Genomic DNA, 111,538 nt, shown 5'->3' with positions numbered 1-111,538 from the left:
AGATCGGCGCCAGTCGCTGCTCTCCGCTGACCAGGATGGCGCCGGTGCCGACGGCCGAACCCGAGTCGTCCGGGAAGGGCGGCACCCACATCTCGCGGATGGCCTTGTGCGCCCGCATGGCGCTGTTCCATTTGATGTTCAGGGCGCAGCCGCCGGCGAAGCAGAGGTTCCAGGGGCCGTTGCCCTTCCAGGACTCGGCCTTGGCCACGAGTCGCTCGACGAGCAGCTCCTCGATGAACTCGTGCACGCTGGCGAGCACGTCGTCGTCGGCGACGCCCAGTTGGTCGGTGCGCCGACGGACGTCCTCCAGATAGGCGTGGACGTAGGCATGCGAGGGCTCGCCGGTGCTGCCGCAACCGATGATCTCCTCCCGGTATTTGCGGACGGCCGGGCTGTTGGCCTCGAAGTGCTCGTGGAACAGCTCCCCGAGGACCTGCTTGATCGGCTCCCGGGCGGTGCCGAGGGCGATGTAGGCCATCAGCTTCCCGGCCACCGAGAGGTCGTCGACGTTGCGGGACAGCTTGTCGCGGCGGTACGGCCCGAAGTGCTGCGAGGCCATTGAGTAGAAGTGCCCGATCAGCGGGAAGACCTCGCCGCCGGGCTCGATGCGGCCGTCCTTGTCCACCGAGTAGAGCCGGGGGAAGCAACCGCCGTCCCAGACCAGGACGAGGCTCGGCTCGCCCCGTCGGGCGAAGGGGCTGGTGCTGTACGCGGCGGCGAGGTGGCTCGCCACGTGCACGTGGCTGACGTACGGCACTGTGGCGTCGCCGATGGGCAACTCGCCACGGTGGCCCGGCTGGGCTGGATTCGGCACCCGCTCGGTCTCCCGGTAGGGCGCCAGCCGGACGTCGACCGGGTTGCCGTTGTTGAGCCGGTGGGCCTGCCCGTGGACGGCGCCGTCCCAGCCGTCCAGCGCCCACTGGTCGACGTCGGAGATCTTGTACCCGTAGTCGCCCAGGATCCGGGCGATCAGCGTGAGATCGTCCACGTCGCTGTATCGGCGGTTGTTCTCCAGCTTTTGCGCCTCGACGTTGAACTCCAACACGTCGTCCTGGAAGAGGGCGACGCCCCCGCTCTGAGTGAGTTTTACTCCGCACGTAATACGCATAGATGCTTCCCCCCGTTTTCGGCGACTTAAAATTCCTATCGATGTTCCGTCGGCAAGTCAACCCCCCGATGGTTGCCGACACCGATCAGCATGCCTCCGAGCTGCGCAAAGGGAAGTGTCGTTCCTCGATGTAGTTCGTTGCCCGCGTCAGGCCCGGGACGGGGTTGTCGAGCGCCCTCTCGGAGATACCGCAATGCCTATCGGTCTAATGGGATATGGAATTTCCATCATCTGAAATTCGCGCGTCACGAGTTGGTAACTTACCGCTGTCGGCTGCCAGGGTTGGTGTCGAGCCCGATCGCCAAAGCCGCGACTCGGGCGGCATTTGAGCAGCTCAGCTCGGCTGTGACGGGCATGGGGGATTAATGAGTGGCGATGAGGCCAGCTGGCGTCTATCTTCGACCGGGGGTGCCGCGCGGTCTGGGAGTCCTCCGGTGGACGAAGCGGATCTTGAGCGATGGATACGCGACATCCTGCAATCGACGCATCCACTCCGAATCGGTTCGGAACTGCGTCGCGCGGAACGCATCGCGAGTGTCAGATTCTCCGACCCGACAATTGCCCAAGCGGTCCATCGGGCGGTCGCAGCGACAATGAACAGGCGTGATTGAGCGATCATCGCCAAGCACGCGCGACCTACGGCCCGGGACCGGAAAAGCACTCCCGGAAAAGGGCTGCTCTTCTTATCTTCCGGGTCGGTCGGTCATACCCGGACACGCAAAACGCCCCGACCGGATGACCCGGTCAGGGCGTTGGCGACTAGATGTCCGGTAAGGGCTGGGGGTCAGCCCTGCCGGCTCTTCCACTGCGGGTTGGCGCGGTTCACCACGACCACCCGGCCGCGACGGCGGACCACCACCGAACCCGGCTTCTGCTTCAGTGCACGCAACGAGCTACGTACCTTCATGTCTGCCTCCTCGGTGCAAGCGGTTCCGAGTATCGAAACGCCACGCCCACCCGCAGGATTCCCGGCCGGTCAGCGTCGAACCTTTGCCGTCCCTCGGCCGTACCAGTGGGCGGAGGTCATCCTCATGCCCGTACGCCGGCTCCTCGCCACGGTGCTGGTCGCTGCCGCGACAGTGCCCCTGGCCGCCACACCCGCAGCCGCCCACGGTGCCCCGACCGACCCGATCAGTCGCGCGGCGGCCTGCGGCCCCGAGGGGCGGTACGCGGCCACCAGCGCCTGCCGGGCGGCGATCCAGGCCGGCGCGGCGGTCCGCGAATGGGACAACGTGCGCGTTTCCACGATCAACGGGCGAGATCGGGAACGAATCCCGGACGGTGAGCTGTGCAGCGGCGGGCTGTCCGCCTACCGAGGGCTGGACCTGCCCCGCACCGACTGGCCCAGCACCACGCTGACCACCGGCGCGAAGTTCACCTTCCGGTACCGGACCACCATCGAGCACCGGGGCACCTTCCGGCTCTACGTCACCACGCCCGACTACGACCCCCGCAAGAAGCTGACCTGGGCGGATCTGGAGTCGCGCCCGTTTCTGACGCTGACCGACCCGCCGGTGCGGGCCGGGGCGTACCAGTTGGCGGGCCGGCTGCCGGCGGGCCGCAGCGGTCGACACCTGATCTACACGATCTGGCAGAACTCCAACACGCCGGACACCTACTACTCCTGCTCCGACGTGGTGTTCCGTGGCGCCAAGTCCACCGGTGCCGCGGCCACCCCCACCCCGGGGAAAGCCGGCGCGACGAAGAGCGCGGCGGCTGCTCCGCGTACCGCCGCGAGTGGACCGGCCGCCACCGAGCCGGCGGTGGCGGCGGCGGCCGACCCGGGCGTGCCGGTGGCGTCGGTGACCAACCTCGACGGCCGGTGGCCGGTGCTGGCCGGCGCTGCCGTCGTGCTGGTCCTGGCGCTGCTGCTGATCGGTGCCGGACGGCGACGTCGCGGCGCCGCCGCGCCGGTGGGCCGGCAGTGCGAGGTGCGCAACCACCGGGCCGGGCGGCGCCGGATCTGGTGATCCGCCCCGCCCGGGACCCGGCGGCGTTCAGCCCAGGTGGCGCTCGATCTCGGCCAACTCGTCGGCGGTGAAGTCGAGGTTGTCCAGCGCGGCGATGTTCGTCTCCAACTGCTCGACGCTGCTCGCCCCGATGATCAGGCTGGTCATCCGCGGGTCACGCAGCGCCCAGGCCAACGCGAGCTGAGCGAGGGACTGGCCGCGCCGCTCGGCGACCGCGCCGAGCCCACGGATGGTGGCCATCTTCTCCTCGCTGAGGTCGCTCTCGTTGAGGAAGACGCTGGTGCGAACCCGCGAGTCGGCCGGGATGCCGCCCAGGTAGCGGTCGGTCAGCAGGCCCTGGGCCAACGGGCTGTACGCGATGCAGCCCGCACCGACCTGCTCCAGCGTGTCGAGCAGGCCGTCGGACTCGGTCCAGCGGTTGAGCATCGAGTACGACGGCTGGTTGATCAGCAGCGGCGTACCCAGCTCGCGCAGGATCGCGGCGGCCCGCGTGGTCTGCTCCGAGTTGTAGTTCGAGATGCCGACGTAGAGCGCCTTGCCGGAGCGGACGATGGCGTCGAGCGCCCCCATCGTCTCCTCAAGTGGGGTGTCCGGGTCGAATCGGTGGGAGTAGAAGATGTCGACGTAGTCCAGCCCCATCCGGCCCAGCGACTGGTCCAGCGACGAGATCAGGTTCTTGCGCGAGCCCCACTCGCCGTACGGGCCGGGCCACATCAGGTACCCGGCCTTGCTGGAGATGACCAACTCGTCCCGGTACGGCTTCAGGTCGGTGGCGAGCATCCGGCCGAAGTTCTCCTCCGCCGAACCGGGCGGCGGGCCGTAGTTGTTGGCCAGGTCGAAGTGGGTGACACCCAGGTCGAAGGCGCGGCGCACGATGTCACGCTGCCGTTCGAACGGGCGGTCCGGGCCGAAGTTGTGCCACAGCCCGAGCGAGACGGCCGGTAGCCGCAGGCCACTGCGCCCGCTGCGCCGGTAGGTCATGGTGTCGTAGCGGTCATCCGCGGCGAGGTAGGTCACGATCATGAGCCTAGCTCCGGCTCAGCGTGATGCGGATCGGGCGTGGAAACCGGGACATCGGGGTAGTTTCGACGCCATGCGTTTCATTGCGCTCGACACCCCCAAACCGCTGTCCAAGATCGGCTTGGGCACCTGGCAGTTCGGCTCCCGGGAATGGGGGTACGGCCCGGACTTCGAACGGCGGGCGGCGCAGATCGTCCGGCGGGCCGTCGAGCTGGGCGTGACGGTCTTCGACAGCGCGGAGATCTACGGCTTCGGGCGCAGCGAACGCATCCTCGGCGCGGCCCTCGGCGACGACCGGCCGAAGGTGGTGATCGCCAGCAAGATCCTGCCAGTGCTGCCGGTGGCTGCTGTGGTGCAGCAGCGGGCGGTCGCCTCGGCGGCCCGGCTCGGCGTCACCAGCATCGACCTCTACCAGGTGCACCAGCCCAATCCGCTGGTCGCCGACCACACCACAATGCGCGGCATGCGGACCCTGCAGGACGTCGGGCTGGTCGGCGAGGTGGGCGTGAGCAACTACGGGCTGCGCCGCTGGCAGGTCGCCGAAGCCGCCCTCGGCCGGCGGGTGCTCAGCAACCAGGTCCGCTACAGCATGCTGGACCGCGCACCCGAGCAGGACCTGCTGCCGTACGCGCGGCAGGCCGGTCGGGTGGTCATCGCGTACAGCCCGCTGGCGCAGGGCTTTCTCTCCGGTCGCTACGACGCCAGGAACCCGCCGACCGGCGCGGTCCGGCGCGCCAACCCGTACTTCCTGCCGGAGAACCTGGAACGCGGCGCGGCCCTGATCGACACAGTGCGCCAGGTCGCCGACGCCCACGACGCCACTCCCAGCCAGATTGCACTGGCCTACCTGCTGCGCCACCCGAACGTGCTCGCCATCCCCGGGGCGTCCGGGGTCGAGCAGATGGAACGCAACGCCGCCGCCGCCGACATCGACCTCGCCGACGACGAGTACACGGCGCTGGCCGAGGCCGCGAAACGCTTCCGCCCGATCACCGGGCTCGCCGCGATGCCGGCGATGCTGCGTGCCCGGATCGGCAAACCAACCGGAAAGTGAGCACAGTGGACGACATCACCGCGCTGATCCTGGACGACCACGCCGCCTTCCGGCGTGGCTTCGCCCGCCTCGACGACGCCCGCGACGAGCAGGAGATGCTCGCCATCTGGGACGCCCTCGCCCTGCACCTGGACATCCACGCCGAGGCGGAAGAGGCGATCCTCTACCCGCACCTGGTCAAGCACGGCGACGACGGCGAGGACGAGACCGCCGACGCGATCGGCGACCACAACAAGATCCGCGACGCCGTCGCCGAGGCGAAACTGCACCCGGTCGGCTCGGACCAGTGGTGGGAGGCGGTCGGCACCGCCCGCCGGGAGAACAGCGAGCACCTCGCCGAAGAGGAGGACGAGGCGCTGCCCGACTTCCGCCGGCACGCCAGCACCGAACTCCGCGCCGAGTTGGGCCAACGCTGGCTGACCTTCTACGGCGAGCACAAGAACGGGCGCAACCTTCCGTTCCGCGACAAGGACCCGCAGCAGTACGTCGCCGACCACCGCTGAGATCTCCCCGGCACGGGGGAGTCGGCGGGACCCGTCCGGGCCGCAGAATGACGAGGTGACCCTCCGAGCGGTGCTGGCCCCGCTGGTCGCCGGCACCACCTGGCGACGCGGCGTGTTCCTGCTGCTCGGCGGCGTGCTGGCGCTGCCGTACGGGCTGCTCGCGGTGACCTTCGCCCAACTGCTCGCCGACTCGGCGATCCCGCGCCCACTGGTCTACGTCCTGCTGCTCATCGCGGTGCTGATCGCCGTGGTCCCGTTGCTGCTGGACGGCAGCCGGGCCCTGGAGATCGCCGCCGTCCGGGCCCTGCTCGGCGTCGACCTGCCCGAACCCGCGCCCGGGCACCACGGCGACCGGGAGACCCGGCTGCGCAGCGCCCTCTGGATCGCCACCCACCTCATCGTCGGCGCCTTGGTGATGATCGCGCTGTTCAGTGCCCTGCCGATGGCGCTGGCGTTCATCGCCCAACAGTTCGGTATCGGCACCGAGCTGACCAGCCGGGAACAGTTCGGGCCACTGGACGGGCAGGACAGCGGCTGGCTGACATTGGCCGGGGTGCTCCTGCTGGTGGTTCTCGGCTACGCCGTCGCCGGGCTCGGCGCGCTCGCCGGATCCATGGCACCGGTGCTGCTCGGCCCGGCTCAGGCGGAGCGGATCGCCGCCCTCGAAGCACGGGCCGCCCGGCTCGCCGAACGCAACCGGCTGGCCCGCGAGCTGCACGACTCGGTCGGGCACGCGCTGACCGTGGCCACCCTCCAGGCCGGGGCCGCCCGCGAGGTCCTCGACACCGACCCCGAGTTCGTCCGGCGGGCACTCACCGCCATCGAGGACGTCGGGCGGACCGCGATGGACGACCTCGACCACGTGCTCGGGCTGCTCCGGGAGAACGGACGCGACCGGCCCGTGGTGGCGCCGCAGCGTACCCTCGCCGACCTGGACCGATTGGTCACCGACGCCCGCGCGGCCGGCCTGACCGTGCACGCGCAACGCGCCGGCGACCCGGCCCGGGTGCCCGCGGTGGTCTCCCGGGAGGGCTACCGGATCGTCCAGGAAGGACTGACCAACGCCGCCCGGCACGGCCACGGGCCGGTGACGGTACGCCTGGACCTGCACAGCGACGCGCTGGAGCTGGAGCTGGTCAACGCGGTGCGCCACCCCGACCGAGGCCGGCGGGGGCGAGGCGGTCGAGGCCTGGACGGCATGCGGGAGCGGGTGCTGCTGCTTGGCGGCCGGCTCACAGTGGGCCCCGACGGCGACCGGTGGCTGATCCGGGCCCGCCTGCCGTACGAGGAGACGACATGACCACAGGGGTGCTGATCGTCGACGACGACGAGCTGATCCGGGTGGGACTGCGGGCCATCATCGACGCCCAACCCGACCTGCACGTGCTCGCCGAGGCCGCGGACGGCGCCGAGGTGCCACCGCTGGTCGCCCGGCACCGGCCCGACGTGGTGCTGATGGACGTGCGGATGCCCGGTATCGACGGCATCCAGGCCACCCGGCACCTGCTCGCGACCTCCGCCGACCCGCCCCGGGTGTTGGTGGTCACCACCTTCGCCAACGACGAGTACGTCTACGAGGCGCTGCGCGCCGGCGCCTCGGGGTTCCTCCTCAAACGGGCCCGGCCCGCCGAGGTGGTGGAGGCGGTCCGGGTGGTCGCGGCCGGCGAGTCACTGCTCTTCCCGACCGCGATCCGCCAACTGGTCGGGGCGTACGGGCCGACGGGCGGCGACCGGTTGAGCGCCGCCCGGCTCACCGAACGGGAGGCCGAGGTGCTGCGGTTGATGACCACCGGCCGGTCCAACCCGGAGATCGCCGCGCACCTGGTGGTCGGGGTGGAGACGGTCAAGACGCACGTCGGCAACGTGCTGGCCAAGCTGGGCGTCCGCGACCGTACGCAGGCGGTCATCGCCGCCTACGAGTCCGGCTTCGTCACCCCGTCCGGCTGATCGGTCCCTCCACCGGGGGAGCGGGTTCACCGCCGGCCGGGAGGGAATCCGGCGGCTGTCCGTCGAGGCTGAGAGCATGACAACGATCACTGCCTCCCCACCCCGTACCGACTCCCGCTGGCCGGACCGGCTCGCCCCGCTGGCCGCCGGTTGGCTCGGCCTGTGGGGCGTGCTCGCCCTGATCAGCACGCTCACCGGCGCCGGCTACCCGTTCGGCCCGAACGATCACCACGGCGGCGACGTCAGCCTGCTGCGCCTGGTGCCGGTGGAGGTGGCCACCCCGCTCTTCGCCGGCGTGCTGCTCACCGCCGCGGTGGCCGCCCTGGCCATGAGCCGCCCGGCGGCGCGTCCGCCCGGCCCGCTGCGGGCGCTGCTCGCCGGCTACGGCTGGGCGGTCGCGTTCGTGTTCGTCCTGGTCGTGCCGGATGTCCGCGTGCTGATCGTCCTCGGCTACCTGCCGATCCTGATCGTGGGGGCGCCGTTCGGCTGGCCGCCGATCGACTACTCCGACGTCTTCAACTGGGCGCTGTTCGCCCGGTTCGCGGCGCTGGCCGGCGGGCTGCTGCTCGCCGGGGCGGTGCTCGCCTGGCAGCGGCGTACCGCCGGGGCCTGCGTCGGCTGCGGCCGCGCCGACACCGCACAGGGGTGGACCACCCCGGCCGCCGCCACCCGCTGGGGCCGGTGGGCCGCCGGCATCGCCGCGGCCATCCCATTGACGTACGCGTTGACCCGGTTCGCCTGGGCGGCCGGCATCCCGTTCGGCATCTCCCGCGAGTTCCTGACCGAGATGCAGGACACCGGGCTGGTCTGGGCCGGGTTCGGGCTGGCCGCGTTCGCCACCGTCGGCGCGATCCTCACCCTCGGGCTGGTGCAACGCTGGGGCGAGCGCTTCCCGCGCTGGATGCTCGGGCTCGCCGGCCGTCGGGTGCCGGTGAAGCTGGCCGTGGTGCCGGCCACCCTGGTCGCCGTCTCCGTGACCGCGGCCTCGCTGGGGCTGCTCAGCAATCCCGAGTTCTGGCGGGTGACCGGCGGGTTCAGCATGACCGGGGCACCGATGCTGCTCTGGCCGCTGTGGGGCGTGGCGCTCGGCGCGGCCACCTACGCGTACCACCTGCGCCGCCGCGGCACCTGCCGGCGTTGCGACCGGGGCTGAGGGTGGGAGCGGGGGTGCTCCCTGATGCCCGGGGCACCCCTGCGAATGTGAGCTAGCGTGGGTCGAGTGACTGCGCCTACTCCGGTAATCCCGGTTCCACCGGCCGACCTGCCCGGCACGCTCGGCGCGCTTCGGGCGGCCGGTCACCAGTACCGCACCGTCAAGCAGGAACTCCGCGACAACCTCCTCGCCCGGATGCGTTCCGGCGAGACCCGATTCCCCGGCATCGTCGGCTACGACGACACCGTGCTGCCCGAGGTCGAGCGGGCCCTGCTCGCCGGGCACGACATGGTGCTGCTCGGCGAGCGCGGCCAGGGCAAGACCCGGCTGATCCGCTCACTGGGCGCGTTGCTCGACGAGTGGACCCCCGTTCTGCCCGGCTCGGTGCTCAACGAGCACCCGATGCACCCGCTCACCCCGGCGTCGGTCGCCCAGGTCGCCGAGGCCGGTGACGAGCTGCCGATCGGCTGGCTGCACCGCTCGATGCGGTACGGCGAGAAGTTGGCCACCCCGGACACCAGCGTCGGGGACCTGATCGGCGACGTCGACCCGATCCGCATCGCCCAGGGTCGTACCCTCGGCGACCCGGAGACCATCCACTTCGGGTTGGTGCCGCGCACCAACCGGGGCATCTTCGCCGTGAACGAGCTGCCCGACCTGGCCGAACGTATTCAGGTGGCGCTGCTCAACGTGCTGGAGGAGCGGGACATCCAGGTTCGCGGCTACCAGCTGCGCCTGCCACTGGACCTGCTCCTGGTGGCCAGCGCCAACCCGGAGGACTACACCAACCGGGGCCGGATCATCACCCCCCTCAAGGACCGGTTCGGCGCGGAGATCCGCACCCACTACCCGGTCGACCTGGAGTTGGAGCTGGCGCTGATCCGCCAGGAGGCCCACCTGGTCGCCGAGGTGCCCGAGCACGTGCTGGAGGTGCTGGCCCGCTTCGCTCGCGCCGTCCGGGAGTCGCCGTCGGTGGACCCGCGCTCCGGTGTCTCCGCCCGATTCGCCATCGCCGCCGCCGAGACGGTCGCCGGTGCCGCGCTGCGTCGCGCCGGTCTGCTCGCCGCCTCCGGCACCCCGGAGGGACGCCCCGAGGCCGCCGTCGCCCGCGTCGGTGACGCGGTGTCGGTGACCAGCACGCTGCGCGGCAAGGTCGAGTTCGAGAGCGGCGAGGAGGGTCGGGAGACCGAGATCCTCGCGCACCTGCTGCGTACCGCGACCGCCGAGACGTTCCGGGCCCACCTGGCCGGGCTGGACCTGTCCGGGTTCACCGCCCTGGTCGAGGACGGCGCCGCGATCGAGACCGGCGAGTTGGTCAGCGCCGCGGAGCTGCTGCGCCAGGTCGGCACCGTACCCGGGTTGGCGAAGGTCCTGGACCGACTCGACCTGGGCGACGCGCCCACCTCCGAGGAGGCTGCCGCCGTTGTCGAGTTCGTGCTGGAAGGGCTGCACCTGACCCGCCGGCTCGGCAAGGACGTCACCGACTCGGGGCGCACCGTCTACGGCGGCCGGGGCTGACCATGGCCGGCAACCGGTTCCGTTACGGGCAGTGGAACGGCGGGCCCGACCCGCTCGCACCCCCGTACGACGTGCGTGAGGCGGTGGACGCGGTCGGTGCCGAGGTGCTGGCCGGCGGCAGCCTGCGGGAGGCGCTGCGTGACCTGCTGCGCCGTGGGCCGCAGGGACGGGGTGGCCTGGACGACCTGGCCGCCCGGGCTCGGCGGTTGCGCCGGGAGGCGCTGCGCAGGGGCGACCTGGACGGGGCGGTGACCCGGGCCCAGGCCCTGCTCGACCAGGCCCTCGCCGCCGAGCGGGACGAGCTGCGGGGTCGCGACGACGACGCCGCGCGGTTCGCCGAGGCGGTGCTGGACAATTTGCCGCGCTCGACGGCGCGGGCGGTGGAGGAGCTGTCCGGCTACCAGTGGGCCAGCGACGACGCCCGCCGCTCGTACCAGCAGATCCTCGACCAACTCCGCGACGACGTGCTCGGTCAACGCTTCGCCGGGCTGCGCGACGCGGTGCGCGCCTCCGCCGACCCGGCCGCCCAGCAGCGGCTCGCGGAGATGATGGGCGACCTGAACGACCTGCTCGCCCGGCACGGTCGCGCGGAGGACACCACCGACGCGTTCGCCGAGTTCATGCGCCGACATGGCGACTTCTTCCCGGAGAAGCCGGAGAACGTCGACGAGTTGATCGACGTGCTGGCCCGCCGGGCGGCGGCCGGCGAGCGGCTGATGAACTCGCTCTCGGAGCGGCAGCGCTCCGAGCTGGCCGGCCTCATGCAGCAGTCGCTCGGCGACCGCCTCGCGGGGGAGTTGTCCGCGCTCGACGCGAACCTGCGGGCGCTGCGACCCGATCTGCGCTGGGGGCGGGGCGAGCGGGTCCGGGGCGACCAGCCGCTGGACTACGCCGACGCGGCCGGCGCGCTGGGTGAGATCGGCGACCTGGACGACCTGCTGGACCAGCTCGACCAGGAACACCCGGGGGCGACCCTCGACGACGTGGACGTCGATGCGGTGGCGCGCACGCTGGGCCGGGACGCGGCCGACGACGTTCGCCGGCTGCGCGATCTGGAGCGGGAGCTGCGCCGGCAGGGTTGGGTCAGCCGGGACGCGGAGGGGCTCACACTGAGCCCGAAGGCGCTGCGTCGGCTCGGCGGGACCGCGCTGCGGCAGGTCTTCGCGGAGCTGACCGCCGGGCCACGCGGCCAGCACGACCTGCGCTCGGCCGGTGCGGCGGGCGAGGTCAGCGGCGCGTCCAGGCCCTGGCAGTACGGCGATGAGCAACCGCTGGACGTGGTCCGGACGTTGACCCGGGCGGTCAGCCGGGCCGGACCGACGGTCCCGGTGCAGCTCGCGGTGGACGACTTCGAGGTGGTGGAGACCGAGAGGCGGGCCTCGGCCGCTGTGGTGCTCTGCGTCGACCTGTCGTACTCGATGATCTCTCAGGGTCGTTGGGGGCCGATGAAGCAGACGGCGCTGGCGCTGGCACACCTGATGGAGACGCGCTTCCCACAGGACGCCCTGCAGATCGTGGGCTTCGGCCGGGAGGCGATGGCGCTCACCCAGCAGGAGTTGGCGGCCGTGGAGCCGGACATGGAGCAGGGCACCAACCTCCAGCACGCGCTGCGGTTGGCGGGCCGGCACCTGCGGCGGCACCCGGACGCCGAGCCGATCGTCCTGGTGGTCACCGACGGAGAGCCGACCGCGCACCTGGACCCGGACGACGGGGAGGCGCTGTTCCACTGGCCGCCGCTGCCGGAGACGATCGAGGCGACGGTCCGCGAGGTGGACCGGCTGAGCCGTTACGGTGCCACGCTCAACCTGTTCATGCTCGGCGACGACCCGGGCCTGCGGCGCTTCGTCGACGCGGTGGCCCGCCGCAGCCGGGGCCGCATGTTCACCCCGGACACCGACGACCTGGGCGAGTACGTGGTGAGCGACTACCTCCGCTCCCGCCAATCCCGCCGCTAACTCCCGCCGCGGCGGGTTGACTGGGGGGATGGAGAGCGGGGGATTGCGGCGGGCCTACGGTGCCCTGTTCGCGGAGGTCGACGCTGGCGGATTCGGTCCGGCTCCGGAGGGTCAGCTCAGTGCCGAGCAGATCGTCGCGCATCTGGTTGCCAACGACGAGCTGATGATCCAGGCCACCGAGGCGTTGCTGGCCGGGTCGCCGTTCGCCTACTACGAGTTGGCGGAGGACATGCACCGCCCGCAGCTCGACGCGCTCGCCGCCGAGCAGGGTGGTCTGCGTGGCCTGACCGCGCTGCTGCACGGCACCAGTGACCGGCTGTGCGGGCTGGTCGACCAGCTCGGCCTGGCAGCGGAGACCCCGGTCGAGACGCACCTACGCGAGGGCTTCGACCTCATCGTCGACGAACCGCTGCCCTGGTCCCGGACCCTGGACCTGCACACCCGGGTGCACCTGCCGAAGCACCAGTCCCAGCTGCACCTGCTCCGGTCCTGAGCGGCGGCGATACGGGCGGCGGCGGCCGATCAGTGTGAACCCGGCATGGGGTGTCGTGGTCTGTTGAGCGTGATGTCTGTGGGTCATATTGATGACCCACAGACATCACGCCCCCAAAAAGTGCTCCCCGGGACCAGGGGCGAGATCGGGCCAGCAGAGGGCGGGGCGGCGGGTCAGGTTTTGACGAGGTCGGGGCGGGGGTGGAAGGTGCGGCGGTAGGTGGACGGGGCCACGCCGATGCGCTGGTGGAGTTGCTGGCGTAGGGCGGCGGTGGTGCCGAAACCGCAGCGGTGGGCGATCTGGTCGACGGTGAGGTCGGTCGTCTCCAGCAGCAGTCTCGCGTGGTCGGTGCGCTGTTGCAGCAGCCACTGGGCCGGGCTCAGTCCGGTCTCGGACCGGAAGCGCCGGGTGAAGGTGCGCACGCTCATCCGCGCCTGCTCGGCCAGGTCGCGCAGCGCGATCGGTTCGTGCAGTCGCTGCCGCGCCCACTCCCGGGCGCCCGCCGTGCTGGTGTCGGTCGCCTTCGGCACCGGCTGCTCGATGTACTGCGCCTGACCGCCGTCGCGCCACGGCGGCATCACGCAGCGGCGGGCCGCCCGGTTGGCCACCTCGCTGCCGTGGTCGGTGCGAATCACGTGCAGGCAGAGGTCGATGCCGGCGGCGACCCCGGCCGAGGTGAGCACCTGGTCGTCGGCGATGAAGAGCACGCCCGGGTCGAGGTCCACCCGGCCGTGCAGGCTGCGGAACCGCTCGGCGTACGCCCAGTGGGTCGTTGCCCGACGCCCGTCGAGGAGCCCGGCGGCGGCGAGCACGAACGCTCCGGTGCAGATCGACATGATCCGGGCGCCCCGCTCGTACGCCGCGCGCAGCGCCGCGGTGACCTCCGGCTCGACGGTGCCCGAGGTCAACGCGCTGCCGTCGTGGATGCCCGGGACGATCACCGTGTCGGCGGTGTCCAGCAACTCCAGGCCGTGGTCGGGGACCACCTGGAAGCCGGCGGTGCTGCGCACCGGCTGCCCGCCCGGGGTGCACACCCGGACGTCGTAGAAGGGTGTCCCGTCAGCGGCCCGGGCGGTGCTGAAGACCTGGGACGGGGTGCCGAGGTCCAGGCCGATCACCTGGTGCAGCGCGAGTACGGCGATCCGGTGCGGGCCAGCGCTCATGGCCCGATTATTGCGCATGATGGCGTTCCGGCCACTCGTCGAGCTGAGTGGGCCAGCTCAGACTGATGCCGTGACCAAGAATCGCCGTCTGCATCCCGCCTGGCTGGTCGCCGCCGTCGCCTTCGTGGCGCTGGTCGGCGCGGCCGGCTTCCGCGCCACCCCGTCGGTGCTGCTGCACCCGCTGCACGAGGAGTTCGGCTGGCCACTGGCCACGATCTCCGCGGCCGTCTCGGTCAACCTGCTGCTCTACGGGCTCACCGCACCGTTCGCCGCCGCGCTGATGGACCGGTTCGGCATCCGCCGGGTGGTCTCGGTGGCGCTGCTCACGGTCGCCGTCGGTAGCGGGCTGACGGTCTTCATGACCGCCAGCTGGCAGCTGCTGCTCTGCTGGGGTGTGCTGGTCGGGCTGGGCACCGGCTCGATGGCGCTGGCCTTCGTGGCAACCGTCACCGGCCGCTGGTTCGTGCGCCGACGAGGCCTGGTCACCGGAGTGCTGACCGCCGGTGGGGCAGCCGGGCAGCTGGTGTTCCTGCCGCTGATCGCGGTGCTGGTGCGCGACCACGGCTGGCGTACGGCGGCACTCGTCGTGGCCGGAGCGGCGCTGGCGGTCGTACCCCTGGTGGTGTGGCTGCTGCGCGAACACCCGGCGGATCTCGGCCTGCCCGCCTACGGCGCGACCGAGGTCGTCGCGGCGCCGCCGGTGACCGGCGGCGCGGCGAGCCGGGCGCTCGGCGCGCTGGGCACCGCGGCCCGCACCCGGCCGTTCTGGCTGCTGGCGGGAGGGTTCGCGATCTGCGGCGCGACCACCAACGGCCTGGTCGGTACGCACTTCGTGCCGGCCGCGCACGACCACGGCATGACCCAGACCACCGCTGCCGGGCTGCTCGCCCTGGTGGGGCTCTTCGACATCATCGGGACGATCGCCTCCGGCTGGCTCACCGACCGGGTGGACAGCCGATTGCTGCTCGGCATGTACTACGCGCTGCGCGGGTTGTCCCTGCTGGTGCTGCCGAGCCTGTTCTCCGGCACCGCCGAGCCGAGCATGCTTGTGTTCATCATCTTCTACGGCCTGGACTGGGTGGCCACCGTGCCGCCGACGGTGGCGCTGTGCCGGGAGTACTTCGGTAGCGCCGGAGCGGTGGTGTTCGGCTGGGTGTTCGCCGCGCACCAGCTCGGCGCGGCGGTCGCCGCGACCGGCGCGGGGCTGGTCCGGGATCGACTGGGCGACTACGCGATGGCCTGGTACGTGGCGGGCGCGCTGTCGATCGGCGCCGCCGGGCTGTCGTTGCTGCTGCGCCGCCGACCGGGCCGAGGTGTGCCGGAGGCCGTGCTGGTAGCCGCGACCGCGCCCAGGGCGTGGAGCTTCCGGGGCTGAACCGCGACGCGTCGGCCGGTCAGCTCACCGTCCACTGCTGGGCCGGCCGGCCGTCGCACTGTCGCTGCCGGATGTCATCGCCGGCCTCGACGGCGTCGTCGTCTGCCTGGGCGCACTTGTTGCTGTGCGCGGCGATGAGCAGCACCGCGCTGGTGCCGGTCCCGCCGAACCGCCACTGCTGGTTGGCCCCACCGTGGCAGGGGAACTGGAGCAACCGCGCGCCGTCGTCCCGACTGCCACCCTCGACGTCGAGGCACTGCCCGTGCGCGGCGTTGGTCAACGTCAGCACGCCCGTGCCGGCCGGGCTGACCACCCACTGCTGCTCCGGGGCGCCGGTGCACACGGCCAACTCGCCCTCGGCCTCCTTACCGTCACCGTCGAGCCCCAGGCAGAGGCCCGAGGCGGCGCGTAGCACCCGGGGCCCGGTGGGCGGGGCGGCCGGCGTGCTGGCCGACGGGGTCGGTGACGGCTGGGCCGGTGCGGCCGGGCTCGGCTCGCCGGCCAGCTCGCTGGGCTGCGCCGCGCCGGATGGCGTACCGACCGACGCCGGCACCGACGGCTCGTCGTGACCGTCGAGCAGCCCGGTCGCGAAGACCACCCCCAGGAGTACGCCGACGGCCCCGACCCCCACCGCGACCCGCAGCAACGGATCGGCCAGCGGCCCGGAGCGCGGTGCCCGGTGACCGCCGTAGACGGTGCCGGCGGGGTCGGGGCGTTCCTCGGGCGCGGACATACGCGCCATCCTCACCCACGACGTCGCGCCGGAGCCAGCCCAGCGGTCAGCCGACGACCCGGACGTCCTTCCAGAAGGCCACCCGGTCGCGCACCATCTCGGCGTCCGGCTTGGGCTCCGGGTAGTACCAGACAGCGTCCTCGCTGGTGCTGCCCTCGTGCGCAAGGGTGTAGTACGAGGCGGTGCCCTTCCACGGGCAGACGGTGTGCGTCGCGGACTCCCGGATCAGGTCGTCGCGCAGGGCGGAGCGGGGGAAGTAGTGGTTGCCCTCCACCAGCACGGTGTCGTCGCTCTCGGCGACGACCAGGTCGTTCCACACAGCTTTTGGCATGCCACCAACACTAGGCCGCGGCACCGACGACGACAGCGTTCAGCGGGCGGGCTGCGGGTCGGTGACGTCGGCCACGGTGGCGTCGAGGGCGGCGATCGCGGCGTCGGCGTCGATCGCGATGGCGAGACCGCGCTCGCCGGCGCCCAGGGTGATCTCCCGGCCGCGCAGTCGCTCGTCGGCGACCACCGGCCAGGCCGTGCTTGCGCCGAACGGGGTGATGGTGCCGCGTTCGTAACCGGTGGCGGCCAGGGCGCCCGCCGCGTCCGGCATGGAGAGCCGGTGCACCCCGAGCAGGGCGCGCAGCTTGGGCCAGGAGATCACCCGGTCGCCGGGGGTGAGCACGAACAGGTGGTCGTCTTCACCACGGCGAACCACGATCGTCTTGACCACGTCGGGCACGGCAACGCCCCGGGCGGCGGCGGCCTCCGCGAGACTGCCGACCGCACCGTGGCTGACCAGCCGATACGGCAGTTGGGCGGCGTCCAGGGCGGTGATCGCTGGCGATGGCATGCCCGCCACGGTAGCCGTCGGGCCTGCCACCGGACGGGAAACTGCCACCGCCGACATCCCACGGTTTCCAAACGGCGAGCGTAAGGTGATCACATGCGCGCTGAGCGTGTGGATCAACCGATTGACCATGATCAAGCGGTGGACACGCTGCGGCGGTCGTACGCCGCGGTGCCCACGGGCGAGCCTGTCCGGCTGGCCAAACGCACCTCCAACCTGTTCCGCCCCCGGTCCGCTCCCCGGACTCCGGGGCTCGACGTAAGTGGCCTGAACGGCGTGCTGTCGGTCGACCCGGCCGGCCGTACCGCCGACGTGCAGGGCATGTGCACCTACGAGGACCTGGTCGACGCGACGCTGCCGCACGGCCTGATGCCGCTGGTGGTGCCGCAGTTGCGCACCATCACGCTGGGCGGCGCGGTGACCGGCCTCGGGATCGAGTCGACCTCGTTCCGCAACGGCCTGCCGCACGAGTCCGTCCAGGAGTTGGACGTGCTCACCGGCTCCGGCGAGATCATCACCGCCCGACCCGACGGCGAGCACGCCGACCTGTTCACCGCGTTCCCCAACTCGCTGGGCAGCCTCGGGTACGCCACCCGGTTGCGCATCGAGCTGCAACCGGTCGGCCGGTACGTGTCGTTGCGCAACGTCCGGTTCACCCAACTGGAGGCGCTGACCGACGCGATCGCGGAGGTGACCGCCACCCGGTCCTGGGCGGGCGAACCGGTGGACGCGATGGACGGGGTGATGTTCAGCCCCGGCGAGGCGTACCTGGTCTTCGCCACGTTCACCGACGCGGCCGACCCGCCCAGCGACTACACCGGTCAGGCGATCTACTACCGGTCGCTGCGCCAGCGCACCCGCGACGTGCTCACCGCGTACGACTATCTGTGGCGCTGGGACACCGACTGGTTCTGGTGCTCGTCGGCGTTCGGCGCGCAGCACCCGGTCGTGCGCAGGCTCTGGCCGGCGCGTTACCGGCGCAGCGACTTCTACCACCGACTGGTCCGGCTGGAGCACCGCCACCAGGTGGCGGCCCGGATCGACCGGCTGCGCGGGCAACCGGCCCGGGAGCGGGTCGTGCAGGACGTGGAGATCCCGCTGGACCGTACGGCCGACTTCCTGCGCTGGTTCGCAGGCAGGGTGGGAATGAACCCGGTGTGGCTGTGTCCGTTGCGACTGCGTGAGCCGGCGGGGCCCGGTTCGGCGCGGTCCTGGCCGCTGTATCCACTCCGGCCGGGGCAGGACTACGTCAACATCGGGTTCTGGGGGAGCGTTCCGATCGCGCCGGGCGCCGCCGACGGCGACGTCAACCGCACGATCGAACGCAGGGTGTCGGAGTCGGGCGGGCACAAGTCGCTCTACTCCGACGCGTACTACGACCGGGACGCCTTCGATCGCCTCTACGGCGGCGACACGTGGCGCGCGGTGAAAGACCGCTACGACCCGGACCACCGGCTGACGGGACTGTACGAAAAGGCGGTAGCACGAGCATGAGCCTGACCGACAGAGATCAGGGGGCGGCGAGCGTCCCCGCCACCCCGCCGGCGGGGGGCCGGCACACGGGTCCGACCGTCGCGGATGTCATCCGCGCGGTCACCACGGGGCCGTTGCCGGTGCGGATCACCGGGTACGACGGCAGCGCCGTCGGCCCGTCCGACGCCGGCATCACCCTGGCGATCCATTCCGAGCGTGGGCTGTCGTACCTGCTCACCGCACCCGGCGACCTGGGCATGGCCCGGGCGTACGTCAGTGGTGACCTGGCGTTGCAGGGCGTGCACCCGGGTGACCCGTACGAGGCGTTGCGGGTGCTCAAGGACGAGTTGCGGTTACGCCCACCGTCGCTGGCCGAGGGGCTGGCGCTGGTCCGTGGGCTGGGCTGGGAGCGGCTGATGCCGCCGCCGGCACCGCCGCAGGAGGCGCAGCCCCGCTGGAAGCGGGTGATGAACGGGCTGCGGCACTCGCGGGTGCGCGACAGCACGGCCATCTCGCATCATTACGACGTCTCGAACGCCTTCTACGAGAAGGTGCTCGGCCCGTCGATGACGTACACCTGCGCGGTTTTCCGGTCTCCGGACGACACGCTGGAGCAGGCCCAGGCGGCGAAGTACGACCTGGTCGCCGGCAAGCTGGCGCTGAAGAAGGGGATGCGGCTGCTGGATGTCGGGTGCGGCTGGGGTGGGATGGTGCGCCACGCCGCCCGCGAGTACGGCGTCAAGGCGCTCGGGGTGACCCTGTCGAAGGCGCAGGCGCAGTGGGCGCAGGCCGCGATCGAGCGGGAGGGGTTGACCGAGCTGGCGGAGGTGCGATACCTGGACTACCGGGACGCGCCGGCCGAGCAGTTCGACGCCATCTCCTCCATCGGGTTGACCGAGCACATCGGGGTGCGCAACTACCCGGCCTACTTCGGGTCGCTGCGCAGTCGGCTGCGGCAGGGCGGGCGACTGCTCAACCACTGCATCACCCGCGCGGACAACCGCGCGCCGCACCGCTCGGGCGCGTTCATCGACCGGTACGTCTTCCCGGACGGTGAGCTGGCCGGTCCGGGCCGGTTGATCAGTGAGGTGCACGATGCCGGGTTCGAGGTGCACCACGAGGAGAACCTGCGCCAGCACTACGCGCTGACGCTGGCCGCCTGGTGTCGCAACCTGGTCGAGCACTGGGACTTCTGCGCCTCGGAGGTGGGTGCGGGCACCGCCCGGGTGTGGGGGCTCTACATGGCCGGGTCGCGGATGGCGTTCGAACGCAACGGCATCCAGCTGCACCAGGTGCTGGCCACCCACAACGGCCCGAACGGTGTGAGCGGCTACCCGCTGCGACCGGACTGGTTGCCCTGATCACCTGCTGACCGCCGCCTGAAGCCGCGTCGAAAAAGTCGGCGCGGCTTCTCGCGAAGCGATTGACAAAGAAGTTTTGTACGTACAAACTGATTTTGCCATGAGAGATGTCCTGTACCTGGAGCAGATCGAGCAGGCCGAAGTCCTGCTCAAGCCGCAGCGCGTCGAGGTGCTGCGGCAACTGGCCGAGCCGCGCACCTGCACCGAGGTCGCGGCCCGACTCGACCAGACGCCGCAGCGCGTCTACTACCACGTCAAGCAGCTCGTCGGGGCTGGCCTCGTCGAGCTGGTCAACGAACGCAAGGTCCGCGGCATCACCGAAGGCATCTACCAGGCCGCCGCCCGCTCCTACTGGCTCTCCCCGCGGCTCGTCGGCCGGATCGGCCTGCGCCGGGCGCGCGACGAGCTGAGCCTGGGCTACCTGCTCGACCTGATGGAGGAGGTCCAGGCGGACATCGCCGGCCTGGACCGGGCGGCACCCGAGCTGCCCTCGATCGGGGTCTCCGGCGAGATCCGGGTGCCGGCCGAGCAGCGCCCGCAGTTCCTGCACGACCTGCAAACCGCACTTCAGGACCTGTTCACCCGCTACGGCGGCAGCGAAGGAGATGCCTTCAAGCTGGCCGTCGCCTGCTATCCGAAAGGGAACGACAATGAGTGAGCCGATGAAGGTCCAGGCCCGTCTCTCCGCGCCCGTCGGGCGCGTCCGCCAGGCCCTGACCGACCCGGCCGAGCTGCGTCTCTGGCTGGCCGAGCACGCCGAGGTCGAGCTGCCCCAGCGGTACGAGTTCTGGGGTCGCTACACGCCCGAGGGCGACGCCCCGCACCAGCGGCTGCTGCACGCCGACGACGACACGCTGCGTTTCGGCTGGCTGCTCGACGGCGTGGAGACCACCACCGAGTTCCAGTTGACCGCCGAGGGCACCAACAGCACAGTGCTGACGCTGACCCAGAGCCACTTCGACTTCGCCGAGGCGATGAGCGGCTCCACCATCCGGGGCGTGCTCCAGACGTTCTGGGCGCTGTCCATCGCCAACCTGGCCGCCCACGTGGAAGGCAAGCCGCTGCTGCCGCGCACCGACTTCACCTCCGCCGACCTGCGCGGTGAGCTGGTCATCGCCGCCCCCGCCGACAAGGTGTGGGAGTCGCTGACCGACTCCGAGCAGGCCAGCGCCTGGTTCGGCTACCCGATCGGCATCGAGCCCTGGGTCGGCGGCCGGTACGCCATGGGCGGCTTCGAGACCGGCTACGCGGCCAAGGTCGTCGACCTGGAGCCCGGCCGACGGATGTCCGTCGACTGGGGGCCGACCGGCGTGACGAACTGGGAGTTGGCCGAGTCCGGTGGTCGGACCACGCTGACCTTCGTGCAGAGCGGCTTCGACAAGACCAACCCCCCGTACGGGGCGTGGAGCGGGTCGGTTGCCGGGCTGTTCGAGCTGCGCCGCTTCCACGAGGTGCCGAACTGGCAGCCGATCTGGATCTCCGAGGAGATCCCCGGCCTGGAGCCCGCCCCGGCCAGCTGACCGTCGCGCCGTGACCGTCTCGCCTTGACCGTCTTGGCCTTGATCGTGCTCGATCCAGGATGTAGTGGCCTAGTTCACCCCGGACGCCACTACATCCTGGATCGAGCACGATCTTGTGTCCGTGGCCCCGAATTTCCTCGATCCGCTGCTGGATCTGGTGACTTTTCGCGGTTGAATGGGTACTGGCGGACGATGTTCTTCATCTTTGGTCTGCGTACCAAGGTCGACCGGTCCGGTGTCGTGCAGCAGGTGTGCCGTCACTGTGGCAACCAGGCCGCGCAGGTGATCACCCGCCACTCGACGAAATTCACCCTGTTCTTCATACCGCTCATTCCGATCCGCACCCGGTACGCGCAGCAGTGCACGTTCTGCGGGGCGCAGTACGACATCTCCAGGTCCGATGCTGAGCGCCTCCCGGTCGGCTGATCTCCCGATGGAACGTTTCCTCTGCTGGCTGATCGGCCGACCGACGCCGCCGGTCGACGTGGCGGTGCACACCGTTGCCCGCCCGCCCTGCACCCCCGGCCGGCGCAGACGCCGCCGCGCACGCCGCCCAGTGGCCGGCACCGCCCTGCCCCGCTCTCCGTGGAACCGCTCCGCCGGCCGCTGACACACTCGTCGCACACTGACCCCACCGCCCGTACCTGGGACTGGCGGCCCACCGGTCAGATGCCCGCCATCGGTGCCGGGGCGGACAACGGCAGCACCGGATCGGCCGCCTGGATCGTGGCAACGACCTGTGTCAGTTGCGGGTAGCCGCCGCCGGCAGCCCTGATGTGGGTGTCCGCCTCGGCGTGGTTGCCGAGGTGGCACTCGGCGATGGCCCGCAGGAGAAACGCGACGCTGCACAGATCCGGCGGGTCGACACCGGCCCGAACGTCGAGAAGCAGCGCTCGCGCCTGCTCCGGCCGCTCGTTGAGCAGGTACGCCAGGCTCATCGCGACACGGGCGGCCAACCTGTGTGGTCGCACCTGAGAGCCGAGCTGTGCCAGTTCCCAGATCTCCACCACGTCTCGGTGTTGGACAGGCGATCTGGTCACCACCGCGGCGTACAGGTACCACAACCCGAACTGGACGCTGAGCGCTTGCCCGATCGCGGCGGCCGTCACGGGGTCGGTGCTGTCGGCGCGAGCCAGCGCCGCGAGTCGCTCGGCGTCGGCGACGAAGTCCGTCGCCGACCGCGCGTGTCCTGTGCTCCAGCGGCGTTGAAAGGCGGCGAGTGCGAGCCGCGTGCCGTTACCGTCGCGAACCGGATCTCCGAGGCGGCCGTCGTCCGCCTCCCCGTGGCTGATCGTCCGCAGCGTCCGGTCTATCTCCTCCTGGTAGTAGGCCGCCCGCAGCGCCGCGCTGGTGGCGGTCGGCGCCGAGAGCCAATTGAGCAGGTTGCGGCCGTCACTGTGGGGTGAGGGAACGAGGTTGACCAGCCCGAGAAGCGCCGCAAGGAGTGCTGCGCTGAGCAGCGCGAAGCGTGTAAACGGTGTGCTCGTCAACGCCGTCGCGGCAACCAGCACCGCCGCGGTGCACAGGTTGACCACTGGGCCACTGAGGTAGAACAGCACCATCCGCAGCGGCAACGCAGTCGACGACGGCGCAGGCCGGACCGACACGTGGTTGCGCCACCCGGTGAACGGCGCGATACGGACGGCGACCACCTCCAGGCGCAGCAGCTTCGCCGCGACGAGGTGCCCGCACTCGTGCAGGACGAGGTGCGCCCAGAACGACAGGCAGGTGATGCCAGCGGCGACGATGGCACCCGCCAGGGACTCGGTGACGAGGAGTGCGAACAGCGCCGCTTCCACCAACAGGAGGATGAACGCGGCCACCTGCCGCCGGCGGGTAGAGGTCACCGGGGGATGGTACGGCCGAACAGGTGACGGTGTGGGTACGTACGATCACCGAGCCCGTGCCCGGAGGTGGTCCGTCCCGGACCGGCCGTCCTACGTGGCCGAACCGGGTCGACCCGCGGCCGTCCGGACCTTGGCGGGCACCCGGGGCGCTGGCTAGGCTTTCGGGGTTTGCCGTGGACAGGTCCGCCGAGGGTGCACGTACGACGAAGAGCCGGAGCGGCCGTGTCGCGACAGGACGTGAAGCAGTCTGCGGCGGCGCCCACTGGCGTCGCGCCGGCCCGGCTGAGCCGCGCCGGGCTGGTCGCCGCGGGCTCGGTGGTTCTCCTGGAGGCGTGCTGGCTGGTCGCCGCGCTGCCTGGTGCCGCGCTGGTCAGTGACCTCGGTGGGATGCTGGTGGCCGGCTGGGCGACGTTCGCGTGCGTCGGGGTGGCCCGCCGGCAACCGGTGCCGCTGCGCCGGTTCTGGACGCTGCTCGCCCTCACCATGGGGCTCGCCGCCATCGGCCGGGCGATCTGGACGGTGCAGCGGCTCGTCGGCGGCGACCTGCCGCACACGCCGGTGGTCGGGGTGGTCTTCACCGCCGGCATCCTCACCGGCACTGCCGCGCTGCTCAGCTCGCCGTCCGCACCGAGGACCGCGGTCGGGCGGGCCCGTACGTTGCTGGACGGGGTGATCGTCGCCCTGGCCCTGGTGCCGATCGGTTGGGTGCTGGTCTTCCGTGGGATCGCCGCCGCCGAGCTGGCCGACCCGGCGCGCACGCTGGGGCTGCTCTTCCCGATGTTCGACCTGATGCAGCTCACCATCCTGGTCGCGGTCTCCGGGCCGGCCCGGCCGATGTGGCGGCCGATGACCGTCCTGGCGGCGAGCCTCACCCTGCGGGTCGTCGCCGACGTCGTCTACGTGTCGCTGGTCGTCCGCGCCGACTACACCGCCGGTCACCCGATCGACCTGTGCTGGCCGTTGAGCTACCTGCTGATCGGCCTGGCCACCCGGAACCCGCCGCCTCCGGACTGCGACGGCACCGACGACACGGCCGAGTCGCCCCTGCCGCCCTGGTGGCGGGTGGCGCTGCCGTACCTGCCGGTGGGTGGGGCGATCATCGCGGTGGTGCTGGCCCGTGGGCCCACCGGGCAGACCCCGCTGCTGGTGTTCGTGACCATGATGGTGCTGCTGGCCGCCCTCGCCGTTCGGCAGGGGCTGGCCGCCAACGAGAACCTTCGGCTGGTGGCCCGGCTGCGCCTGCTCGCGTACGGCGACCAGCTCACCGGGTTGCCCAACCGGCTGTTGTTCAACCGGCGGCTGCGCCTCGCCCTGCGCGACGGGCGGCCGGTGGCCGTGCTGCTGCTCGACCTGGACGGGTTCAAGCAGGTCAACGACCGGTTCGGGCACGCCACCGGTGACACCCTGCTGACCGGGCTCGCGGCCCGGATGCACACTGCCGTGAACGGCGACGGCACCATCGCCCGGCTCGGCGGTGACGAGTTCGCCGTGCTGGTCGGCGGCGACCGGCCGGTGTCACCCGAACGGCTCGCCGAGCGGTTGCTGGACGCGCTGCGGCCCTCCGACGACGAGGAGGACGTCGGGGTGCACCCCTCGGCGAGCATCGGTATCGCCGAGTACGGCCCGCAGCACGCCTCCCACACCGACCTGCTGCGCGACGCCGACATCGCCATGTACGCCGCCAAGGCGGCCGGGAAGTCCGCGTACCGCACGTGCACGGCGGCGTTGCGCGAGTCGGCCGTCTCCCGCGCCGAGTTGATCGCCGACCTGCGCCGGGCGGTCGACGAGGACCAGCTGCACCTGGAGTTCCAACCCATCGTCGACCTGACCACCGGCGCGGTGCGCAGCGCCGAGGCGTTGGTGCGCTGGCGGCACCCCCGGCTGGGGATGTTGCCACCGGCGAGGTTCCTGCCGCTGGCCGAGGAGACCGGGCTGATCCTGCCGATCGACCGCTGGGTGATCCACGAGGCGTGCCGGGCAGCCGCGACCTGGCGGGGTCGGGTACCGGAGGCGACCGTCGCGGTGAACATCGCCGCCGCGCACCTGCGTCGGCCGGACCTGATCGCCACGGTCACCGCGGCGACCAGCGCCGTCGGGCTGGCACCACGGGCGTTGACCCTGGAGTTGACCGAGTCGGCGCTGATCGAGGGCACCGAAGCGGTGTTGGAGCGGCTGCACCAACTCCGGGAGCTGGGTATCCGGATCGCCATCGACGACTTCGGCACCGGCTACTCGTCGCTGAGCTACCTGCACCGTATCCCGGCCACCGAGCTGAAGATCGACAGGTCGTTCGTGGCCCGGCTGGGCACCGACGACCGGGCGTACGCCACGGTGGAGATGGTCACCCGCCTGGCCGGCGCGTTCGACCTGGCGGTGGTCGCCGAGGGGGTGGAGACCGAGCGTCAGCACGAGGCGGTCACCGCGATCGGCTGCCCACGCGGCCAGGGCTATCTGTACGGGCGGCCGGACGCCCCCGCGATGGTGGGCCAGAATCGGAGTTGACTCTCACGTAACGGCAGGCAGGAGCCTGGTTCCCGGAAGGGAGGGGGACCATGGCGTACACGGTGGGTCAGGTGGCGAAGGTGGCCGGCGTGACGGTGCGGACGCTGCACCACTACGACGAGATCGGGTTGCTCTCGCCCAGCGGGCGCACCTCGGCCGGTTACCGCCGCTACGACGACGCGGACCTGCAACGGCTGCAGCTCGTCCTGTACTACCGGGAGCTTGGTTTCCCGCTTGAGGAGATCACCGCGATCATCGACGACCCGGCGGCCGATCCGGCCGCGCACCTGCGCCGGCAGCACGAACTGCTGACGGTACGGCTCAAGCGGTTGCAGGAGATGGTCACGGCGATCGAGTTCGCGATGGAGGCGAGCAAGATGAACATCCAACTCACGCCGGAGGAGCGGTTCGAGGTCTTCGGCGACGTCGACCCGGAGCAGCACGAGGCCGAGGCGGAGCGGCGCTGGGGTGACACCGACGCTTACCGGGAGTCGAACCGCCGTGCCTCCCGCTACGGCAAGGACGACTGGCTGCGGATCAAGGCGGAGAACGAGGACTGGGGTCGGCGGATCGTCGCGCTGATGGCCTCGGGCGCGCCGGCGGACAGTCCGGAGGTGATGGATCTGGCCGAGGAGCACCGGCAGCTCATCAGCCGCTGGTTCTACGAGTGCTCGTACGAGATGCAGACCGGGTTGGCCGACATGTACCTGGCCGACGAGCGGTTCACCGCGTACTACGAGAACATCGCCGCGGGGCTGGCCGCCTATCTGCACGAGGCGATCCACGCCAACGCGATCAGCCGGGCGTGACGAGGTGCGGTCCGGCTAGTCTGGCCGGACCGCACCGCCCCGGGGAGATGACAGTGCAGAAACCGAAGCTGATTGCCGCTGTCGCTGTGCTCGTGGTGGCGGTCGGTGCCGGGGCGTGGGCACTTGTGGCCACCGGGGACGAACCGGACGCGGGTCGCCCGGCGGCGTCGGCGGCCCCGACCGACGGGGTCGGTGTGCTCAAGGCCGCCGCCGGGAAGGTCGACCAGCAGACCTACAAACTGACGTTGAGCAGCGGCGGGACGACGGGCGGGGACGGCACGGTGGTGCTCTGGGACCCGAAGTCGAAGCGTGGTCTGGAAACCACCTCCCTGAAGGTGCCCACCGGCGAGGTGAAGATCGAACGGCTCACCACCGGGCCGGACGTCTACGTGCGGGTCAGCGCCCCGGATCGGCGCGTCCCGGTCTGGGACGGCAAGACCTGGTGGCATGTCGGCGCTCCGGGTTCACCCCCCGCCAAGCAGGGCCTGGACAACACCAAGCTGGCCGACACGCTCAGTACGGCGACCACCGTCCGGCAGACCGCCACCCGGGAGTACGCGGGCACGCTGGACCTGCGCCAGAGCAGCGCGGTGCTGGGCGAGGGAGTCGGCGGCGTGCTCGGCGACCGGGCCGGGGCGGTGCCGTTCACGGCGGCCGTGGACGAGCAGGGTCGGCTGGTCCGCTATCGCATCGAGTTGGCCAGCGAGCAGTCGGAGGTCGCCCAGCTCGACCTGACGTACTCGGATTTCGGGCTGTCGGTGTCGGCGGACCCGCCGGCGGCCGACCTGGTGGGCGAGGACCCGCCGGCGAACATCCCCGGCGCCTGACGTCGGCTCACTCCTCGACCGCTCCCTCGACCGGGGGGACCAGGAAGTCGTAGACGGTGCGGGCCATCCGCCGGACCGTCTCGTCGCCGGTGGCCATGGGTCCGGCGGTGAGGAACGCGACGGCGGTCTCGGTGCCGGGGATCAGGTAGTAGCCGACGTCGTGTGAGGCGTCCGGCAGATCCCCGGTCTTGTGGGCCACCGGCACGCCGGGTGGCAACGCCGCCGGGATCTTCGTGTTCAGGGTCTGCTCCCGCATGAACCCGATCATCAGGTCGCGGGAGGCGGGGGTGAGGATCTCGCCGTCCCAGACCGCGCCGAGCAGGGACACCACGTCGTCCGGGCTGGTGTAGTTCTCCTCGCCGCGTTGCGCCGCCGCGCTGTCGAGCATCCGGCGGGCCAGGATGGTGGACCGCTGGTTCATCGAGTCGATCAGCGCGTTGACCGGGGCGAACCCACCCAGGTAGGTGATCAGCACGTTCGCGGCCACGTTGTCGCTGTACTTGATCAGGTACTGGGCGAGCCGGTGCAGTGTGACCACCTGCGGGAACGTCTCGAACTGCAGTTGGCCGGTGCCGCCGACCACGTCCTCCGGGGTGACCAGCACCCCGTCGTCGAGGAAGACCTGTCCACAGTCGACCCGGCGCAGCAGCTCGACGAGGATCCACAGCTTGATGACGCTGGCCGCCTTGGGGCGCAGCGATCCGTTGACGGCGATCTGCTGGTCGCCGTAGCGGCCGGACAGGTCGCGGACGGTGACCCCGGCCGGGTTGAGGCTCGCGTCGGCGACCACCCGGGCGAGCTGCCCGCTGAGCGGGAACAGCCGGGCCCCGGCGACCGGGTCGGTGGGCGGCTGCGGGCTGGTGACCACCACGCCGGTCAGCGTCGTCGGCGGGCGGTGCCGTTGGATCACCTCCAGCGTGCCCTCGCTGCGCCCGACCAGCGGCACCCGGTAGCGGTAGGCGGTGCCTCCGACGACGACCGCGCCGCTGGCCACCCCGGCGGCGACCCGCATGGTCGGGTCGGCGACCCGACCGGTGTCGCCGTCGCAGGCGCGGTAGCGCACGGTGTGCCCGAGCGAGTCCACCGCGAACACCCCGCCGGGAAACGACAGCCAGGACACCTCGCTGGTCGGCGGGCGCTCCGGCGTCGGGTCCACCCCGGGCTCGTGGCTCTGACCGTCGCCGGGCTCAACCCCGTACCCCGGCTCGGTCGTCTGCGCCGGGTCCGCGACGGGCGCGCGGCCCGATCCGTCCGCGGTGGCCGGCCCGGTCGTCGCGAGCACCGCGAGCGCGACCGCCGTCGTCAGCACCTTCAGGGGTACGCGGGCAGAGTCCCCCAGCAGGGAAGATGAGCGCCTCTTGTCGCTTTTTCTCACGTTTGCACGATATGAAGCGCCGGGGGCTGGTGAGACCGACGGGACCGGCATCACCCGTCCGGGCGGCAATGTCCCCCTCCGCGGTGGCCCGCAGGTATAACTGTGACCCACAGGTAATCACCGCTTTGCTCTGCACCCGCCGATGCGCCGGTTACGGACCGTGCCTGGCGCACGGGCGGGTGCAGAGCAAAGGTCAGCCACTCAGCCACTCACCCCGGAGGACCCGTGCTGATCATCGCCGGCAGCCTGACTGTCGAACCGGCCACCCGCGAGGCCTACCTGTCCGACTGCGAACAGGTCATCGCGCGGGCGCGCGCCACCGCCGGCTGCCTCGACTTCCTGCTGGCGGCCGACCCGCTGGAGCCCGGCCGGATCCACGTCTACGAACGCTGGGAGTCGCCGGAGCAGTTGGCCGCGTTCCGTGGCTCCGGGCCGGACGACGCGCAGGAAGTGGCGATTCTCGACGCCGACGTGCGGCGCTACCTGATCGCCGGGGTCGAGGCGCCCTGACCCCGGTCACGCCGGCGGTTCGGGGCCGGTGGGCAGGCCGGGTGCCATCCGACGGATCGAGGCGAAGGTGGGCGTGAGGGCCTCGTACAGCTCGGCGAAGAGCGGCAGCAGCGCCGCGTAGGTGGCGGCGGCGGCCGGGTCCGGGCGGACCGTCTCCTCGATGCGCACCAGGTCGGCGGCGACGTCGATGCTGGGGATCAGCCCGAGCGCCTCCATGCCGAGCAACGCCGCACCGAAGCTCGACCCCTCGTGCGCGGCCGGGAAGCTCACCGGCAGACCGAGGGCATCGGCCAGCATCTGCCGCCACAGGCCGCTGCGGGCGAAGCCGCCACCGGCCCGGACCTCCCGCACCTCGTTGCCCGCCGCGCGCACCGAGCTGAGCACCAGCGCGAGCTGTTGGCAGACGCCCTCCAACGCGGCCCGCACCAGATGCTCGCGGCGGTGTGCGTGGGTCAACCCCACGTACGCGCCACGCGGCAGGGCGCTCCAGTGTGGTGCCCGTTCGCTGTGCAGGTACGGCAGCATGATGAGCCCGCCCGAACCGACCGGCGCGCGGGCCGCCAGGGCGACCAGGTCCTCCTCGGAGTGCTCGCCCAGGTCCGGGGCGAGCGCCGCGCCGGCCCACTTGAGCACGATGCCGCCGTTGTTGATCGCGCCACCGACCGCCCAGCGATGCTCGGTCAGCGCATAGCAGAACACCCCGCCGAGCGGGTCCACGCCGGGCCGCTCGACCATCACCCGCATCGCGCCGCTGGTGCCGATCGAGCAGGCCACCATGCCGGGGTGCACAGCGCCCAGGCCCAGGTTCGCCAGCGGTCCGTCGCCCGCGCCGACCACCACCGGGGTGCGCTCCGGCAGGCCGGTCTCGGCGGCGGCCTGCGGGGTGAGGTTGGGCAGCACGGCGGTGGTGGCGACGAGCTGCGGGAGCTGCTCCGGGGTGATGCCGGCGATGGTCAGCGCCTCGCGGTCCCACTCCAGCTCGTGGATGTCGAGCAGGCCGGTGGCCGAGGCGATCGAGTGGTCGGTGACCAGCGCGCCGCAGAGCCGCAGCAGCACCCAGTCCTTGACGCCCACCCAGTGCGCCACCCGCTCGAAGAGTTTCGGCTCCTGCTCGGCAAACCAGAGCAACTTGGGCAGCGGCGACATCGGATGCATCGGCGTGCCGGTGCGCCGGTGCAGGGCCAACCCCGACGGCACCGCCCGCAACCGCTCGGCCTGCCGGGTGGACCGCGAGTCGGCCCAGGTCACCGATGGGGTAAGCGGATTGCCGTCCCGGTCCAACCCGATCAGGCTGTGCATGGCGGAGCCGAACGACAGCCCGGCCACCGGCTGGACCAGCTCGGCCACGACGATGCTGATCGACTTGAGCACCGCTTCGAGAATTAGTTGCGGGTCCTGCTCGGCGTAGCCGGGTTGCGGGTTGTTCAGCGGGTAGCCGACCAGGTGACTGCCGAGCTGCCGCCCGTCGGTGTCGTACGCGACGGCCTTGGTGCTGGTGGTGCCGATGTCGACCCCGATCACGACCCCGGGCAGCGTGACTGCCGGCACGACCGCCACCCCCTCGGAGAACATGAACGTCGGCACCAGTATCCCCCTATCGTGCTGGTTGCTCCGCCGATCGGGTAGTTCGCCCGTTTCGGCGTGTCCGGGCGCCGCGCCGGACCTGTTAAACCCCGTGACACCCCCAGATTGGTGGCCAGCGCGGCGAAGGAGTCGGCGTGGCAAAGACTGATTCGACGGGTTCCACATGGCGGTACCGGTGGGCGCACCGGCAGAACGTGCGGCGGGTCAGCACGTACCGCGGCGCTGAGGCGGCGTGGCGGCGCCGCGACGACGAGTTACGGCGGCTGCGCGCCCTGGCCACCGACTTCCAGGGCTCGGCGGCCGCCGGCGCTGGACTGGCGTTGGAGCTGGCCGCCGACGAGGTGGTGCTCTGGGCACTACCCGCCGCGCAACTGGTCGAGGTGCGGCACACCACGGTGCTGCCCGCGCCGGACCTCACTGTCGCCCCGGGAACCGGGCCGCTGCGCCCGCGCCGCCCGGACGGCGTACGCGTCACCGACGCCGGCATGGCCGTGATCACCAGCCGTCGACTCGTGCTGCTCGGCGGTCGGGGCCGGCGCGACTGGGCGTACGGCCGGATAACCGGCCTGGCCCACGACCCGGCGGCGCCGGTCACCCTGATCCAGGTGCTGGACCGGCGGCGTACCTCCGGGTTGTTGCTGCCCAACGACGCCGCGCCGGACTTCCGGTTCAAGCTCACGCTGGCCTTCGCCGACGCGATCGAACAGCGCGCCGCGGTGATCGCCCAACTCGACGAGCTGATCGCCGAGCACGCCCAGCTCAAGCCGTTCCGGCCGGCCGCGGCCACCCCCGGGCAGGCCCGACTGTCGTCGTTCGTGCCCGGTGGCCGCAGGACCATCGCGGTGGCGGCGGCCATCGCGCTGCTGGTGCCGGCGGCGCTGATGGAGTCGGACCCGTCCGACCCGACCGGTGGCGCGGAGGTCGCCGCCGCAGCCACCCCGGCGCCCACCACCAGCGTGGCACCGGCGCTGGTCCGCCCGGCCGGCCCGGCGCTCGCGCTGAAGAACCCGCCGCCGAAGCCGACAAAGTCACCACGCCCCTCACCCAGCGCGACCCAGGGCCCGCACTGCGGGGCACCGGAGAACCCGCTGGGGTACGGCTTCTGTGGCGGCACGCGGATCCGTAAGCCGGCCGCCGAGGTGTGCGACTGGTTCGACTGCGTACCGCAGTTCTGGGCCGGACGCGGTTACCTCGTGCAGTGCCGCGACGGTTCGGTCAGCCTGGCCGGCGGCCGGTCCAAGGCCTGCGCGGAGCACCGCGGCGTGCGACGAACCATCACGAAGTGACCGATTCGGGGCCTTAAGTCCGCTTCGCTCGGCCAGAATGATCGAGTGGAGATCCGGTCTGACGATGGCGCTCGGGTGCGGGTCCGCCCCGTCGGCTACCAGCCCGGCATCGACCCGCCCGACGACCTCGACGGGGCCACGCCCGGCTGGCACGACTGGCTGCTCATCGAGGTGGACGCCCGCACCGCCGACGGTCAGACCTGGTCGCACCACTACCCGAGCCTCATGGTGGAGGAGGCCCGCGCGCTCGGCGGCTGGCTGCACGGGCAGGCCACCGCCGCCCTCGGGCTGAGCGCACCACCGGCGATGGTCCGCTTCACCGAACCCAACCTGGCCCTGCGCAGCCGGGTGCTGCGCCGCCGCCGGCTGGAGCTGATCGTGGAGTTCTCCGCGGAGTCACTGCCACCGTGGATGCGCCGCCCGTCCAGCGCGCTCTACCCGCTGATCCTCACCGTCTCCGCGGACGCCCTGGCCACCGCCGCCGAGCACTGGGCCGAGCACTGCGAGGCGTACCCGCCGCGTACCCAGTCGCGGTTCCCGACCCACGGCCCGCAGCCGTACCGGCGGCGAGCCGGCTGACCGCCATCCGGTACGGTGATCGTCGTCAGCCACGAGAGGAGGTGAGCCCGGTGACCATCCACCGTCATTCCTGGGCGCTCCTCTCCGCCGTCCCCCTCAGCTGACCTCTCGCGTCGGGGAGCGCCCTCCTTTTCCGGAGGACCAATGTCTGTCTCTTCGTTCCGCATCGACGTCTCCGATGCGGTTCTCGACGACCTGCGGGCTCGACTGGCCCGTACCCGCTTCACCGACCGCAGCGGCACCCAACCGTGGCAGGGCGGCGTCGATCCCGACTACCTGCGGGACCTGGTGTCCTACTGGCACGACGGCTTCGACTGGCGGGCTCGCGAAGCCGGGCTCAACGCGTACCCCCAGCACCTGGCCCTCGTCGGCGGCCGGAAGCTGCACTTCCTGCACGTCCGGGCCGCGCGCCCGGCCGGCGCGCCCGCGCCGTTGCCGTTGATCCTCAGCCACGGCTGGCCCAGCAGCTTCGTCGAGATGCTGCCGCTGGTCGACCGACTGACCGACCCCGACCGGCCCGGCGGCGCGTTCGACGTGGTGGTGCCCTCACTGCCCGGCTTCGGTTTCTCGGAGGCGCCGAACGAGCCGGTGACCCGGGCGCTGCTGGCTCGGACCCTGCACGAGCTGATGACCGACGTGCTCGGCTACCAGCGCTACGGTGCCTTCGGCGGCGACGTCGGTGGAGTGGTCACCAGCTGGCTCGGTGCCCTGTACCCGGAGCAGGTGGCCGGCATCCACATGATCCATCCACCGTTCCCGGCCAGCTTCGACGCCCGTCCGTTGTCGCCGGCCGAGCAGGCGTTCCTGGACGCCGACGCCGCGTACGACGAGACCGACGGCGGCTACAGCGCCATCATGGGCACCCGCCCGGACACCCTGGCGGCGGCGCTGGCCGACTCACCCGCCGGGCTGGCCGCGTGGATCGTCGACAAGTACCGGGACTGGAGCGACAACCACGGCGACCTGGCGAACAGCATCGACCGGGACACCCTGCTCACCGTCATCACGCTCTACTGGGTGACCGGCACGATCGGCTCGTCGTTCCGGCAGTACGCCGACTTCGACCACAACACCCCACGACCCGACATCACCGTGCCCGCCGCGTTCACGGTGAGCACCGAACCCTCGCAGGCAAACTTCCCTCGCTCGATCGCGGAGCGGGCCTGTACCGACATTCGGCACTGGAGCGAACCGGGCCGGGGCGGGCACTTCATGCCACTTGAGGAGCCGGACCTGCTCGCCGGTGAGCTGAGGGAGTTCTTCACCTCGCTGCGCCCGTAGTCATCGCCTCGGCCTCGTAGCGTCCGGCTTGGCCGGCGGCTGTTCGGGTTCCCACCCGGACAGCCGTCGGCACGGACTACGCGCCGATCGACGCCTTGGCGGCGTCGATGGCGTCGGACAACTCCTCGGTGTACGTGAAGCCGTCCTCGACGATGGCCATGTCGACCCCGCACTCGCGCTGCCGCGCTCGCAGCAGCGTCTCCTCCAGCGGGGCCACCGGGAAGGCCAGCGGGTCGAGGTCGGGAGCGGAGCCCAGGTCGCGGACCAGGAGCCACTTGCTCTGCTCGTCGTAGACGACCACCCCGGCGGCGATTCCCCTGGTCCACTGATCGAAGAGCGTGGCCAGGCTGGTGGCGGCACGAACCGAGTCCCAGGCGTCAGGTGAGATCTCGTAGCGCCAGATCTCACCCTCGTGGTCGCCGGCCAGCACGAACGTGTAGAGAACGACATCGAAGAAGAACAGGGGCAGTTGGTGCCGCCAGGGGAACGGCGTGCCGATCGACAACCCCAGATAGTGCAGCGCGTCACCGTCCTCCGGCCATGGCATCCGCCACCCCACGTCGGGCAGCACCTGCCGGTCGGGCCATGGCTGTGCCTGTAACCAGGTCAACTGCTCGGCGATGCGCTCCACGCCGAAGATCCGGTAGACCACCTCCGGTGGCTGCCCGGCCGGCGACTCGCCGTAGTCCGGCCAGTCGAGGCCGGCGGCCGTCGCCGCCAGGCGATAGTCGCGTACCGCCGCCCGCAGCACGCGCATGTCATCGAGCACCAGGAAACTCCTCCGCTGTGGGGATCACGCGCAGGCTAGCCCGGCAACGGGGGCTTCGGTGCCCGTCAATTTTCTCCTTTCGGGCGCAACGGGATGCATCGATCCAGCCCGCGTTGCCTGTCACGTACGTGAGCGGTTGTACCGCGTGTGACCGTGACTTCACTGGCATCTTCCCCTTGGCGGATCGCCTGGGCCGAGCGCGAGAACGAGCGGCGGCAGCGCGCGTACCGCGACGCCACCGACGCCTGGCGGCACCGCGACGACCACCTGGCCCGACTCCGCATCGAAGCCGCCAGCTTCCTCGGGTGTACGCAGCCCCGTACCGGCCTACCGGTGGAGCTCGACGACGACGAACTCGTCTTCCGTGTCCTCCCCGTCGCCCAGCTCGTCGAGGCCGAGGCCCGGCACATCCCCGGCCTGCCCAGGCCGGACGGCTTCTGCTCCTTCGCCGAGACTTCTTCCGAAGCCGTGCCGGCGGGCCTGCGTGTCGTCGACTCCGGCATGGCCGTGGTGACCAGCCGACGGGTTGTCTTCGGCGGCCGTGAGCACCGCCGCGAGTGGCGGTACACGGACCTGGTCGGCCCCGCCCACCACCCCGACGTACCGGTCACCCTGCTGCCCGACCGCGGTCGACTGCAAGGGCTGCTGGCCCCGGCCAACGCCGTGGTGAACTTCCGCTTCTATCTCACCCTCGCGGCTGCCGACGATCGCCGCGCCGTCATCGCGCAGGTCGACGCTCTGCTGGCCGCGCACCGGGCCGCCCCGCCTGCGCCCCTTTCGTTGGTGGACCCCGACGACGCACCGCTGACGGCGGTACGCCCCGACCGGCGGGCGCTCGGCGCTGCCGCCGTCGCGGCCGTGGTGTTCGTGACGCTCGGCCCGGGCGCTCTGGGTCCTGGCGCGTGGGGTCCTCGCGGGCCGGTGCCCTCGGCGGAGATCGTCGCCTTGGACGCCTCTCGGGCCGGGGTGCTCCTCGTTCCGATCGGTCCCGTCGGGCCAGCGGCACCCAGGTCACGGGTCGGTTCGGCCGACAGTGCCGTGTGGAGCCCGCCGAATGTCCCGACCGTCCGGCCGTCGGCTGTCTCTACAGTGGCGGAACCTGCTGTCGTGGTGGCCTTGCCGCCGACTGCTCCGCCGTCCGCCGCTCCCGCACCGTCCGCCAGTCCGGTGCCGACGCCTGGTCCGGTCCCCACTACGCACCCGACCGCGTCGGCCCTGCCGACTCCGCCCGTCGCGTCGGCCTCGCCGACGCCGATCCCGACTGTTACGGCGACGCCTTCGCCGGGTCCCGAGCTGCTGGCGGTCTGCCTGGACCCTCTTCAACTGCCGTTGCTGGACCCGCTGCTCTGCCCGTCTCCGGCACCCTGACCAGGGTCTTATTTCCTGCGGGGCTCAGTTCGTGGCGCCTCAGTTCATGGCGCTGAAGTCAGGGACGGTGAGGGTGCCGTCCTCCGCGAGGGTGAAGCCGGGGTTCCAGGCGATCTCCCAGAGGTGACCGTCCGGGTCGGCGAAGTAGCCGGCGTAGCCGCCGTAGAAGGTCTCCCGGGCCGGCTTGGTCACCGTCGCGCCAGCCTTGGTCGCCGTGGCAATCACCTCGTCGACCTCGGCCTGGGAGCGGACGTTCTGGGCGAGGGTCATTCCACCGAAGCCGGTGCTGCCGGGATCATTGATGCCGGCGTCGGCGGCCAGCTTGTCTCGGCCCCAGAGGACGAGGGCCAGGCCGCCGGCCTGGATGAAGACCGTCTCCTCGACCTCCTGGCCCTGCCAGCCGAGCTGCTCGTAGAACGCCTTCGCGCGGGCTACGTCGTTGACGCCGAGGGTGATCAGGCTGATCCGCTGCTCCATGGTCTTCAACCTAACGCGCGATCACTCGGGGACGTGACGGACGGCCTCGACGTTGTTGCCGTCCGGGTCGCGACGAACGCGCGAGGTACCTCGGGTGGTACTCACGCCAGACCGGGGCACGTGCAGCTCACCCAGGCGCAGGCCGTTAAGCCCGGAGCCTTACAACCCCCTCAAACAGGGCCGTTACTACCGAGCATGGCGTGGCTGCATTCAGACCGATGCGTCTCAGGTCGCTTGGCGAGTGTAGAGCTTTTCAGGTCGATGGTTGCCGAGGTGGGGGATCACAAATGTCTAGGGCCATGGTTAGCCAGACCGTGGAACTTAACCCTGGGCGAGACCGGCAAAGGCCCTTAGGTCCTCATGGCGTTGTTGCACCGTGAAGGTCTATCCGCCCCGCTCAAAGCGCACCGAGAGCGACAAAAAATAGCACACATGTGCGACCCAGAGCTTGTACGTCAACGACTGGGCTTCGACGTGCATATATCAACGTTTCGAGCGTGGGCGCCCGTTCGACAGACGCGCCAAACAGGACCCTCAACGTTGACTGGCGTGGAATCCAGTGTAAGAAAACGATGACAGATTGCGTTGACGTCGGTTCGATGATGGGTCTACAGTGGCCCGCAAGAGGGCGCCACACCCGCAATGCCAATGAGGAGAGACTGAATGATGTCGATCAACGTAGATCATGATCCCAATTTGGGGGCCGACGAGATGGCCGACTACTCCAGTGACGAGTTCCAACCCACCGAGCACGCTGACATTGTCGAGGCCTTCTCCAACGCGGTCCGAGAGGCCGGTGCTGTCGGTGGCCGGATCTTCCCGTGCGTCGTGTTCAAACAGGGCAGGAGGACGATGGTTTCGACTAGCTTCCCGCTGCTGTTCATACGCCGGCATGTTGTCAGTGACAGTGCGGAGAAGAGCGGCAGCCCGCGCGAGCGCACCAACCGGCCACTGATCCCGGAGCACGCGAGAAGCATCCATCAGTATCTGTTGGCAAACCCCGAGGACTACATCCTCCCACCGGTTACGCTCAATACGGATAGCATGCCCAGTCTCCACGTGCAAAAAGCTTCCGGTGCTCCAACTAGACTTGGTTACATCGTTGTCCACGACGGCACACGGTTCCACGTTACCGACGGCCAGCACAGACTTGCGGCGCTGGCGGGCTACCCGCAGGGCAGGTCTCACGTGCCTGGCGCGCTGTCCGACAATTCCAAGTTGGCCGAGGATGGATTGGCGGTCCTCATCGTCATCGAGAGCAACCGCACCCGTATTCAGCAGGATTTCGCCGACGCGGCGCAAACTAAGCAAATCCCCGCCAGCCTTCTCGCTGTATACAACACGCGCGAGCCGGTCAACCAAGTTCTCGCACGTATCACCGACGAGTCAAAGTTGCTACATGGGCGCATTGACGAGGTGGGCAAGACCTTGCCAAAGGCTAGCCAGAAGCTGTTCTTGCTCAACCAGATCCGTGGCATGGTCAAGGGTCTACTATTCGGCGACTACGCGCTTGCTGAGGACACGCTCAGCCGGATGGCCGCCACCCGATTGGCGACCCAGGAGCAGCGCGACGAGTTTGTCACCGAGACGCTGATCATGCTCAGTGCGCTGACCGAGTTGATGCAGCCGTGGTCCGAGATTGCACAGCTGCCGACCTCTGGCAGCGGCGCGGACAAGATTGTCGCCCTACGCGAGAAGTATGTGAACCTGACCGCGACCGGCATCAACGTCATCGGCACGGTAGTGTACGAGATTAACCGGCAGACCACCGACCCTGAGCAGCGTGCGGCCTACTACCGCAAGCTGGCGACGGAGATTGACTGGCAGCGCAGCGCGAAAATCTGGGCCAATAACATTGTCGTTCCAGACGGTAAGCACGGCAAGATTGCCACCAATCGCGGTCCAGTGTCGGCTGCTGTTCGGAACGTCAAGCGAGCTATCGGCTTGATTGTTGAGGCCGAGGCAGACTCAACCGCAGGCGCTCCGTCAGAGGTAATCGTCCCGGATCAGCACCGACCCAATGAAATCGCCGCACCGTTTGCCGGGCCTTCGCAGAACTGACCCCTGGTCGCCGTCCGCTTGAAAAGCGATCCAGGCGGACGGTGCGCTGCGTGGTGCCGGCCGCGGCAGAGACGTCAGATGGGGAGGTTGGCACACGGAGTAACCCGGGGGTCACACCCGTCAAGCGATGTCGCGACCCAGTGAAGTTGCGCATTTTGGGCCTGCCGACGGCAGCGAGCCCGGGCCATCGCTGGCCCGGGCTCGTGCCGGCGAAGGGCGCCACACCCAAACGCCGCACTCAGGATAGCGCTCATGTCCGATTGGCTGCCCTGACGGCGATCGCAGGTGTGGGCCGTGGAGGGTCGCCTACCGGCACTTCAGCCGTCCGGGCCTGCGCCTTGCGCCAGTGCCGGAAGCGACATGAGTCACATTCAGGTCAATGCCGGGCCGCACCTGGGCTTGACGGAAGCGCAAATGGCGCCGCGAGTGTTGCGAGTCATGGCGTAGCCGAGGCGAGCCTGTTGCGAAGCTCCTCAATGACGCCGAACGCCTCTTCCTCTTCGACGTCGTCGGCCCATCGTAGGCGCCACGCCGAGCCGTGCGCGAGTACTGCGTCCAGTGCTCGCGTTGCCAGGCTACGTAGCGGTGGTGTCACCTGAATGTCTTCGCGGCCGAGAAGAAAGCGCGGGGCGTATGCGGAGTCGGATGCTGAGGTGCCAGCGGTTGACTGGAGGACCGTTGCGGCTGCCGCGATGGCTTGAGCGGCGTCCTCGGGAGCTAGGGAAGGCCCCGCCACGACAGCTCGATCGAGAGTGCGACGGACAACGGCCTCCCGCTGCCCAGGCGCGGTGTTTTCTAGTCTGCCGCACCACTCGACCGCGTCGTCGTTGTCGAAAGGACCGAGCTGCCACGTTGCCATCGCTCCTCCTGAAGGATCGCGTAACGAAACCACACCGGCCCCGACCGGCCGACTCGAGGGCCAGTGATCGGCGTTGGTTCGTTTCGACTTGCGAACGCGACCGCTCGATACGATCCCCTACCCGGCCGCCTTGGCGTTGAGCGTGTCCATCTCGAAGATCCACAACTCCGCGGTATGCTTCTCCGATGCTTGAGCTGCCAGTGAAGCCAGTCAGTGACCGCACCTCGGTAGAGTTGTTCGCTGGTGGCGGTGGATTGGCCATGGCCGTGCATCGAGCAGGTTTCCGGCCCCTGCTGGTCAACGAGCTGATGAAGTACGCGTGCGACACGCTCAAGACAAACATGGCTGATCCGAGAGGTGAGGACGAGCGAATTCCCTCAGCCGGTGAACGGTGGCCCCTGGTCGAGGGTGATGTGTCCCGGGTCGAGTTTGGCTACCTGTGGGACCGCGTGGATCTACTTGCCGGGGGGCCGCCCTGCCAGCCGTTCAGCTTGGGCGGCGTCGCGCGGGGTGACGAGGACAAGCGAAACATGTTTCCCGAGATGTTCCGTGCGATCCGTCAGATCCAGCCCAAGGCAGTCATCTGTGAGAACGTCCGCGGATTGCTGCGTCCGTCGTTCAGACCGTACTTCGAGTACATCAAGCGTGAGTTGGAGCTCCCGTTCGAAGAGCGCGACGATGGCGCCACGTGGCGTGACCATGATGAGGTGTTGAGGGCACGCCTCCTTGAGGAGCCGTCAGACCCCAAGCGGCGGTATCAGGTCATCACCACCAAAGTCAATGCCGCTGACTACGGCGTTCCACAGATCCGCAACAGGATCATCATGGTGGCGTTCCGGTCGGATCTCGGAGTCGACATCGATCGCTTTGAGGACGCAGTGCGGCCACAACATTCGGAAGCGGCGTTGATCCGATCGATGCTGGACGGCACCTACTGGACGAGACATCCCGACGTACCTGATCACGTGCGTCGACGTGTCATGTCCCGCCTGCCGACCACCCCTCCCAGCGACGATGGCCTGCAGCCGTGGCGCACATTGCGGGATGCCCTCAAGGGACTCAACGGCCAGCCTTCCCTTCCCGCCGTCCCATGGGACCGGCTTGACCGGCGAGAGTACAACCTTGGGGGGGTTACTGACCACATCGGTTGGCCGGCTGCGCGCATCTACGCTGGCCATACACCCAATGAACTCGACCGGCCGGCCAAGACCGTCAAGGCCGGAGTACATGGAGTGCCGGGCGGCGAGTCCGTGCTGTTGACCGACGAGCTTCTGCCCGAGCCTCTCGAAGGCTCACCGTATCCCTACCGGCATCGGTATATGACGGTACGGGAGACGGCACGAGTCATGACGTTCCCCGATCACTGGAGGCTTGCTGGTCCCCGAGGGGAGCAGATGCGTCAGCTCGGCAACGCGGTGCCCGTCGCGCTTGGCGAGTTCTTCGCCCAAGCTATCGCTGCGGCACTCGAAGAGGCAGAGAGCCAGCGGTGACTTCGACTGCGGCGCGGTTCGACAGTCGCTGGGCGGACAAGCCCCCGGATCAGAGGGCATGGAAGGGGCGGCAAGGACGTACCAGGAGAGCAGCGTCGCTTGAGCAGGACCGCGCTGCCGGCGGGCCCGACCGGCGTTGGGTTCAGCTCGACGACGACAGGCGGGCTCGCGCCTCCGTCGAACTCAAACTGCTGCCCCGGACTCGCCGTATCCGGGCCTATCTACGCTGGTCCGACAAGGGGCGGTCGCCCACCCGCTACCTCGGCGAGGTCGAATACGCTAGTCGAGCCGAGAACCTGGCCGAGGGCTGGCGCCTGGCAAGGGCCAGAGACCTTCTCTCCGTCCCAGAAGCTGAAGAGACGTCGTGGGCGAAGAACCCGGGCGTGCGAGCCGCCATGCGGGCTAACAAGAGCCGTGATACCAATCCTGAACGAAGGTTACGCTCGCTTCTGCACAAGAGAGGTCTGCGCTACCGGGTGGGCGCTAGGCCGCTGCGTGATCTGCGTCGTACCGCTGACATTGTGTTCCCTGCTGCCCGTGTCGCCGTTTTCGTCGACGGTTGCTACTGGCACGGATGCCCCGATCACTACCGACCCGCCCGCATCAACGACCGGTTCTGGCGAGAGAAGATTGAGGGGAATCGTGCTCGGGACTGGGAGACAAATCGATTGCTTGCTGACGCTGGCTGGTCCGTAATCAGAGTTTGGGAGCACGAGGATCCCGAGGCGGCTGCGGAACAGGTTGAAGGTGCAGTTCGTGGGACGACCCCTGCTCGGCAACCCCACCCTGTCTGACCACTCTTAAGTGCCTCACAGTGAACGGCGTCCGCTCTAAGTAGACGACGGCTTCGCGCCTGCTGGTCGAGGGCGGAGACTGCGGAAGTCGCCGGATAGTGCTAGCGAGAGCGCGGTGCCGCCACGAAGCGGTGTTCAAGAGCGCGGCCACCTATTGATCGCGCGGTAGGCCAAGCTGAGCCGAAGGGCGTTCGCGGGCTGCCCCGATCGCCGTTACTGCCATGAGGTAGCGGCTGGCCATCAACGAGGATCTCGACAGCAGGCATTCTTGTCGTTGCAAGTGCGTCCATACCTCAATGGGGTGATATTGAAGTCGTTGATGTGGCATTTGGCCCGGCGCTCTCGTGGTGATGCCAAATGTCGAGTTCGAAAAGTGACGCACCCTCATTGGCGTCAGGGTCGGCGGCCTCCGTGTCCACTGCACCAGCTGCGAATTGACGAGGCCCCAGGGTGTAAAGGACGCGACCATCCGGCTCGCGTCTCCACCACCCAAGCGCACTCTCGTACCGTCGACCCTCTTGATACAGGATGAGGTAACCAGGCAACGCAGTCAGCTGCCATCCAAGGGGTAGAGCAGCGACGATCTGGTGCGCGAGATCCCTGGCGGCTATGGACCGGCCCGGGATCGTCAAGGAGGCATCGCGATAGATCGTCTTGGCAGCCCCGCTGTTGTCGAATCTTAGGAGGTATGGCAATTGCCCCTTGGCGGCTTCCAGGACCGCCGCAAGGGGTTTGTTTCCAGACTGCAATCGACATTCATAGTTAAGGTCGATGGGATAGGTGGCATCGAAGTGCATTGCCTTGACGATGCTCGTATCACGATTGCGCCCAGGGTCCTTGTTGCCGAACCCATTGGTATTCCAAGGAATGCTGTCGTGTTTCCGATACTTTTTGATGAGCAACTTTTCGGGCGCGGCGGCGTCGAGGTCCTCGTCGACGTAGACGCACACGAATCGAACCGTGTTGGAGCTAAGGCCGACCCGACCGGACAGCTTGCGGAGGTGCTGGGTTAACCGGTCCTGTAGTGATTTTGCGGCCTTGCCGACATAGACGCGTTGGTCTCTGAAGAACAACGTATAGACTCCAGGGCGCCCCAAAACTGCGGACAGGTGGTCTGCCGTCAGGGGAGCCGGCTTGAGCGGTTGCAGGGTGGTCTCTAACTGGTCGGCGAGTGCCTGGGTAATGCTGAGTCGAAACTCAGCCGCCCATCCGTCTGCCACCGCCACCTCCGGGGATCTAACACTCCGCGTATCGCATTGTGACACGTTGGTCTTTGCAAGCCTAACCGCTCACCCATAACATCACGTATCCCAACATCTCGAACCAGCTCTCGCTCCTTGTGGCGGGCGAATGCCGTCACGGTGCCGCAGGCTGTCCATGCCGCCGGTCAGAGGGTGCTTCGAGGCGGCGCCGGTGCTGTGCGACGCGTCGAAGGTGGATTAGGTTGGCTGCCGGCCCGAGGCAACTGAGACTTGGTAGCGTCGCTGAGGGAGCCTGCCTCGAGGTGCGCCGGGAACCACCGAGTCTGTGTGACCACGGGCGGCGGCCTCGGAGCAGCAATGCTGCCGCAGCAGATCAGTTTCAATCCGATGGGATGGCCAGTGGTCGATGATGAGAAGTTGGCGCTTTCTTGCAGTACTGACGCCGGCGCTTCGTGATGCCTCCGCTGCAACGTCCCCGCGGGGAGATCAAGCCGTATGCGAATGTATTCGCGATCGACCTGCACGCAGCATTGTTGGACCAACTCCCTCAAGCGTTGGACGCTCTAAAATCTGTGCCGCTGACGGAGGGTAATCTTTCCAGTCTGCGATCGGAACATGGAGTTTATCAGTTATTCCACGCTGGCAAGCCCGTATACATTGGTAAGTCGCAAGAAAGCCTACGAAGTAGGTTGAATCAGCACCGGCGTCGCTGCATGGGAAGGCTTGGCATCAGGATCGACGACATGGCTTTCAGGTGCCTCTATGTCGACAAGTTCGTCGACGCAGCCTCTCCAGAGTCCGTCTTGATTAAAAAGTATCGACGCGAGGGCCTGGCGCCTTGGAATATTGATCAAGGATTCGCGCCTAAGGATGTCGGGCACGGTCGTTCTTTAGGTAAGCCAGGAAAGTGGTTTCTTGATCGACCTGTCGACCATTCTATTAAAATTGAGGTCACCGGCGCGGGTCGACCGATGGCCGTAAGGAGCGCCCTCGACGCACTCAAGTCTGCTGTTCCCTTCGATCTATTTCGATTCGCAACGGAGGGTAGCGGCAGTGCGGAAAACAAGGCCAGTGTCGCCGACTACGTCGACCGAGAGGTGGTGCTTGAGGCTGGCGCTACTCCGCTGATGTCCCATCTTCGGCAGGTTGTCGCCGCCCTGCCGATTGGATGGCAAGCCACTGTGGGACCTCCAGGGGTCCAGATCTATCGCGAAGAGGTGAACTACGCTTACGCAATCGACGGATGGCGTCATGGATCACAAGGGGTGTTGCGCCTTGAGCGCGGTAAGGCGCTGCCTGCGAACGAAAAGTAAAGACTGGTGATCGGAGGCGTGGCCGACTTGGGCATGGATACCGCAATGTCGCGGCTTTCAGTTGGCCCCAATTGTCTAATTTGGCGTGGGGGCGCCTGAGGGTTGAGGGTGTCGATGTAGTCCAGCTGAGCGGTCAATGCTGTTGCCGCTGCATCGTCTGACTTGACTTAATCGATACCTTAACCGCGCCCCGTCGAAATGCTCGGCCGCAACAAGTCAATTGGATGACGGTGGGTTCCTGCGAGCACTAATCAAGATGTCGAAAACTGGCGAATGCTCCCAGTTTGGCTGCAGCTTGGTAATCTTTATCCAACCCCAGGACCGGTACGCCGTCTGAGCTTCGACATTGTCGGGACGGGCCAACAGCGTTGACCGCTGCTCAGTCCGGCTGGCGACTAGATCGTCATGCAATGCTCTAGCGACGCCCTGGCGTCGTCGGGCGGGGTGCACTAGCAGTTCGCTGAGCGCGAAGGTGCGCGTACCGTCCTCTTCGGTGAACCCGGGCGGCACAGGCTCGTGGATTCCATCCCACCACCGTGTCTGCGGGGGTAATGGAAACCCATAGATGTAGCCGATCAATTCCCCGCCAATTGAAGCGGTGACCAGTTCCCACCGAGCTCTCTGCATGTGGAGGTCGAGCTGACGCCGGTAGCGGTCCTCGCTGTAGAACTCGCCGCCACCCGCGTAGACCTCCAGGTAGAGGCCCACGAGCTGATCGAGGATTTCCTTAGCCTCGTCGGCGCTGTGATGACGAAGTTGCAGGCCCTCGATCACAGGCTCACCGCCTGGTCGTAGGCGTCGGCGAACTGGCGGGTCGTCGTGGTCGCCTGCCGTGGCGTCGCCAGACTTTCGCGCACCTGCGCGAGATGCTGGCTCACTCGCTTTGAGCTGATCTGGCCCACGGCAGGCAGGACATCCAGAGCGATACGTGCCGCCTCGTTGACGTCGCCCGATCGGTATGCCGCCTCTGAGAGCCGCACCGAGTAGTAGACCTGGTTCCGTCGATGGCCAGGTGACGGGTTGTCGGTGATCGAGCGTAACGACTGAACAGCGCGCTCGGGTCTGTCGAGGGCCAGATAGGAGAGCCCTTCGATCCCGATCAACTCTTGGTGGTTCACGAAGTGGACGAAACCCTGGTCATCCTCGTGAGTGCCCCGGTCCAACTCCCGGCGCGCCTTGGTCATCTCGCGACTGAATCCACTGGCATCCCTGAGCACGGCGTAAGCGTGCGCCCTGCGCAGGTGCAGCAACGTGGTGAGTCGAGGTGTAGCCCAACCGGCGGATACCCGTAAAGCGGCTTCGGCGCAGTGCAACGACTCGCCAGGTTGGCTCTCGCGGATGAGTAGGGACAGATGCGTGAGGGCGCGAACTTCCACTCGTGGGTCATCCGCGATTCGGGCACGGGCTATCGCCTCATTGAGGTACGGCCTCGCTTCAGACCGGCGTTCGGCGTCGATGGCCAGCCAGGCCGCCTCGATGGAAAGATCGGCCAGGGCGCTTTGGAGCGCGTCGCCGACCTCTCTGCTGTAGCTGGCCCGCGCCGCCCAAGCCGACAGCCTGGTGTGCACTTGGATGGCGACGTCGCAGAGGAGGTCGGCACCGGCTACGGCGTCTGCCCGCCGGAGGTCATCAACCAAGGAGCTCGCGAGCTGCACCTGCTCCATGCCGATTGTCCTGGGCACCTCGGCGGGCCCCGCGAGCAGGTACGTGTGACCGCTAGCAGCGAGTCCCGTGAGCGCGGCCAGTACGTTGAATCGTCGGCGGTCCGTAGCGCCACCCCCTTGGCTTGATGCCTCCTCCACGCTAACCGCCGCGGCGGCCCGCCCGCCCTGCTCGGCTGGCAGATCCTCACCATATGCGCGGTCGGTGCCGTCTGGGATGAGGCTCGTATCGGTCCAGCAAGACTGACCAGGAAGGCGGAACCAAAGGTGTTCTGTGGGTACCCGCAGCAGCTGTGCCCAATGCGCCAGCCGGTCCAGGTGCACCAGCGGCGGGCCGTTCTCCACCCGACTGAGTTGCGCCTGCGTGATCCCCAGCCACCCCGCCACCACGGACTGCGGCAAGGCGACCCGCCCGTGGTACGGATGGCACCGGTACGCCCGGATTACCCGCCCCAGATGCCGCTCGGCCAGCGCCAGTCGCACGGGCTCGTGCTCCCAGAAGCTCGCCGACACCTTCGGCGGCGCGCTCAACCGGTCTCGCTCGGCGGCCTGGCACGGCGTACACCGTCCGCTGTCGTTGTCCCGGGCCAGCCGTCCGCCGCACCGTGGGCAGTTCGCGCGTGTCACCGGCGGCTCCGTCCATCTCGCCTCATCGAGCGTATCCATTGAACACGCTGCGTGGAGCGCTGGTATACACGCGACGCATATCGTCAAAGGACCGCCGATAGGCGGCAACCGTTCAGGACGTGCGCGCCGCCCGCAGCGCCTCGATGACCACGCTCCAACGCCCTGGCCCGTTCACCGAATTCAGCGGTTTCCCATCCGCCACGACCACGCCGGCAGCACGCAGCACCTCCAGGTGACCGGCATAAGCCGGGTGCGCGCCCAGCTCCGCCTTGACGTACGGAAACGCGATGATCGGCAACCCCGCACCCAGTGACTCGTTGAGGACGCCCAGCGCCAGCGTGTCGTTGATCCCCAGCGCCCACTTCGTGACCGTGTTGAACGTGACCGGCGCGGCCACCACCACATCGGCCGGCGGGTGCGGCTCCGGGTCGCCGGGCATCCGCCACTCCACGCGTACGAGATAGCCGGTCTTGTCTTGTAACGCCGCCCGGTCGAGCCACGTCGCGGCGGTCGGGCTGACGATCATGCACACCCGCCACCCGTCGGTGATCAGGAGGTCGACCAGCTCGTCGATGTGCTCCGCCGGACCCGCGGCGCAGACGACCAGATACAGCACCGGGCGTTCCGTCATGCCCGCAGTCTGCCCGATTCGACCGTCACGACGTCGAGCGCATACCGATCACGTATGCCGCGAACGATCACCGTGACATGCCGCTCTGCCTGGTCAGCCGGGACAGTCGACGCATGGCCCGGGGCGGGTGCTCGGCCTCGGAGTTGCGCCGGCCCTCAACGGCGCAGCTCCTCCCGCCCCGGTGCCAGCCAACGAGTCGACTTGGAGCCGGCATGCCCACCGTGATCGACGACGACCACCCGGCCCGCGTGAGCCTGGCCGCTGCCTGGGAGTCGGTCGACGTACGGGCCGCCGCAGACTTCTGGTGCACAGTCGAAGACCGCCGAGCTGGGCTGCTCCCGCATCGCGACGCGCCGCTGTTCTTCACCGCGCTGGGCCGCCTCCTGGTCGGCGGCGACGACCCGGCGAGTCGGGCGGCGCTGCTCCGGGTGCTCGGCCACGCGTACCGTCATTTCGACCTGCTCCCGCACGCCACCACCATCGGCGACGCGCTGCTGGCCACCGTTGCCCGTCACGCGCGCCCGCTGTGGACGCCGCAGCTCACCATCGCCGCCGAGCGCGCCCTGTGCCGCGCCACGCACGCCATCCACCGCGCCGCCGCGCAGGCCGGCGACGGCCGGGCCTGGTGGCACGTCGAGGTGATCGGCCACGATCGGCCGTCGCCCGACATCGCCATCCTGACGGTACGTCCCTGGCGGCGACTGCCGTTCCAGCCAGGTCAGGCGGTCCCGGTCTGCACGCCGCGCCTACCCGGGCACTGGCGCTGGCTCTCACCGGCCAACGCGCCACGGGCGGACGGCACCGTCGAGCTGCACGTCCGCGCCGTACCCGCCGGCACCGTCTCCCACCGCCTGGTCCATGAGGTACGCCCCGGCGAGCTGCTCTGGCTCGGCCCACCCGGCGACACCGGGCTGAGCCTCGCCCCGGCGAGCACCAACGATCTGCTGCTCGTCGCCGGTGGCACCGGCCTGGCGCCGCTGCGCGCCCTGGTCGAGCAGGTCGCCGCCGCACCGGACGGCCGGCACGTGACGCTGATCGTCGGCGCGCGCACCTTCACCGACCTGTACGACTCGATCGCCCTCGACAAGCTGCAATGCGCGCACGACTGGCTGACCATCGTGCCGGCCCTCTCCGACGACCCCTGCGCGGAGCCGGCCGAGCAGGGCGATGCCCTGACCATCGCCCGCGGCCACCACCAGCCCGGCCAGGACATCTACCTCTGCGGCCCACCCGCGATGCTGACCGCCGCGCGGTCACGGCTGCCCGCTCTCGGCATCCCCGCCGCGCGCATCCACCTGCCCAGGGGCTTCACCTGCTGATGGTGTGCCTACCGGACGAACTCCGACCGGCCCGCGCCTGCACGCCGCTCATGATCCTCGACGTTCGGTTACCAGCTGGAACTGAGCTGCCTGACGGCCTGGCGAAAACGCCGCGGCGGCAGGACGGCCCGGAGCTTGTCGGCAGCGTCAGCGAAGTCCGAGATCGTGGTGACGCAGCCGTGGCCGAGGTGGGCGAGCCGGATGACGCCAAACCGCTCGACCACGAGTGCCTGGGACAGCGGGACGGTGTGCACGTTCCCGTCACCGTCCACCGTAGAGATCGCGTCGATGCCGATGACCAGCTTGGCCTTGTTGTGGAACCGCTTGGAGAACGGCGGCCTGACGACCTCACCTGCTGGCATGAAACGGGTGGTCCGGCAGGAATCCTCGGTGGCGCGAGGAAGGTTGGGTTTCGACCCGTACGGTACGACGATCATGGCGCTGGAGAGCCAGCCCGACACGATGTCCCGCGTCGCTTCCGGAGTAAGCCCAGTCAGCTCGCTGAGTGATTCCGAGCTGTAGATCTCAGCCGTGCCGAGCAGCTCCTGGTGGGTCAAGGATTGAAGGTTGCTGATCGACTGCATCCATTCGATGTCGCCCTCCATGGCCATGCGCTGCGTTGGCACCCGGTCAGCGATCTCCACTCGATCAATCCCATCGGCGACAAGCCGTTGCAGCTCGGCCCAGAGCAGCTCCGCCGCGACGGTGGCGTCGAAATTCTTGCCCTTCCTGCCGAAGTCTGGCGTGACCCTCAACCCGAGCTCGTGCCGCGTACTGTCGACGACCTCGCACATGAATTCCGCACCACTGGCCACCCCGGCATCGTCTACTGCCTCAGCGACTCGCGACCGCAGTGCCCACATCAGAAGGACCGCTTCCGCGCTGGGTTCGACACCGACCATCAGCGCGACACCACGGACCTCGTCGGCGTACCAGATCGGTCCCATTTGGTTGTTGACGAGTGGTGTGCTGCGGGTGACTCGCGGGCCGGCGGGCAATGGGAGTCGCATCGCCTGCGGCGGTTCGCCCGTCACTGTGAGGACCGCGTTGCCGCTGGTGAAGAACCTCTCGACGTACCGTCGGATCTCGTCCGCTGTGAAGAGCTTGTAGTCCACTGCGGGCCAGCGCGACAGGCCGTATCCGCTCGGCCCGAAACGCCGCGACAGCAGCGCTCCCCACGGGTCGCGCAGACCTTCGTCGATGTTCGAGACGTACCGGCTGTCCGCATCGAGGCCCTCGACGGCGTCGGACAGATCCTCGGGCGGGAGATTACTGATAGCCGAGCAGATCGTGGCGAAATGCCTCACGACCTGATCAGGTGGGCCACCTGCGAGGAATGAGGTGTCGTTCATCCAAATGTTGTCCTGGTGATTCTCCGCGACATGATCCTCGGTCCAGTCCACCAGGTGCTGGACGAGATGAGTCAGGCCGATGGAGTCGATCTCTTCGTCGCGGGCGCCGCACCCAAAGGTCAACGACGCGGCCAGGGGGCCAGGCACATTGCGTTGGATGACAGTAACTCCGTCTATCTCCTCACGCCGCATGAGCGGATCGTAAGGTGACCGGTCAAGCCAAGGGCTTGAGGCGTTCGACCGTCCGAGGAGGCGGTGCTGTTGGGTCAACTGATGGTGTCGCCGAACTCGCGTACCCCGTCGACGTCCAGCGTGATCCGGTCGTTCTCGGTCCACTGGCCGGTGGCGGCGAGCCAGCTCGGGTCGTCGCGTTCGTCGATGGTGCTCCAACTGTGCCGGTGGTGCCGTAGCTGGATCGGCCCGGTCGACTGGCCCGGCGCGAGTGTGCCGTCGGTGAAGGTCAGCTCCACCCAGCCGGGGACCGGCGTTCCCGGGGCCGGGTACGGCGGTGCTGGCGTCGTCATCCCGCTGGGCGGCCCGCCCGGGGGAACGAAGAACTGCACGGTCTGCCGGACCCGGTCACAACCCAGCGCGGCCCAGTCGCAGTTCGGCACCAGCGAGGTGTTGCCGCCCTCGAAGCGCAGGTGGTAGCGCACCTGCACAGTGCTCAGGTCGAGCGGCCCGGTGCCGGTGTTGGTGACCTTCAGGAGGTGCTGGATCTGGTTGTTCGTGGGGGACCAGTCGAGGTTGAGGTAGCTCACCGTGGCACGTCCGCTGGCGGTACGCACTGTGGTGGTGGGCGAGGTGTCGGAGTAGCCGCCGAGCGCGCGGGCGGCAATAGCGATCCGGTACGTCGTGCCGGGTGCGAGGTCGGTCAGCGTGATCGTGGTGTCGGTGATGGAGCCGAGGAAACGGTACGTGTTCGGGCCCAGCGGCACCTGCACCTCGTAGTTGATCGGCTGCTCCGCACCGGGCTCGACCCAGGCGGAGGGCGCCCAGCTGAGCGTGAGCTGATGTGGATCGTTGGCCACCACCGTGGGGGTGCCCGGGGTGCTGATCGCCGGCCCGTCGGCGCGGGCGGCGTTGACGGCGAGCAGGCTCGCCAGCGCGGCGAGGGCGATGGTGGCGGTGACGCGGCGAGCAGGCATGACCGAATCGTAACCGTCATGCATCGTGGTCAATGCAATGTCCCACTTGCTGGCCGGTGTGCGCCGGAATTGCGCATTGTCAAAATTCTGCACAGATTTCGCCTGGCGATCAATCAATCTGGCTCAATACGCTGACCAGGCGGCGTATCCATCGGTTCTCCGCGCACGCCGCCCAGCTGACCTGGCCGGTGCTGCCGCCCGTCCGTCCCTGCGCGCCCACATCGCGAGGTGTCGAATGGCCATTCCACGTCCGGTTCCTGCCGTGCTCGCGGCCGTACTCTGCTGGCTTTTGATCGTCTTTCCGGCACCCGGTCCGGCAGATGCTGGAGCCGCCGAAAGTCAGGAAATAGCGGATTATCTGTCAACCCACCCTGGTGGGAAGGCGCTCAACGACAACGAGATCAGCTACGACGGCGGGGCGCTCATCGTGACCCTGCGACGACCGATCGGGACGCTCGCCGCCGCCGACTGTCCCTCGGGCTGGTACTGCTTCTACGAGTGGCCCAACTACGGCTACCCCCGGGGCCGGCTCTCCGACTGCGGTCGGCAGAGCCTCGCCACCTGGCACTGGCAGTTCCGGGTCGAGTCGGCGCACTACAACCTCGGCAGTGGCACGGTGTCGTTCTACTACTACGACACCCGGCTCTTCGACATCGGGGCGGGCAACCGGGTCCGCAGCGACGCGTCCCCCTACCGGAACTGGCCGAACTACGTGGACCGTCGCTGCCGATGACCCGCGCGGCGTGATCGTCTCAGGCGCAGTCGGGCGCGATGGTCCGGTCGGTCCGCCGCTTCGGCAGGAACAGCACATAGTCGAGGATCTGCTCATCGGCCACCGTGGTCGTCTGGTGGCTGAGCAACTCGCCGGTGAGCGGGTTGAACTGCAACGTCTCCCGACGGCCCTGCGTGTCGTCGGCGCTGAAAGCCAGCCCGGAACGGCCGTCCCAATCCGGGTACGCGCCCCGGTCCTGCATGCCTGGCGTCGCCGCCAGCTCGAACAGCAGCGCCGAGACCTGACCCGGGCTCAACAGGTGGTAGCGGAAGATGCGGCTGACCACGGTCAGCATCCCGGCCGCCGTGCGCATTTCCGGCGGTAGCTCGCCCAGCTGCGCAGCCAGCTGTTGCCGCAGCTCCTGCGGGTCCACCGACGGCGCTGGCGGAATCTCGGACAGGTCACCCGGGAGATAGCGGAACGTCGCCGGCGCGCCCGACCGGCGTCCGCGGGTCACCGGGGTGACGACCCGGCGGCCGGACAGTTCCGCGGTCCACCACAGCGTCTCGTCCCGGTAGCTGTTCCGATCGATCCCGGGCGCGAGGTCCGCCGGTGCCCAGACCCGAAGACAGGAGACGGTGTACGTCCCGGCAGCGGCGGTCGGCGCGATGCCCGCGACGGCCAGCGCGAGATCGGTGAGGCGGCCCGATTTGCCGACGACCGTCGGGGTGCTGCCCGTCGACGGCTGGGTGCCAGGTGTCGCCTCGGTCGTCGGTACGACCCGGGCCTCGTCGCGCCCCCTGATCGTGGTGGCCCCGATCGCCACCAGCGGTGTCAGGGACACCCCACCGAGCAGGATCGCCAGGACCGCCCGCGCCCTCGGTGGCAGCCGGCTGAACCGGCTGGTGGCGGTCGGGACCCGGACCACTTCCTCGACCGCTGGGCGGCGAGGCCGTGGAACTCTGGTGGTCCGGGCAGAGCCGGTCTGTCGTGGGGCCGGCCGATTCACGTGTCGCCCTCCGTCCCGCGCCGAGGGCCACCCCGACGCACTGCTGCGGCCGATGGGCGAGGTCACCGATCGGTGGGGCAGCGCGTACCAGCCGGCCGAGGTCTGCCGCTGGGAGATCGGTACCGCGCCCCGATGCCGCGCCGCCGCCTCCGCGTCCAGCGCGCGAGGCGTCTGCTCGAAGGGCGGCCGGTCCAGCGGTGCACCCCGGTTCTGCTGGCTCGGTTGCGGTCCCACCGCGTTGAACCGGGCCGACTGGTCGTTGCCCGGAAACGCGAGCTGTGGAAGCGGGTCGGCCTGCGGCAGGGTCGGCAGGCCGGTCGCCGTCGGCGGGACGACATCGGGGCGGAACTCACGCTGATAGGCGTGTGCCGCGTAGGCGGCCAGTTGGAAGTACCAGGCCCGCCCAGCGCGACCGGCGTCCTCGTAGGTGCAGCTGATCAGCGCCTGACTCAGCAGGGAGAGCAGGTACTGCGCCCGCCAGCTCACCCCCCAGTTGCCCGTCCTGGCCACCACCAACCCGACCGAGTAGCTGGCTTTTATCGCCTTGACCTGCCGCGCGGACAGCCGGTCCGAAGGGCGTTCCTCCGGGTCGATCAGCAGGGTGCGAAGGGCGTCCGTGTCGACGCCGCGGGGGCTGTTCGCCACGTCCGGGCGGACGGCGTCCAGGAGCAGGGTGGCCTGGTCGCGGGTGAGTGGCGCGTCCACGGCGAACCGGTCCGTGTCCACCAGGCAGAACTTCTTGACGTGCACCTGGCCGGCCCGGGAGCAGGCATAGAGGACGTTGCGTTCGTGCAGGTCGCCGTGCGACGCCCCACAGAGCTGGTCGAGCTGGTCGTCGGCGAAGAGCGAACCGGTCTCGGCGAATCGCAGTGGGTGCGGCAGCACCGCCCCGGTCGCTGCGTCATGCAGCCAGTCGCCCTGGACGTCGCCGAGGCCGAGCGAATTCATGGCTTCGGACAGCTCGTCCCGGGCCCCGGCGTCGGTCAACTCCCGGCGCACGAATCGGCCGACGCTGGTGCGGCTGGTTCGCCGTCCCTGGCGGTACCAGTGGTTCCACACCTCGTCGAGCAGGGCCTTGTAGGCGTCCTTGCGCTGGTCGTCGCGGACCTCGGCCAGTGGAACGAGCTGCTCGGCGCCGTGCGCGATGTCCTGGAACATCAGGTACCGGCCGTCTCCGACCGGGTACGGCGGGTACGGCTGACCGACCAGGTGGCGCTCCGCGAAGCCGGGATCGAGAGTGACAGCCCTGGCGTGCCGGGCGGCCTCCTCGGCCGCCTGCGCGGTGGGCAGCACCTTGACGTACAGCTGCTCGGCGTTCCGGCCGTCACGCCGCTCGGCGATCACCGGGATCAGCTCGGCCTCGCTGTGCCCACGTCGTCGGCCGGGATGGCACGGGGGGCGAACGACGGCGTCGCGGCCAGCCGCCCACTGCCGCAGCGCGGCCGTGACTGTCACATCCGCTACGTACCGTTCGAACTCGTCAACGAGACCGTCGCCCATGTCCGCCGTTGGACCTTCCACGAGTGGTGAAAGTGGACGCGGACGGGCAGGGGTGGCACGTCCGAGTGAGGGGTGCGCGGGTAAACGCGAAGGTCAAGCTACCTCAATTTTCGGGCGAACGCGGCATTAATTCGCAGCGGATCCCGCACCCTACCTAAAGGTAATAAAGAGTCACTTAACGCTCCCGGAAAAATGCAATCCGTGACATGTCGATGAATGGATATACGATCGTCACGGAACGGGAGGTTGAGGTGACAGAGCGCACGGAGACCCTGCTCCAGCGGCAGCGCCGACCCGAAATGATGGCGTTGCTGCACGCGATGTCGGTCTGCCACCGCAGGGCCCAACGCCTCGACAACCTCCGAATGGCGCTCTCCGTCGCCATTGGCGTCGCCGGGGCGGTGGTCGCCTTCACCGGCGTGTCCGCCAACGCCGTCACCGCCGTGGGCGCCCTCTGGGCGGTGGTCAACGCGATCGGGCTCGGCTCCTGGTCGACCGGGCAGCTCCGCCGGGCCGCCGTGCTCCAGGAGATGTTCGACGTACGACTCTTCCGGCTGCCCTGGAACGCGGTCGCGGCCGGCGACCCGGTCGGCCCGCCAGAGGTCAGCCGCCTCGACCGCGCCTACCGGGGCGACGAGCAGTACCTCCGGGACTACTACGAGGTCCCCGACCTGCCCCGCCCGTACGACGTGCTCGCCTGCCAGCAGCAGAACCTCGGGTGGGGTGCCCGGGTGCGCCGACGGTACGCGTACACCGTGCTCGCCGGCGTGGCGCTCTGGGCGACGGTGGGGGTCGTCTTCGCGGTGACCGCCGACCTGACCGTCTCGGCACTGCTGACGCAGTGGTTCGTGCCGTCGCTCGGCGTGCTGCTGCTCGGTTTGGAGATCTACCGGGGTCAGCGCGGGGTGGCCGCCGAACGGGACCGGGCCCTCGCGCTCCTCCAGCAGCAGGTCGCCGCCGCCGCCCGGCACGACGCCGACCCGGCGACCGAGGCGGAGTTGCTGACCCTCGCCCGGCAGACCCAGGACCTGATCTTCCACAGTAGGCAGGGGCAGGCGCGCGTCCCGGACTGGTTCTTCCGGCGGTTCCACGCCGCCGACCGCACCGACTTCCAGGCGGCGATGGACGACCTCGCGAACCTGCTGCGGACCGGCACGCCCGCCGCCCATCCCGACTGACATCGGCCGCACAGCCTCTGGAGCCGCCTTTCGCCGGCAACTGGTCCGACATGGCGTACGCCATCTGCGCCACCGCGTAACCGGCAGGTCGTCCGGCGTGGCCACCCCGGCGTTCGGGGTGGCCACGCGGCGTCGCTACCCGCAGTCGGTCGGCCCCGACAGGCCGTGCCGTCCGTGCTCGTCCGGCCTCACGGGTTCCAGTAGACGAGGACGCGGGCCTGGTCGAAGCGTCGTTCCTTCAGGTCGGCACGCTGGATCACCCAGTGGATGCTCGCGCCGCCCTGTCTGCCGCCGTGGAACTCGGCCAGCAGAACCCAGTCACCATGGTCGGGTGGCCCGCCACGACCGCGCATCCCTCCGTCGTGGCCGGACCGGCCCGAGGGGTTGGCGCCCAACCACGCGGGGTTGAAACCGTTGCAGTCAGTGCCGTAGCCGCCCAACAGCAGCGGCGTCGGGCCCCCGGCGCAGAACATGCCGTCCGGCACTTTGCCCAGGACGTCCTGCCACACCTTGGTCATCTCTTCGAACGGGGGATCTCCCGGCAGCGGCGGAGACCACGGGGGCCCTGGGATCGTCTTGACGTAGGGCAGAGAGATGTCGACGGTGAGGTGCAGATCGCCCTGCGGGATCTCGTAATAGACCTCCGCGTACTCGTCGTCGTCCGGAGGGAAGTCGGGCGGATACTGCGCTCGCTCCTCGACCGCCACGTCTGCCGGCACATATCTGACCTCGCCCCAGCCGCTTTCCTCGGGCCAGCCGAACAGCAGCAGTTGGCCGTCGGACGGTAGTGGAAGGTCGGTCACGTCTGCCGGAAGAGCGGCGCAGTCGATGGTGGCGATCAGGGGGTAATCGGGGTCCTCGGCGTCGGCCGGAAGCATCACGGGTCCGCGGATCACGCCCACGACCGGTCCGTCACCCCCCTGTGTCAGGAGGGCGGAGGGGCGGGCGAGCCCCAGCCAGCGCTCCACGTCGGCGGCGGGTATGCCGCGGTGCAGCGCCTCGGCACGGACCTGATCGATGATTTTCGCGTTTCGGGGAAGCACGGGAGCACCGTAGGTCAACCGTGCGACGTTCTCGACCCCGCCGGATGCTGGCTGCCCGCAAGACCGGCGCACCTGCAATCGATACCGCGATTTGCCGTCGGCGGGCGGCAGGTGGAAGCGCCCGACCATAGCGTCCGAACCACGGAGTTCCGCGAGTGCGCGATCTGTGGGAGGCGACCATGCAGACGACCGAAGGTGTGGTGTTGCCGGGGGAGCGGGCCCCGGTCAGGTTCAACATGGACAGGTGGCGGGCTGGGCTACCACCGGATGCGTGGCCCGACACGCTGCCGACGACCGGCGAGCTCTGGCGGCGCGACGTCTTCGCGGTGGCCGACGCGTACCGGGCGGGGTCCGCGAGCCCACGGCAACTACTGACGGCCGTGCTGGTCTGGGCTTACGGACCCATCGGGTACGGCCCGTGGCGCGCCGCCAGGTCGCTTGAGGCCGATCCGCACGGCAAACGCCTGGCGTACGCGCTGGAAGAGGTGTCCACGCCAGCGCCCGAGGAGGACGCGCTGCGCACGGCGTACCGCCGCTTCCGCGACCCGGACCACGCTCGCCTGCCCTGGTTGGGGCCGGGCCTGTGCACGAAGGTCCTCTACTTCGTCGGCTACCGGCGCGGGGCGGGCGGCGTGCAGCCCCTGATCCTCGACCGGGTCGTGGCCGGGCAACTGCCCGCCGAGGCGGGTGTCGGCCGGCGCAACGGGTGGTCGTCCGAGGAGTGGCTGGCCTATCTGCGGTGGGCGGCCGAGCAGGCTCGGATCAGGGGAGTGGAGCCGGACGCGGTGGAGATGGCGGTCGTGCCCGACCGGTGAGGTGGCTATCGAGTGGCGCGGAGGCGGGTGTCGAGCGCGTCGAGGTCGGGGACGAACCAGATCTGCCCACCCTGGTTCGACTCGTGCACCAGCGCGCGCAGGGCGGAGCTCTCCGCGAGCTGCGCCGAGATGTCGCCGATGACTGCCAGCCGCACCCGGTAGTTGACGAACTTCTGCATCACGTCGCCGGCGAAGCGGGTGCCCAGCGAGAAGAAGCGTTCGTCGAGTCGGTTTGCCGGCACGGCGACCACCTGAGCGCCGAGGAACGCCGCCCCGATCAGGTCCAGCGCGTCCTGCTCGGTGGCCACCGGCGGCCCCGCCGGGTCGCAGACCAGCACCGGCACTCCGGCGCGTTCCTGGATCTCGTCAGGCATCGTGGACCTCCCGGTCGAGCAGGCCGTTGTCGGCGTTGAGCACGGCGTCGAGCAGGTGCAGCAACTCGGCGGTGGCGGCCGGGTCACCCAGGATGATGATCTTCAAGCGGCGGCGTTCCTCGTCGTGCACCGTCTGCACCCGCAGCGGGTTGGCCTGGTCGTGGCCGGTGTTGGCGCTGGTGAGCACGAGCGTGCCGAGCCGGTCGGCGGCGGCTCTGTCGACACCGTCGATCTGGACGATGCTCGACACCTCCGCCTGCCTGGCGACGCTGGGCGCGGTCGGGGCCTGTCCGGTGAGGGCGTCGAGATCGCTGGCGGCGATCCGGTACTGCTTGCCGATCCGCACCGCGCGCAGCCGGCCCGAGCGGATGTAGCCGCGCACGGTGCGCACATGCAGATTGAGCCGGTCGGCCACCTGCTCAACTGAGTACATTTCTTCCGTCATCGCTCCCTACGATACCCCGAATAGGGAAGCATGGGGTGTGATGGGGCTGACTCGTTGGCGGCATCAGCTCCAAAGGCTCCCAACCCACCTGGACCGGTGAGATCCCGCGAGGCGTTCGGGCCGGCTAACTCGCTCGCGCTGTCGGACGGTTCCAGTACCGTCTGGAAACCATGGACGCGCTCGGCGACGCCATCATCGGGCGGGATCACCCCGCGGGTCTGCTCCGCGCCGAGTTGGATCGCGCCACCACCAGCCACGGCGGTCTCGTCCTGGTCACCGGCGAGCCGGGCATCGGCAAGACGACCCTCGTCACGTCGGCAGCCCGGGAGGCTCGGCACCGTGGCGCACTGGTGCTCGGCGCCGCCTGCTGGGATTCCGACAGTGCCCCCGGCTACTGGCCGTGGGTGCAGGTGCTGCGCGGCCTGCGGCGCTCCGCCGACGACTGGGCGGTGGCACGGCCGGATGCCGAGCCGGCCCTCGCGGCCCTGCTCGGCGAGACCGACACCAGCAAGCAGCAGGCCGAACGGCTCAGCAGTTGGGCCGGCATCAACACCGACAGCGCCGACCAGGAGGCGTTCGCGCTGTACGACGCGGTGACCGCCGCGCTGGTCGCGGTCTCCCAGCAACGGCCGGTCGTGGTCGTCCTCGACGATCTGCACTGGGCCGACCCGGCCTCGCTGCGGCTGCTGAGCTTCGCCGCCCAGCACACCTGGTTCGAGCGGTTGCTGCTGGTCGGCACCTACCGTGACGCCGAAATCGAGTCGGGCGAGCACCCGCTGCGCCCGCTGCTGATGCCACTGCTCGCGAAGGCCACCTCGATCACTCTCACCGGCCTCTCCCGCGACGAGGTGGCCGCGCTGATGGCCCGCACCGCCGGGCGGGCACCCGACTCCGACCTCGTCGACGAGGTGCACCGGCGCACCGGCGGCAACCCGTTCTTCATCGAGCAGACGGCCCGGCTGTGGCATGCCGACGACGCGGCCGGCACGATCGCCCCCGGCGTACGGGAAGCGGTGCGCCGCCGCCTGGCCCAGTTGCCGCCGTCCGTGGTCGAGGCGCTCACCGTCGCGGCCGTGCTGGGCCGCGAGTTCCACCGTCAGGTCCTGGCGGCCTGCGGTGCTGCCCCGGTGGCGCAGGTCGACCGGCTGCTCGACCGTGCGGTGACCGCCCGACTGGTGGTGGCCCGGGGCGGCGGCCGGTTCGCCTTCGCCCACGACCTGGTCCGCGAGACCCTCTACGACGGGCTGTCCCACGACGAGCGGCAGGCGCGCCACGGCGCGATCGTCCGGGCGGTCGACGACCTGCGGGAGCTCACCGATCGGCTGGTCCCGGCCGACCTCGCCCGCCACGCCTACCTCGCGGGCCCCGCACTCGACCGCGCCCGGGTGGCCACGCTGCTGGTCGCGGCCGGGCGGGACGCGTTCGTCCGGCTCGCCGCCGACGAGGCGGCGGTGCACTTCCGTCGGGCGCTGGAGGTCGTCGAGGACCGGGAGCAACGCGTCCGGATCCTCGTCGAATTCGGCGAGGGGCAATATCACCACGCCGGCCGGGAGGAGTCCGCCGCACTGCTCGCCGAGGCCGGGGCGCTGGCTCGCACGCTCGATGACCCGGTGTTGCTGGCCCGCGTCGCCCTGATCGTGAACCGGGCCCGTCAGGTGGAGACCGTTCACTCGATCGACGCGGCGGAGTTGGTGCGCGACGCCTACCGAAAACTGATCGGCGAACCGGCCCCGGACGCGTCGGTCGGCGCGCTGGTCGCCGACCTGATCACCGCCACCGAGACGATCGCCCGTCGAGGGCAGGACGACGAGGCGCTGACGTTCAGCCTCTGGGCCCGCCACGACACCACCTGGGGGTTGGGCACCGCGGCGGCCCGCGCCGCGCTGACCGCCGAGATCCGGGATGTGGCCCGTCGTACGGGAGACCGGGAAACCGAGCTGTGGGCCACCTCGCTGCGCTGGGTGGCGCTACTTGAGTTGGGCGACCCGCACTTCAACGAGGAGTTGGCCACCTTCGTCAACGCGGACAGGGGCGGCGACGCCAGCCGGCACCGCATAGCGGCGACCATCGACAGCGGGATCATCGCGGCTTTCCGGGGTGACTTCACCGAGGCCGACGAGCGGTTCGCCATCCTCAGCGACTTCTCCGACCCGAGCCACGCCGAGTTCGGGTTCATGGGCCATCACCTGCGCTGGTCCCGGCTGCTGCTCCAAGGTCGGTTCACCGAGGCCGACGCCCTGCTGGACGCGCTGGCCCCGATCGACTACCCCTACCAGGAGTTGCTGCGGGCGATCACCGCCGCGGAGCGGGGCGACGGCGAGACGGCGGTTCGGCTGACCGCCGGCATCGAGGCCGCTGCCATTCGCTACCCGCGCCCGGTGTCGCCGATCTGGCTACGGTTACGCGCGCAGGCCGCCGCCGCGTCCGCCGACCCGCAGCGCTGCGACGCCGCACGGGCCGCACTCGCCCCGCACCGGGGAGAGTGGATGGTGGCGCTCTTCGGCTGCGACGTCAGCGGCCCGGTCGACCACTGGCTGGCACTCGTCGACGTCGCTCAGCAACGCTGGGACGACGCCATCGCCGGCTTCACGGCCGCCCGTGCGTCCGCCGACCGGCTGGGCTCCCGTACCTGGTCGCTCATCACCCGCGCCAGCCTCGTGAACGCCCTCGCCGGCCGGGGCCACCCGGGCGACGCCGCGACACTGGCCGCGCTGCGCGCCACCACCGCTCAGCAGGCAGCCGCTCTCGGTATGACGCAGGTGCTGCACCGGATCGCCGAACCGGCCCCCATCAACGCAGCCGAGCAGACCGCCACCGCACCCCAGGTCGTCGCGCCGGACCAGGCCGTCGCGCCGGACCAGGCCGTCGCGCCGGCCGCGGCAGCCGGGCCCGGCCAGGCCACGGCGGTCGCGCCAGCGATCGAGGGGTACGAGTTTCGGCGCGACGGGCCGGTCTGGCAGCTCGCGTACGACGGTGTCGTGGTGCACCTGCCCGACGCCAAGGGCCTGCATGACCTGCACCTGCTGCTCAGCCGTCCGGGCAGTGACGTACCGGCTGTCGAACTGCTCGACCCGGCGGCCGGGCCGGAGCTGGTCGCCGCCCGGCGGATGGGTGGTGATCCGGTCCTCGATGACGAGGCGAAGGCCCGCTACCGGCGGCACCTGGCACGCCTCGACGAGGAGATCGACCGGGCGGCCGCGCGCGATGACGCCCTCAAGGTGTCCAAGCTGGACGCCGAGCGGGGCGCCCTGCTCGACGAGTTACGTGCCGCAGCGGGGCTGGCGGGGCGGAGCCGCCGCCTGGGCGACGAGGCCGAGCGGGCCCGCAAGACGGTGACCGCGCGAATCCGGGACACCCTGCGCAAACTCGACGAGCGGCACCCAGCGCTCGCCGGCCACCTACGCGACTGCGTCTCGACCGGCAGCACGTGCCGTTACCTGCCACCCTCGCCGCTGCCCTGGCGGCTCTGAGCCCGTGGCCGGCGCGACGCGTGGTCGACACCGGCCGCGGGTCCGGGTCAGTCCTTGAGATCAGGGCTGGGGTCCAGGACTCGGGCGAGCCAGTCGGCCTGGGCGCGCCGGGCTGCGTCCGAGACGCGGACCTGCGGGAACAACGCCGAGAACCCGTGGAAGCCGCCGGCCCACACATGCAACTCGGCCTGGCCACCGGCGGCCCAGATCCGGGTGGCGTAGTTGACGTCCTCGTCGCGGAAGACCTCGGCTGTGCCGGCGTCGATGTAGGTGCTCGGCAGTCCGGAGAGGTCGTCCGCCAGCGCCGGTGAGACGTACGCCGAGGCGCTGTGCCCGCCGAGCACGCTGCGCCACCCGAACTCGTTCATCTCCCGGGTCCACACGCCGTCGGGGCCGGTGTACTGATGGCTGGAGGTGGTCTCGTTGCGGTGGTCGAGCATGGGGCACGACAGCAACTGGGCGGCGATGGCCGGGGTGCCGAGGTCACGAGCCATGAGTGTGACACCGGCGGCCAGGCCACCTCCGGCGCTGGCGCCGGCCACCACGATGCGGGCCGGGTCGATGCCGAGGTCAGCGGCGTTCTCGGCCACCCAGAGCAGGCCCTGGTAGCAGTCGTCGACGAGGGTCGTACCCGTTGCCTCCGGTGCCAGCCGGTAGTCAACGGTGACCACGACGGCGCCGAACCGGTCGAGCCATTCCAGTGGGACGTCGATGTTCGAGAAGCGGTCGCCCCACATCATCCCGCCGCCGTGGATCCAGTAGACGCAGGGCGCGTCGGCCCTAAGGCCGGTGGGGCTGAAGATCGACAGCGGGATCGGGGTGCCGTCACTCGCGGGAACGGTGACCTCGCGCCGCTCGACCGCGCGGCCGTCCAGGTGCGTCTCGATCGGCGGTTGGGGGAAGTGACGGAGCAGCTCGATCACCTCGGGGCCGAGGGGCGGCATGGGCGGCAGCTCGGCCAGGGGTGCGAGCAACTCGGGGTCGATGGCCGGTCGGGTGGGGTTCATGGGGAGTCCTTTCGGTTCTACGGGGGTCGGTGAGGGGTTGCCGGGTCAGAAGCTCGCCTTGCCGCCAACCGGCACCGCGTCGCTGTACGTCGAGTCGCCGGCCAGCAGCGGCTGAAGCTTCGCGACCAGGGCCTGCGCCTGCTCCCCGGCGAAGAACGCGCTGTGCGCCTCGGCGCTGGTCCAGCCTTCGATGACGTGGACGACGTCGGGGTTCGAGGCCGAGCGGGACACCATGAAGACGAGGCAGTCGTCGTGGGGCAGGGACGGCGCGTCGAGCAACAGGTGGATCAGCTCGTCCGCCTTTCCCGGCTGGGCGGTCATGGTGGCCTGGAATCCGTGGTGAACGGTCATCGAAGTGACTCCTAATCGGCGAACTATTGCTGCGATCTCGGAAAACTGACACTTCAATAAGAGCATCGCTACCAGCGGAAACGTTATAAGGATGCTCTCTGGTCCTTGCCCGATCCTCTCGTTTTGACGAGCATCGGTCATGTGCTTCAATCGAGCCGTGTATCTCGATGAGCTGCGGGCGTTGCTGGCCCGCCACGCCCGGCCGGACATGAGCACCGCCATCGACGGGGTGCTCGTCTCGAAGGTCGATGAGCAGACCGCCCCGACCACGTCGATGTCGGGCACGGTGCTGGCGCTCATCGCCCAGGGCGCGAAGCGGATGGCGCTGGGCGACCGCGTGTACGAGTACCGCGCGGGCCAGTACCTTGTGGCGTCGGTGGATCTGCCGGTCACCGGCCGCTTCACCCAGGCCAGTGCTGACACGCCCGCTCTGGGGTTCGGGCTGGTGCTGCACCCGGCCACGGTCGCGGAGTTGCTGTTGCAGGCGGCACCGGGCGACCTCCCGCCCCTGCCGGGCGGGGCACCGTCAGGCATGGTGGTCAGCGACGCTCCCGACGAGCTCGGCGACGCGGTGGTCCGACTGCTCCGGCTGCTGGACCGGCCCCGGGACGTCACGGTGCTCGCGCCCCTGATCAAAAGGGAGATTCTCTGGCTGTTGCTCAGCGGGGAGCAGGGTGCCGCGGTCCGGCAGCTCGGCCTGGCCGACAGCAGCCTCAGTCACATCGCCCGCGCGGTGCGGTGGATCCGCGACCACTACGCGGAGGCGTTCCGGGTGGAGGATCTGGCGCGGCTGTCCGGGATGAGCGTGTCGGCGTTCTACCGCAACTTCCAGGCGGTGACCGCGATGAGCCCGATCCAGTTCCAGAAGCAGATCCGATTGCAGGAGGCGCGGCTCCTGCTCGCCACGCACCCCAACGACGTCACCGGGGTGGGCAGCCGAGTCGGCTACGAGAGCCCGTCGCAGTTCAGCCGTGAATACCGCCGCCAGTTCGGCGCGCCACCCAGCCAGGACGCGAGCCGCCTGCGCGGCATCACCCGAGCCGAGGTGCCGGCGGTCGTCTGATCGACGACCAAACAGCCGACGGGCGCCGCCACAGCGGTGGCGGCACCCGTCGGTCGGGGTCGGGGCAGGTCAGCGGCGGTTGTACTTGTACATGGTCAGGGTGCCGAAGACCAGGACGAAGCCGGCGCTCCACAGCAGCAGCCACATCGTGGCCGACGGGTCCGACTCGCCGCTCATCGCTCCCCGGATCGCGGCCACCAGCTGCGTCACCGGGTTGACCTTCACGAACGCCTGAAGCCAGCCGGGCATGGTGCTCGGCTCGACGAAGACGTTGCTCAGGAACGTCAGCGGGAACAGCACCATCATGCTGACCCCCATCACCGACTTCTCGCTGCGCAGGATCAGCCCGAAGAACGTCCACACCCAGGAGAACGCGAACGAGAAGATGACCAGCAGGCCGATCCCGACGGCAGCCCCGACCACCCCGCCTTCGGGGCGGAACCCGAGCACCAGCCCGAGGCCCAGGATCACCAGAGCGGCGAGGATGTAGCGCAGCACGTCGCCGAAGATCATGCCGACCAGGGCGGCCGGGCGCCAGACCGGCAGCGTCCGGAACCGGTCGAAGATGCCCTTCTCGATGTCGGTGTTGAGGCCGACGCCGGTGTACATGGTGATCATGACGACGCTGGTCACCATGATGCCGGGCAGGAAGAACTGCAGGTATTCGCGCGGGCTGCCGGCGAGGGCGCCACCGAACAGGTACGTGAACATCAGCACCATGATGATCGGGAACGCGGTCACGTCGAAGAGCTGCTCCGGAACGTGCTTGATCTTCAGCATGGCCCGCCAGCCGAAGGTGAGCGACGCGCCCAGCGCGCTCGGCCGGGGCGGTCGGGCACCGGGCGCGAGCACGGTAGCCAGCGCCTCGGCGGACGGAACGTAGACGGACGGCGCCCGTTCGGCCGTGGTGGTCGTGGTGTCGCTCATCGGGCTGCCTCCAGCTCGTCGTCGCGCTCGTCGGTCGGCACGGCGGGGTGATCGGTCAGGGCCAGGAAGACCTCGTCCAGGCTCGGCTGGCCGAGAGAGAAGTTGTCGACCACGATGCCGGCGCGGGCCAGGTCACTGAGCACGCGAGCGGCCTGGGCGCTGGCGTCGAGGTCGGTGCCGGCCTCGCCGACGCGGGCGGTCAACGCCACCGGATCGGCAGCGAGCTGCACCGGCACGTCGAGCGCCTCCCGGAGCACCCGCTCCGCCTCGGGGCGCTGAGCGGGGTCGCGCAGTCGCAGGTGGACGGTGCCGGAGCCGATCGACGACTTCAACTCACCCGGGGTGCCCTCCGCGATCACCCGGCCGTGGTCGACGACCGCGATCCGCCCGGCCAGCTGGTCGGCCTCGTCGAGGTACTGGGTGGTCAGCAGCACCGTCGTGCCGTGCGACACCACCGCCCGGACGATCTCCCACACCTGGTTGCGGCTGCGCGGGTCGAGGCCGGTCGTCGGCTCGTCGAGGAAGAGCAGATCCGGGGTGTTCAGGATGCTGGCGGCGATGTCGATGCGTCGCCGCATCCCGCCCGAGTACTTCTTCACCTGGCGGTCACTCGCCTCGGTCAGACCGAACGCGGCCAGCAGGGCCGCGGCGCGCTCCCGAGCGGCCGGCTTGCGCAGGCCGAGCAGGCGGGCGAGGAGCACCAGGTTCTCCGTACCGGTCAGGTCCTCGTCGACGGAGGCGTACTGGCCGGTGAGGCTGACCCGGGAACGGACCTTGTCGGCCTCGGTGACCACGTCGTGCCCGAAGACCCGGGCCGAGCCGCCGTCGGGCCGCAGCAACGTGGCGAGCACCCGGACCGCTGTGGTCTTGCCCGCGCCGTTCGGGCCGAGCAGACCGTAGACGGTGCCGGCGGGCACCTGGAGGTCGATGCCGGCCAGCGCCCGGGTGTCCCCGAACGAGCGGGTGAGCCCCTGGGCCTCGATGGCCAGACCGGTGGTGCGTCTACTCATGATCCTTACCTTTCGTGTTGGGCGTGTTCAGGAGACGTAGGGTCGAGCCGCCCGGCCGTCGCGCAGCGCCAGACCCCACCAGCGCAGCTGGTCGAGCAGGACGCCGACGTCGCGTTGCAGCTCGTCGGTGCACTGGGCGGTCGGCTCGCCGGCGAGCAGGTCGATCCCGACGACGTCGCGCACCGTCGTCGCGTGCAGTGCGGTGAAGACGGTACGTAGTTGGTCGACCGCGTGCAGTCCGGTGGACCGGCAGCCGTACGACACGAAGCCGACCGCTTTGGCCTGCCACTCGTCGTACGCGTAGTCGATGGCTTGTTTCAAGGGTGCCGGGAAGCTGTGGTTGTACTCGGGGGTGACCACGACGAACGCGTCCGCCCGGCCCACCTCGCGGACGAACGCCCGGATGGACGCGGTCGGCTCGGCCGGGTAGGCGGCCGGGAAGTCGTACTCGGTCAGGTCAACGACCGTCACCGCCAGGTCGTCGTGCCGCGCGGCCTGCTCGACGAACCACTGCGCCAGCCGGTCGCCGACCCGTCCCTCCCGGGTGCTGCCGACGATCACGGCGATCCGCAACGGTGCCATGGCCCACCTCCCTTCCACACTGAAGGCGCGAGGTGACGACACGCGCCCGCTAGATCCGATCTAGCGGGCCGGGACTCCCTGTCGCCAATCGTGGACCGAAGCCGACCTATGCGGGCCGTCCGGCCGTATCAGCCCTCTGGTCAGCATCCAGTCGGTCGGATGGCAGTGCTGTTGCCATTCCATTGATTAAGCAGGGCCGATGTCTGTACGGTTCCTGACGGCACGGGCATGCAGGGTTGTCCGTTCCGGCGATGCTGCATCACGGTGTGGTAACAAGTATTAGCGGTGTAGATCTCTCGACGTCTGGCATCCGTAACCACAACGGCAGGTCACGGTGTTCTGCGTCACACGAATGCCTGCCCAAACATCACGAGCTGTCCTATTTGGTCGAGACTTCGACAGGGTTCGGGGTGCTGTAGCAGCGTGTACCCCCTCGGGTACTCATCGCTGTCGCAAAGCGGGGAGCGTGATGGTTATGCATGAGCCGCACTCCGTACGAAAGATGATGATGAACCTCGCCTTCGCCGGGGCGGCCGCCGTTCTCGTGACCGCTGCAGGCGCCACAGGTTGGCTTCGGCACCGCCTGGATGCGTACGGCGAATGGTTCGTCCGCAACGGCAATCTGCTGGAGGGCTTGGCGCGAACCCTCTGTCTGACGGCAGCCCTCATCCTCGGCGGGGTGATCTTCTCAAGGTTGCGGCAGCGTCTGGGCGAGGAGAAGACAGTGGCGCAGCGCCCGGGACAACCCGACGTCCCGTGGTTGCAGCGCCTACAAGCATCGGCGGCCGAGCGCCTCAGCGAGCAGGACCGCAAGGCGATCACGATGTTCGTGGAACTCATCGTCGACCCGGCCCGCTCCCGCTCTCGACTGGCGGAAACCGTCGACCTAGACGAGCGGGCGGTGCGGCAGCAGGTGTCGATTTCGTTCGCGCTGCCCGATGCCGAGGAGGGCGGAAGGGCTCTCTACATCCCGATCCTGCAACCGATCAAGGGCGAGCTGGTGGACAACTTCCAGCTCCAATCGGCCGGCGGCAGCTCGTTGCCAACGCTCTCCTACGAGGAGACCACCAAGCTGGCTGCGGCGGGGCTTCGGCTCATCCTGATGGAGATTTTCGCGGCGAAGGATGCGCCATCCCCGCCGAAGACCCTGGACGAGCCTGTGCGCGCGGCCGAGCTGGCCATGCTTCAGATCGTGGCGACCCGTGGGCCGCTGCACACCGGGCAGGTGCATGGACGGTTGGACGTCATTCTCGAGGAGATCAAATTTCCCGACGACGACAGCCGAGAACGCGTCCGCAAATACGTCGCGGCCCTCAGTTGGTCGTACCCGATCGTCGCGGTTGTCTCCGCGGTTGACGCATCCAGCGGGCGCTTCCTGGTCAAGTACGAGCGGACCTTCGTGCCGGCGTCCCTGACCACGAGCTGGCGGGGGCTGCTCCGGCTCGGGCTCGGCCTCAAACCTGACAAGGTGGCGATACCGGTGGAGCTGGCGCTCACTGCCGAGAGTTACCACTTGCGGGTCAACGCTCCGGCGAACAAGTACGTCATCAAGCAGTACCTGCAGTGCCGGCACTGTCGGGTGCTGCTGACTCGCCAGTGGCGCGGTAGGGCGCCGATCGGAATCCCCGCCGACGAGGACGCGTCCGGTAAAAAGCCGGACAATAAAAGGCACCTCTGCGCGCACGAGCTCGACCAGACGAGAAGTGCGACCGAAGACGACCGGGTCACTGACCATCATTTTCGAGTTCGTCGCAAGCGCGGGCAGAACTTTGTGCATGTCTATATGCGGGGATACTCCCGGGCGGCGCCGAAACTGCGAGACTTGCAACTCATCACCACCTTTAAGGAGACTCCGCCAGGTGCCCGCGGCCGCGCGGCGATCACCGCCCTGGCCACAACCCTCCTGCTCGCGGTTGCTGGCAACCTCTTGAACAGCCCACAGGGCACCCAGGTGGGAGGCCTGCCGGCCCTGATGCTCGCGTTGCCGGCGGTGGCAGCTTCGTGGTTCGGTCTCTCATCGGACAAGGACGCGCTGGTCGGTGGCTCACTGCTTGCGCGTCTGTCACTCGTCGTCAGCGGGGTGGTCTCGGTGATCGCGGTTGTGCTGTATCTCAGCTCCCCGCCACCGAGCGCACCAGCGCCGATCGTTGGGGGAAGCGTCGCCGACCCGCTGACCTTCGTTGGAATCACTGACTGGCGTTGGATCACTCTCTGTATCGTCTCGGCGTTGAACTTGACCTATATCAGCTACCGGTTCGCGCTCAAGCTCGTTCACTTCAATGACCTGATAAGGCGCGAAGACCTGGGTGCTGGCGACTTCGCATGGCGATGATGAGAAAGTCTGGAGGATCTGTGGCGACACCCGACACACCAAAATCCGAGGGCCAGCCCGAGGATCGGTATCTCGTCGACGACGCCGTCTGGGTGTTGCCGTCCAGCAGTTACGTGGACCCGGGTCCGCCCTTGGAGACGAGCCTCTTCGACGATCCTCAGCGCCTCAACCGGGCCTGGTCACTCACCATGTCGACGCTCCGGGCGGAGGCCCGGGAGTCGCCTCAGCAGCGTCAACAGGTCGGGGATCGCGCCCGGGCGTTGATCGACGAGGCGAACCTGTCGGTCACACCGTCAGGCGATCGCGATGCCGGGGCCTCCGTCGAAGCGCCGGTCCCCGTCGCTGAGCCCAAGGACGGGCCTCGCACGGGTTTTGCCGACCGGGTCGACCGTCTCGCTCAGGCGACACTGCGGCTCGCTCGGCCGCGACACAGTTGAAATTGGCACAGGTACGCATCGAGCCGTGGCACGAGGACGACCTCGACCTGCTGCGGCAGCTCAACTCACCGGACACCCGCAAGCACACCGGCGGCCCGGAGACCGACGAGCAGGTGCTCGCCCGGCACGACCGGTACGTGCACTTCTCCGGCACCGAGCAGGGGTGCATGTTCACGCTGGTGCTGCCGGACGGGGCACGGGCGGGCAGCGTCGGCTACTGGGCCCGCGAGTGGCGCGACCAGCCGGTGTACGAGCTGGGCTGGGCGGTGCTGCCGGCGTACCGGGGGCAGGGGCTTGCGACCGCGGCGGTGCGCGCGGTGGTGGACGTCGCTCGCGCCCGACGGGACCGGCACTACGCCCACGCCTACCCCTCGGTCGACAATCCCGCCTCGAACGCGGTGTGCCGCAAGGCCGGCTTCACGCTGCTCGGCGAGACCGGCTTCGAATACCCGCCGGGGCAGATGATGCGGGCCAACGACTGGCAGCTCGACCTGACCGCCCCACCGACCGTGAGCTGAGGTCGGCGGGGCGGTCGGTGTCAGGTCACCAGGTGGTGTCGAGGCGGTGCCGTTGCTCGGCGGTCAGCTCCAGGTCGACCGCTGCCAGGCTCTCCTCCAGTTGCGCCACCGACGAGGCGCCCACCAGCGGGATGGACGGCAGCTCACCGCCCAGCAACCAGGCGAGCACCACCTGGTTGACAGTCGCGTCGCTCTGCCCGGCGACCTCCCGCAGCGCGGCCAGTCGCCGGGGCGCGCTCGGCAGGTCGTACGCCGAGCTGAGCGGCTTGTCCGCCCGGGTGAACGCCCCCTTGAGCAGCGGCGAGTACGCCACCAGGGTCAGCTCGGGCTCGGCACGCAGGTAACTGAGCAGGTCACCGCTGACGCCGCCCGGCTCGCCGTCCGGGTCCAGTTCGCTGATCAGGTCGGTGCGGTTCGGCAGGTAACTGCGGTGGTACTGGAGCACCTCGTACCCCGGCAGGCCGGCGGCGGCGGCCAACGCGCGGGCCCGCTCCACCCGCCAGGCCCGGTGGTTGCTGGCGCCCAGCAGACCCACGGTGCCCTCGGCGACCAGCTCGGCGAAGCCCTCCACGGTCTCCTGGAGCGGCACGGCGCGGTCTTCGATGTGCGCGTAGAGCAGGTCCAACCGCTCCACCCCGAGCCGTTCCCGGCTGCGCTCCGCCGACTCGCGGATCACCTTGGCGGAGAGGCCCTCGGCGTTGTCCAGGTAGCTGGTGCCCGGGGCCAGCGGTCGGGCGCCCAGCTTGGTGGCGATGACGATCTCGGCGCCGACGCCCCGGCTGCGCCGCCACCGGCCGAGCAACTCCTCACTCTGCCCGCCCTGGCCGCCGTCCACCCAGAACGCGTAGTTGTCCGACGTGTCGATGAACGTGCCGCCGGCCTCGACGTACCGGTCCAGGATCGCGTACGAGGTGGCCTCGTCGGTGGCGCTGCCGAAGAGCATCGCGCCGAGGCTGAGCACGCTGACCTCGCGCCGGGTCGCCGGGTCGGCGCCGATCGTGCGGTACCGCATGGGAGTCTCCTCTCGTGCGCCCTACCGGCGGGCGCACAGGTAACCCTCCAACCTGGAGCGCACTCCAGGTCAAGCGCTCACCGTCACCAGGGCAGCACGCCGTATCCACCGCCGGCGTCCATCTGGAAGCCCCAGAGCAGCCCGCTCGGCCCGTCGGCCGGCAGGGTCGCCAGGTGCACGCTCACCTCGGCGCCCTGGTCGGCCGTGCGGAAACCGCTGTTGCCGTTGAGGTCGGTGGCGCAATAGCCCGGGTTCGCCGCGTTCACAGTGATCGGGGTGTCCCGCAGCTCCTTGGCGTACATCGCGGTGAGCATGTTCAGCGCCGCCTTCGACGACGGGTACGGCACGGAGGTCAGCTCGAACAGCGCGCCGTTCGGGTCGGTCATCACGGCGATCGAGCCGACCTCGCTCGACACGTTGACGATCCGGGCGGCCGGTGCCCGGCGCAGCAGCGGCAGCAGCGCGTTTGTCACCGCCACCACCCCGAAGACGTTCGTCTCGTACAGCCGGCGCAGCGTCGCCACCGTCGTCTCGCTGGGCAGCCCTCGTGCGCCGTCGGCGAGGACGATGCCAGCGTTGTTGACCAGAACGTCCAGCCGGCCGTACTCCGCCTCCACCCGCTTCGCGGCGGCCGTCACCGACTCGGCGTCGGTGATGTCGAGCGGCAGGAACACGGCGTCCGCGCCGCCGTCGCGCAGTTCCCGTTCGGCTGCCCGACCCCGCTCGGCGTCCCGGGCGCCCACCAGCACGGTCATCCCCCGGGCGCCGAGCTGCCGGGCGGTGGCGAAGCCGATTCCCTTGTTGGCCCCGGTGATCAGGGCGATCGTGTTCGTCATGACGAAGAGCGTGTCCGCGCCGACGGCGTCCGGGGAGAGACGGGCCGAGGCTGGGACCGGTGGTACCACCCTGGCCGGCCCTGGTCGCGGCATGCTGGGGGCATGACGAGCAGCGGCCTGCGGCGTGACGAACTGGCGGCGTTCCTGCGTACCCGCCGCGCCCGGCTGCGCCCCGCCGAGGTCGGGCTCCCCGAGGGCGAACGTCGACGCACCCCCGGGCTGCGCCGGCAGGAGGTCGCCCAACTCGCCGGCATGTCGATCGACTACTACATCCGGTTGGAGCAGGGCCGCGGGCCGCACCCGTCCCGGCAGGTGCTCGCGTCGATGGCTCGGGCGCTGATGTTGAGCCGGGACGAGCGCGAGTACCTGTTCCGGATCGCCGGGGAGAACCCGCCGCCTACCGTCGGCCCGAGCCGGGAGGTGACTCCCGGGCTGCGGCACCTGCTCGACGCCATGACCGAGACCCCGGCGTACCTCGTCGACGCCGCGTACCACGTGCTGGCCTGGAACCGCATGGCCGCGTACTTCCTGGGGGACCTCGCGGGAGTGCCGGACGCCGAGCGCAACATGATCCGCTGGACGTTCCGGCGGCCGGTCACCGAGGCCCACTGGACCGACGCCGACGCCCGCCGCTTCGTGCACAGCACGGTGGCGGACCTGCGGGCTGCCTATGGCCGTTACCCGGCCGACCCGGCGATCCGTGATCTGGTAACCGAGCTGCTCGGCACCTCGCCACGGTTCGCCCAGCTCTGGGCCGAGCACGAGGTGGAGGAGCGCCGTCCCGTGATCAAGCGGGTGCCACATCCCCGCCTGGGGTCGTTGGAGTTCGAGTGCCGCGTGTTGCTGGTGCCGGAGACCGAGCAGCGGCTGATCGTCTACGTCCCCGAGCCCGACTCGCCGACCCAGGCGGTGTTCCGTCGGATCGCCGAGCGCGTCGGCTCCTGAGCGCCGGGCACAGCGTGATTGACCCGCCGGGAACAGCGTGATGCCTCAGGGTCATCAAGATGACTCTGAGGCATCACTCATTCAGGAGACCTGGCCGCCGAGTGGCGGCTCAGGTCAGCGGGGGACGTAGGCGAAGGTGTCCGGGTTCGGGCCCTGCCGGCCGGCCTCGCCCTTGTCCAGCGCGGTGATCCGCTCCATCGCCGCGTCGTCCAACTCGAAGTCGAAGATCCGGGTGTTCTCCTCGATCCGCTTCGGGGTGGTCGACTTCGGGAAGATGATGTCGCCGCGCTGCACGTGCCAGCGGAGCACCACCTGCGCCGGGGTCCGGTCGAGCTGCCCGGCGATGTCGACGACCGTCGGGTCGTCGAGCACCTTGCCCTGGGCGATCGGCGACCACGCCTCGGTGAGGATGTTGTGCTCACGGCCGTAGGCGCGGACCTCGTCGTTGCCGAAGTACGGGTGCGCCTCGATCTGGTTGACCGCCGGCACGACGCTCGCCTCGTCGGCCAGCCGCTGCAGGTGCGACACCTGGAAGTTCGACACGCCGATCGAGCGGGCCCGGCCGTCGCGCTGGAACTCCTCCAGCACCTTCCAGGTCGAGACGTAGTCGCCGTCGTACAGCGTCGGCAGCGGCCAGTGGATCAGGAACAGGTCGATGTAGTCCATCTTCAGCGCCGCGAGGGTCGAGTCGAACGCCCTGCGGGCGTCGTCGGGGCGGTGGAAGCCGTTGTTCAGCTTGCTGGTCACGTAGACCGAACCCCGGTCGAGACCGGACACGCGTACCGCCTCGCCGACCTCGGCCTCGTTGCCGTACATCTCGGCGGTGTCGATGTGCCGGTAGCCCACCTCCAGGGCGGTGGTCACCGCCGCGACGGTGTCCTTCGGCTCGATCTGGAACACCCCGAAGCCGAGCTGCGGAATGGTGGTGCCGTCGTTCAGGCTGATGTCGGGAATCGTGATTGCCACTGCGGCTCCTTCGCGTCTTCGTTTCCTGTCATCCATACCCGGGTGGGTGGACGATCCACCGCCCAACCGGGGGTGACGAACACAACGGCCGGTCAGTTCACCCGGTCGTGTCGAACAGCACCGGCCACGGCCGTGCCGCCGGCACCGACGTCGCGGGCGTCGCGGGCGCGGTGGGCTCGGCGTCGGCCAGCACCTCCGCGGCGAGTTGGCCGAACATCGCCGCCGCCGGATGTGCCGACCGGTCCGGCCAGGCCGCCGAGGTGCGCTTGGCCAGGGGTGCGTCAATGATCGGCCGCCAGGCCATCCGGGGTTCCCGGCGGGCCACCGTCGCCGGTTCCACGGCCACCCCGCCGCCGGCCAGCACCAGCCCGAAGAGGAACTCCGGGTTGCGGGCGGGGCGCACCCGGGCCGGGCGCCAACCGTGCTGCCGGCACACCGCCAGCAGGTGGTCGTGCCAGCCGGGGGCGGTGGCGCGGGGAGCGGCCACCAGATCCAGGCCGGCCAGCGACGCGAGCGTCACCTCGCGGCCGCGGGCCAGCGGCGAGGTGCGCGGCAGCAGCACCCCCAGGGGTACGTCGACCGGGGCCCCGAAGCGCAGCCCGTCCGCCGCCACCGGGTGATGCACGAGCCCCACGTCCAGGGTCCGCTCGGTGAGCATCCGCACCTGCTCGGCCGTGGTCAGCTCGTGCAGCTCCACGTCCAGGCCGGGCGCCCGGGTGGTGAGCCCGTCCAGCAGCGAACGCAGCGTCACGGCCGGCGTCTCCGGTGGCACCCCGGCCCGGAGTACGCCCAGCTCACCGGCGCGGATCTGCCCCATCAGGCTGCGGAGTCGGCCCTCGCCGGCGAGCAGTTCCTCCGCCTCGCCGAGCAGCAGCTCACCGGCGGTGGTGAGGCGTACCTGGCGGCGGGACCTGTCGAACAGCTCGACCGTCAGCTCCCGCTCCAGCCGCTGGATCGACTGGCTCAGCGGCGGCTGGGCCATCCCGAGCAGCTCCGCGGCCCGCCCGAAGTGCAGTTCGTGTGCGACCACCACGAAGTGCCGCAGGTGCCGGAGCAGATCCACGGCCGGGACCCTACGCCAACGCGGCCACGGCGGCGCTGGATACGGTGCTGGCGTGGACGTGGAGGAACGTATCGGGGCCATCTTCGCCGCCGTCGGGGTGACGGCCAGCCTGCACGTCGTGGACCTGGACGCCGTCGACCTGGGCGCCGTCGAGGGTGGCGGCCCGGACGCCGGCGGTCGCGAGGTCGGGGTGCGGGCCGACGAGCAGGTGGTGATCGCCTCGATCTTCAAGATCCTTCTGGTGCTGGAGTTCGCCCGGCAGGTCGAGGCCGGTCAACTGGACCCGACCGAGCGGGTCGTGGTCACCGCCGCCGACCGGCTCGGTGGGTGGGGTCTGGCGGGCTGCGCCGACGACGCCGAGGTGTCGCTGCGCGACCTCGCGTACTTCGCCATGTCGGTCACCGACAACACGGCCGCCGACCTGCTGCTGCGCCGGGTCGGCCCGGACCTGCTGCCGATGCTCGCCGTCGAGCTGGGGCTGACCCGTACCCGCGTCCTCGGTGGCCCACGGGAACTGGTCGAGATGATGCTCGCCGACGTGGGCGCCCGGACCGAGGCGGAGTTCGCCCGGATCTTCCCCACGCTGCCGGCGGACCGGGTACGGGCGATGCGGGTCTTCGACCCCGCGCACACCACGTCCAGCACCGCCCGGGAGATCACCCGGCTGCTCACGCTGATCTGGCGGGACGAGGCCGGGCCGGCGGCGGCCTGCGCCATGGTCCGCACCTGGATGGCCCGGCAGATCTTCTGGACCCGGTTGGCCGCCGGTTTCCCGCCCGGCGTCCGGGTCTCCGGAAAGACCGGCACCCTGCCCGGGTTCCACCTGGAGGCCGGGGTCGCCGAATACCCCGACGGCGGCCGGTACGCGATCGCCGTCTTCGCCCGCGCCGAACAGTTGACCCCGCGTCGCATCGACGTGGACCTGGCCATGGGGGAGGCCGCCCGGACGGCCGTCGAGGCGCTGCGCGGCGAGTGATTTCGCGCCCCTCCGAGCGCCACCGCACCCCCGCCGAGCAGGACCGATATCCGCTGGCGTATCGAAGCAGACGGCCCTTGATCTTGGACCGCGGCCCGGTGCCGCTGGTTGGCTCGTGGGCGACACATCACCCGACCACGGGGAGTAGATCCGCATGCCCAGTCTCGACCGCCGACGCTTCCTGCGCGACGCCGCCGCCACCACGGCCCTGGTCTCCGCCGGTGGCCTCGCCGCCGGCGTCGCCACCCCGGCCCAGGCCGCGGCCTCGACCGTCGCGTCCACGCCCACCGCTCGCCGCAAGGGCGCGGTCAGCTTCCGCTGGTGGGGTACGGCCGGCTGGCGCGTCGACATCGGCGACCGCACCGTTCTCGTCGACCCGTTCCTCAGCCGGATCGACACCGGGCTGTTCACCGGCCCGTTCCGGGCGGACACCCCGTTGGCAGTGCGCACCGACGTCATCGACCCGCGCGTCGACCGGGCCACGACGGTGCTGGTCACGCACACCCACTGGGACCACTTCATGGACGTGCCGTACATCGCCAAGCGCACCGGCGCACGGGTGTTCGGCACGCTGACCGCGTACCACCTGGGGTTGGCCTACGGGCTGCCGTCGACGCAGCTCAGCGCCGTGAAGGGTGGTGAGGTGCTGGACTTCGGCGACCACAGCGTCGAGGTGGTCGGCTCGCTGCACAGCCGCAACCCGTCGTACTCGGTGGCCTTTCCCGGGGTGCGGGTGAGCCCGCCGCCGCAGCCGGCCACCATCGCCGACCTGCCGGAGGGCGACACGCTGGGCTACCTGCTGCGGGTCGACGGCGGAACGTCGGTCTACTTCACCGGGGCCAGCGACGTCGCCGAACGGAACCTCACCGGCCTTGCGCCCGACGTGGCGATGGTGGCCATGCAGAACGCCACCACCACCGGCGACTACCTGCCCCGGCTGCTGGCCGGCCTCGACTACCCGAAGGTCGTGGTGCCGGTGCACTACGACAACTTCGAGACGGCGTTGCAGAACCCGCCGCCGGTCGCCCCGACCGACCGCACCCGGCTGAACGAGATGATCGCGGCGGTGCGCCGGATCTCGCCGCGCAGCCGGGTGCTGGTGCCCGAGTACGAGACCGCGTACCACTTCTGAGCAGCGTCGGTGGGGGTCGCCGAGCCGCGGCCCCCACCTGAGGTCAGGAGGCGGCCATCTCCGCCAGGGCCCGCACCGACTTCCAGTTGCGGGTGGTCGCCGCCACGCCGAGCTTCTTCTCCAGGTACGCGTTCGTGAACTTCGACCGCCCGGCACCGCCGTCGACGTAGTGCAGGAACACCTCCCGGCCGGTCACCGTGAACGACACGTTCTCGGCACCGGGCACGGCCAGCGCATCCACAAGGGACTTCTTCGGTGCTTTGGCGAGGAAGGCCACCAGCAGTCGCGTCGGGTCGTCATCCCGGTCGGCGTACGGGTTGCCGCCCGCGATCGCCGCCAACTCCCGGCCGCTGCGCACCAGCACCGGCACGGTCAACGCCAGCTCGTCGGTGAGCGCCCGCGCGATGCCGGCGGCCAGCTTCTCCGCGTCGCGCACCGTGCTGTCGAAGGCCACGTTGCCGCTCTGCAGGTACGTCTTGACGTCCTCGTGCCCGAGGTCGGTGACGATCCGCCGCAGGTCGGCCATCGCCAGCCGGGTGGTGCCGACGTTGACCCCGCGCAGCAGGGCGACGTACCGGGTCATGGCTCCTCCTCGGGTGCGGACAACCCGCTCAGCGTAGGCCGCCCGGTCCCACCAGGCCGGTCTCGTACGCGACGATGACCAGTTGCGCCCGGTCGCGTACCGCCAGCTTGGTCAGCAGCCGCCCGACGTGCGTCTTGACGGTGGCCTGGCTGAGGTTGAGGTGCGCGGCCAACTCCGCGTTGGACAGGCCCCGGGCGATCAGCCCGAGGACCTCCCGTTCCCGATCGGTCACCCCGTCGAGCTGCCGGGGCAGCGGCCGGGTCGGCTCCGGCTGCCGGGCGAACTCGTCGATCAGCCGGCGGGTCACCGTCGGCGCGAGCAGCCCCTCCCCGGCCGCGACCACCCGGATCCCGGTCAGCAGGTCCGCCGGTGGGGTGTCCTTGAGCAGGAACCCGCTGGCACCGGCGCGTAGCGCCCCGTAGACGTACTCGTCGAGGTCGAACGTGGTCAGGATGATGACCCGGGTGCCGGCCGTCGCCGGGTCGGCGCAGATCCGCCGGGTCGCCTCGATGCCGTCCATCTCCGGCATCCGCACGTCCATCAGCACCACATCCGGCCGGTGCTGCTCGGTCAACGCGACAGCCTCCACCCCCGTGCCCGCCTCACCGACAGTGGTGCAGTCCGGGCTGAGATCGACCAGCAGCCGGAAACTGCCGCGCAACAACGCCTGGTCGTCGGCGATCAGCACGCGGATCACGCGGCCACCCGGTAGGGGAGGCTGGCCGTCACCGCAAAGCCACCGTCGGAGCGGGGGCCGGCACGGAACTCCCCGCCGTGCAACGCCACCCGTTCCCGCATGCCGATCAACCCGTGCCCCTCCCCGCCGAGCAGGACCGGCCGCCGGCCGTCGTCGGTCACCTCCACCCGCACCTCGTCGGGCAGGACGGTCACCGTGGCCCGGCAGGCGGCCGGCGCGGCGTGCTTCACCACGTTCGTCACCGCCTCCTGCACGATCCGGTACACCGCGAGGCCCACCGACTGCGGCACCGCGCCGGTTGGCTCGTCCCGCCGCACGTCGAGCTGCACGTCGACGCCGCCGATCGCCGCCTGCCGGGCGAGGAGGGGCAACTCGTCCAGCCCGGGCGTCGGCGCGTACGGGCTGTCCTCGCGTAACACGCCGAGCACCCGACGTACGTCGGTCAGCGCGGTGCGGCCGGTCTCCTCGATGACCCGGAGCGCGGCGCCCGCCTCGCGCGGGTCGGCCTCGGCGACGTGGTTGGCGACGGCCGCCTTCACCACGATGAGACTGAGCGTGTGCGCGACCACGTCGTGCAGCTCGCGCGCCACCCGCAACCGCTCCTCGGTGGCAGCCTGACGAACCAGCTGATCACTCTGCCGGGTGGCGAGGGCGCGTCGCTCCCGAATCTGCCAACCGATCATCCAGGCCGGCGCGACCATCACCCCGGCGTAGACGACCGCGCCGGTCCGCGACCAGAGGTCGCCCGCGGTCAGCACCAGGCCGACGCTCACCAGCGCCAGACAACCGGCCGCGCAGAGCATCGACCGGCGGGTGGGCGTCGCCACGGCCACCGTGTAGAAGGACAGGCCGATGGCGAACGCCGGAGCAGCGGCCGCGAAGTTGGGTATCACCCCGGTGATCAGAGCGACGGTGGCGATCGAGCTGATCACGACCGCCACCGTCATCGGCCACCGTCGCCGGACCGCCAACGGCAGCCCCAGGGCCATCCCGACCAGCACCGACACCCAGAGCGGCTCGCGTACGCCGCCGTGCAGCGGCGACTCCAGCGCCGCGTACGGGCAGAGCAGCCCACCGACGGCCACCGCCAGCAGGGCGTCCACGGTGTACAGGTCCACCGGCCGCATTCGTCGGGTCAGCAGGAGAGCGGTCACCCGTCGAACGGTAACGGCCGGCTGGGTCGGCCGCGTCCGCCTGCGGGTGGTCATCCCGCAGGACGACGCGCGGCCGGTTGTGGGCCCCGGACTCCACCCGGGGGAGGGCCGGAAAGTGCCTGCCCCGGCACGACGCGCCGCACCCCCGGCATTCGGCACGGTAACGGCCATGACCACAGACACGGTGACCCTGACGGGGCTGCGCGCGGTGTACGGCACCGGAACCCGGCGGGTGACGGCGCTCGACGGCGTGACCACCAGCTTCGCGAGCGGCACGTTCACGGCGGTGATGGGCCCCTCCGGCTCGGGGAAGTCCACCCTGCTGCACTGCGCGGCGGGCCTGGACCGCCCGACCGAGGGGATCGTCACGATCGACGGCACCAACCTCAACGACCTCGGTGAGGACGAGCTGACCCGGCTGCGGCGGGACCGGATCGGCTTCGTCTTCCAGGCGTTCAACCTCGTGTCCACACTGACCGCCGCGCAGAACGTCGAGTTGCCGTCGCGCCTGGCCCGCCGCCGCCCGCCGGCCGGGGACGTCGCCGCCGCCCTCGACGCCGTCGGCCTCGCCGACCGGGCCGGGCACCGGCCGAGTGAGCTGTCCGGCGGGGAGCAGCAGCGCGTCGCCGTGGCCCGCGCGTTGATCACCCGTCCGGCGGTGGTCTTCGCCGACGAGCCGACCGGGGCGTTGGACAGCGCCTCCTCCCGGCAGGTGCTCCGGCTGCTGCGGGCGCTCGTCGACGACCACGGGCAGACCGTCGTGATGGTGACCCACGATCCCGCCGCCGCCGCGTACGCCGATCGGGTCCTTTTGCTGGCCGACGGCCGCGTCGTCGACGAGCTGACCGGCGGGATCACCGCCGCCGCCGTCGCCGCCCGGATCGCCGAGCGGGAAACCGTCGCGGAGTCGTCGTGCTGAGCGTCCGGCGGTCGGCCAGCGCGTTCGTGGCCGTCGCCATCGGGGTCACGCTGGTCGCGGCGGCCACCCTGCTGCTCGCATCCGGGCGCCCGCAGGTGCCGGACCGGCTGGCGCGGGCGGCGGTCGTGGTGCAGAGCCCCGAGGCGGGTGCGTCCGCTGACGAGTTCGTGCCGACCCGGCCCTGGTCCGCCACCACGGCGGCGGAATTGGCCGGCAGGCTGGCCGGTCTGCCGGACGTGGTGGCGGCGGTACCGGACCGCACCTTCTACGCGCAGCCGCTCGTCGACGGCCGACCCTCGGCCGCCGATACCCGGCGCGAGGACGCCTACCAGGGGCACGGCTGGTCCAGCGCCCAGCTGGGTGGGCTGCGCCTCACGGCTGGCGAGCCACCTCGCCGGCCCGGCGAGGTGGTCGTCGACCGCGCGCTCGGACTGGGCGTCGGCGCACCGGTCACCCTGCTGACCGCTGTGGGTGCGGAGTCGTACACCGTCAGCGGTCTGGTCGACGGGCCGGGCGTCCACGTCGCGGACGAGGTCGCCGCTCCGCTCGCGCCCGGCGTGCGGGCCATCGGGCTGGTGCTCGCGCCGGACGCCGACCCCGAGCGGGTCGCCACGGCGGCTCGCGGAGTCGTCGGCGTCGACGGACGCGTGCTCACCGGTGACGCCCGTGGTGCGCTGGAGCCGCGCGGCGACGCCCGTACCCGGTGGATCGGCATGCAGGTGCTCACCGCCACGGCGGCCCTCGCCGGCTTCGTCACGGTGTTCGTGGTCGCCTCCACCTTCGCGTTCACCATCGCGCAGCGCCGCCGTGAGCTGGGCCTGCTGCGCGCCGTCGGCGCCACCGGACGCCAGGTCCGCCGCATGGTCCACGCCGAGGCGCTCGCCGTCGGCGTCTCGGCGGGAATCGTCGGCCTGCTGGTGGGCGCGGCGCTCGCCCCGTCGCTGGGTCGGCTGCTGGTCGACGTCGGCTACGAACCGTCGACCTTCCAGGTCCGCTACGAACTCTGGCCGGTCGCGGTCTCGCTCGCCGCCGGGCCGGTGATCGCGTTGCTGGCCGTCTGGTCGGCGTCCCGCCGAGCGGCGCGGGTCCGCCCGCTGGAGGCGTTACGCGATGCCGCTGTGGAACAGCGACCGATCGGCCGGCTGCGTGCCGTCACCGGGGCGCTGCTCCTCGCGGCGGGGGGTGCTCTCAGTCTGGGCACGGCGACCGCCGACGAGGCGCGGGTGGGGGCGCAGTACGCGCTCTACGCGGTGATGGCGCTGGTGGCCGGCACCACAGTGCTCGCCCCGGTGGTGGTCGGACCGCTGGTGTGGCTGCTGCGTTCTCCGGTGCGTCGGCCCGGTGGCGCGATCGGGATGCTGGTCCGGGGCGGGGCGTTGACCGCGACCCGGCGGACCGCCGCCATCGCCGCGCCGGTGCTGCTCACTGTCGCGTTCGCGGTGCTGGTGTCCGGGATGGTGCGCACCACCACCGCCGCGTACGCGGCGGGTCGGGCGGACAACGTGAACGCCGGCTGGATCGTCGTGCCGGACCGCGCGCCCGGCCTGTCCGACCGGGCCGTCGCCGCGACCGGCGGCACCGCGCTCCTGCCGACCACCGTCTACCGCACCGACCCCGGAACGTCGCCACCGTACCGGCCGATGACCGCGCTCGGAGTGGATCCGGAGGGCTTCGCCGCCGCGAACCGGGTGCTCACCGTCGTCGCCGGTTCGCTGAACGACCTGAGGGGTGACGACACCGTGGTGGTCACCGCCTCGGCGAACCGGCTGCCGTCCGAGTCGTACCCGGTGGTCTTCGCCGACGGGACGACGGTGTCGTTGCGCGTCGTCGCCGTGGTCGACGACGCCTCGATCCCCGGCGACCTGCTCGTGCCCCGGGCCGTGGTGCGGGCGCACGACCCGTCGGCGCTGACGTCCACCGTGTACGTCACCGACCGCATCGATCCACCGGTCGGCGCGCGGATCCTCGACGTTGCGGGCTGGGCGGCCGAGGCGGACGCCGCCGAGGACCGCCTCGTCTGGCTCTTCACAGTGCTGCTGATCGGGGTGTCCGCCGGCTACGGGGCCATCGCGGTGGCCAACACGCTGCTGCTGGCCGCCGCCGGCCGCGCCGCGGACCTGCGGCTGATCCGGATGGCCGGGGCGACCCGACGGCAGGTCATCTGGCTGGTCACGGCGGAGTCCGCCCTGGTGGTCCTGATCGGCGCGTTGCTGGGTGGGGCTGTCGCGTTCGTCGGTCTGCTCAGCATCAGCGCCGGCCTCGCCGAGCAGGTCGGAGCCCCCGTCGACCTGGTGGTGCCGTGGTCGGTGGTCGCCAGCGTGGTGGGGTTGTGCCTGCTGCTCGCGGTGCTGTCCAGTGTGTTGCCGACGTGGCGGCTGCTGCGCCACCGTCCCGCCCGGTCGCCGGTCGGCGGATGACCGCGCCCCCCGCGCGGGCGGTTGGGCCGTTACCGTCCACGGATGCGATCCGCGCGCCCGGTCGGGCTGCTCCTCTCCGCCGCCGCCGTCGCGCTCTGGGCGTACGGCATGACCACGTGGCAACCGCTGACCGAGCCGCTCGGCCCGTGGTCGGAGAACCTGCCGGGCAACAACGCCTACTGGGCGCGCGACCTGCGGTTCATGGCGATCATGGCGGTGCCGCTCGGGCTGGTGCTGGCCGGGCGCGGGCAGGTGCGCTGGAGTGGCCCGGCGGTGGTGCTGGGCGGCTGCTGGATCGCCGCCGACGTGGCTGTCGACCGGGCCGACCCGATCGGCCTCGACGCGACGGTGCTGCTCGCCGTCGCCGGTTACGCCGTGCTCGGCGTGGTCGCGGCGCTTCTGCTCTGGTGGGAGCGCGCCGCGCCGCAGACGCGGGAGCCTGGCACGACTCCGGCCGCCGACCGGCGGGTGCTGACCGGGGCGGCCTGCGTGGCCGGGGTGCTGACGCTGGTGGCGGCCGGAATCGAGTCACCGACCGACCGGGAGCCGGAGTTGAACCAGGGCGCCCTGGCCACGGCGGCGCTGCTGGTGGCCCTGGCCGTCGGCGCCGCGCTGGCGGCGGCTCCGGCGCGGACCCGGGCTCGGGTCGGGCTGGCCGTCGGCCTCACCGTGGCGGCCCTGCTCGGCGTCTGGCTGGTCCGTGCCGCCGCGCCCGGTGAACGACTCCTGCCGGAGGCCGCTCTCGGGGCGGTGCTGCTCACCGGGGTCACCCTGCTGGCCTGGGACTGGCCGGGTGGTCGGCCGATCTGGTGGCACCACGCCCTGGCCGCTCTCATCGCGTTTGTGGGCCCGGTGGTGTTCCTGGTGGCCACGGCCATCCCCATGATGATCATGATGCCGATCGGCGCGGCGTTCACCGCGCTGGCCGGCAACAGCCCGATCAACGCGGCCGACTCCGATCTGCTGGTCTCCCTGGTCGGGCTGCTCGCCGGGCTGGGTATGGCAGCGCTGCTGGCGCGGCCGAGCGTCGAGGACCGTCGGCAGCTCCGCTAGCTCACTCGACGACCGGCAGCACTACCTCGTTGCGGCGCAGGAACCACGGCTTCCACGGCGGGTCGAAGCGCGCGTACCGGATGGCCCCGGTCGGTTGCAGCCCGGCCGCGGTCACCGACCGGCCGAGCATCGTGGCCCGCTGGCTGAACGCCTGCTCCGTCCACCGCCCGGAGAACCGCATCGCCGCCGCCAGCCGCGCCGGAACCGCGTGGATTCGCACCCGGGCGTCCACCGGCTCGGGCAGGGTGGCGGTGGTGAAGCTGGCCGGCATGACGAACTGGATCAGGTATGCGCCCGGCCGCTCACCCTCGATCTGCACCACCGGCACGGTCATGGCGATCTTCTCCGAGCCGCTGGCCGCCGCCATCGCCGGCGCGGCGGAGCCGATCGGGTGCCGGGCCCGATTGGCGCCACCGATGTACGCGGTCAGTGGCCGGAACGCCTCGATCGGCGCCCGGGTGAACGACGCCTGGATCTGCATCTCGGCCACCAGGTGGGCGGGGTACCGACGCAGCTCGAAGCCGGGGTGTCGGGATACCACCCGGTACGGCTGCTGTTCGGTCATCGTGCGGCTCCCAGGGTCTGCTGGGACAGACGCTACCGCCCGTCCGCCTCCCGCTCGGCCGAAGTCGGCTGCTCCGGCCCGGGGGCGAGGGCCCGGGTGGTCAACCGCCAGTACTGCCGCTTGCCCTCGTCGCGCAGCACCACCCCGATCTGGCCCAGCTCGCGGCGCAACTCCCGGGCGTCGTCGCGGCGATCCCGCTCGATCGCCCGACCCCGGGCGCGCAGCAGCGCGTCCGCGCCGGCCGGCAACCCGGGCAGGTCCGGAACCCACAGCCGGTACGCCGACCGGTGCGGGTCGTCGTCCGCCCAGCCCCAGCCGTGCTCCCGGAACGCCGCCGCCAGTTGGGCGGCCGGCAGGTCCGTCGACTCCCGGACCAGTTCCGCGCCGTCGGCGTCCAGCAGCACCAGGTGCTTGTCGGCGAGGAAGACCACCCGGGTGTCGACCCGGGCGATGGTCCGGTTCTCATCGGAGCGGCGCAGCTGGACCTGCGCCCCGTCGACGGTGACGATCAACCGTTCGGCGGTGCCGATCCCGGCGATGACCAGGCCGGCCAGGACGCCCACCCCGATGGTGCCGGCGGTGGCCTGCGGCTCGGGCAGCCGGTCCAACCACTCGATCAGGTCGCTGAACGGCACCCAGGGCAGCCGGGCGAGCCAGCCCGTCGCCGCCGCGAGGAGCCATCCGGCGCCCGCGCCGAGCAGCGGAAAGCCACCCCACAGGACCGCCAGCTCCAGCGGGCCGCCGCTGACCACGGTGCGCGGACGGTAGCTGGCCATCTCCATGGTCAGGACACCTCGCGGCGCAGGGTCCGGAACAGCCCGGCGGCCAGCGGGAGGACCATCCAGACCAGCAGGGAGACCGCTATCCGCCCCCACTGCCCGCCGGTGACGGCGTCGCTGCTGAACAACGGTTCCATGGTCTTGCTGGTGTCCAGCCATTCGGAGGGGCCGCGCAGGGGCCGGACCATCTCGCCCAGCACCCCCCAGACGGTGGGCAGCAGGAAGTAGCCGACGATGGCCACCGGCGGGTTGAGCAGCAGCAGACCGAAGGCGGCGCCCATCAGCACGCTGGTGATCTGGAGGATCACCGCGTTCACGATCAGCGACCCGTCGAGCTGCCAGGTGCCGGCGCCTCCGATGGCGGAGGCCACCAGCGTCCCGACGGCGGCGAGGGCGAGGCTGGCCAGCACCGAAGCGAGCGCCGCCACCATGACCGCGACCAGCTTGGCGGCCACCACCCGCTCCCGACGGGGCACCAGCGCGTACGTGGTGAGGGCGGTACGTTGCGACCACTCGCTGGTGATCGACAGGATGCCCAGCACGGGCAACAGCACCCCCACCGGCAGCAGCGAGGGGACGAAGAAGTTGGAGAACGTCTGGTCGGCGTCGTCCGCATAGATCAACTGGAGGGTCACGACCACGGCGGCGATCAGGCCGATGGTGATCAGCAGCCAGCGGCCGGCCCGGGTGTCGACGAGCTTGCGCACCTCCACGCCGGTGAGCCGGAGCAGCGACGGTCGGCGTACCGGAGTGTGGTGCCGGGGCGCGACGGCGCCGGCGGCGGGCGCGGTGGTGGTGGTCATCGGGCGGCCTCCTTGGTCGATTCGCCGGCGGTCAGGGTGAGGAAGAGTTGTTCCAGGCCACCGCCGCTGGCGGGGCGCAGCTCGGCCAACGCGACGCCGGCATCGGCGGCGGCCTGGCCGACCGCCTCGGCGTCGGCCTGCACGAGCAGCCCCTCCGAGCTGTCGGCGGCGCTCAGGTTGGCCACCTCCAGCGCCCGGCGTAGCGCGGCACTGTCGCGGGCCCGGACCACAGTGCCGCCGCCGGCCAGCAGCTCGTTCTTGTCGCCCTGGGCCACGATCCGGCCGCCCCCGATAACCACCAGCCGGTCCGCGACCGCCTCCACCTCGCGCAGCAGGTGGGAGGAGAGAAGGACGGTGCCGCCCCGGTCGGCGAAGTCGCGCAGCAGGCCACGCATCCAGAAGATCCCCTCCGGGTCCAGGCCGTTGGCCGGCTCGTCGAGGATCAACACCCGGGGGTCGCCGAGCAGCGCGTGCGCCAGCCCGAGCCGTTGGCGCATGCCCAACGAGTACGCCCGTACCCGACGCTTCGCGGCCACCGCGTTCAACCCGACCAGGTCGAGCTTCGCGGCGACCTCGCGCCGGTCCAGACCCATGGTGTACGCGGACAGTGTCAACGCCTCGCGGCCGGTGCGCCCGGCGTGCTGGGCGGAGGCGTCCAGCAGCACCCCGACCTCCCGCCCAGGGTTGGGCAGCTCCTGGTACGGGTGCCCGGAGACGGTGGCGCGGCCGGCGGTCGGCGTGGTCAGCCCGCAGATCATGCGCATGGTCGTCGACTTGCCGGCGCCGTTGGGGCCGAGGAAGCCGGTGACGGTGCCCGGCTCGCACTGGAACGACACGTCGTCCACGGCCGGGTGTGGCCCGTACCGCTTGGTGAGGTTCTCTACGGTGATCATGCGGTTGAGCCTGCCCGCGCCGCCCGGCCATCCGCTGCGGCCACGGGTCGGTGCCGCGTCGACCTTGGTCGACCGGCGGGTCTCGACTTTGGTAGCTGGTCGTGTCGCCCGTCGGCTGCCTAGCATTGGTGTCGTGACCAGCCTCGCCGTTCCGGAGCACCCCTGGCTGCTGCCCGGGGCGCTGGCCGGCGCGGTCAGCCCGGACGCGGCGACGCGGCGGCCGCGCCGCACCACCCGGGACTGGGCGGTCGACACCCTGGCCTTCCTGCTCTCCCTGCTCTGGGTGCTGTTCGTCACCGCGGATGCCCTGTCGCCGGATCCGTCGTTGGCGGTCCCGCTGCCGCATGACTGGATGACCGGCGTGGACGCGCTGCTCGGTCTGGTCTGCTGCGGGCTGCTCTGGCTGCGTCGACGGTGGCCGCTCGGGGTGTTGGTGGCCACGACACCACTGTCGCTGTTCTCGATGGCCTCGGCCATCCCACTGTTGATCTTCTACTTCACCGTGGTGGTGCACCGACGGACGGCCATCGCGATTGCGGTCACTGGTGCCGGTCTTCTCACCAACCTCGTCTTCAGTTGGGTGCGTCCGGATCGGCACATGTCGTACTGGGAGACCGCGTCCTGGGGTGTGGTGCTCAGCTTCGCCGTGCTGGCTTGGGGGATGTTCGTCCGGGCTCGGCGGCAGTTGATCGTGTCGTTGCGGGAACGGGCCGAGCGGGCCGAGGCGGAGCAACAACTGCGCGTCTCCCAGGCCCGCCACCTGGAGCGCACCCGGATCGCCCGGGAGATGCACGACGTGTTGGCCCACCGGATCTCGCTGCTCAGCCTGCACGCGGGTGCGCTGGAATTCCGCCCGGACGCGCCGGCCGACGAGGTGGCCCGGGCCGCCGGGGTGATCCGGGGCAGCGCGCACGCCGCCCTCCAGGACCTGCGGGAGGTGATCGGGGTGCTCCGCGCCGAGGGCGACGGAACAGGCGACGCCCCCGAGCCGCCGCAGCCCACCCTCGCCGACCTGCCGGCCCTGATTGCCGAGTCGCGCTCGGCCGGGGTGCGGGTGAATGTCAGCGACAGCGTCGCCAGCCCGGGGGAGGTGCCGGCGGCGCTGGGCCGGGCCGCGTACCGGATCGTGCAGGAAGGGCTGACCAACGCCCGCAAGCACGCTGCCGGCGCGGCCGTCACCGTGGACGTGGCCGGGGGGCCGGGCGCCGGGCTGACCGTGGCGATCGGCAACCGGTGGCCGGTGGGGGCGCCGGCCGGCGACACACTGCCGGGGGCCGGCACCGGCCTGGTCGGCATCAGTGAACGGGTGACCCTGGCCGGCGGGCGACTCGCCTACGGTCGGGACGACAGCGGTGACTTCCGGCTGGCGGCCTGGCTGCCGTGGCCGGCGTGACCAGCCCTGCCGGCGCAGCCGGACCGCCGGACGCGAGCGGGCCGGCCGACGCGGCCGCGCCGCCGGTACGCGTGCTGATCGTGGACGACGACGCGTTGGTCCGGGCCGGGCTCTCGATGATCCTCGGCGGTCTGCCGGACCTGGCCGTGGTCGGCGAGGCGGCCGACGGTGGCGAGGTGCCGGCGGCCGTCGCCGCGTACGCCCCGGACGTGGTGCTGATGGACATCCGGATGCCCCGGGTCGACGGGCTGACCGCCACCGAGGCGCTGCGTGCCCAACCGCACCCGCCGGAGGTGCTGGTGCTGACCACCTTCGACGCCGACGAACAGGTGCTGCGGGCGCTCCGCGCCGGGGCTGCCGGTTTCCTGCTCAAGGACACCCCACCGGCGGAGATCGTGCGCGCCGTACGCCGGGTCGCGGCGGGCGAGGCGACGCTCTCGCCGACGGTGACCCGGACGTTGATCGCCCATGTGACCGCCGCCGCCCCCGGCCCGGTCGGCCCGGACCCGCGCCGCGAACGGGCGCTGCGGCTGCTCACCGGGCTCAGCGAGCGGGAGCGGCAGGTGGCGGTCGCGCTGGGGCGGGGCCACACCAACGCGGAGATCGCGGGGGAGCTGTTCATGAGCGTGGCGACGGTGAAGGCGTACGTCTCCCGGCTGCTGACCCGACTGGAGCTGAACAACCGGGTCCAGGTGGCGCTGCTCGTGCACGACGCCGGCCTCGTCTGACCAGCAACTTCGGGCACACCAATCCGGATGAGGTTACACTCATCTTTGGTTGTTCCATAATTGGTAGTGTCAGGAGTGATCGTGGACGGCTTTGTCGGACGGGACCGTGAACTCCACCTCCTGGGCGGCATGCTCGCTCGGGTGCAACGGAGTGGTCGCGCTGGTCGACCAGGGCGGGCCCTCCTCATGCGCGGTCGTCGACGGGTAGGCAAGTCCCGGCTGGTCGAGGAATTCGTCGATCGGGCCGAGGTGCCGTACCTCTTCTTCACCGCCTCCGCGCAGCCGACCGTCGCAGCCGATCTCGCCCTCTTCGTGGAGGAGGCGGCCGCCTCGACGCTGCCGGGTGCGCACATCCTTCGGGAGCAGCAACCACAGACGTGGGATGCCGCGTTGACCCTGCTCGCCGCCGCGCTGCCCTCCGACCGGCCGAGCGTCGTCGTCCTGGACGAGATGCCGTACCTCATCGCGAGCGACCCGGGCTTCGAGGGAACGCTGCAGAAGATCTTCGATCGCGAGTTGTCCCGGCGACCGGTCCTGCTGATCTGTGTCGGATCGGACCTGGCCATGATGGAAGCCCTCGACGATTACGGCCGGCCGTTCCATCAGCGAGCCACGGAGATGGTCATTCCGCCGCTGAGCCCGGCCGACGTCAGCGACATGCTCGGCCTGTCCGCCGCAGACGCGTTCGACGCCTACCTGGTGTCCGGTGGTTTGCCGCTGATCCTCGACGAGTGGCCGACCGGCGCATCCGTCCACGAGTATCTGACCGACGCGGTACGGGATCCGACCTCTGCCCTGCTGGTCAGCGGTGAGCGGGCACTGGCGGCGGAGTTTCCGCCCCAGTCCCAGGCGGGTCTGGTGCTGCGGGCCATCGGCTCCGGTGAGCGGACGTTCTCGCTGATCTCCCGCGCGGCAGGGGATCTGCCGCAGGCGTCCCTGAACCGCGCCCTGCGCCTGCTGACTCAGAAGCGGGCCGTGGAGGTCACCGTTCCGCTGTCGACCAAGCCCTCGCGGGAAACCCGATACGCGGTGGCTGATCCGTACCTGCGCTTCTGGCTGTCGTTCCTGGGGCCGCACCTCTCCGAGATCGAACGAGGGCGGGGCGACCTGACTCTGGACCGGATCGACCGGTCGTGGACGTCCTGGCGGGGGCGGGCCATCGAACCTGTCGTCCGGGAGGCGCTGCGCCGGCTGCCCAGTGACCATCTGCCGGCGGAGGCTGCGACAATCGGCGGCTACTGGACCCGGACCAACGACCCGGAGATCGACATCGTCGGCGCCGACCGTGGGCCCGTCGCTCAGAGCATCAGCTTCGTCGGATCGGTCAAGTGGCAGGAGAACCGACCCTTTGACGCGCATGACCTGGGCCGGCTGCTCCTGCACCGGTCTCGGCTCCCCGGCGCCGACGAATCGGTGCCGGTCGTTGCCGTCTCGCGCAGCGGCGGCACTGCCGTCGACGGCATCCGCGTCTTGTCGGCGGAGGATCTGCTTACCGCGTACCGGAATTGAACTTTCGTCCGGTGTCCGCCGTACCCATGGCCGAGGATGTCGGTGCGGTAGGTCCGCCGCACCGCTGCCGAACTGCGGGAGGCCTGCCGTGCGAGTTGGTGAGCAGTCGACGGATCCCATCGATCAGGTACTGGGTGAGGTGCCAATGCCGGCACCACTGACCCCGGAGGATGTCCGGCTCGCGGTCCGGGCGGTGGTCGTGCACACCGCCGAGGAGTGGCCCACCGGGCCGCTGTGCCGCAACGACGGCGCCTCCTACCCGTGCCGGCTGCACCGCTGGGGGCGTCGGGTGTTGGAGACACACGGGCTCAACGAGCGCCAGATCGAGGCATTGATCCGGCATGGCAATCCGTTCGTGCACGTGCCGTTCCCGTTCACGGCGACCGGGCCGTCGCGGCAACAGGCCGCGCGGGTCGTCCCCCAGGGGGTACGACCCACCGCTGCTGGCCGGCCGGTGACTCCCCCCGTCACCGCGCCGCGCTGGCCCCGGGCGAGCTGAGCGCGCTACCCCTCCGCCCATCCGACCCGGGGCGACACGACGTCGGCCCGGCGCGAAGATTCCCCCTCCGCGTCGGGCCGACGTCGCTCTGAGCGGGTGGGCTCAGTTGCCGACCCCGCAGTCCGGGGCGGACCAGCTCGTCGTGTTCGAGCTGTCGTCCCTGTTGTTCTCCCGACGCGAGTCGACGTGCACATGGTCGTCGTGGTCGGGGTAGCCCGGCCCGTAGATCCCACTGAAGCCGTTGTTACGGGCGCCGCGGGCGACCTGGCACAGCGAGGACGTCCGTGAGGTCACGTCGGCCGCGTTGCCGTACAGGTGTTGGCTGTCGGACGCGCCGCCGACCTGGTTGTTGCAGGCGCGACTGCGGTACCCACTCGACACGTAGAGCGGCTTGTCACCGAGGCCCTTGCGCAGCGCCTCCAGCTTCCACATGGTGCGCAACGCGTTCTGCTTGGTCTGGTTCGCCGACAACGGGCCGCCGCTCCACCCGCTCCCGCCGCAACCGTTGTCGAGTTCGCCGTAGCTGAAGTGTGCGGGCGTGCAGTCGTTGTCCTGGAGTTGGTACAGCTTGGCGAAGGTCTGTGGGCCGGCGATGCCGTCGGCGCGCAGCCCGTACGCCTGCTGGAACCGCTTGACCGCGGCTGCGGTCTTCGGCCCGTAGCGGCCGTCGTTCTCCACGATGTCCCGGTAGCCGGCCCACCCGGCGACCCGGATCTGCAACTGGCGGACGTCGTCGCCGGAGCGCCCCTGGGTCAGGGTGCGGTTCCAGGTGTAACAGCCGTCCGCGTACGCCGCCGGTGCGGCGATCACCGTGGCGATTGCGGCCCCGGGCAGTGCCAGGGCGAATGCGACGGCGACCCGCTTCAAGGTGTTTACGCGCACAGAAGTCCTCCCGATAGGAGAGCGAATGGGGTGGCTCCAGGACATCGACCGAGAAGTCCCGTGATTTCCACCCTCGCACTGATCAGTGCCGTTGGAGGTGGTTAACGAGAATCGTGCTCACAATCCGCTGTGCCTGGGTATTGGCTGGGAATTCGGCTGATTTGCGAAACAGCCATTCCCGACCGATCACCCCTCCTGCGGCCAAGGGCACCGAACGTCGCAATCTGCCACACGGAGGGTGATGTTCCCGGGGTGGTGGCGGCCGGTAACGTCAGCTCCGGGGCGGCGGACTGGCGGAGGTGCGCGTGGCACGCGGTGGCGTCTTCTGTGTCGAGGGTCAGTGGCACCGTGACCTCAACGAGCGGGGCTCGGTGCTGCCCACGCTGGAGCTGCTGGAGCGGCTGGGCAAGATCCGCTTCATCCACAAGGACGCGGCCACCCGCGACGAGTTGTTCTACTTCCTGGACCGTTGGCTGCTCAAGCAGTACGCCGACCACCGGGTCGGCTTCTTCGCCATGCACGGTGAGCCGAGCCGGCTCTGCCTCACCGACTGGCAGTCGGTGGAGTTGAACGAGGTGGCCGAGTTGATGGCCGGCCGCGCGGAGGGGCGGCGACTCTACTTCGGCAGCTGCTCGGTGCTGCGCGCCTCGGACGCGGTGCTCCGCGAGTTCCTGGAGGTCACCGGAGCCGCCCTGATCTGCGGTTTCACCCGGGAAGTCGACTGGGTCGAATCGGCGGCCTTCGAAACCGTGCTTCTCGACGTGCTCGCCAACGGCCAGCGACACAATGCGGCCGAGCTGCGGATGGGCTCCGCCCACTGGGCGCCGCTCGCGTCGTACCTCGGTTTTCGGGTGATCTACGCCAACGGTCGGGCCTGGCGTCCGTCCGGCCGTCCCCGGGTGCCCACCCAGGCGGTGCACCGCGCCGCAGCCCCACCCCGCTGACCCGCCGCCGCCGCTGGGCCCGCACCCTGGTAGGAACGGGGAATGGCACCCAGCATCGCAAGGAACACCCGGGTCGACCGGGACGGCCTGCTCGACTTCCTCCGGCCGCGACACCGCGTCGTGCTGATGACCACCCGGGCTGACGGGCGACCGCAGTCCTCCCCGGTCTCCGCCGGGGTCGACGGGCAGGGGCGGCTGGTCGTCTCCACCTACCCCGAGCGGGCCAAGGTGAGCAACCTCCGCCGCGACCCCCGGGTCTCGGCCTGCGTGCTCAGCGACGACTGGAACGGCCCCTGGGTGCAGATCGACGGCATCGCCGAGGTGCTCGACCTGCCCGAGGCGCTGGAGCCGCTGGTCGAATACTTCCGCAGCATCTCCGGTGAGCACCCGGACTGGGACGACTACCGGGCGGCGATGGTGCGTCAGGGTAAGTCGCTGATCCGGGTCACCATCGACGCCTGGGGTCCGATCGCCACCGGTGGCTTCCCGGCCCGCCTCGCCGACTGACCGCGGCTGGCCCAGCACCCGGGTCAGTACGCGGCGGTGAAGCGGGTGTTCGGGTGTCGCGGCTGCTCGATCTCGTCGACGATCGCCCCCGGTCGACCGCCTCGGCAACGACCCGCGAACCGGCGGTGCCGCCCGCGCCAAACACGACGATGGTGCTCACCAGCTCAGGCTAAGGACTGGGCCAGCTCCCGGTTGGTGGAACGACGATCCCGTCAGTCGATCAAGGCGGCGTAGACGAGCTGGCGCAGCTGGGAGCGGAGCGGGTAGGTGCTCGACGGCATGAGCTGCGTGAACAGCAGCGCGGTGATCTCCTCGGCCGGGTCGACCCAGAACGCGGTGCTGGCCACCCCGCCCCAGTAGTACTCGCCGACGCTGCTGGGCACCCGGCTGGGGATCGGGTCGTCGACCACCGCGAAGCCGAGGCCGAAGCCGATCCCGTCCAGGGTGGTCTCGGCGAAGCCGCCGGTGGACAGGGTGCCCAGGTCCTGCCCGCCGGGCAGGTGGTTGCGGGTCATGAACCGCACCGTGCGCGGCCCGAGTAGCCGGACGCCGTCCAGCTCGCCGCCACGCAGCAGCAACTGCGTGAATCGGTGGTAGTCGGCGGCGCTGGAGATCAGGCCGCCACCGCCGGAGAGCAGCGCCGGCTTGCTGAACGCGAGCGACCCCAGGCTGTCGTAGCGGACGGCCCGGCCGCTGCGCGGTTCCGGCACGTAGAGCGCGGCCAGCCGGTCGGCCTCGTCGCCCTCGGCCCACCAGCGGGTGTCGGTCATGCCCAGTGGGCCGAAGATCCGGTCGGCGAAGAACGCGTCGAGGCTCTGCCCGGAGATCACCTCGACGAGTCGGCCGAGCACGTCGGTGGCGACGGAGTAGCCCCACGCCGAGCCGGGCTGAAACAGCAGCGGCAGCTCGCCGAAGGCCGCGCAGGCGCCGGCCAGGTCGACGTCCGCCGGCGGGTACAGGTCGTAGCCGGCGGCCCGGTAGAGCCCGTCGACCACCGAGGTCTGCATGAAGCCGTACGTCAGGCCGGCCGTGTGGGTGAGCAGGTGCCAGACCCGGATCGGCTCGACCGCCGGCACGGTGTACGGCTTGAGCGCCGACCCCTTGGAGTAGACCCGCAGGTCGGCGAACTCGGGCAGCCATCGGCCGATCTCGTCGGTCAGCTCGAACCGCCCCTCCTCCCACAGCATCATCGCCGCGACCGAGGTGACCGGCTTTGTCATCGAGTAGATCCGCCACAGGGTGTCGGCCTCGACCGGTGCGCCCGACTCCCGGTCGCGCAGCCCGTACGTCGAGGAGTGCGCCACCTCGCCGCGACGGGTGACCACCACCTGCCAGCCGGCCAGCCGGCCGTCGTCGACGTACCGGCCGAAGTGCTCGTCGATCCGCGCCAGCCGCGCCCTGTCGAAACCGATCTGATCCGGGTCCTTGCTCCGAGCCACACTCACGCCGCCGAACGTACTCGCCGGTACACCGACACCGGAAGGGGGCCGGCACCGGCCCGCCGGCCGTCGGCTGTCGGCGGCGCCCACTAACCTGGCCGGATGCCGGAGTTGACCGAGGACGTGACCTTCCGCAACGAGGACTGGTACGGCGAGGAGCTGACCGACCGGCACTTCGTGGGTTGCGAGTTCTTCGGGGTGGACCTGACCGAGGCGGTGAGCAGGGGTGCGGTCTTCACCGGCTGCACGTTCGGCAACGTGGCGTTCAACGCCTCCCGACATGTCGACTCCGCCTTCACCCGTTGCGTGTTTCGGCGGTGCAACTTCTTCGAGGCCGAGTTCACCGGCTGCAAGCTGGTCGGCAGCACCTTCAGCGAGTGCGATCTGCGCCCGTTGACGGTGGACGGCGGTGACTGGTCCTTCGTCGCGTTGCCCGGTGCCGACCTGCGTGGTGTCCGGCTGACCGGGGTGCGCATGCGCGAGGTGGACCTCACCAGAGCCAATCTGACCGGTGCTACGGTCACCGGTGTCGATCTTTCCGGGGCGCAGCTGACCAACGTCCGGCTCGGCGGCGCCGACCTGCGGGGCAGCGATCTCACCGCGCTGGACCCGACGGTCGTCGAGCGGGCCGGTGCCGTGATCGACGTCGAGCAGGCCGTGGTCGTCGCGCAACTGCTCGGCTTCCGGATCGGCTGACCCGAGAAGGCGCTGCTGGTCTGCCGAAGTGCCCGTTCGGAGCGGCCGGGTTGTCCGACAGCGTCCCATTGTGGGCTGGACACGTCCGGCAGTCCGGATCTAGCGTGTCGTCCACGCCCGGGTAAACGTGAAACTGCCCACAGTGGATGGTGTGGTCCTCGGCGGTCCAAAACGGCCGGGCGGCGGAGTTGGAGGGGTCGGTGGCGGACGAAGACCGCACGCGGGCTGGTTCGAGGGCAGGCGACGCGCCGCCGAAGCACCGTCCGCGTGCCATTACCGCCGGGGTGACCCGCAGGGTGTTGCGCCGCGCCCGACGGCGGCGGCGCTGGGCGGTGGAGGGAGCCGCCGTACTCGTCTGCCTGGTGATGTTGGTCTCGTACCTCGCCACCCGGTCCGCTCCGGCGCCGGACGACGACCAGGCGGGTCCGGGGGGCGTGTCCGCTCGTCCCCCCGGTCTCCCGGCCGCCGACGGGCGCACCGGCGAAGCGGGGCCGGCGACGCCCGGTCTGCGTCCGCGCCAGCGCCCGCCCTCGCCGGACCCGACGCCGTCAACCAGCGAGCCCGCCCCGCCACCGGCGAAGCCCGGTGCGCCCGCGCTGACGGTGAGCCGGGGCGAGATGCCCGCCATCGTCGACCTCACCGCCGTGGGCGCCCGGGACTGGGTGCACTGGGGGGAGCGCGGCGGCAGGTCGACGAACCGCAAGCGCTCCGGCTCCGGCGAGATCATCGACGGGGGTGGCCCAGGCCGGCGGGTCGGCTGGGACGGCAACCAGGAGTACGTGCGCTGGGCCGACGGCACGCCGGAGCGGTCGACGAACGGCAGCTCCAACGGCGTCTACGCCTGCGGCGCAGGGAACGGGTTCAGCCTCGCCGTCGCCGGCAGTGGTGAGCCGCGCACGGTCCAGCTCTACGGTGGCATCTGGATGGCCCGGGGGCGACTGGAAGCGCGGCTGTCCACCGGCGGGCCCGCCAGCACCGCCCACCTGGAAGACCCGTACACCAGTCAGAGCGCCCAGTTCACCATCCGCTTCACAGTGCCGAGGGGCGCCCGGCTGCTGCTGAACTGGACCGTCGAGAAGGTCTTCACGCCGCACTGCGGCAACGTCGGCCTCCAGGCCGTGACGGTGCGTTGACTGACTGATCGCTGCGCTTTCGGACAGCGGGACAGTTTGTCCGTCGCGGACTGTCGAATGCGTCGTAACTTTCTGCTGTCCCCATCCGACCATCCAGTGTGGAGGCAGCGGAGATGAGCAGCAGCACCGCCCACCGCGTCCGTCGTGCCGCTTCGTCCGGCACCGGTGAAGCGTCCGGTGAGGTTCTTCGCGACATCCCCCTGCCGCCGTACGTGACGGGCGAGGACACCCAGTTCGCCGTACGGGCGGTGGTGGTGCACGCCCCCCGACGGTGGTCCGGGGGTGTGGTCTGCCGTAACGATGCCAGCCCGCACCCGTGCCGCCTGCACCGCTGGGGCACCCGGGTGCTGGCGCTGCGCGGGCTGCGGGCCGCTGAGATCGCCGCGCTCATCGAACGTGGTGACCCGACGGCGGTGGTCCCCCCACCGGACCGTCCGGCCTGAGCGCTCGCTGGGCCGGGAGGCGCGTTCGCGCCTCCCGGCCGTCGCTCAGCAGGTGATCGGTTTGACCCAGGAGCACTCGACGCCCTCCGGGGTGCGCGGCGTCTCCGGCACCGCCGGCCGGGCCACCCGTGCCGACGACGCACCACCCTCGCGGAAGCCGGCCAACGCCACGGCGATCTGGTCCTCGAGCGACTTCACCGACGCCGTGAGGTAGTTGTTCAGCAGGATGGAGAACGCCAACAGTCGACCATCGGCGCTGGTGACGTAGCCGGAGAGCCCGGAGACACCGGTCAGGCTGCCGGTCTTGGCGTGCACGTTGCCGGCGGCCGGCGTGCCGGCCATCCGGCTGCGCAGGGTGCCGCCGACGAACCGCTCGGGCTGACCGGCGATCGGCAGCGCCGCGTACCAGGTCGCGAACCACGGCTCGGCGCGGACGGCGCTCAGCAGGTCAACGAACTCCGTCGCCGGGATCAGGTTGCGCCGGGACAACCCTGAGCCGTCACGCTGGCGCAGTTTCCCGGTGTCCATTCCGGTGTCGGCGACATACTCGCTGATTGCGGTGAGACCGGCCGTCCAGGTGCCCGAGCCGGAGAGCACCCGGCCGATCTCCTTGGTCAACACCTCGGCGTGCCCGTTGTTGGACAGCTTCAAGAACGGCGTCATCAACTCGCCCAGGCTCATCGAGTCGTGGCGTGCCACCGGGTGGGCCCTCTCCGGGGTGGGCTGGCCGAGCACGGTCCGGCCGAGCACCCGGATGCCGTGTCGGTGCAGCGCTGCCCGGAACACGTCGGCCGCGTAGCCGGTGGGTTCCCAGACGGTGACCCAGTCGCTGGCGGGCTCGTCGCCGACGGCGATCTGACCGGTCACCACGACGGTGTTGCCGCCGTGCTCACGCTCGATCGAGATCGAGGTCTCGCCGTCGCTGACCGTCTGGGCGCGGTTGTCGACGCGGACGTACCCGGTGGCGGGGGTGGTGGTGACCACCGGTGGGGCGCCGGCCCTGTCGGCCGGTGCGGCGTGCACGATCACGGTGCCCGCGTCGTAGTCGGTGTCCGGGGCCACGGTCAGCGCGGAGACCTGGGCGGCGTAGTAGTAGGGCTCGTCGTCCCAGGTCCAGTCGGGGCCGAGTCGGGTGCGGTCGTAGCGGGTGTCGTCGGCGACCAGGTTTCCGGTGACCACCCGTACGCCGTCGGCGGCGACCTGCGCGGCGAGCGCGTCGTAGTCGGCGGCGAGCATTGTCGGGTCGCCTCCGCCGCGCAGGTAGAGGTTGCCGGAGAGCAGGCCCGCACGGCGCTTGCCGCTGGCCCGTACGTCGGTGCTGAAGCGGTGGCCCGGGCCGAGCAGCTCAAGGGCGGCCGTCGAGGTCAGCAGCTTGGTGTTGGACGCCGGAACCAGCCGGCGGTCACCGTTGCGGTCGTAGAGCGTCTGTCCCGTGCTGGTGTCGACCACGACCACCGACGCCTGCGCGCCGGCCAACCGGGTGTCGGCGAGGATCGTGTCGATGGTGGCACGCAGGTTGGTCGTCGCGGGGGTGGGCGACTCGGCCGTGGCACCGGGCGCGGCGGCGGTGGCCCCGGTGGCGACCAGCGCGACCAGCGCGACCAGTGCGAGGGCCCGGGGAAAGTGGCGGCGATGCATCTGCTGATGCTGTCACGGAGATATTCGCCAGAGAAGGCCCTCAGGCGAAAGTTATTGCCGTCTGGGCTACTTCGGCCCACCGACCGTCTTCTCGTGGCCACCCCAGTAGTGCCGCTGCGCCCCCATCACCAGTGGTGCGACCAGCGCGGCGAGCGCCCCGCCGAGCAGCGGGAAGACGATGAACACCCAGAGTTGCCGTAGCGCCACGCCGCCCTCGAAGACCGCCGGACCGAACGCGCGGGCCGGATTGACCGCCGCGCCGGTCAGCGTCACACCCACCAGTTGGGTCACGGCCAGGGCCAACCCGATGGCCAGCCCGGCGGTGCCCGGATTTTCGCTCCGACTCGTCACCACCAGCACGACCAGCACGAAGAGGAAGGTCAGCACGACTTCCAGCACGGCCGCCCCGCCCCGGTTGATGTGCGCGCCGTAACCGTTCGTGCCCAGGGCCCCGGTCTGGTCCGCTACGTCACCCCATCGGGTGAGCGCCCAGAGCACGAAGCCCGCGACGGTCGCGCCGACGAACTGCGCGATCCAGTACGCCACCGCCCCGAGCACCGAGATCTTGCCGGAGAGCAGCACACCGAGCGTCACCGCCGGGTTGACGTGGCTGCCGGAGAGCGGGCCGATCGTGTAGACGAGGGCCACCATCACGAACCCGAAGGCCAGCGCCACCACCACCACGCCTCCCTGGACCCGTGCGGCGACCGCGCTGCCCACCCCGAAGAACACCAGCAGCAGGGTGCCGAGGAACTCACCCGCGTACCGACGGAAGTCGCTCATTCACTCAGCGTAGGCGCAGGTCAGGTGATCGAGGCCGGAATGGCCGGCTGTGACCGGGGCGACGGTCGAGGGCGGGCACAGCGGTGACATCCGGGGCGTTGTAGCCCACGTGGACACCCACTCCGCGGACGTCGTGGTGATCGGCGCCGGTCAGGCCGGCCTGAGCGCCGGCTATCACCTGCACCGCACCGGCTTCGCGCCCGGCAGCGGCTTCGTCATCCTCGACGCCGACGACGGGCCCGGCGGCGCCTGGCAGCACCGCTGGCCGACGCTGGTCTTCGACCGGGTGCACGGCTTCCACGACCTGCCCGGGCTGCCGCTCCCGCCCACCGACCCGCAGCGCCCGGCTTCCGAGCAGGTCCGCGCCTACTTCGCCGCGTACGAGAGGGCCTTCGACCTGCCGGTACGGCGGCCGGTGCGGGTCCGGGCGGTGCGCTCCCGCCCCGACGGCCGGCTGGATGTGCACACCGACCGGGGCACGTGGACCGCCCGCGCCTTGATCAACGCCACCGGCACCTGGACCCGACCGTTCTGGCCGCACTACCCGGGCCGGTCGACGTTCCGGGGACGCCAGTTGCACACCGCCGACTACCGAGGGCCGGCCGAGTTCAACGGCCTTCGCGTGGTGGTGGTCGGCGGCGGCACCTCGGCCGTGCAACTGCTCGGCGAGGTCTCCACCGTCGCGGCGAGCACCACCTGGGTGACCCGCCGGCCGCCGACGTTCAACGACGAGGAGTTCGGCCCGGAACTGGGTCGCGCCGCGGTGGCCCGGGTGGACCAGGCGGTGCGGGCCGGCCGACCGCCGGGCAGTGTGGTGGGCGTGACCGGGCTTCCGGTCACCCCGGAGGTACGCCGACTGCGCGAGCGCGGCGTCCTCGACCGGCTACCCATGTTCGACCGGATCACGCCCGACGGGGTGGCCTGGACGGACGGGAGGTTCGTGCCGGCGGACGTGATCCTGTGGTGCACCGGCTTCCGGGCGGCCATCGACCACCTCGCCCCGCTGGGGCTGCGCGCGCCCGGCGGCGGTATCACGATGGACGGCACCCGGGTGGTCGCCGACGCGCGGGTTCACCTGGTCGGATACGGCCCCTCGGCCAGCACGATCGGTGCCAACCGGGCCGGTCGCGCGGCGGTCAACGAGATTCGCGCCTGGCTGGCGCCGGCCGCCGCTCTCCACTGACCTGGCTCTATTTGACGGATGGTCGGCCAGCGGGCACGGTGGGGGTGACGGGGCCGTCAGATGCCCCGATTCGATGCGACGGCGATGACCGCTCGCCCTCTGTCGCCTCCCACGTGTGCTCGTACGCGGGCCGACTGTCGGTCCGCGCGGTATGCGACCGCGAGCCGAGAATCCACGAGGAGTTCCATCAATGCTCACCATGACCGATAACGCCGTGCTCGTCATCCGTGACCTCGCCAACCAACAGGACGTCGCCCAGGACGGCGGTGTGCGTATCGCCGCCGACGCCGAGGCGGGTTCGCTCACCGTCGAGCTGGTGCCCGAACCGGTACAGGGCGATCGGGTGGTCGACAACCAGGGCGCCCGGATCTTCCTGGACGAGGACGCCGCCGAACTGCTCGGCGACGCGTCGGTGGACGCCACCGTCGACGACGAGGGCGTCATCCAGTTCGGCTTCACCGAGAAGCAGTAGAACCGGCTTCACCGCAGCGATCGTCCCCGCTGTGGTGGTGGCCCCTGCCCGGGGTGCCACCGCGGCGCGCCGTCGCCGGCTGGATGCAACAGCGTGGCGAGCACGTGGGCCAGGTGGTGCGAGGTGCTCCACGCCGCCCAGTTGGCGGTCGAGCCGGCCCCGGCCCCCCGGCGCGCCCGGCGCAGCAGCTCGTGGTCACCCCAGGAGAAGGCCGCCCCGGTGGTCGGCCAGTGCGGTGCCGACACCAACGTGCGACACAGGTCGGCGAACCGGTCGTCGCCTCGGCCGCCGCGTCGCGCCCAGCGGTAGACCCACCAGCTGCCGTCGTCGGTGTAGCGCACGGTCGGCAACCGGTCGCCAGGGTCACCGGTCCCCGACCCGGCCGGGTGGACGCCGTAGTCGCCGTAGTCGACCCCGGCGTCGGCCAGTCGTCGCCACAGTTGCCAGTCCCAACGGTCCAGCTGGACCGGCTCGTCGGTGGGCAACCGGGACAGCGTCGGCGGCATGCCGCCCGCCGCCACCGTCACCGACCGCCAGGCGTGTCGGCGCGCCCAGTCCAGCAGGTGGCGGACCCGGGGCTCGGCGGTCCGCACGTCCGCCGGGCAGCAGACGTCCCCCGCGTCCACCAGCAGGTCGCACTCCTCCGGGGCGAGGCTGGTGAACCGCCAGATCCGTTCCACCGCTGTGGTGCTCGCATCCGGCCCGGCCCGGTCCTGGCCGGCCCGCAGCCGGATGAGCGCACGTCGGCCGTACGCCCGCGCCGCCGCGCCGTGCGCGACCAGCCGGTGGTCGCTCTCGGAGAGACCGATCACCGGCACCACCGGTACGCCCCAACGGGTCAGCTCCGCCTCGGGGAGGTCGGGCAGTGCGCTGACGTCGACGGCGGGCAGCAGCCCGGCCGGCAACCGGCGGATGGCGTCAATCGTGGACCGACCGATCGCGTCGATCTCCAGGATCGGGGCGACCAGTGCGGCGTACGCGGGATCGAGGTGGCTCAGGGCCTCAAGCTCGCCTCGTCGGCTGGCAAGGATGGGGCGGTAGACCGGTGCCGCCGCCCGGCCCCCGTGGGCGGGCACCATAGTTCAATCTAGCCAGGCGTACGCACATCCCCCAGGAATGTAAGCCGGAATTCGGCTGCTCGACTGTCGGTTCGGCGACTACCATCCACCGATGCCCATGCCAATTCACCGTTACCGATCCGACGAAGAGGACAGCGCGCGGTGGACCGGTTTTCCGTTCCATGACGGCGACATAGTGATCAGCACCCGGTCGAAGAGCGGCACCACCTGGATGCAGATGATCTGTGCGCTCCTGGTGCTGGGCACCCCGGAGTTGCCGGCGCCGCTGACCGTGCTGTCGCCGTGGCTGGACTGGTTGGGCGAGCCCCAGGCCACGGTGTACGACCGGCTGGCCGCCCAGCCACACCGGCGGTTCATCAAGACGCACACCCCGCTGGACGGGGTGCCGCTCGACCCTCGGGCGCACTACGTGGTGGTGGCCCGGCACCCGCTGGACATGGCGGTCTCCCTCTACCACCAGAGCGCCAACCTGGACCGGGTGCGCATCGCCGAGTTGACCGGCCGCCCCGCCCCGGCCGGGCCACCCCGAGAGCGGCCTCCGGTGCGGGAGTGGTTGCTGAGCTGGGTCGACCGGGAGGTGGACCCCCGCGCCGAGCTGGATTCGCTGCCCGGGGTGCTGATGCACCTGAGTGACGCGTGGGCCCGCCGGCACGAGCCGAACGTCGAGCTGGTGCACTACGACGACCTGCTGGCCGATCTGGGTGGTGAGATGCGTCGGTTGGCCGACCGGTGGAAACTACCGAGCCCGGGGCCGGAGTTGGTTGAGGCCGCCACCTTCGGTCGGATGCGGGAGCACGCCGACCGGCTCGCGCCGGACACGCTCGGCGTGCTGCGTGACCGGCAGGCGTTCTTTCGCCGGGGAGGCTCGGGTCAGGGACGTGACCTGCTCGACGAGGCCGGGTTCGCCCGCTACCAGCAACGGGTCGCGGCGCTCGCTCCGCCCGACCTGCTCGGCTGGCTGCACCGCTGAGGCCAGTTCTTGTGAAACAGGCCTGGGCCCCCGGGCGCACAAGAGCGCACGGCGCCGTTTCGACAGTGGTCGGAACGTCGCCGTGCTCTGGCCGTCTCCCACCACCGCAGCCGTTCGGCGGTACGTCGGCGGGGACCTGGCTCGACCGGCCGTTCGCGCCGGTCAGCGTTGTCGATCCCCCGTCCGCACGGATCCAAACCCACCGGCGGTGGGGAATTCCACCATTTGCCAGTCCCGGCGTGACGCGCCGCCGGACGGGGTAAGAGCGTGGACATGGAGCATTTCACTATCGCGACTGTCGCCGAGAAGAGCCCGGACTTCCGGCGCGTGCTGTGGACCGGTGAGCACACCCAGCTGGTCATCATGACCATCCCCGCCGATGGGGAGATCGGCGAGGAGGTGCACGAGGACATCGACCAGATCCTCACCTTCGTGAGCGGCGTCGGCGAGGCGCGGGTCGCTGGCGCGAAGCGGAAGGTCGTCGCGGGCGACCTGGTCGTGGTGCCGGCGGGCACCAAGCACAACTTCGTCAACACCGGTCCCAACCCGCTGGTGCTGTACACGGTGTACGGGCCGCCGGAGCACGCCGACAAGGCCGTGCACAAGACCAAGGAAGAGGCCGACGCGGCCGAGGCGGCGGGCGAGGACGAGCCACCGACCGAGTGATCCGTACGGCCTGATCCGGGCCGATGCGGGTACCCCCGGCGGGTGGAGCAGCAGCCGCAGATTTCCGACTACGGGTTTCTCTCGGACTCTCGTTCGGGTGCCCTGGTCGGCAAGGACGGCTCGATCGACTGGTGGTGCCCGCATCGGTTCGACGGGTCGTCCGTGTTCGCGCGGTTGCTCGACCCGGGAGCCGGTCACTTCCGGCTGGCGCCGGTCGGGGTCGGTGGCCCGGGTCACCGGGTGGAGCGCGCGTACCTGCCGGACACGTTGGTGCTGCGGACGGTGCACCACACCCCGCACGGCAGCGTGGCGGTCACCGACGCGCTGGCCGCCGAGGTCGGTGCCCGCGCCCACGAACTGGGCAAGAACTCACCCGCCGTACTGATCCGGGTGGTCAAGGGGCTCTCCGGGCGGGTGCGGATGGCGTTGGACTTCGCGCCCCGCCCGGAGTACGGCCTGCTCACGCCGTACCTGCACGAGCAGCCGGACGGCGGGGTGCTGGCCGGCGCGGGCCCCATGGTGCTGGTGTTGCGCGCCGGGGGTCTGCACCTGCGGGCGGGCACCGACCGGGTGACCCACGAGTTCGAGGTCTCCGCCGGCCAGGTGATCGGGATGGACGTCGCCTTCGGCGCGGCGTACGGCGACCCGCCGGCCCGGATGGACCCGCTGACCACCCTCGCCGAGACGACGCAGGCGTGGCGGGCGTTCCGGGAGACGCACGGGTACTCCGGCCGCTACCCCGAACTCGTCAAACACAGCTCGACGGTCCTGACCGGCCTCACGTACGCCCGCAGTGGCGCGGTCGCCGCCGCGTTGACCTCGTCGTTGCCGGAACAGATCGGCGGCGACCGGAACTACGACTACCGCTACTCCTGGTTGCGGGACTTCTCGTTGACGATGCGGGCGCTCTGGGTGGCGGCCTGCCCCGACGAGACGTCCCGGCTGTTCGCCTGGGCGACCCGCTCGATCGGCCGGTTCGGCGATGAGCCCGTGCCGGTGCTCTTCGGGCTGGAGGGGGAGCGTGACCTCTCCGAGCACCACTGCGACCACCTGCGCGGCTACCGCGACAGTCGACCCGTGCGGGTCGGCAACGACGCCTGGCGGCAGCGGCAGCTCGACGTGCCGGGTGAGGTGATGTCGGCGGTGTGGCGGCTGCGCGACTACCTGGGCGCGCGATTCGAGGACGAACTGCAGGAGATGGTGCTCGGGCTGACCGAGCAGGTGGCCGCGACGTGGCGCCTGCCGGACCGGGGCATCTGGGAGACCCGCGACGAGGAGCGCCACTACGTCTCGTCCAAGGTGTCCTGCTGGCTGACCATGGACCGGGCGGTGGGGCTCGCCGACCGGCTCGGTGATCGGGCCGACCCCCGTCGCTGGGCGCGGGTACGCGACGAGATCCGCGACACCGTGTTGCGCGAGGGGTGGAACGAACGGATCGGGGCGTTCACCGGCGCTTTCGGATCGGCGGAGCTGGACGCCTCGGTGCTCGCCCTGCCGGTCACGCACTTCCTGCCGGCCACCGACCCGCGGATGCGCTCGACGATCAGGATGGTCGAGCGCGAGCTGGGCACCGAGGGCGGCCTGCTGCGGCGTTGGACGACCGACCCGGCCGGATTCCTGCTGTGCTCGTTCTGGCTCGTGGAGTGTCTGGTGATGACGGGTGAGCCGCGGCGCGCCGAGGCGCTCTTCGAGCGGGTCGTCGGGTACGCCAACGACGTGGGGTTGTTCAGCGAGCAGATCGACCTGTCCACCGGGATGCAGCTGGGCAACATGCCGCAGGCGCTCTCGCACATCGGGCTGATCAACGCGGCCTGGCGGATCACCGAGCCGGAGAGCTACTGATCGGTCGGCGTTGTCTCCCGGCCGGAATCCTGCAACAGACCTGCAAGCGCCAGGCATTGACGCTGATGCTTGGACGGTCCTAGCCTCGGAGGCGTGGGAAAGGCCTTTCCCAGGGCTTTGATCCCGCTTCACCCCGCCTCGGATCCGGGCACCCGACGGGGGCGCACACCGATCCCGTTCAGCGCAGCACACCGTGCGAACACGTCTCGGTACGGCGGCCGAGGGATCACCACCACATGCGTCAAGGAGGACACCTGTGCAGAAAAGACGACTCTCCGGCCGCCGACCACTCCTGCTGGCGGTGGGCGCCGGGGTGACCGCGGCGGCCCTCGCCGCCGGCATGACCTCGGCCTTCGCGGCCACCGTCTTCAGCGACGACTTCAACGACGGCAACACCTCCGGCTGGTCCAAGTCCGGCGGCACCTGGACGGTCGACGGCTCCGGCGTGCTCAACCAGTCCAACGCCGGCAGTGAGCTGGCCCGCCAGTTCGCCGGCCAGACCAGCTGGACCGACTACTCCGTGCAGGCCCGGGTCAGGCCGACGAGCTTCGGCTCGTCCAGCGCACTGGTCGGGCTCGCCGCCCGCTCCACCAGCAGCACCAAGATGTACCGGCTGGCCCTGCTCGGCTCCGGTCGGGCCGAGCTCCAGGCGGTCAACGGAAGCTCCGTCACGGCGATCGGTTCCGCCGCGCTGGGCATCGGCACCGGCACCTGGTACACAGTGCGCATCGAGACCAGCGGCAGCACCGTCCGCGGCTTCGTCAACGGCACCCAGATTGCCTCCGGCAGCAACAGCCTGGCCGGTGCGGGCCGGATCGGTCTGGTCACCGCGTACGCCAGTGGCGGCTTCGACGACGTCCTGGTCGACTCGTCCGGCGGCGGCACCCCCACCACACCGCCACCGACGACCACTCCGCCACCCACCACGCCGCCGCCGACCACCACACCCCCGCCGGCTGGCTGGCCGACACCCACCGGCAGCCAGAAGGTGGACGCCACGATCCCGGTCTCCGGCTCCTTCGACGGCGGGCTCAAGCGCTACTACGGCATCGGTGACGGCGGGCAGAGCGAGAGCCAGGACCCGATGTTCGAGCTGGCCGCCGGCGCCACCCTGCGCAACGTGATCATCGGCGCCCCGGCCGGCGACGGCGTGCACTGCGAGGGCAACTGCACCCTGATCAACGTCTGGTGGGAGGACGTCGGCGAGGACGCGGCGACCTTCCGCGGCGGCACCACGTACACAGTCGACGGCGGCGGGGCCCGCTCCGCCAGCGACAAGGTCTTCCAGCACAACGGCTCGGGCACCGTCTACATCAAGAACTTCCGGGTGGAGAACGCCGGCAAGCTCTACCGCGCCTGCGGCAACTGCTCCACGTCGTACCAGCGGCACGTGGTGATCGACAACGTGATCGTCCGGAACACCGACGCGATCGCCGGCATCAACACCAACTGGGGCGACACCGCCCGGTTCAGCCGGATCACCATCGTCGGCGACCCGGACCGGGAGACCTCGATCTGCGTGAAGTACAAGGGCGTGCCGAAGGGCAGCGAGCCCACCGAGATCGGCGAGGGCGCCGACGGCGTCAACTGCCTCTACTCGCCCTCGGACATCACCTACCAGTAGACCGGCACGGCGGCACTCCGCGGACCGCCCGGTCCGCGGAGTGCCGTCACCTCAACCCATCAGGGGTACGCCGGAGACGTCGACAGTGTCCGGATACTTCAGCCCGGCACCGGTGTTGAGCACCACCACCCGTTCGCCGGCCCGGATCCACCCGCCCGCACGCAGTTGCCGGGCCGCCGTCAGGCAGGCCGCCCCCTCCGGGCAGAGCAGCAGCCCCTCCCGGGCGGCGAAGTCCCGCAGATCGGCCAGGATGTCCGCGTCGTCGACGGCGACTGCCGTGCCGGAGGACTCCCGCAGCGCCGCCAGGATCAGCTCGTCGCCCAGCGGGGCCGGCACGGTGATGCCGAACGCCACAGTGTGCGCGTCCGCCCACGGCTGCGCCCGATCCTCGCCGGCGGCGAAGGCCCGCACGATCGGCGCGCAGCCGGTGGACTGCACCGCCACCAGCCGGGGCAGCTTGTCGCCGACCCAGCCCAGCTCGCGCAGCTCGTGCAGCGCCTTGTGGATGCCGATCAGGCCGACCCCGCCGCCGGTCGGATAGATGATCACGTCCGGCGTCTGCCAGCCGAGCTGCTCGACGATCTCGTACCCCATCGTCTTCTTGCCCTCCAGCCGGTAGGGCTCGCGCAGCGTGCCGGCGTCGAAGATCGCCCCGTTCGACGCCGCGATCAGCTCGGCCACCCGTCGACCGGCGTCGCCGATCAGCCCGTCGATCAGGCGCAGGTCGGCACCGGCGGCGACGCACTCGCGCCGGCAGATGCTCGGCGCCTCCAGCGGCATGACGATGGTCGCGCCCATTCCGGCCCGCGCGGCGTACGTGGCCCAGGCCGACCCGGCGTTGCCGTTGGTGGGCATCGCGATCCGCTCGACGCCCAGCTCGCGGGCCCGACTCACCCCGACCGCCGCGCCCCGGGCCTTGAACGAGCCGGTCGGGATCAGCCCCTCGTCCTTGACCATCAGGTCCGTGATGCCGATCTCGGTGCCGTACGCCGGAGCCCGCAACAGCGGCGTCCAGCCCTCACCCAGCGTGGTGACGTGCCGAGGATCGGCGACCGGCAGCACCTCCCGGTAGCGCCACAGGTCGGCCGGGCGCAGCGGAAAGCGTTCCGGGGTGACCGCCTTCGCCACCGCCGGCAGGTCGTAGCGGGCCAGCAGCGGCGACCCACACTCGCAGAGATTCTGTAACCGGTCGGCGGCGTGCTCCTTGCCGCAGCGCGGGCAGTCCAGGTGAGTCAGGTACACGTCGCTCCTCGCCGTCACACCGCGTCGATGCTCAGCCAGTGCCGGCTGCGCCGCCCCGGCTGGTAGACCGAGTCCAGTCGCTTGGCGACCACGCCCGGCAGGCCCTGTTCCCGCCCGGCACGCAGGGCCTCGTCGCCCGCCCCCGGGAACCACGGCGGAGTCTGCCAGTGCGTACCGGACAAGACCAGCCCATCGAGCAGCTCCCGGCGTTGCGCGTACGGCACGTCGACGCTGCTCACGCCCTCCAACCAGAGCAGGTCGACGATCAGGTACTGGGCGCCGGCGGGGACCCGGCTGCCGGTGGCCGGCCGGACCGGGCGGACCCGCCCGGCACCGTCGATGCGGACCAGCACACCGTCGAGCACCGCCTCGGTGGGCGCGAGCGCCTCGGCCATCGCGCGTAGCCACGGATACCCGCCGGTGATCTCCTCGTCGGTCTCGGAGAGCAGCCGCAGCCGCCCGCCGGAGACGTACGCCATCGCCCGGACGCCGTCCCAGCGCAGCTCGTACCCCCAGGCGGCGCGGTCGCGGGGGAGCCCGGCGGCGGGCGTGCTGTGCATCGGTCGGACCAGATCCGGCATCGGCGTCCAGCCCGGCGGCGCGGGGTCGGTGCGGCGGACCATCCAGTCCCGTCCTCCGGTGGCGAAGAGGACGTAGCGGCCGGCGGTCCGCTCACCGGAGAGCGTCACGATCACCTCGTCGTCGCGCCACTTCTCGCAGCGGTAGATGCCCCGGTCGTGGATCAGCATCCGGCCGCCGCCGTACTCACCGGCGGGGATCTCACCGGCGAAGTCGAGGTACTCCATCGGGTGGTCCTCGGTGTGCACGGCAAGGTGGTTGCGACCCGGATCGCGGGGCAGACCGCGCGGCACCGCCCAGGACGCGAGCACCCCCTCGTGCTCCAGGCGCAGGTCCCAGTGCAGGCTGCGGGCGTGGTGCTGCTGGATGACGAAGCGGGCGGCGTCCGCGTCGGGGCCGGCCGGCGACGGGCTCTCCGACGGCACCGGTTCGGGTGTGCGGGCCACGTCCCGCCGTCGCCGGTACTCGTCCAGCCGGTCGGTCACACCCGTATTCTCCGGCAAACCGGAGCGGTGCGTCTGGATGCCGGAGTGTCCGGTTCGCTCGGCAGCCGAGGGCGCGGAGGGGTAGAACGGACCTCATGGACCTCACCGACCAGCCCGCCGCCCTGCTCCCCGGTGACGTGCGGATGCCCCTGCTCGGCTTCGGCACCTGGCAGGCCACCGGCCAGGCCGGCTACGACGCCGTGCTGGCCGCGCTCGACACCGGCTACCGGCACCTCGACACCGCCACGGTGTACGGCAACGAGCGGGAGGTCGGCCGGGCGGTGCGGGAGAGCGGGCTGCGCCGGGAGGACCTCTTCATCACCACCAAGCTCCCGCCGGACCGGGTGGGCCGGGAGCGCGCGACGCTGGAAGCCAGCCTGGAGGCGCTCGGCGTCGAACACGTGGACCTCTGGCTGATCCACTGGCCGCCGTCGTCGCCGGGGGACAGCATCCCGCTCTGGCGCGAGCTGCTCGCCGCCCGGGACGAGAACCTCGCCCGGGCGGTCGGGGTGAGCAACTACAGCACTGCGGAGATCGACGAGCTGATCCAGTCCACCGAGGAGAACCCGGCGGTCAACCAGATCCGGTGGAGCCCGTCGCTGTACGACCGGCAGCGGCACGCCGAGCACCGGGACCGGGGAGTGGTGCTGGAGGGGTACAGCCCGTTCAAGACCAGCGACCTCAGTGACCCGGTGCTGACCAGGATCGCCGCCGCGCACGGCGTCTCCCCGGCGCAGGTGGTGCTGCGTTGGCACATCGACCACGAGATCGTGGTGATTCCGAAGTCGGTGACCCCGGAGCGGATCACCGCGAACTTCGACGTCTTCCACTTCGCGCTCACGGCTGAGGAGATGCGCGACATCGACGCGCTCGGCGAGGTCTGATTCGGCGGTTTCCTTCAGCCGGCGACGCAGCAATGAAGGGTATCGACATTGACGTACGTGACGGTATAGCGTGCCCGTCATCACGATCGTCGATCCGTTCGTGTCCCCTGTCGCTGGAGGATCGCCATGGCCCGAACCCCGTCCATCCGTCTGCGCCGCCGAGGGGTGCTCGGCATCCCCGCCCTGGTCGTCGCCGCAGTCGTCGCCCGACCCGCCTCGGCCAGCGCCGCGCCGAAGGCCGAGTGCCTCGCCGACCTGCTCCAGGACGCCTGATGGCGACCATTCCCTGGCTGGTGGACGTGCTGCGCGCCGCCGGAGTCCAGGTCGTCGTCGAGGGTGACTGGCTCAACCGGATGCGGCCCGGGTCCTTCGACCCGATCGGGGTGCTCTGGCACCACACCGCCGCGACCTCCAGCGCCAGCAACCCGCACCCGGCGCTCAACATCTGCATCAACGGCCGGTCGGATCTGGCCGGCCCGCTCTGCCAGGCGCTCGTCGACTACAACGGCGTCTTCCACGTCATCTCGGCCGGCCGGTGCAACCACGCCGGGGCCAGCGGCGGCAGTGGGCCGATCCCGGCCGGAGACGGCAACACCCTGATGATCGGGTGGGAGATCGACTACAACGGCGTCAACCAGGAGATGACCGCCGCGCAGTACAACGCGTCGATCGCCGCCACCGCGGCCGTGCTCACCCGGCTGGGCCGCAACAGCAGCTACGCCCGGGGGCACCGGGAGACCAGCACCTCCGGCAAGATCGACCCGTCGTTCATCGACCTGAACGTCATGCGCGCCGACGTGGCCGCGAAGATGTCCGGCGGGAACCCACCGGCGTGGTCCTCCATCGTGGACAACACCACCGCCGGCCGGTTCACCGCCAGCGCCAACTGGGGAGTGTCGACGTACTCGGCGCAGCGGTACGGCGCCGACTACCGGTACGCGGAGCCGGTCGCGGCCAGTGACGCCGCCTGGTACAAGTTCAACGTCCCGGCCACCGCCAACTACCGGGTCGACGCCTGGTGGCCGGCGACCTCCGGATACAACGGTGCCGCCCCGTACATCGTCGCCACGACCACCGGCAACCGGACGGTCGTCGTCGACCAGCGGGCCACCGGCGGGCAGTGGCGGTCCCTCGGCACGTTCACACTGCCGGCCGGGGACGCCAACCGGGTGGCGGTGAGCCGGTGGAGCAACGCCACCGGTCTGATCGTCGCCGACGCCGTCCGCCTCACCCGCGTCTGACCTCGCCGCCCGCTGCGGCTTGACCCGCCCGGTCCTGGCCGGGCTTGATCGACTCGGCTTTCCGGAAGTCGGGGTGTCCCACGTGCGAGGATGCCCCGACTTCAGGAACCCGAGTGGATCTTTTGAGTGGTGGGGGGGGGGCCCCGGGGGGGGGCCCCCCCCGCGGGGGGGGGGCGGGGGGCCCCCGCCCCCCCGCCGGGGGCCGGGGGGGGCGCCCCCTTACAACCCGGTCGCGGGGCCCGGGTGCCCCCCCCGG

General features: G+C 70.6%; 105 protein-coding genes (1 of these 105 cut by a window edge). 59 read left to right on the top strand and 46 right to left on the bottom strand.

Annotation, left to right across the window (positions count from 1 at the left end; translation table 11 throughout):
• Together ACFYP0_RS07170 and ACFYP0_RS07165 are read right to left on the bottom strand one after the other, a co-directional pair.
• Positions 1-1,108, bottom strand: partial view of a carbamoyltransferase N-terminal domain-containing protein gene (locus ACFYP0_RS07170; RefSeq protein ID WP_124854060.1) — the 5' portion only. Its footprint begins 641 nt before the window's first position; 1,108 of the gene's 1,749 nt are visible here — the first part of the coding sequence; the start codon lies at positions 1,106-1,108; its stop codon lies beyond the left edge, outside the window.
• A gap of 784 nt (positions 1,109-1,892) precedes the next feature.
• Complete coding sequence (locus ACFYP0_RS07165) at positions 1,893-2,015, bottom strand: 50S ribosomal protein L36 (RefSeq protein WP_030490864.1); 123 nt, start codon at positions 2,013-2,015, stop codon at positions 1,893-1,895.
• 124 nt (positions 2,016-2,139) lie between these two features.
• Here ACFYP0_RS07165 and ACFYP0_RS07160 point away from each other — a divergent pair, with 124 nt between their 5' ends.
• Positions 2,140-3,078, top strand: coding sequence for a lytic polysaccharide monooxygenase auxiliary activity family 9 protein (locus tag ACFYP0_RS07160; protein WP_356975962.1), 939 nt, complete (start codon positions 2,140-2,142; stop codon positions 3,076-3,078).
• A 27-nt stretch (positions 3,079-3,105) separates the two neighbouring features.
• Here ACFYP0_RS07160 and mgrA read toward each other — a convergent pair whose 3' ends face one another.
• Positions 3,106-4,101, bottom strand: a complete 996-nt coding sequence (gene mgrA / locus ACFYP0_RS07155) for an L-glyceraldehyde 3-phosphate reductase (RefSeq protein WP_091393918.1) — start codon at positions 4,099-4,101, stop codon at positions 3,106-3,108.
• 70 nt (positions 4,102-4,171) lie between these two features.
• Between mgrA and ACFYP0_RS07150 the strand changes: the two genes are divergently transcribed.
• The 8 genes from ACFYP0_RS07150 (at position 4,172) to ACFYP0_RS07115 (ending at position 12,721) form a co-directional block, all read left to right on the top strand.
• Positions 4,172-5,152, top strand: coding sequence for an aldo/keto reductase (locus ACFYP0_RS07150; protein WP_355577429.1), 981 nt, complete (start codon positions 4,172-4,174; stop codon positions 5,150-5,152).
• Entirely contained in the window at positions 5,149-5,655 is a 507-nt protein-coding gene (locus ACFYP0_RS07145) for a hemerythrin domain-containing protein (protein ID WP_124854064.1), read from the top strand. The genes ACFYP0_RS07150 and ACFYP0_RS07145 overlap by 4 nt, the downstream gene beginning before the upstream one ends.
• A gap of 55 nt (positions 5,656-5,710) precedes the next feature.
• Entirely contained in the window at positions 5,711-6,955 is a 1,245-nt protein-coding gene (locus ACFYP0_RS07140) for a sensor histidine kinase (RefSeq protein ID WP_386994976.1), read from the top strand.
• Complete coding sequence (locus ACFYP0_RS07135) at positions 6,952-7,602, top strand: response regulator transcription factor (RefSeq protein WP_355494359.1); 651 nt, start codon at positions 6,952-6,954, stop codon at positions 7,600-7,602. The genes ACFYP0_RS07140 and ACFYP0_RS07135 overlap by 4 nt, the downstream gene beginning before the upstream one ends.
• 76 nt (positions 7,603-7,678) lie before the next feature.
• A complete protein-coding gene (locus tag ACFYP0_RS07130; RefSeq protein WP_356975967.1) occupies positions 7,679-8,755 on the top strand; it encodes a hypothetical protein in 1,077 nt (358 codons plus the stop codon).
• 57 nt (positions 8,756-8,812) lie between these two features.
• On the top strand, positions 8,813-10,273 hold the full coding sequence (locus ACFYP0_RS07125; protein ID WP_124854068.1) for a sigma 54-interacting transcriptional regulator: 1,461 nt from the start codon (positions 8,813-8,815) through the stop codon (positions 10,271-10,273).
• A gap of 2 nt (positions 10,274-10,275) precedes the next feature.
• A complete protein-coding gene (locus ACFYP0_RS07120) occupies positions 10,276-12,228 on the top strand; it encodes a vWA domain-containing protein (protein WP_124854069.1) in 1,953 nt (650 codons plus the stop codon).
• A gap of 28 nt (positions 12,229-12,256) precedes the next feature.
• Positions 12,257-12,721 carry a hypothetical protein gene (locus ACFYP0_RS07115; RefSeq protein WP_112678956.1) on the top strand — a complete coding sequence of 155 codons (465 nt, stop codon included), beginning with the start codon at positions 12,257-12,259 and terminating at the stop codon, positions 12,719-12,721.
• Between the two features lie 173 nt (positions 12,722-12,894).
• On the opposite strand, the gene ACFYP0_RS07110 is transcribed toward ACFYP0_RS07115, so the two are convergent.
• Positions 12,895-13,902: a GlxA family transcriptional regulator gene (locus ACFYP0_RS07110; RefSeq protein ID WP_356975970.1), complete on the bottom strand. Its 1,008-nt coding sequence runs from the start codon at positions 13,900-13,902 to the stop codon at positions 12,895-12,897.
• Between the two features lies 1 nt (position 13,903).
• Here ACFYP0_RS07110 and ACFYP0_RS07105 point away from each other — a divergent pair, with 1 nt between their 5' ends.
• Positions 13,904-15,259 carry an MFS transporter gene (locus ACFYP0_RS07105; protein WP_386994971.1) on the top strand — a complete coding sequence of 452 codons (1,356 nt, stop codon included), beginning with the start codon at positions 13,904-13,906 and terminating at the stop codon, positions 15,257-15,259.
• 19 nt (positions 15,260-15,278) lie between these two features.
• Here the strand turns inward: ACFYP0_RS07105 and ACFYP0_RS07100 are convergent, their stop codons facing one another.
• From ACFYP0_RS07100 to ACFYP0_RS07090, 3 genes are read right to left on the bottom strand one after another with little or no spacing between them, the layout of a single operon-like run.
• Positions 15,279-15,992 carry an RICIN domain-containing protein gene (locus ACFYP0_RS07100; protein ID WP_386994968.1) on the bottom strand — a complete coding sequence of 238 codons (714 nt, stop codon included), beginning with the start codon at positions 15,990-15,992 and terminating at the stop codon, positions 15,279-15,281.
• 46 nt (positions 15,993-16,038) lie between these two features.
• On the bottom strand, positions 16,039-16,323 hold the full coding sequence (locus ACFYP0_RS07095) for a DUF427 domain-containing protein (protein WP_357003805.1): 285 nt from the start codon (positions 16,321-16,323) through the stop codon (positions 16,039-16,041).
• A 39-nt stretch (positions 16,324-16,362) separates the two neighbouring features.
• A complete protein-coding gene (locus ACFYP0_RS07090) occupies positions 16,363-16,833 on the bottom strand; it encodes an aminoacyl-tRNA deacylase (RefSeq protein ID WP_386994966.1) in 471 nt (156 codons plus the stop codon).
• 93 nt (positions 16,834-16,926) lie between these two features.
• On the opposite strand from ACFYP0_RS07090, the gene ACFYP0_RS07085 reads away from it, so the two are divergent.
• The 5 genes from ACFYP0_RS07085 to ACFYP0_RS07065 all read left to right on the top strand — a co-directional run bounded on the left by ACFYP0_RS07085 (position 16,927) and on the right by ACFYP0_RS07065 (position 21,610).
• A complete protein-coding gene (locus ACFYP0_RS07085; protein WP_124858967.1) occupies positions 16,927-18,324 on the top strand; it encodes an FAD-binding oxidoreductase in 1,398 nt (465 codons plus the stop codon).
• Complete coding sequence (locus ACFYP0_RS07080) at positions 18,321-19,664, top strand: class I SAM-dependent methyltransferase (RefSeq protein WP_386994963.1); 1,344 nt, start codon at positions 18,321-18,323, stop codon at positions 19,662-19,664. Before ACFYP0_RS07085 ends, ACFYP0_RS07080 begins: the two co-directional genes overlap by 4 nt.
• A gap of 100 nt (positions 19,665-19,764) precedes the next feature.
• Entirely contained in the window at positions 19,765-20,322 is a 558-nt protein-coding gene (locus tag ACFYP0_RS07075) for a winged helix-turn-helix domain-containing protein (protein ID WP_124858965.1), read from the top strand.
• Positions 20,315-21,184 (top strand): SRPBCC family protein, encoded by an 870-nt coding sequence (locus tag ACFYP0_RS07070; RefSeq protein ID WP_386994961.1) that lies wholly within the window; start codon positions 20,315-20,317, stop codon positions 21,182-21,184. The genes ACFYP0_RS07075 and ACFYP0_RS07070 overlap by 8 nt, the downstream gene beginning before the upstream one ends.
• 192 nt (positions 21,185-21,376) lie before the next feature.
• Positions 21,377-21,610, top strand: a complete 234-nt coding sequence (locus ACFYP0_RS07065) for a zinc-ribbon domain-containing protein (RefSeq protein ID WP_124858959.1) — start codon at positions 21,377-21,379, stop codon at positions 21,608-21,610.
• A gap of 239 nt (positions 21,611-21,849) precedes the next feature.
• Here the strand turns inward: ACFYP0_RS07065 and ACFYP0_RS07060 are convergent, their stop codons facing one another.
• The gene (locus ACFYP0_RS07060) at positions 21,850-23,031 is read right to left on the bottom strand and encodes a hypothetical protein (RefSeq protein WP_386994957.1); all 1,182 of its coding nucleotides are present in this window, start codon (positions 23,029-23,031) and stop codon (positions 21,850-21,852) included.
• A 222-nt stretch (positions 23,032-23,253) separates the two neighbouring features.
• On the opposite strand from ACFYP0_RS07060, the gene ACFYP0_RS07055 reads away from it, so the two are divergent.
• Genes ACFYP0_RS07055 through ACFYP0_RS07045 form a run of 3 tightly spaced genes read left to right on the top strand, consistent with a single transcriptional unit; the run spans position 23,254 to position 27,169 of the window.
• On the top strand, positions 23,254-25,533 hold the full coding sequence (locus ACFYP0_RS07055) for a putative bifunctional diguanylate cyclase/phosphodiesterase (protein WP_386994954.1): 2,280 nt from the start codon (positions 23,254-23,256) through the stop codon (positions 25,531-25,533).
• Positions 25,534-25,583: 50 nt separating this feature from the next.
• Positions 25,584-26,342 (top strand): MerR family transcriptional regulator, encoded by a 759-nt coding sequence (locus ACFYP0_RS07050; protein ID WP_124859538.1) that lies wholly within the window; start codon positions 25,584-25,586, stop codon positions 26,340-26,342.
• Between the two features lie 53 nt (positions 26,343-26,395).
• Positions 26,396-27,169, top strand: a complete 774-nt coding sequence (locus ACFYP0_RS07045) for a hypothetical protein (protein ID WP_355494344.1) — start codon at positions 26,396-26,398, stop codon at positions 27,167-27,169.
• Between the two features lie 7 nt (positions 27,170-27,176).
• On the opposite strand, the gene ACFYP0_RS07040 is transcribed toward ACFYP0_RS07045, so the two are convergent.
• Positions 27,177-28,544 (bottom strand): serine hydrolase, encoded by a 1,368-nt coding sequence (locus ACFYP0_RS07040; RefSeq protein ID WP_355494343.1) that lies wholly within the window; start codon positions 28,542-28,544, stop codon positions 27,177-27,179.
• 225 nt (positions 28,545-28,769) lie between these two features.
• Between ACFYP0_RS07040 and ACFYP0_RS07035 the strand changes: the two genes are divergently transcribed.
• The gene (locus ACFYP0_RS07035; RefSeq protein WP_355005518.1) at positions 28,770-29,054 is read left to right on the top strand and encodes a putative quinol monooxygenase; all 285 of its coding nucleotides are present in this window, start codon (positions 28,770-28,772) and stop codon (positions 29,052-29,054) included.
• A gap of 6 nt (positions 29,055-29,060) precedes the next feature.
• On the opposite strand, the gene ACFYP0_RS07030 is transcribed toward ACFYP0_RS07035, so the two are convergent.
• Positions 29,061-30,638: a gluconokinase gene (locus ACFYP0_RS07030; RefSeq protein ID WP_386994948.1), complete on the bottom strand. Its 1,578-nt coding sequence runs from the start codon at positions 30,636-30,638 to the stop codon at positions 29,061-29,063.
• 134 nt (positions 30,639-30,772) lie between these two features.
• On the opposite strand from ACFYP0_RS07030, the gene ACFYP0_RS07025 reads away from it, so the two are divergent.
• The 3 genes from ACFYP0_RS07025 to ACFYP0_RS07015 all read left to right on the top strand — a co-directional run bounded on the left by ACFYP0_RS07025 (position 30,773) and on the right by ACFYP0_RS07015 (position 33,784).
• A complete protein-coding gene (locus ACFYP0_RS07025; RefSeq protein ID WP_386994946.1) occupies positions 30,773-31,924 on the top strand; it encodes a hypothetical protein in 1,152 nt (383 codons plus the stop codon).
• Positions 31,925-31,969: 45 nt separating this feature from the next.
• Positions 31,970-32,503, top strand: a complete 534-nt coding sequence (locus ACFYP0_RS07020; RefSeq protein WP_386994943.1) for a WapI family immunity protein — start codon at positions 31,970-31,972, stop codon at positions 32,501-32,503.
• A gap of 144 nt (positions 32,504-32,647) precedes the next feature.
• Positions 32,648-33,784: an epoxide hydrolase family protein gene (locus tag ACFYP0_RS07015; protein WP_386994940.1), complete on the top strand. Its 1,137-nt coding sequence runs from the start codon at positions 32,648-32,650 to the stop codon at positions 33,782-33,784.
• A gap of 76 nt (positions 33,785-33,860) precedes the next feature.
• Here ACFYP0_RS07015 and ACFYP0_RS07010 read toward each other — a convergent pair whose 3' ends face one another.
• Positions 33,861-34,553 (bottom strand): hypothetical protein, encoded by a 693-nt coding sequence (locus ACFYP0_RS07010; protein WP_386994938.1) that lies wholly within the window; start codon positions 34,551-34,553, stop codon positions 33,861-33,863.
• Between the two features lie 153 nt (positions 34,554-34,706).
• Here ACFYP0_RS07010 and ACFYP0_RS07005 point away from each other — a divergent pair, with 153 nt between their 5' ends.
• Entirely contained in the window at positions 34,707-35,921 is a 1,215-nt protein-coding gene (locus tag ACFYP0_RS07005) for a hypothetical protein (RefSeq protein ID WP_386994936.1), read from the top strand.
• Positions 35,922-35,960: 39 nt separating this feature from the next.
• Here the strand turns inward: ACFYP0_RS07005 and ACFYP0_RS07000 are convergent, their stop codons facing one another.
• Positions 35,961-36,398: a VOC family protein gene (locus ACFYP0_RS07000; protein WP_386994934.1), complete on the bottom strand. Its 438-nt coding sequence runs from the start codon at positions 36,396-36,398 to the stop codon at positions 35,961-35,963.
• A 663-nt stretch (positions 36,399-37,061) separates the two neighbouring features.
• Here ACFYP0_RS07000 and ACFYP0_RS06995 point away from each other — a divergent pair.
• On the top strand, positions 37,062-38,459 hold the full coding sequence (locus ACFYP0_RS06995) for a DNA sulfur modification protein DndB (RefSeq protein ID WP_386994932.1): 1,398 nt from the start codon (positions 37,062-37,064) through the stop codon (positions 38,457-38,459).
• Between the two features lie 436 nt (positions 38,460-38,895).
• Here the strand turns inward: ACFYP0_RS06995 and ACFYP0_RS06990 are convergent, their stop codons facing one another.
• Positions 38,896-39,318: a DUF4259 domain-containing protein gene (locus ACFYP0_RS06990; protein ID WP_386994930.1), complete on the bottom strand. Its 423-nt coding sequence runs from the start codon at positions 39,316-39,318 to the stop codon at positions 38,896-38,898.
• Positions 39,319-39,503: 185 nt separating this feature from the next.
• Between ACFYP0_RS06990 and ACFYP0_RS06985 the strand changes: the two genes are divergently transcribed.
• The gene (locus ACFYP0_RS06985) at positions 39,504-40,808 is read left to right on the top strand and encodes a DNA cytosine methyltransferase (RefSeq protein ID WP_386994928.1); all 1,305 of its coding nucleotides are present in this window, start codon (positions 39,504-39,506) and stop codon (positions 40,806-40,808) included.
• Between the two features lie 395 nt (positions 40,809-41,203).
• Entirely contained in the window at positions 41,204-41,602 is a 399-nt protein-coding gene (locus ACFYP0_RS06980) for a very short patch repair endonuclease (protein WP_386995479.1), read from the top strand.
• Positions 41,603-41,895: 293 nt separating this feature from the next.
• Here ACFYP0_RS06980 and ACFYP0_RS06975 read toward each other — a convergent pair whose 3' ends face one another.
• Positions 41,896-42,828: a GIY-YIG nuclease family protein gene (locus ACFYP0_RS06975; protein WP_386994926.1), complete on the bottom strand. Its 933-nt coding sequence runs from the start codon at positions 42,826-42,828 to the stop codon at positions 41,896-41,898.
• Positions 42,829-43,259: 431 nt separating this feature from the next.
• Between ACFYP0_RS06975 and ACFYP0_RS06970 the strand changes: the two genes are divergently transcribed.
• A complete protein-coding gene (locus ACFYP0_RS06970; RefSeq protein ID WP_386995477.1) occupies positions 43,260-44,117 on the top strand; it encodes a GIY-YIG nuclease family protein in 858 nt (285 codons plus the stop codon).
• Positions 44,118-44,333: 216 nt separating this feature from the next.
• Here the strand turns inward: ACFYP0_RS06970 and ACFYP0_RS06965 are convergent, their stop codons facing one another.
• The 3 genes from ACFYP0_RS06965 to ACFYP0_RS06955 all read right to left on the bottom strand — a co-directional run bounded on the left by ACFYP0_RS06965 (position 44,334) and on the right by ACFYP0_RS06955 (position 47,036).
• The gene (locus ACFYP0_RS06965) at positions 44,334-44,891 is read right to left on the bottom strand and encodes a GNAT family N-acetyltransferase (RefSeq protein WP_386994924.1); all 558 of its coding nucleotides are present in this window, start codon (positions 44,889-44,891) and stop codon (positions 44,334-44,336) included.
• Entirely contained in the window at positions 44,888-46,309 is a 1,422-nt protein-coding gene (locus ACFYP0_RS06960) for a helix-turn-helix domain-containing protein (RefSeq protein WP_386994921.1), read from the bottom strand. The genes ACFYP0_RS06965 and ACFYP0_RS06960 overlap by 4 nt, the downstream gene beginning before the upstream one ends.
• Before the next feature lie 208 nt (positions 46,310-46,517).
• Positions 46,518-47,036 carry a flavoprotein gene (locus tag ACFYP0_RS06955; RefSeq protein WP_386994919.1) on the bottom strand — a complete coding sequence of 173 codons (519 nt, stop codon included), beginning with the start codon at positions 47,034-47,036 and terminating at the stop codon, positions 46,518-46,520.
• 212 nt (positions 47,037-47,248) lie between these two features.
• Here ACFYP0_RS06955 and ACFYP0_RS06950 point away from each other — a divergent pair, with 212 nt between their 5' ends.
• Entirely contained in the window at positions 47,249-48,355 is a 1,107-nt protein-coding gene (locus ACFYP0_RS06950; RefSeq protein ID WP_386994917.1) for an FAD-binding oxidoreductase, read from the top strand.
• Between the two features lie 68 nt (positions 48,356-48,423).
• Here the strand turns inward: ACFYP0_RS06950 and ACFYP0_RS06945 are convergent, their stop codons facing one another.
• Both ACFYP0_RS06945 and ACFYP0_RS06940 read right to left on the bottom strand, forming a co-directional pair.
• Positions 48,424-49,899, bottom strand: a complete 1,476-nt coding sequence (locus tag ACFYP0_RS06945; protein WP_386994915.1) for a hypothetical protein — start codon at positions 49,897-49,899, stop codon at positions 48,424-48,426.
• Positions 49,900-49,973: 74 nt separating this feature from the next.
• Entirely contained in the window at positions 49,974-50,855 is an 882-nt protein-coding gene (locus ACFYP0_RS06940) for a fibronectin type III domain-containing protein (RefSeq protein WP_386994913.1), read from the bottom strand.
• A 235-nt stretch (positions 50,856-51,090) separates the two neighbouring features.
• Between ACFYP0_RS06940 and ACFYP0_RS06935 the strand changes: the two genes are divergently transcribed.
• Positions 51,091-51,588, top strand: coding sequence for a peptidase inhibitor family I36 protein (locus ACFYP0_RS06935; RefSeq protein ID WP_386994911.1), 498 nt, complete (start codon positions 51,091-51,093; stop codon positions 51,586-51,588).
• A gap of 19 nt (positions 51,589-51,607) precedes the next feature.
• On the opposite strand, the gene ACFYP0_RS06930 is transcribed toward ACFYP0_RS06935, so the two are convergent.
• Positions 51,608-54,076, bottom strand: coding sequence for a hypothetical protein (locus ACFYP0_RS06930; RefSeq protein ID WP_386994909.1), 2,469 nt, complete (start codon positions 54,074-54,076; stop codon positions 51,608-51,610).
• Between the two features lie 251 nt (positions 54,077-54,327).
• On the opposite strand from ACFYP0_RS06930, the gene ACFYP0_RS06925 reads away from it, so the two are divergent.
• Complete coding sequence (locus ACFYP0_RS06925; RefSeq protein WP_386994908.1) at positions 54,328-55,254, top strand: S-4TM family putative pore-forming effector; 927 nt, start codon at positions 54,328-54,330, stop codon at positions 55,252-55,254.
• Between the two features lie 188 nt (positions 55,255-55,442).
• On the opposite strand, the gene ACFYP0_RS06920 is transcribed toward ACFYP0_RS06925, so the two are convergent.
• Complete coding sequence (locus ACFYP0_RS06920) at positions 55,443-56,426, bottom strand: hypothetical protein (protein WP_386994906.1); 984 nt, start codon at positions 56,424-56,426, stop codon at positions 55,443-55,445.
• Between the two features lie 50 nt (positions 56,427-56,476).
• Between ACFYP0_RS06920 and ACFYP0_RS06915 the strand changes: the two genes are divergently transcribed.
• A complete protein-coding gene (locus tag ACFYP0_RS06915; protein WP_355494320.1) occupies positions 56,477-57,112 on the top strand; it encodes an 8-oxoguanine DNA glycosylase OGG fold protein in 636 nt (211 codons plus the stop codon).
• A 5-nt stretch (positions 57,113-57,117) separates the two neighbouring features.
• Here the strand turns inward: ACFYP0_RS06915 and ACFYP0_RS06910 are convergent, their stop codons facing one another.
• Entirely contained in the window at positions 57,118-57,486 is a 369-nt protein-coding gene (locus tag ACFYP0_RS06910) for a DUF4180 domain-containing protein (protein WP_355494319.1), read from the bottom strand.
• Entirely contained in the window at positions 57,479-57,931 is a 453-nt protein-coding gene (locus ACFYP0_RS06905) for a helix-turn-helix domain-containing protein (RefSeq protein ID WP_355494318.1), read from the bottom strand. Before ACFYP0_RS06905 ends, ACFYP0_RS06910 begins: the two co-directional genes overlap by 8 nt.
• Positions 57,932-58,101: 170 nt before the next feature.
• On the opposite strand from ACFYP0_RS06905, the gene ACFYP0_RS06900 reads away from it, so the two are divergent.
• On the top strand, positions 58,102-61,401 hold the full coding sequence (locus ACFYP0_RS06900) for an ATP-binding protein (RefSeq protein ID WP_355494317.1): 3,300 nt from the start codon (positions 58,102-58,104) through the stop codon (positions 61,399-61,401).
• 47 nt (positions 61,402-61,448) lie between these two features.
• On the opposite strand, the gene ACFYP0_RS06895 is transcribed toward ACFYP0_RS06900, so the two are convergent.
• Positions 61,449-62,408, bottom strand: coding sequence for an alpha/beta hydrolase (locus ACFYP0_RS06895; RefSeq protein ID WP_355494316.1), 960 nt, complete (start codon positions 62,406-62,408; stop codon positions 61,449-61,451).
• 45 nt (positions 62,409-62,453) lie between these two features.
• On the bottom strand, positions 62,454-62,759 hold the full coding sequence (locus tag ACFYP0_RS06890; protein WP_355494315.1) for a putative quinol monooxygenase: 306 nt from the start codon (positions 62,757-62,759) through the stop codon (positions 62,454-62,456).
• 157 nt (positions 62,760-62,916) lie between these two features.
• Here ACFYP0_RS06890 and ACFYP0_RS06885 point away from each other — a divergent pair, with 157 nt between their 5' ends.
• Positions 62,917-63,822, top strand: coding sequence for an AraC family transcriptional regulator (locus tag ACFYP0_RS06885; protein WP_355494314.1), 906 nt, complete (start codon positions 62,917-62,919; stop codon positions 63,820-63,822).
• A gap of 69 nt (positions 63,823-63,891) precedes the next feature.
• On the opposite strand, the gene ACFYP0_RS06880 is transcribed toward ACFYP0_RS06885, so the two are convergent.
• Genes ACFYP0_RS06880 through ACFYP0_RS06870 form a run of 3 tightly spaced genes read right to left on the bottom strand, consistent with a single transcriptional unit; the run spans position 63,892 to position 66,341 of the window.
• Complete coding sequence (locus ACFYP0_RS06880) at positions 63,892-64,749, bottom strand: ABC transporter permease (protein WP_355494313.1); 858 nt, start codon at positions 64,747-64,749, stop codon at positions 63,892-63,894.
• Positions 64,746-65,759: an ATP-binding cassette domain-containing protein gene (locus ACFYP0_RS06875; RefSeq protein ID WP_355494312.1), complete on the bottom strand. Its 1,014-nt coding sequence runs from the start codon at positions 65,757-65,759 to the stop codon at positions 64,746-64,748. Before ACFYP0_RS06875 ends, ACFYP0_RS06880 begins: the two co-directional genes overlap by 4 nt.
• Before the next feature lie 27 nt (positions 65,760-65,786).
• On the bottom strand, positions 65,787-66,341 hold the full coding sequence (locus ACFYP0_RS06870; protein ID WP_386994900.1) for an NADPH-dependent FMN reductase: 555 nt from the start codon (positions 66,339-66,341) through the stop codon (positions 65,787-65,789).
• 502 nt (positions 66,342-66,843) lie between these two features.
• Here ACFYP0_RS06870 and ACFYP0_RS06865 point away from each other — a divergent pair.
• Both ACFYP0_RS06865 and ACFYP0_RS06860 read left to right on the top strand, forming a co-directional pair.
• Positions 66,844-68,673, top strand: coding sequence for a hypothetical protein (locus tag ACFYP0_RS06865; RefSeq protein ID WP_386994898.1), 1,830 nt, complete (start codon positions 66,844-66,846; stop codon positions 68,671-68,673).
• A 439-nt stretch (positions 68,674-69,112) separates the two neighbouring features.
• The gene (locus ACFYP0_RS06860) at positions 69,113-69,628 is read left to right on the top strand and encodes a GNAT family N-acetyltransferase (protein WP_124857801.1); all 516 of its coding nucleotides are present in this window, start codon (positions 69,113-69,115) and stop codon (positions 69,626-69,628) included.
• Between the two features lie 25 nt (positions 69,629-69,653).
• Here the strand turns inward: ACFYP0_RS06860 and ACFYP0_RS06855 are convergent, their stop codons facing one another.
• Positions 69,654-70,640 (bottom strand): aldo/keto reductase, encoded by a 987-nt coding sequence (locus ACFYP0_RS06855; RefSeq protein ID WP_386994896.1) that lies wholly within the window; start codon positions 70,638-70,640, stop codon positions 69,654-69,656.
• A gap of 83 nt (positions 70,641-70,723) precedes the next feature.
• Entirely contained in the window at positions 70,724-71,476 is a 753-nt protein-coding gene (locus ACFYP0_RS06850; protein ID WP_124857805.1) for an SDR family oxidoreductase, read from the bottom strand.
• A 102-nt stretch (positions 71,477-71,578) separates the two neighbouring features.
• Here ACFYP0_RS06850 and ACFYP0_RS06845 point away from each other — a divergent pair, with 102 nt between their 5' ends.
• A complete protein-coding gene (locus ACFYP0_RS06845; protein ID WP_355494307.1) occupies positions 71,579-72,421 on the top strand; it encodes a helix-turn-helix transcriptional regulator in 843 nt (280 codons plus the stop codon).
• A 114-nt stretch (positions 72,422-72,535) separates the two neighbouring features.
• Here the strand turns inward: ACFYP0_RS06845 and ACFYP0_RS06840 are convergent, their stop codons facing one another.
• Together ACFYP0_RS06840 and ACFYP0_RS06835 are read right to left on the bottom strand one after the other, a co-directional pair.
• Entirely contained in the window at positions 72,536-73,387 is an 852-nt protein-coding gene (locus ACFYP0_RS06840; RefSeq protein WP_386994893.1) for an aldo/keto reductase, read from the bottom strand.
• A 97-nt stretch (positions 73,388-73,484) separates the two neighbouring features.
• On the bottom strand, positions 73,485-74,450 hold the full coding sequence (locus tag ACFYP0_RS06835; protein ID WP_124857811.1) for a LysR family transcriptional regulator: 966 nt from the start codon (positions 74,448-74,450) through the stop codon (positions 73,485-73,487).
• Positions 74,451-74,502: 52 nt separating this feature from the next.
• On the opposite strand from ACFYP0_RS06835, the gene ACFYP0_RS06830 reads away from it, so the two are divergent.
• Positions 74,503-75,426, top strand: coding sequence for a serine hydrolase (locus ACFYP0_RS06830; RefSeq protein ID WP_355494304.1), 924 nt, complete (start codon positions 74,503-74,505; stop codon positions 75,424-75,426).
• A gap of 154 nt (positions 75,427-75,580) precedes the next feature.
• Positions 75,581-76,558: an MBL fold metallo-hydrolase gene (locus tag ACFYP0_RS06825; RefSeq protein WP_355494303.1), complete on the top strand. Its 978-nt coding sequence runs from the start codon at positions 75,581-75,583 to the stop codon at positions 76,556-76,558.
• 43 nt (positions 76,559-76,601) lie between these two features.
• On the opposite strand, the gene ACFYP0_RS06820 is transcribed toward ACFYP0_RS06825, so the two are convergent.
• Genes ACFYP0_RS06820 through ACFYP0_RS06810 form a run of 3 tightly spaced genes read right to left on the bottom strand, consistent with a single transcriptional unit; the run spans position 76,602 to position 78,992 of the window.
• Positions 76,602-77,141: a DUF1697 domain-containing protein gene (locus ACFYP0_RS06820; protein WP_355494302.1), complete on the bottom strand. Its 540-nt coding sequence runs from the start codon at positions 77,139-77,141 to the stop codon at positions 76,602-76,604.
• Positions 77,142-77,169: 28 nt separating this feature from the next.
• Positions 77,170-77,838, bottom strand: coding sequence for a response regulator transcription factor (locus ACFYP0_RS06815; RefSeq protein WP_355494301.1), 669 nt, complete (start codon positions 77,836-77,838; stop codon positions 77,170-77,172).
• Positions 77,835-78,992 carry a sensor histidine kinase gene (locus ACFYP0_RS06810; RefSeq protein WP_355494300.1) on the bottom strand — a complete coding sequence of 386 codons (1,158 nt, stop codon included), beginning with the start codon at positions 78,990-78,992 and terminating at the stop codon, positions 77,835-77,837. Before ACFYP0_RS06810 ends, ACFYP0_RS06815 begins: the two co-directional genes overlap by 4 nt.
• Positions 78,993-79,161: 169 nt before the next feature.
• Here ACFYP0_RS06810 and ACFYP0_RS06805 point away from each other — a divergent pair, with 169 nt between their 5' ends.
• The 3 genes from ACFYP0_RS06805 to ACFYP0_RS06795 are packed head-to-tail and all read left to right on the top strand — an operon-like array spanning position 79,162 to position 83,381.
• A complete protein-coding gene (locus tag ACFYP0_RS06805) occupies positions 79,162-79,911 on the top strand; it encodes an ABC transporter ATP-binding protein (protein ID WP_167493715.1) in 750 nt (249 codons plus the stop codon).
• Positions 79,905-82,328: an ABC transporter permease gene (locus ACFYP0_RS06800; RefSeq protein ID WP_355494299.1), complete on the top strand. Its 2,424-nt coding sequence runs from the start codon at positions 79,905-79,907 to the stop codon at positions 82,326-82,328. The genes ACFYP0_RS06805 and ACFYP0_RS06800 overlap by 7 nt, the downstream gene beginning before the upstream one ends.
• A gap of 42 nt (positions 82,329-82,370) precedes the next feature.
• Positions 82,371-83,381: a hypothetical protein gene (locus tag ACFYP0_RS06795; protein WP_355494298.1), complete on the top strand. Its 1,011-nt coding sequence runs from the start codon at positions 82,371-82,373 to the stop codon at positions 83,379-83,381.
• Position 83,382: 1 nt separating this feature from the next.
• Here the strand turns inward: ACFYP0_RS06795 and ACFYP0_RS06790 are convergent, their stop codons facing one another.
• Genes ACFYP0_RS06790 through ACFYP0_RS06775 form a run of 4 tightly spaced genes read right to left on the bottom strand, consistent with a single transcriptional unit; the run spans position 83,383 to position 86,421 of the window.
• Positions 83,383-83,946: an SOUL family heme-binding protein gene (locus ACFYP0_RS06790; RefSeq protein ID WP_124857827.1), complete on the bottom strand. Its 564-nt coding sequence runs from the start codon at positions 83,944-83,946 to the stop codon at positions 83,383-83,385.
• A 32-nt stretch (positions 83,947-83,978) separates the two neighbouring features.
• Positions 83,979-84,728 carry a YqeB family protein gene (locus ACFYP0_RS06785; RefSeq protein WP_355494297.1) on the bottom strand — a complete coding sequence of 250 codons (750 nt, stop codon included), beginning with the start codon at positions 84,726-84,728 and terminating at the stop codon, positions 83,979-83,981.
• Positions 84,729-84,730: 2 nt separating this feature from the next.
• On the bottom strand, positions 84,731-85,528 hold the full coding sequence (locus ACFYP0_RS06780) for an ABC transporter permease (RefSeq protein ID WP_355494296.1): 798 nt from the start codon (positions 85,526-85,528) through the stop codon (positions 84,731-84,733).
• On the bottom strand, positions 85,525-86,421 hold the full coding sequence (locus ACFYP0_RS06775) for an ABC transporter ATP-binding protein (protein WP_355494295.1): 897 nt from the start codon (positions 86,419-86,421) through the stop codon (positions 85,525-85,527). Before ACFYP0_RS06775 ends, ACFYP0_RS06780 begins: the two co-directional genes overlap by 4 nt.
• Positions 86,422-86,554: 133 nt before the next feature.
• Between ACFYP0_RS06775 and ACFYP0_RS06770 the strand changes: the two genes are divergently transcribed.
• The 4 genes from ACFYP0_RS06770 (at position 86,555) to ACFYP0_RS06755 (ending at position 90,550) form a co-directional block, all read left to right on the top strand.
• Positions 86,555-87,814 carry a sensor histidine kinase gene (locus tag ACFYP0_RS06770; protein ID WP_355494294.1) on the top strand — a complete coding sequence of 420 codons (1,260 nt, stop codon included), beginning with the start codon at positions 86,555-86,557 and terminating at the stop codon, positions 87,812-87,814.
• A complete protein-coding gene (locus tag ACFYP0_RS06765; protein WP_124857835.1) occupies positions 87,793-88,542 on the top strand; it encodes a response regulator in 750 nt (249 codons plus the stop codon). Before ACFYP0_RS06770 ends, ACFYP0_RS06765 begins: the two co-directional genes overlap by 22 nt.
• Positions 88,543-88,728: 186 nt before the next feature.
• A complete protein-coding gene (locus ACFYP0_RS06760; protein WP_355494293.1) occupies positions 88,729-90,051 on the top strand; it encodes an ATP-binding protein in 1,323 nt (440 codons plus the stop codon).
• 145 nt (positions 90,052-90,196) lie between these two features.
• On the top strand, positions 90,197-90,550 hold the full coding sequence (locus ACFYP0_RS06755; RefSeq protein ID WP_225855057.1) for a hypothetical protein: 354 nt from the start codon (positions 90,197-90,199) through the stop codon (positions 90,548-90,550).
• Between the two features lie 102 nt (positions 90,551-90,652).
• Here the strand turns inward: ACFYP0_RS06755 and ACFYP0_RS06750 are convergent, their stop codons facing one another.
• Entirely contained in the window at positions 90,653-91,432 is a 780-nt protein-coding gene (locus tag ACFYP0_RS06750) for a D-Ala-D-Ala carboxypeptidase family metallohydrolase (RefSeq protein ID WP_355494292.1), read from the bottom strand.
• A 305-nt stretch (positions 91,433-91,737) separates the two neighbouring features.
• Here ACFYP0_RS06750 and ACFYP0_RS06745 point away from each other — a divergent pair, with 305 nt between their 5' ends.
• Both ACFYP0_RS06745 and ACFYP0_RS06740 read left to right on the top strand, forming a co-directional pair.
• Positions 91,738-92,376, top strand: coding sequence for a DUF6642 family protein (locus ACFYP0_RS06745; protein ID WP_124857839.1), 639 nt, complete (start codon positions 91,738-91,740; stop codon positions 92,374-92,376).
• 42 nt (positions 92,377-92,418) lie between these two features.
• Positions 92,419-92,883: a PPOX class F420-dependent oxidoreductase gene (locus ACFYP0_RS06740; protein WP_386994884.1), complete on the top strand. Its 465-nt coding sequence runs from the start codon at positions 92,419-92,421 to the stop codon at positions 92,881-92,883.
• 212 nt (positions 92,884-93,095) lie between these two features.
• Here ACFYP0_RS06740 and ACFYP0_RS06735 read toward each other — a convergent pair whose 3' ends face one another.
• Positions 93,096-94,328: a serine hydrolase domain-containing protein gene (locus tag ACFYP0_RS06735; RefSeq protein ID WP_386994882.1), complete on the bottom strand. Its 1,233-nt coding sequence runs from the start codon at positions 94,326-94,328 to the stop codon at positions 93,096-93,098.
• 96 nt (positions 94,329-94,424) lie between these two features.
• On the opposite strand from ACFYP0_RS06735, the gene ACFYP0_RS06730 reads away from it, so the two are divergent.
• The 3 genes from ACFYP0_RS06730 (at position 94,425) to ACFYP0_RS06720 (ending at position 96,594) form a co-directional block, all read left to right on the top strand.
• On the top strand, positions 94,425-95,018 hold the full coding sequence (locus tag ACFYP0_RS06730; protein ID WP_112582257.1) for a pentapeptide repeat-containing protein: 594 nt from the start codon (positions 94,425-94,427) through the stop codon (positions 95,016-95,018).
• Between the two features lie 284 nt (positions 95,019-95,302).
• Positions 95,303-96,151: a hypothetical protein gene (locus ACFYP0_RS06725; RefSeq protein ID WP_355494289.1), complete on the top strand. Its 849-nt coding sequence runs from the start codon at positions 95,303-95,305 to the stop codon at positions 96,149-96,151.
• A 113-nt stretch (positions 96,152-96,264) separates the two neighbouring features.
• Positions 96,265-96,594: a hypothetical protein gene (locus ACFYP0_RS06720; RefSeq protein ID WP_030331319.1), complete on the top strand. Its 330-nt coding sequence runs from the start codon at positions 96,265-96,267 to the stop codon at positions 96,592-96,594.
• 45 nt (positions 96,595-96,639) lie between these two features.
• Here ACFYP0_RS06720 and dacB read toward each other — a convergent pair whose 3' ends face one another.
• Together dacB and ACFYP0_RS06710 are read right to left on the bottom strand one after the other, a co-directional pair.
• Positions 96,640-98,232, bottom strand: coding sequence for a D-alanyl-D-alanine carboxypeptidase/D-alanyl-D-alanine endopeptidase (gene dacB / locus ACFYP0_RS06715; protein ID WP_355494288.1), 1,593 nt, complete (start codon positions 98,230-98,232; stop codon positions 96,640-96,642).
• A 66-nt stretch (positions 98,233-98,298) separates the two neighbouring features.
• On the bottom strand, positions 98,299-99,015 hold the full coding sequence (locus tag ACFYP0_RS06710) for an MIP/aquaporin family protein (RefSeq protein ID WP_091393624.1): 717 nt from the start codon (positions 99,013-99,015) through the stop codon (positions 98,299-98,301).
• Positions 99,016-99,064: 49 nt separating this feature from the next.
• On the opposite strand from ACFYP0_RS06710, the gene ACFYP0_RS06705 reads away from it, so the two are divergent.
• Together ACFYP0_RS06705 and ACFYP0_RS06700 are read left to right on the top strand one after the other, a co-directional pair.
• Positions 99,065-100,198, top strand: coding sequence for an NAD(P)-binding domain-containing protein (locus tag ACFYP0_RS06705; RefSeq protein ID WP_355494287.1), 1,134 nt, complete (start codon positions 99,065-99,067; stop codon positions 100,196-100,198).
• A gap of 190 nt (positions 100,199-100,388) precedes the next feature.
• Positions 100,389-100,670, top strand: coding sequence for an adhesin (locus tag ACFYP0_RS06700; RefSeq protein ID WP_124857855.1), 282 nt, complete (start codon positions 100,389-100,391; stop codon positions 100,668-100,670).
• Positions 100,671-100,678: 8 nt separating this feature from the next.
• On the opposite strand, the gene ACFYP0_RS06695 is transcribed toward ACFYP0_RS06700, so the two are convergent.
• Positions 100,679-101,749, bottom strand: a complete 1,071-nt coding sequence (locus ACFYP0_RS06695) for a beta family protein (RefSeq protein WP_386994876.1) — start codon at positions 101,747-101,749, stop codon at positions 100,679-100,681.
• A 91-nt stretch (positions 101,750-101,840) separates the two neighbouring features.
• On the opposite strand from ACFYP0_RS06695, the gene ACFYP0_RS06690 reads away from it, so the two are divergent.
• From ACFYP0_RS06690 to ACFYP0_RS06675, 4 genes are all read left to right on the top strand, one after another.
• Positions 101,841-102,719, top strand: coding sequence for a sulfotransferase domain-containing protein (locus ACFYP0_RS06690; RefSeq protein WP_386994874.1), 879 nt, complete (start codon positions 101,841-101,843; stop codon positions 102,717-102,719).
• A 273-nt stretch (positions 102,720-102,992) separates the two neighbouring features.
• A complete protein-coding gene (locus ACFYP0_RS06685) occupies positions 102,993-103,385 on the top strand; it encodes a cupin domain-containing protein (protein ID WP_091397116.1) in 393 nt (130 codons plus the stop codon).
• A 42-nt stretch (positions 103,386-103,427) separates the two neighbouring features.
• Positions 103,428-105,227, top strand: coding sequence for a glycoside hydrolase family 15 protein (locus ACFYP0_RS06680; protein ID WP_355494284.1), 1,800 nt, complete (start codon positions 103,428-103,430; stop codon positions 105,225-105,227).
• 256 nt (positions 105,228-105,483) lie between these two features.
• Positions 105,484-106,851, top strand: coding sequence for a pectate lyase (locus ACFYP0_RS06675; protein WP_355494283.1), 1,368 nt, complete (start codon positions 105,484-105,486; stop codon positions 106,849-106,851).
• Positions 106,852-106,902: 51 nt separating this feature from the next.
• Here ACFYP0_RS06675 and ACFYP0_RS06670 read toward each other — a convergent pair whose 3' ends face one another.
• Both ACFYP0_RS06670 and ACFYP0_RS06665 read right to left on the bottom strand, forming a co-directional pair.
• Positions 106,903-108,093 (bottom strand): threonine synthase, encoded by a 1,191-nt coding sequence (locus ACFYP0_RS06670; RefSeq protein WP_355494282.1) that lies wholly within the window; start codon positions 108,091-108,093, stop codon positions 106,903-106,905.
• Positions 108,094-108,107: 14 nt separating this feature from the next.
• On the bottom strand, positions 108,108-109,157 hold the full coding sequence (locus ACFYP0_RS06665) for a DNA polymerase ligase N-terminal domain-containing protein (protein ID WP_355494281.1): 1,050 nt from the start codon (positions 109,155-109,157) through the stop codon (positions 108,108-108,110).
• A 95-nt stretch (positions 109,158-109,252) separates the two neighbouring features.
• Here ACFYP0_RS06665 and ACFYP0_RS06660 point away from each other — a divergent pair, with 95 nt between their 5' ends.
• From ACFYP0_RS06660 to ACFYP0_RS06650, 3 genes are all read left to right on the top strand, one after another.
• Positions 109,253-110,041, top strand: coding sequence for an aldo/keto reductase (locus ACFYP0_RS06660; RefSeq protein ID WP_355494280.1), 789 nt, complete (start codon positions 109,253-109,255; stop codon positions 110,039-110,041).
• Between the two features lie 126 nt (positions 110,042-110,167).
• Positions 110,168-110,314 carry a hypothetical protein gene (locus tag ACFYP0_RS06655; RefSeq protein WP_355494279.1) on the top strand — a complete coding sequence of 49 codons (147 nt, stop codon included), beginning with the start codon at positions 110,168-110,170 and terminating at the stop codon, positions 110,312-110,314.
• Positions 110,314-111,282, top strand: a complete 969-nt coding sequence (locus ACFYP0_RS06650) for a golvesin C-terminal-like domain-containing protein (RefSeq protein ID WP_124862186.1) — start codon at positions 110,314-110,316, stop codon at positions 111,280-111,282. Before ACFYP0_RS06655 ends, ACFYP0_RS06650 begins: the two co-directional genes overlap by 1 nt.
• The last annotated feature ends 256 nt before the right edge of the window (positions 111,283-111,538 follow it).

It is taken from the genome of Micromonospora arida (assembly GCF_042873195.1).
In the GTDB taxonomy this organism is placed as follows: Bacteria; Actinomycetota; Actinomycetes; order Mycobacteriales; family Micromonosporaceae; genus Micromonospora; species Micromonospora arida.
The sequence above is the reverse complement of the archived record's forward strand: the minus strand, read 5'-3'. Positions and strand labels throughout refer to the sequence as shown.

What these genes read in the sequence shown, in the direction of transcription:
- ACFYP0_RS06695 (WP_386994876.1), bottom strand. Translation starts at nt 101,749, where the DNA reads ATGGTGCCCGCCCACGGGGGCCGGGCGGCGGCACCGGTCTACCGCCCC.
- ACFYP0_RS06710 (WP_091393624.1), bottom strand. Translation starts at nt 99,015, where the DNA reads ATGAGCGACTTCCGTCGGTACGCGGGTGAGTTCCTCGGCACCCTGCTG.
- ACFYP0_RS06900 (WP_355494317.1), top strand. Translation starts at nt 58,102, where the DNA reads ATGGACGCGCTCGGCGACGCCATCATCGGGCGGGATCACCCCGCGGGT.
- ACFYP0_RS07165 (WP_030490864.1), bottom strand. Translation starts at nt 2,015, where the DNA reads ATGAAGGTACGTAGCTCGTTGCGTGCACTGAAGCAGAAGCCGGGTTCG.
- ACFYP0_RS06890 (WP_355494315.1), bottom strand. Translation starts at nt 62,759, where the DNA reads ATGACCGTTCACCACGGATTCCAGGCCACCATGACCGCCCAGCCGGGA.
- ACFYP0_RS06875 (WP_355494312.1), bottom strand. Translation starts at nt 65,759, where the DNA reads ATGAGTAGACGCACCACCGGTCTGGCCATCGAGGCCCAGGGGCTCACC.
- ACFYP0_RS06690 (WP_386994874.1), top strand. Translation starts at nt 101,841, where the DNA reads ATGCCCATGCCAATTCACCGTTACCGATCCGACGAAGAGGACAGCGCG.
- ACFYP0_RS07110 (WP_356975970.1), bottom strand. Translation starts at nt 13,902, where the DNA reads ATGCGCAATAATCGGGCCATGAGCGCTGGCCCGCACCGGATCGCCGTA.
- ACFYP0_RS07100 (WP_386994968.1), bottom strand. Translation starts at nt 15,992, where the DNA reads ATGTCCGCGCCCGAGGAACGCCCCGACCCCGCCGGCACCGTCTACGGC.
- ACFYP0_RS06980 (WP_386995479.1), top strand. Translation starts at nt 41,204, where the DNA reads ATGCGGGCTAACAAGAGCCGTGATACCAATCCTGAACGAAGGTTACGC.
- ACFYP0_RS06870 (WP_386994900.1), bottom strand. Translation starts at nt 66,341, where the DNA reads ATGGCACCGTTGCGGATCGCCGTGATCGTCGGCAGCACCCGGGAGGGA.
- ACFYP0_RS06905 (WP_355494318.1), bottom strand. Translation starts at nt 57,931, where the DNA reads ATGACGGAAGAAATGTACTCAGTTGAGCAGGTGGCCGACCGGCTCAAT.
- ACFYP0_RS06720 (WP_030331319.1), top strand. Translation starts at nt 96,265, where the DNA reads ATGAGCAGCAGCACCGCCCACCGCGTCCGTCGTGCCGCTTCGTCCGGC.
- ACFYP0_RS07000 (WP_386994934.1), bottom strand. Translation starts at nt 36,398, where the DNA reads ATGGAGCAGCGGATCAGCCTGATCACCCTCGGCGTCAACGACGTAGCC.
- ACFYP0_RS07105 (WP_386994971.1), top strand. Translation starts at nt 13,904, where the DNA reads ATGGCGTTCCGGCCACTCGTCGAGCTGAGTGGGCCAGCTCAGACTGAT.
- ACFYP0_RS06650 (WP_124862186.1), top strand. Translation starts at nt 110,314, where the DNA reads ATGGCGACCATTCCCTGGCTGGTGGACGTGCTGCGCGCCGCCGGAGTC.
- ACFYP0_RS06995 (WP_386994932.1), top strand. Translation starts at nt 37,062, where the DNA reads ATGATGTCGATCAACGTAGATCATGATCCCAATTTGGGGGCCGACGAG.
- ACFYP0_RS06880 (WP_355494313.1), bottom strand. Translation starts at nt 64,749, where the DNA reads ATGAGCGACACCACGACCACCACGGCCGAACGGGCGCCGTCCGTCTAC.
- ACFYP0_RS06775 (WP_355494295.1), bottom strand. Translation starts at nt 86,421, where the DNA reads ATGATCACCGTAGAGAACCTCACCAAGCGGTACGGGCCACACCCGGCC.
- ACFYP0_RS07050 (WP_124859538.1), top strand. Translation starts at nt 25,584, where the DNA reads ATGGCGTACACGGTGGGTCAGGTGGCGAAGGTGGCCGGCGTGACGGTG.
- ACFYP0_RS07120 (WP_124854069.1), top strand. Translation starts at nt 10,276, where the DNA reads ATGGCCGGCAACCGGTTCCGTTACGGGCAGTGGAACGGCGGGCCCGAC.
- ACFYP0_RS07080 (WP_386994963.1), top strand. Translation starts at nt 18,321, where the DNA reads ATGAGCCTGACCGACAGAGATCAGGGGGCGGCGAGCGTCCCCGCCACC.
- ACFYP0_RS06990 (WP_386994930.1), bottom strand. Translation starts at nt 39,318, where the DNA reads ATGGCAACGTGGCAGCTCGGTCCTTTCGACAACGACGACGCGGTCGAG.
- ACFYP0_RS06930 (WP_386994909.1), bottom strand. Translation starts at nt 54,076, where the DNA reads ATGGGCGACGGTCTCGTTGACGAGTTCGAACGGTACGTAGCGGATGTG.
- ACFYP0_RS06855 (WP_386994896.1), bottom strand. Translation starts at nt 70,640, where the DNA reads ATGCGGTACCGCACGATCGGCGCCGACCCGGCGACCCGGCGCGAGGTC.
- ACFYP0_RS07130 (WP_356975967.1), top strand. Translation starts at nt 7,679, where the DNA reads ATGACAACGATCACTGCCTCCCCACCCCGTACCGACTCCCGCTGGCCG.
- ACFYP0_RS06895 (WP_355494316.1), bottom strand. Translation starts at nt 62,408, where the DNA reads ATGAACCCCACCCGACCGGCCATCGACCCCGAGTTGCTCGCACCCCTG.
- ACFYP0_RS06920 (WP_386994906.1), bottom strand. Translation starts at nt 56,426, where the DNA reads ATGGTCGGGCGCTTCCACCTGCCGCCCGCCGACGGCAAATCGCGGTAT.
- ACFYP0_RS06805 (WP_167493715.1), top strand. Translation starts at nt 79,162, where the DNA reads ATGACCACAGACACGGTGACCCTGACGGGGCTGCGCGCGGTGTACGGC.
- ACFYP0_RS06985 (WP_386994928.1), top strand. Translation starts at nt 39,504, where the DNA reads ATGCTTGAGCTGCCAGTGAAGCCAGTCAGTGACCGCACCTCGGTAGAG.
- ACFYP0_RS06700 (WP_124857855.1), top strand. Translation starts at nt 100,389, where the DNA reads ATGCTCACCATGACCGATAACGCCGTGCTCGTCATCCGTGACCTCGCC.
- ACFYP0_RS07095 (WP_357003805.1), bottom strand. Translation starts at nt 16,323, where the DNA reads ATGCCAAAAGCTGTGTGGAACGACCTGGTCGTCGCCGAGAGCGACGAC.
- ACFYP0_RS06730 (WP_112582257.1), top strand. Translation starts at nt 94,425, where the DNA reads ATGCCGGAGTTGACCGAGGACGTGACCTTCCGCAACGAGGACTGGTAC.
- ACFYP0_RS06915 (WP_355494320.1), top strand. Translation starts at nt 56,477, where the DNA reads ATGCAGACGACCGAAGGTGTGGTGTTGCCGGGGGAGCGGGCCCCGGTC.
- ACFYP0_RS06740 (WP_386994884.1), top strand. Translation starts at nt 92,419, where the DNA reads ATGGCACCCAGCATCGCAAGGAACACCCGGGTCGACCGGGACGGCCTG.
- ACFYP0_RS06795 (WP_355494298.1), top strand. Translation starts at nt 82,371, where the DNA reads ATGCGATCCGCGCGCCCGGTCGGGCTGCTCCTCTCCGCCGCCGCCGTC.
- ACFYP0_RS07090 (WP_386994966.1), bottom strand. Translation starts at nt 16,833, where the DNA reads ATGCCATCGCCAGCGATCACCGCCCTGGACGCCGCCCAACTGCCGTAT.
- ACFYP0_RS06945 (WP_386994915.1), bottom strand. Translation starts at nt 49,899, where the DNA reads ATGCGGCGTGAGGAGATAGACGGAGTTACTGTCATCCAACGCAATGTG.
- ACFYP0_RS06660 (WP_355494280.1), top strand. Translation starts at nt 109,253, where the DNA reads ATGGACCTCACCGACCAGCCCGCCGCCCTGCTCCCCGGTGACGTGCGG.
- ACFYP0_RS06850 (WP_124857805.1), bottom strand. Translation starts at nt 71,476, where the DNA reads ATGACGAACACGATCGCCCTGATCACCGGGGCCAACAAGGGAATCGGC.
- ACFYP0_RS07075 (WP_124858965.1), top strand. Translation starts at nt 19,765, where the DNA reads ATGAGAGATGTCCTGTACCTGGAGCAGATCGAGCAGGCCGAAGTCCTG.
- ACFYP0_RS06655 (WP_355494279.1), top strand. Translation starts at nt 110,168, where the DNA reads ATGGCCCGAACCCCGTCCATCCGTCTGCGCCGCCGAGGGGTGCTCGGC.
- ACFYP0_RS06825 (WP_355494303.1), top strand. Translation starts at nt 75,581, where the DNA reads ATGCCCAGTCTCGACCGCCGACGCTTCCTGCGCGACGCCGCCGCCACC.
- ACFYP0_RS06845 (WP_355494307.1), top strand. Translation starts at nt 71,579, where the DNA reads ATGACGAGCAGCGGCCTGCGGCGTGACGAACTGGCGGCGTTCCTGCGT.
- ACFYP0_RS07115 (WP_112678956.1), top strand. Translation starts at nt 12,257, where the DNA reads ATGGAGAGCGGGGGATTGCGGCGGGCCTACGGTGCCCTGTTCGCGGAG.
- ACFYP0_RS07150 (WP_355577429.1), top strand. Translation starts at nt 4,172, where the DNA reads ATGCGTTTCATTGCGCTCGACACCCCCAAACCGCTGTCCAAGATCGGC.
- ACFYP0_RS06785 (WP_355494297.1), bottom strand. Translation starts at nt 84,728, where the DNA reads ATGGAGATGGCCAGCTACCGTCCGCGCACCGTGGTCAGCGGCGGCCCG.
- ACFYP0_RS06955 (WP_386994919.1), bottom strand. Translation starts at nt 47,036, where the DNA reads ATGACGGAACGCCCGGTGCTGTATCTGGTCGTCTGCGCCGCGGGTCCG.
- ACFYP0_RS06940 (WP_386994913.1), bottom strand. Translation starts at nt 50,855, where the DNA reads ATGCCTGCTCGCCGCGTCACCGCCACCATCGCCCTCGCCGCGCTGGCG.
- ACFYP0_RS06755 (WP_225855057.1), top strand. Translation starts at nt 90,197, where the DNA reads ATGCCGGCACCACTGACCCCGGAGGATGTCCGGCTCGCGGTCCGGGCG.
- ACFYP0_RS06820 (WP_355494302.1), bottom strand. Translation starts at nt 77,141, where the DNA reads ATGACCCGGTACGTCGCCCTGCTGCGCGGGGTCAACGTCGGCACCACC.
- ACFYP0_RS07015 (WP_386994940.1), top strand. Translation starts at nt 32,648, where the DNA reads ATGTCTGTCTCTTCGTTCCGCATCGACGTCTCCGATGCGGTTCTCGAC.
- ACFYP0_RS06685 (WP_091397116.1), top strand. Translation starts at nt 102,993, where the DNA reads ATGGAGCATTTCACTATCGCGACTGTCGCCGAGAAGAGCCCGGACTTC.
- ACFYP0_RS06935 (WP_386994911.1), top strand. Translation starts at nt 51,091, where the DNA reads ATGGCCATTCCACGTCCGGTTCCTGCCGTGCTCGCGGCCGTACTCTGC.
- ACFYP0_RS07065 (WP_124858959.1), top strand. Translation starts at nt 21,377, where the DNA reads ATGTTCTTCATCTTTGGTCTGCGTACCAAGGTCGACCGGTCCGGTGTC.
- ACFYP0_RS07085 (WP_124858967.1), top strand. Translation starts at nt 16,927, where the DNA reads ATGCGCGCTGAGCGTGTGGATCAACCGATTGACCATGATCAAGCGGTG.
- ACFYP0_RS07070 (WP_386994961.1), top strand. Translation starts at nt 20,315, where the DNA reads ATGAGTGAGCCGATGAAGGTCCAGGCCCGTCTCTCCGCGCCCGTCGGG.
- ACFYP0_RS06910 (WP_355494319.1), bottom strand. Translation starts at nt 57,486, where the DNA reads ATGCCTGACGAGATCCAGGAACGCGCCGGAGTGCCGGTGCTGGTCTGC.
- mgrA (WP_091393918.1), bottom strand. Translation starts at nt 4,101, where the DNA reads ATGATCGTGACCTACCTCGCCGCGGATGACCGCTACGACACCATGACC.
- ACFYP0_RS07160 (WP_356975962.1), top strand. Translation starts at nt 2,140, where the DNA reads ATGCCCGTACGCCGGCTCCTCGCCACGGTGCTGGTCGCTGCCGCGACA.
- ACFYP0_RS06760 (WP_355494293.1), top strand. Translation starts at nt 88,729, where the DNA reads ATGCGCGGTCGTCGACGGGTAGGCAAGTCCCGGCTGGTCGAGGAATTC.
- ACFYP0_RS06790 (WP_124857827.1), bottom strand. Translation starts at nt 83,946, where the DNA reads ATGACCGAACAGCAGCCGTACCGGGTGGTATCCCGACACCCCGGCTTC.
- ACFYP0_RS06950 (WP_386994917.1), top strand. Translation starts at nt 47,249, where the DNA reads ATGCCCACCGTGATCGACGACGACCACCCGGCCCGCGTGAGCCTGGCC.
- dacB (WP_355494288.1), bottom strand. Translation starts at nt 98,232, where the DNA reads ATGCATCGCCGCCACTTTCCCCGGGCCCTCGCACTGGTCGCGCTGGTC.
- ACFYP0_RS06780 (WP_355494296.1), bottom strand. Translation starts at nt 85,528, where the DNA reads ATGACCACCACCACCGCGCCCGCCGCCGGCGCCGTCGCGCCCCGGCAC.
- ACFYP0_RS07135 (WP_355494359.1), top strand. Translation starts at nt 6,952, where the DNA reads ATGACCACAGGGGTGCTGATCGTCGACGACGACGAGCTGATCCGGGTG.
- ACFYP0_RS06865 (WP_386994898.1), top strand. Translation starts at nt 66,844, where the DNA reads ATGATGATGAACCTCGCCTTCGCCGGGGCGGCCGCCGTTCTCGTGACC.
- ACFYP0_RS06970 (WP_386995477.1), top strand. Translation starts at nt 43,260, where the DNA reads ATGCCTCCGCTGCAACGTCCCCGCGGGGAGATCAAGCCGTATGCGAAT.